The organism is Bacillus sp. FSL K6-3431 (genome assembly GCF_038002605.1).
GTDB lineage: Bacteria > Bacillota > Bacilli > Bacillales > Bacillaceae_C > Lederbergia.
Map to the genome: position 1 here is coordinate 807401 of NZ_JBBOCT010000001.1, position 115343 is coordinate 922743.

Annotated in this window: 112 protein-coding genes, 12 pseudogenes and 5 riboswitches (1 of these 129 cut by a window edge); of the genes and pseudogenes, 25 read left to right on the forward strand and 99 right to left on the reverse strand. The window is 35.5% G+C overall.

The genetic code is table 11. From position 1 onward, the window contains the following. The 7 genes from MHB53_RS04055 to MHB53_RS04085 form a co-directional block, all read right to left on the reverse strand. Nucleotides 1-881: the 5' portion of a DUF3307 domain-containing protein gene (locus tag MHB53_RS04055; RefSeq protein WP_340915874.1), read on the reverse strand. The gene continues 4 nt to the left of window position 1, outside the view; 881 of the gene's 885 nt are visible here — the first part of the coding sequence; its start codon is at nucleotides 879-881; its stop codon lies beyond the left edge, outside the window. Between the two features lie 19 nt (nucleotides 882-900). Then, complete coding sequence (locus MHB53_RS04060; protein WP_340915875.1) at nucleotides 901-1698, reverse strand: hypothetical protein; 798 nt, start codon at nucleotides 1696-1698, stop codon at nucleotides 901-903. A 504-nt stretch (nucleotides 1699-2202) separates the two neighbouring features. Then, nucleotides 2203-3132: a TRM11 family SAM-dependent methyltransferase gene (locus MHB53_RS04065; protein ID WP_340924463.1), complete on the reverse strand. Its 930-nt coding sequence runs from the start codon at nucleotides 3130-3132 to the stop codon at nucleotides 2203-2205. 127 nt (nucleotides 3133-3259) lie between these two features. Beyond that, complete coding sequence (locus MHB53_RS04070) at nucleotides 3260-3886, reverse strand: branched-chain amino acid aminotransferase (protein ID WP_340915876.1); 627 nt, start codon at nucleotides 3884-3886, stop codon at nucleotides 3260-3262. Between the two features lie 288 nt (nucleotides 3887-4174). Continuing rightward, nucleotides 4175-4984 carry an alpha/beta fold hydrolase gene (locus MHB53_RS04075; protein WP_340915877.1) on the reverse strand — a complete coding sequence of 270 codons (810 nt, stop codon included), beginning with the start codon at nucleotides 4982-4984 and terminating at the stop codon, nucleotides 4175-4177. A gap of 193 nt (nucleotides 4985-5177) precedes the next feature. Beyond that, nucleotides 5178-5732, reverse strand: coding sequence for a response regulator (locus MHB53_RS04080; protein ID WP_340915879.1), 555 nt, complete (start codon nucleotides 5730-5732; stop codon nucleotides 5178-5180). A 134-nt stretch (nucleotides 5733-5866) separates the two neighbouring features. Beyond that, nucleotides 5867-6889 (reverse strand): fatty acid desaturase, encoded by a 1023-nt coding sequence (locus MHB53_RS04085; protein WP_340915880.1) that lies wholly within the window; start codon nucleotides 6887-6889, stop codon nucleotides 5867-5869. Between the two features lie 240 nt (nucleotides 6890-7129). Between MHB53_RS04085 and serC the strand changes: the two genes are divergently transcribed. Continuing rightward, nucleotides 7130-8233 carry a 3-phosphoserine/phosphohydroxythreonine transaminase gene (serC, locus tag MHB53_RS04090; protein ID WP_340915881.1) on the forward strand — a complete coding sequence of 368 codons (1104 nt, stop codon included), beginning with the start codon at nucleotides 7130-7132 and terminating at the stop codon, nucleotides 8231-8233. A 120-nt stretch (nucleotides 8234-8353) separates the two neighbouring features. Here serC and MHB53_RS04095 read toward each other — a convergent pair whose 3' ends face one another. From MHB53_RS04095 to MHB53_RS04110, 4 genes are all read right to left on the reverse strand, one after another. Next, nucleotides 8354-9634, reverse strand: a complete 1281-nt coding sequence (locus MHB53_RS04095; protein ID WP_340915882.1) for a DUF4179 domain-containing protein — start codon at nucleotides 9632-9634, stop codon at nucleotides 8354-8356. Continuing rightward, the gene (locus MHB53_RS04100; protein WP_340915883.1) at nucleotides 9627-10160 is read right to left on the reverse strand and encodes a sigma-70 family RNA polymerase sigma factor; all 534 of its coding nucleotides are present in this window, start codon (nucleotides 10158-10160) and stop codon (nucleotides 9627-9629) included. Before MHB53_RS04100 ends, MHB53_RS04095 begins: the two co-directional genes overlap by 8 nt. 133 nt (nucleotides 10161-10293) lie before the next feature. Continuing rightward, a complete protein-coding gene (gene rlmN, locus MHB53_RS04105; RefSeq protein ID WP_340915884.1) occupies nucleotides 10294-11358 on the reverse strand; it encodes a 23S rRNA (adenine(2503)-C(2))-methyltransferase RlmN in 1065 nt (354 codons plus the stop codon). Nucleotides 11359-11681: 323 nt separating this feature from the next. Further along, nucleotides 11682-12812, reverse strand: coding sequence for an IscS subfamily cysteine desulfurase (locus tag MHB53_RS04110; RefSeq protein WP_340915885.1), 1131 nt, complete (start codon nucleotides 12810-12812; stop codon nucleotides 11682-11684). A gap of 106 nt (nucleotides 12813-12918) precedes the next feature. Between MHB53_RS04110 and nadB the strand changes: the two genes are divergently transcribed. The 3 genes from nadB to nadA are packed head-to-tail and all read left to right on the forward strand — an operon-like array spanning nucleotide 12919 to nucleotide 16453. Next, nucleotides 12919-14511, forward strand: a complete 1593-nt coding sequence (gene nadB / locus MHB53_RS04115; RefSeq protein ID WP_340915886.1) for an L-aspartate oxidase — start codon at nucleotides 12919-12921, stop codon at nucleotides 14509-14511. Further along, on the forward strand, nucleotides 14508-15359 hold the full coding sequence (gene nadC / locus MHB53_RS04120) for a carboxylating nicotinate-nucleotide diphosphorylase (protein ID WP_340915887.1): 852 nt from the start codon (nucleotides 14508-14510) through the stop codon (nucleotides 15357-15359). Before nadB ends, nadC begins: the two co-directional genes overlap by 4 nt. Next, nucleotides 15359-16453 carry a quinolinate synthase NadA gene (gene nadA / locus MHB53_RS04125; protein ID WP_340915888.1) on the forward strand — a complete coding sequence of 365 codons (1095 nt, stop codon included), beginning with the start codon at nucleotides 15359-15361 and terminating at the stop codon, nucleotides 16451-16453. Before nadC ends, nadA begins: the two co-directional genes overlap by 1 nt. 137 nt (nucleotides 16454-16590) lie before the next feature. Here the strand turns inward: nadA and MHB53_RS04130 are convergent, their stop codons facing one another. The 5 genes and pseudogenes from MHB53_RS04130 to MHB53_RS04150 form a co-directional block, all read right to left on the reverse strand. Next, nucleotides 16591-17115: a GNAT family N-acetyltransferase gene (locus tag MHB53_RS04130; protein WP_340915889.1), complete on the reverse strand. Its 525-nt coding sequence runs from the start codon at nucleotides 17113-17115 to the stop codon at nucleotides 16591-16593. Between the two features lie 213 nt (nucleotides 17116-17328). Next, entirely contained in the window at nucleotides 17329-17943 is a 615-nt protein-coding gene (locus MHB53_RS04135) for a histidine phosphatase family protein (protein ID WP_340915890.1), read from the reverse strand. Between the two features lie 33 nt (nucleotides 17944-17976). Continuing rightward, a pseudogene (locus MHB53_RS04140) lies at nucleotides 17977-19015 on the reverse strand (DUF2332 domain-containing protein). Nucleotides 19016-19106: 91 nt separating this feature from the next. Beyond that, nucleotides 19107-19301 (reverse strand): hypothetical protein, encoded by a 195-nt coding sequence (locus tag MHB53_RS04145; RefSeq protein WP_340915891.1) that lies wholly within the window; start codon nucleotides 19299-19301, stop codon nucleotides 19107-19109. Nucleotides 19302-19617: 316 nt separating this feature from the next. After that, nucleotides 19618-20178, reverse strand: coding sequence for an AAA family ATPase (locus MHB53_RS04150; protein WP_340915892.1), 561 nt, complete (start codon nucleotides 20176-20178; stop codon nucleotides 19618-19620). A gap of 411 nt (nucleotides 20179-20589) precedes the next feature. Here MHB53_RS04150 and MHB53_RS04155 point away from each other — a divergent pair, with 411 nt between their 5' ends. Beyond that, on the forward strand, nucleotides 20590-21192 hold the full coding sequence (locus tag MHB53_RS04155) for a YdhK family protein (protein ID WP_340924465.1): 603 nt from the start codon (nucleotides 20590-20592) through the stop codon (nucleotides 21190-21192). A 112-nt stretch (nucleotides 21193-21304) separates the two neighbouring features. On the opposite strand, the gene MHB53_RS04160 is transcribed toward MHB53_RS04155, so the two are convergent. The 7 genes and pseudogenes from MHB53_RS04160 to MHB53_RS26235 form a co-directional block, all read right to left on the reverse strand. Further along, nucleotides 21305-22087 carry a class I SAM-dependent methyltransferase gene (locus MHB53_RS04160; RefSeq protein WP_340915893.1) on the reverse strand — a complete coding sequence of 261 codons (783 nt, stop codon included), beginning with the start codon at nucleotides 22085-22087 and terminating at the stop codon, nucleotides 21305-21307. 90 nt (nucleotides 22088-22177) lie between these two features. Further along, nucleotides 22178-22720 carry a DUF402 domain-containing protein gene (locus MHB53_RS04165; protein WP_340915894.1) on the reverse strand — a complete coding sequence of 181 codons (543 nt, stop codon included), beginning with the start codon at nucleotides 22718-22720 and terminating at the stop codon, nucleotides 22178-22180. Nucleotides 22721-22951: 231 nt separating this feature from the next. Next, nucleotides 22952-23463 (reverse strand): annotated as a pseudogene (locus tag MHB53_RS04170) (class I SAM-dependent methyltransferase). Nucleotides 23464-23703: 240 nt separating this feature from the next. After that, on the reverse strand, nucleotides 23704-24033 hold the full coding sequence (locus MHB53_RS04175) for an HIT domain-containing protein (RefSeq protein WP_340915895.1): 330 nt from the start codon (nucleotides 24031-24033) through the stop codon (nucleotides 23704-23706). Nucleotides 24034-24407: 374 nt separating this feature from the next. Next, entirely contained in the window at nucleotides 24408-25154 is a 747-nt protein-coding gene (locus MHB53_RS04180; RefSeq protein WP_340915896.1) for a class I SAM-dependent methyltransferase, read from the reverse strand. Between the two features lie 47 nt (nucleotides 25155-25201). After that, nucleotides 25202-25333: pseudogene (locus tag MHB53_RS04185) on the reverse strand (GNAT family N-acetyltransferase); the annotation flags it as partial. Nucleotides 25334-25829: 496 nt separating this feature from the next. Next, nucleotides 25830-26664 (reverse strand): annotated as a pseudogene (locus MHB53_RS26235) (transposase). A 295-nt stretch (nucleotides 26665-26959) separates the two neighbouring features. On the opposite strand from MHB53_RS26235, the gene MHB53_RS04195 reads away from it, so the two are divergent. Beyond that, a complete protein-coding gene (locus tag MHB53_RS04195; protein WP_340915898.1) occupies nucleotides 26960-27403 on the forward strand; it encodes a carboxymuconolactone decarboxylase family protein in 444 nt (147 codons plus the stop codon). Between the two features lie 659 nt (nucleotides 27404-28062). Here MHB53_RS04195 and MHB53_RS04200 read toward each other — a convergent pair. Continuing rightward, entirely contained in the window at nucleotides 28063-29061 is a 999-nt protein-coding gene (locus MHB53_RS04200) for an HAAS signaling domain-containing protein (RefSeq protein ID WP_340915899.1), read from the reverse strand. Next, nucleotides 29048-29395 (reverse strand): PadR family transcriptional regulator, encoded by a 348-nt coding sequence (locus MHB53_RS04205; RefSeq protein WP_340915900.1) that lies wholly within the window; start codon nucleotides 29393-29395, stop codon nucleotides 29048-29050. The genes MHB53_RS04200 and MHB53_RS04205 overlap by 14 nt, the downstream gene beginning before the upstream one ends. Before the next feature lie 506 nt (nucleotides 29396-29901). Then, a riboswitch (guanidine-I (ykkC/yxkD leader) is annotated at nucleotides 29902-30000 on the forward strand. Between the two features lie 70 nt (nucleotides 30001-30070). Between MHB53_RS04205 and MHB53_RS04210 the strand changes: the two genes are divergently transcribed. Together MHB53_RS04210 and MHB53_RS04215 are read left to right on the forward strand one after the other, a co-directional pair. Then, on the forward strand, nucleotides 30071-30412 hold the full coding sequence (locus MHB53_RS04210; RefSeq protein WP_340915901.1) for a DMT family transporter: 342 nt from the start codon (nucleotides 30071-30073) through the stop codon (nucleotides 30410-30412). Continuing rightward, a complete protein-coding gene (locus MHB53_RS04215) occupies nucleotides 30412-30726 on the forward strand; it encodes a DMT family transporter (RefSeq protein WP_340915902.1) in 315 nt (104 codons plus the stop codon). Before MHB53_RS04210 ends, MHB53_RS04215 begins: the two co-directional genes overlap by 1 nt. Before the next feature lie 168 nt (nucleotides 30727-30894). On the opposite strand, the gene MHB53_RS04220 is transcribed toward MHB53_RS04215, so the two are convergent. Beyond that, a complete protein-coding gene (locus tag MHB53_RS04220) occupies nucleotides 30895-31437 on the reverse strand; it encodes an HAD-IIIA family hydrolase (RefSeq protein ID WP_340915903.1) in 543 nt (180 codons plus the stop codon). 9 nt (nucleotides 31438-31446) lie between these two features. Here MHB53_RS04220 and MHB53_RS04225 point away from each other — a divergent pair. Further along, nucleotides 31447-31814: pseudogene (locus MHB53_RS04225) on the forward strand (transposase); the annotation flags it as partial. Nucleotides 31815-32059: 245 nt separating this feature from the next. On the opposite strand, the gene MHB53_RS04230 reads toward MHB53_RS04225, so the two are convergent. From MHB53_RS04230 to MHB53_RS04255, 6 genes and pseudogenes are all read right to left on the reverse strand, one after another. Continuing rightward, entirely contained in the window at nucleotides 32060-32374 is a 315-nt protein-coding gene (locus tag MHB53_RS04230; protein WP_340915904.1) for an NUDIX hydrolase, read from the reverse strand. Between the two features lie 382 nt (nucleotides 32375-32756). Then, on the reverse strand, nucleotides 32757-33326 hold the full coding sequence (locus tag MHB53_RS04235) for a histidine phosphatase family protein (RefSeq protein ID WP_340915905.1): 570 nt from the start codon (nucleotides 33324-33326) through the stop codon (nucleotides 32757-32759). Between the two features lie 75 nt (nucleotides 33327-33401). Next, nucleotides 33402-34022, reverse strand: coding sequence for an NUDIX hydrolase (locus tag MHB53_RS04240; RefSeq protein WP_340915906.1), 621 nt, complete (start codon nucleotides 34020-34022; stop codon nucleotides 33402-33404). Nucleotides 34023-34118: 96 nt separating this feature from the next. Next, nucleotides 34119-34322 (reverse strand): hypothetical protein, encoded by a 204-nt coding sequence (locus MHB53_RS04245; RefSeq protein WP_340915907.1) that lies wholly within the window; start codon nucleotides 34320-34322, stop codon nucleotides 34119-34121. A gap of 82 nt (nucleotides 34323-34404) precedes the next feature. Next, nucleotides 34405-34638: pseudogene (locus MHB53_RS04250) on the reverse strand (integrase core domain-containing protein); the annotation flags it as partial. Between the two features lie 311 nt (nucleotides 34639-34949). Then, nucleotides 34950-35567 carry a methyltransferase domain-containing protein gene (locus tag MHB53_RS04255; RefSeq protein WP_340915908.1) on the reverse strand — a complete coding sequence of 206 codons (618 nt, stop codon included), beginning with the start codon at nucleotides 35565-35567 and terminating at the stop codon, nucleotides 34950-34952. A 336-nt stretch (nucleotides 35568-35903) separates the two neighbouring features. Between MHB53_RS04255 and MHB53_RS04260 the strand changes: the two genes are divergently transcribed. Beyond that, nucleotides 35904-37142, forward strand: a complete 1239-nt coding sequence (locus tag MHB53_RS04260; protein ID WP_340924467.1) for an IS110 family transposase — start codon at nucleotides 35904-35906, stop codon at nucleotides 37140-37142. Nucleotides 37143-37293: 151 nt separating this feature from the next. Here the strand turns inward: MHB53_RS04260 and MHB53_RS04265 are convergent, their stop codons facing one another. The 8 genes from MHB53_RS04265 to MHB53_RS04305 form a co-directional block, all read right to left on the reverse strand. Next, nucleotides 37294-37485 carry a hypothetical protein gene (locus MHB53_RS04265; protein ID WP_340915909.1) on the reverse strand — a complete coding sequence of 64 codons (192 nt, stop codon included), beginning with the start codon at nucleotides 37483-37485 and terminating at the stop codon, nucleotides 37294-37296. 146 nt (nucleotides 37486-37631) lie between these two features. Beyond that, nucleotides 37632-37934, reverse strand: coding sequence for a hypothetical protein (locus MHB53_RS04270; RefSeq protein ID WP_340915910.1), 303 nt, complete (start codon nucleotides 37932-37934; stop codon nucleotides 37632-37634). A 21-nt stretch (nucleotides 37935-37955) separates the two neighbouring features. Continuing rightward, the gene (locus tag MHB53_RS04275; RefSeq protein WP_340915911.1) at nucleotides 37956-38327 is read right to left on the reverse strand and encodes a peptidylprolyl isomerase; all 372 of its coding nucleotides are present in this window, start codon (nucleotides 38325-38327) and stop codon (nucleotides 37956-37958) included. Between the two features lie 591 nt (nucleotides 38328-38918). Then, nucleotides 38919-39689 (reverse strand): class I SAM-dependent methyltransferase, encoded by a 771-nt coding sequence (locus tag MHB53_RS04285; protein WP_340915912.1) that lies wholly within the window; start codon nucleotides 39687-39689, stop codon nucleotides 38919-38921. A gap of 429 nt (nucleotides 39690-40118) precedes the next feature. Beyond that, nucleotides 40119-41120, reverse strand: coding sequence for a phosphotransferase enzyme family protein (locus MHB53_RS04290; protein ID WP_340915913.1), 1002 nt, complete (start codon nucleotides 41118-41120; stop codon nucleotides 40119-40121). A 111-nt stretch (nucleotides 41121-41231) separates the two neighbouring features. Beyond that, a complete protein-coding gene (locus tag MHB53_RS04295) occupies nucleotides 41232-41708 on the reverse strand; it encodes a GNAT family N-acetyltransferase (protein WP_340915914.1) in 477 nt (158 codons plus the stop codon). A gap of 189 nt (nucleotides 41709-41897) precedes the next feature. Further along, nucleotides 41898-42380, reverse strand: a complete 483-nt coding sequence (locus MHB53_RS04300; protein WP_340915915.1) for a GNAT family N-acetyltransferase — start codon at nucleotides 42378-42380, stop codon at nucleotides 41898-41900. A gap of 287 nt (nucleotides 42381-42667) precedes the next feature. Next, a complete protein-coding gene (locus MHB53_RS04305) occupies nucleotides 42668-43837 on the reverse strand; it encodes a hypothetical protein (RefSeq protein WP_340915916.1) in 1170 nt (389 codons plus the stop codon). A gap of 353 nt (nucleotides 43838-44190) precedes the next feature. Here MHB53_RS04305 and MHB53_RS04310 point away from each other — a divergent pair. After that, nucleotides 44191-44427, forward strand: a pseudogene (locus tag MHB53_RS04310) (glyoxalase); the annotation flags it as partial. 510 nt (nucleotides 44428-44937) lie between these two features. On the opposite strand, the pseudogene MHB53_RS04315 reads toward MHB53_RS04310, so the two are convergent. The 12 genes and pseudogenes from MHB53_RS04315 to MHB53_RS04370 all read right to left on the reverse strand — a co-directional run bounded on the left by MHB53_RS04315 (nucleotide 44938) and on the right by MHB53_RS04370 (nucleotide 55067). Then, a pseudogene (locus tag MHB53_RS04315) lies at nucleotides 44938-45381 on the reverse strand (SRPBCC family protein). Nucleotides 45382-45581: 200 nt separating this feature from the next. Next, complete coding sequence (locus MHB53_RS04320) at nucleotides 45582-46298, reverse strand: dihydropteridine reductase (protein ID WP_340915918.1); 717 nt, start codon at nucleotides 46296-46298, stop codon at nucleotides 45582-45584. 277 nt (nucleotides 46299-46575) lie between these two features. Continuing rightward, nucleotides 46576-46959: a VOC family protein gene (locus MHB53_RS04325; RefSeq protein WP_340915919.1), complete on the reverse strand. Its 384-nt coding sequence runs from the start codon at nucleotides 46957-46959 to the stop codon at nucleotides 46576-46578. 150 nt (nucleotides 46960-47109) lie between these two features. Beyond that, nucleotides 47110-47615 (reverse strand): annotated as a pseudogene (locus MHB53_RS04330) (DNA topology modulation protein). 96 nt (nucleotides 47616-47711) lie between these two features. Then, complete coding sequence (locus MHB53_RS04335) at nucleotides 47712-48728, reverse strand: ribose-phosphate diphosphokinase (RefSeq protein WP_340915920.1); 1017 nt, start codon at nucleotides 48726-48728, stop codon at nucleotides 47712-47714. A gap of 549 nt (nucleotides 48729-49277) precedes the next feature. Then, entirely contained in the window at nucleotides 49278-49901 is a 624-nt protein-coding gene (gene plsY, locus MHB53_RS04340; RefSeq protein ID WP_340915921.1) for a glycerol-3-phosphate 1-O-acyltransferase PlsY, read from the reverse strand. 147 nt (nucleotides 49902-50048) lie between these two features. Next, on the reverse strand, nucleotides 50049-50255 hold the full coding sequence (locus tag MHB53_RS04345; RefSeq protein WP_340915922.1) for a hypothetical protein: 207 nt from the start codon (nucleotides 50253-50255) through the stop codon (nucleotides 50049-50051). A gap of 209 nt (nucleotides 50256-50464) precedes the next feature. Next, complete coding sequence (locus tag MHB53_RS04350) at nucleotides 50465-50890, reverse strand: MaoC family dehydratase (protein ID WP_340915923.1); 426 nt, start codon at nucleotides 50888-50890, stop codon at nucleotides 50465-50467. Between the two features lie 591 nt (nucleotides 50891-51481). Then, the gene (locus MHB53_RS04355; RefSeq protein ID WP_340915924.1) at nucleotides 51482-52414 is read right to left on the reverse strand and encodes an aminoglycoside phosphotransferase family protein; all 933 of its coding nucleotides are present in this window, start codon (nucleotides 52412-52414) and stop codon (nucleotides 51482-51484) included. A 140-nt stretch (nucleotides 52415-52554) separates the two neighbouring features. Further along, nucleotides 52555-52989: an NUDIX hydrolase gene (locus tag MHB53_RS04360; protein WP_340915925.1), complete on the reverse strand. Its 435-nt coding sequence runs from the start codon at nucleotides 52987-52989 to the stop codon at nucleotides 52555-52557. A gap of 612 nt (nucleotides 52990-53601) precedes the next feature. Continuing rightward, the gene (locus tag MHB53_RS04365; RefSeq protein ID WP_340915926.1) at nucleotides 53602-54105 is read right to left on the reverse strand and encodes a hypothetical protein; all 504 of its coding nucleotides are present in this window, start codon (nucleotides 54103-54105) and stop codon (nucleotides 53602-53604) included. Between the two features lie 551 nt (nucleotides 54106-54656). Next, nucleotides 54657-55067: an Lrp/AsnC family transcriptional regulator gene (locus tag MHB53_RS04370; RefSeq protein ID WP_340915927.1), complete on the reverse strand. Its 411-nt coding sequence runs from the start codon at nucleotides 55065-55067 to the stop codon at nucleotides 54657-54659. 118 nt (nucleotides 55068-55185) lie between these two features. On the opposite strand from MHB53_RS04370, the gene MHB53_RS04375 reads away from it, so the two are divergent. Continuing rightward, nucleotides 55186-55947, forward strand: a complete 762-nt coding sequence (locus tag MHB53_RS04375) for an MBL fold metallo-hydrolase (protein ID WP_340915928.1) — start codon at nucleotides 55186-55188, stop codon at nucleotides 55945-55947. 951 nt (nucleotides 55948-56898) lie between these two features. On the opposite strand, the gene MHB53_RS04380 is transcribed toward MHB53_RS04375, so the two are convergent. The 6 genes and pseudogenes from MHB53_RS04380 to MHB53_RS04405 all read right to left on the reverse strand — a co-directional run bounded on the left by MHB53_RS04380 (nucleotide 56899) and on the right by MHB53_RS04405 (nucleotide 61290). After that, nucleotides 56899-57708, reverse strand: coding sequence for a class I SAM-dependent methyltransferase (locus MHB53_RS04380; protein ID WP_340915929.1), 810 nt, complete (start codon nucleotides 57706-57708; stop codon nucleotides 56899-56901). A gap of 733 nt (nucleotides 57709-58441) precedes the next feature. Next, entirely contained in the window at nucleotides 58442-58987 is a 546-nt protein-coding gene (locus MHB53_RS04385; protein WP_340915930.1) for a GNAT family N-acetyltransferase, read from the reverse strand. Nucleotides 58988-59020: 33 nt separating this feature from the next. After that, on the reverse strand, nucleotides 59021-59155 hold the full coding sequence (locus MHB53_RS04390; protein WP_340915931.1) for a hypothetical protein: 135 nt from the start codon (nucleotides 59153-59155) through the stop codon (nucleotides 59021-59023). 161 nt (nucleotides 59156-59316) lie between these two features. Further along, nucleotides 59317-59421 (reverse strand): annotated as a pseudogene (locus MHB53_RS04395) (GNAT family N-acetyltransferase); the annotation flags it as partial. Nucleotides 59422-59622: 201 nt separating this feature from the next. Then, nucleotides 59623-59973 (reverse strand): VOC family protein, encoded by a 351-nt coding sequence (locus MHB53_RS04400; RefSeq protein ID WP_340915932.1) that lies wholly within the window; start codon nucleotides 59971-59973, stop codon nucleotides 59623-59625. Between the two features lie 399 nt (nucleotides 59974-60372). Further along, nucleotides 60373-61290, reverse strand: coding sequence for an AraC family transcriptional regulator (locus MHB53_RS04405; protein WP_340915933.1), 918 nt, complete (start codon nucleotides 61288-61290; stop codon nucleotides 60373-60375). 683 nt (nucleotides 61291-61973) lie between these two features. On the opposite strand from MHB53_RS04405, the gene MHB53_RS04410 reads away from it, so the two are divergent. The 3 genes from MHB53_RS04410 to MHB53_RS04420 all read left to right on the forward strand — a co-directional run bounded on the left by MHB53_RS04410 (nucleotide 61974) and on the right by MHB53_RS04420 (nucleotide 65881). Then, the gene (locus tag MHB53_RS04410) at nucleotides 61974-63155 is read left to right on the forward strand and encodes an MFS transporter (RefSeq protein WP_340915934.1); all 1182 of its coding nucleotides are present in this window, start codon (nucleotides 61974-61976) and stop codon (nucleotides 63153-63155) included. Nucleotides 63156-63514: 359 nt separating this feature from the next. Next, nucleotides 63515-64495, forward strand: a complete 981-nt coding sequence (locus tag MHB53_RS04415; RefSeq protein ID WP_340915935.1) for an aldo/keto reductase — start codon at nucleotides 63515-63517, stop codon at nucleotides 64493-64495. 165 nt (nucleotides 64496-64660) lie between these two features. Then, complete coding sequence (locus tag MHB53_RS04420; RefSeq protein WP_340915936.1) at nucleotides 64661-65881, forward strand: sugar efflux transporter; 1221 nt, start codon at nucleotides 64661-64663, stop codon at nucleotides 65879-65881. 347 nt (nucleotides 65882-66228) lie between these two features. On the opposite strand, the pseudogene MHB53_RS04425 reads toward MHB53_RS04420, so the two are convergent. Next, nucleotides 66229-66693, reverse strand: a pseudogene (locus tag MHB53_RS04425) (GNAT family N-acetyltransferase). 323 nt (nucleotides 66694-67016) lie between these two features. Between MHB53_RS04425 and MHB53_RS04430 the strand changes: the two are divergent. Both MHB53_RS04430 and MHB53_RS04435 read left to right on the forward strand, forming a co-directional pair. Then, the gene (locus MHB53_RS04430; protein WP_340915937.1) at nucleotides 67017-67406 is read left to right on the forward strand and encodes a hypothetical protein; all 390 of its coding nucleotides are present in this window, start codon (nucleotides 67017-67019) and stop codon (nucleotides 67404-67406) included. Continuing rightward, nucleotides 67393-68031, forward strand: coding sequence for an O-methyltransferase (locus MHB53_RS04435; RefSeq protein WP_340915938.1), 639 nt, complete (start codon nucleotides 67393-67395; stop codon nucleotides 68029-68031). Before MHB53_RS04430 ends, MHB53_RS04435 begins: the two co-directional genes overlap by 14 nt. 143 nt (nucleotides 68032-68174) lie before the next feature. Here MHB53_RS04435 and MHB53_RS04440 read toward each other — a convergent pair whose 3' ends face one another. Continuing rightward, a complete protein-coding gene (locus MHB53_RS04440; RefSeq protein WP_340915939.1) occupies nucleotides 68175-68528 on the reverse strand; it encodes a GIY-YIG nuclease family protein in 354 nt (117 codons plus the stop codon). 17 nt (nucleotides 68529-68545) lie between these two features. After that, complete coding sequence (locus MHB53_RS04445) at nucleotides 68546-69301, reverse strand: DUF2087 domain-containing protein (RefSeq protein ID WP_340915940.1); 756 nt, start codon at nucleotides 69299-69301, stop codon at nucleotides 68546-68548. Nucleotides 69302-69940: 639 nt separating this feature from the next. Here MHB53_RS04445 and MHB53_RS04450 point away from each other — a divergent pair. From MHB53_RS04450 to MHB53_RS04460, 3 genes are all read left to right on the forward strand, one after another. Further along, a complete protein-coding gene (locus tag MHB53_RS04450) occupies nucleotides 69941-70174 on the forward strand; it encodes a hypothetical protein (RefSeq protein ID WP_340915941.1) in 234 nt (77 codons plus the stop codon). Between the two features lie 277 nt (nucleotides 70175-70451). Beyond that, a complete protein-coding gene (locus MHB53_RS04455) occupies nucleotides 70452-71369 on the forward strand; it encodes a class I SAM-dependent methyltransferase (protein ID WP_340915942.1) in 918 nt (305 codons plus the stop codon). Nucleotides 71370-71603: 234 nt separating this feature from the next. Further along, complete coding sequence (locus tag MHB53_RS04460; RefSeq protein ID WP_340915943.1) at nucleotides 71604-72305, forward strand: HAD family hydrolase; 702 nt, start codon at nucleotides 71604-71606, stop codon at nucleotides 72303-72305. A gap of 623 nt (nucleotides 72306-72928) precedes the next feature. On the opposite strand, the gene MHB53_RS04465 is transcribed toward MHB53_RS04460, so the two are convergent. Next, a complete protein-coding gene (locus MHB53_RS04465) occupies nucleotides 72929-73243 on the reverse strand; it encodes a LysR family transcriptional regulator (RefSeq protein ID WP_340915944.1) in 315 nt (104 codons plus the stop codon). Between the two features lie 157 nt (nucleotides 73244-73400). Between MHB53_RS04465 and MHB53_RS04470 the strand changes: the two genes are divergently transcribed. Continuing rightward, nucleotides 73401-74174, forward strand: a complete 774-nt coding sequence (locus MHB53_RS04470) for a class I SAM-dependent methyltransferase (protein WP_445661496.1) — start codon at nucleotides 73401-73403, stop codon at nucleotides 74172-74174. A gap of 440 nt (nucleotides 74175-74614) precedes the next feature. Here MHB53_RS04470 and MHB53_RS04475 read toward each other — a convergent pair whose 3' ends face one another. The 9 genes from MHB53_RS04475 to MHB53_RS04515 all read right to left on the reverse strand — a co-directional run bounded on the left by MHB53_RS04475 (nucleotide 74615) and on the right by MHB53_RS04515 (nucleotide 82190). Next, nucleotides 74615-76159: a 2-isopropylmalate synthase gene (locus tag MHB53_RS04475; protein WP_340915946.1), complete on the reverse strand. Its 1545-nt coding sequence runs from the start codon at nucleotides 76157-76159 to the stop codon at nucleotides 74615-74617. 422 nt (nucleotides 76160-76581) lie between these two features. Beyond that, on the reverse strand, nucleotides 76582-76830 hold the full coding sequence (locus tag MHB53_RS04480) for a hypothetical protein (protein WP_340915947.1): 249 nt from the start codon (nucleotides 76828-76830) through the stop codon (nucleotides 76582-76584). A gap of 13 nt (nucleotides 76831-76843) precedes the next feature. Continuing rightward, the gene (locus tag MHB53_RS04485; RefSeq protein ID WP_340915948.1) at nucleotides 76844-77701 is read right to left on the reverse strand and encodes a dimethylarginine dimethylaminohydrolase family protein; all 858 of its coding nucleotides are present in this window, start codon (nucleotides 77699-77701) and stop codon (nucleotides 76844-76846) included. Nucleotides 77702-77854: 153 nt separating this feature from the next. After that, nucleotides 77855-78469: a thiamine phosphate synthase gene (thiE, locus tag MHB53_RS04490; RefSeq protein ID WP_340915949.1), complete on the reverse strand. Its 615-nt coding sequence runs from the start codon at nucleotides 78467-78469 to the stop codon at nucleotides 77855-77857. After that, nucleotides 78466-79269: a hydroxyethylthiazole kinase gene (gene thiM, locus MHB53_RS04495; RefSeq protein WP_340915950.1), complete on the reverse strand. Its 804-nt coding sequence runs from the start codon at nucleotides 79267-79269 to the stop codon at nucleotides 78466-78468. The genes thiE and thiM overlap by 4 nt, the downstream gene beginning before the upstream one ends. Before the next feature lie 65 nt (nucleotides 79270-79334). Continuing rightward, the gene (thiD, locus tag MHB53_RS04500; protein ID WP_340915951.1) at nucleotides 79335-80144 is read right to left on the reverse strand and encodes a bifunctional hydroxymethylpyrimidine kinase/phosphomethylpyrimidine kinase; all 810 of its coding nucleotides are present in this window, start codon (nucleotides 80142-80144) and stop codon (nucleotides 79335-79337) included. Next, a complete protein-coding gene (thiW, locus tag MHB53_RS04505) occupies nucleotides 80113-80634 on the reverse strand; it encodes an energy coupling factor transporter S component ThiW (protein ID WP_340915952.1) in 522 nt (173 codons plus the stop codon). The genes thiD and thiW overlap by 32 nt, the downstream gene beginning before the upstream one ends. Nucleotides 80635-80681: 47 nt before the next feature. Beyond that, nucleotides 80682-81371 (reverse strand): thiaminase II, encoded by a 690-nt coding sequence (gene tenA, locus MHB53_RS04510; protein ID WP_340915953.1) that lies wholly within the window; start codon nucleotides 81369-81371, stop codon nucleotides 80682-80684. 111 nt (nucleotides 81372-81482) lie between these two features. Continuing rightward, a riboswitch (TPP riboswitch) is annotated at nucleotides 81483-81573 on the reverse strand. 97 nt (nucleotides 81574-81670) lie between these two features. Next, a riboswitch (TPP riboswitch) is annotated at nucleotides 81671-81776 on the reverse strand. A gap of 138 nt (nucleotides 81777-81914) precedes the next feature. Beyond that, the gene (locus MHB53_RS04515; RefSeq protein ID WP_340915954.1) at nucleotides 81915-82190 is read right to left on the reverse strand and encodes a DUF1292 domain-containing protein; all 276 of its coding nucleotides are present in this window, start codon (nucleotides 82188-82190) and stop codon (nucleotides 81915-81917) included. A 307-nt stretch (nucleotides 82191-82497) separates the two neighbouring features. On the opposite strand from MHB53_RS04515, the gene MHB53_RS04520 reads away from it, so the two are divergent. Next, a complete protein-coding gene (locus MHB53_RS04520; protein WP_340915955.1) occupies nucleotides 82498-82803 on the forward strand; it encodes a hypothetical protein in 306 nt (101 codons plus the stop codon). Between the two features lie 152 nt (nucleotides 82804-82955). Here the strand turns inward: MHB53_RS04520 and MHB53_RS04525 are convergent, their stop codons facing one another. The 18 genes and pseudogenes from MHB53_RS04525 to MHB53_RS04605 all read right to left on the reverse strand — a co-directional run bounded on the left by MHB53_RS04525 (nucleotide 82956) and on the right by MHB53_RS04605 (nucleotide 103434). Beyond that, nucleotides 82956-84077 (reverse strand): methionine biosynthesis PLP-dependent protein, encoded by a 1122-nt coding sequence (locus MHB53_RS04525; protein ID WP_340915956.1) that lies wholly within the window; start codon nucleotides 84075-84077, stop codon nucleotides 82956-82958. Between the two features lie 481 nt (nucleotides 84078-84558). After that, nucleotides 84559-84666: riboswitch (SAM riboswitch) on the reverse strand. Nucleotides 84667-84921: 255 nt separating this feature from the next. Beyond that, nucleotides 84922-86646, reverse strand: a complete 1725-nt coding sequence (gene cysI / locus MHB53_RS04530; protein ID WP_340915957.1) for an assimilatory sulfite reductase (NADPH) hemoprotein subunit — start codon at nucleotides 86644-86646, stop codon at nucleotides 84922-84924. A gap of 33 nt (nucleotides 86647-86679) precedes the next feature. Next, complete coding sequence (locus MHB53_RS04535) at nucleotides 86680-88527, reverse strand: assimilatory sulfite reductase (NADPH) flavoprotein subunit (RefSeq protein ID WP_340915958.1); 1848 nt, start codon at nucleotides 88525-88527, stop codon at nucleotides 86680-86682. Between the two features lie 125 nt (nucleotides 88528-88652). After that, complete coding sequence (locus MHB53_RS04540) at nucleotides 88653-88799, reverse strand: YezD family protein (RefSeq protein WP_340915959.1); 147 nt, start codon at nucleotides 88797-88799, stop codon at nucleotides 88653-88655. Next, nucleotides 88780-89409: a precorrin-2 dehydrogenase/sirohydrochlorin ferrochelatase family protein gene (locus tag MHB53_RS04545; protein ID WP_340915960.1), complete on the reverse strand. Its 630-nt coding sequence runs from the start codon at nucleotides 89407-89409 to the stop codon at nucleotides 88780-88782. The genes MHB53_RS04540 and MHB53_RS04545 overlap by 20 nt, the downstream gene beginning before the upstream one ends. Before the next feature lie 2 nt (nucleotides 89410-89411). Beyond that, nucleotides 89412-90167 carry a sirohydrochlorin chelatase gene (locus tag MHB53_RS04550; RefSeq protein WP_340915961.1) on the reverse strand — a complete coding sequence of 252 codons (756 nt, stop codon included), beginning with the start codon at nucleotides 90165-90167 and terminating at the stop codon, nucleotides 89412-89414. 76 nt (nucleotides 90168-90243) lie between these two features. Then, on the reverse strand, nucleotides 90244-91014 hold the full coding sequence (gene cobA, locus MHB53_RS04555) for a uroporphyrinogen-III C-methyltransferase (RefSeq protein WP_340915962.1): 771 nt from the start codon (nucleotides 91012-91014) through the stop codon (nucleotides 90244-90246). 37 nt (nucleotides 91015-91051) lie between these two features. Then, nucleotides 91052-92200 carry a sulfate adenylyltransferase gene (sat, locus tag MHB53_RS04560; protein WP_340915963.1) on the reverse strand — a complete coding sequence of 383 codons (1149 nt, stop codon included), beginning with the start codon at nucleotides 92198-92200 and terminating at the stop codon, nucleotides 91052-91054. Nucleotides 92201-92238: 38 nt separating this feature from the next. Further along, on the reverse strand, nucleotides 92239-92949 hold the full coding sequence (locus MHB53_RS04565) for a phosphoadenylyl-sulfate reductase (protein ID WP_340915964.1): 711 nt from the start codon (nucleotides 92947-92949) through the stop codon (nucleotides 92239-92241). 211 nt (nucleotides 92950-93160) lie between these two features. Next, nucleotides 93161-93760 (reverse strand): adenylyl-sulfate kinase, encoded by a 600-nt coding sequence (cysC, locus tag MHB53_RS04570; protein ID WP_340915965.1) that lies wholly within the window; start codon nucleotides 93758-93760, stop codon nucleotides 93161-93163. Between the two features lie 45 nt (nucleotides 93761-93805). Further along, entirely contained in the window at nucleotides 93806-94567 is a 762-nt protein-coding gene (locus MHB53_RS04575; RefSeq protein WP_340915966.1) for a sulfite exporter TauE/SafE family protein, read from the reverse strand. Between the two features lie 409 nt (nucleotides 94568-94976). Then, nucleotides 94977-95077: riboswitch (SAM riboswitch) on the reverse strand. A gap of 226 nt (nucleotides 95078-95303) precedes the next feature. Then, nucleotides 95304-95903, reverse strand: a complete 600-nt coding sequence (locus tag MHB53_RS04580; protein WP_340915967.1) for a response regulator transcription factor — start codon at nucleotides 95901-95903, stop codon at nucleotides 95304-95306. Beyond that, nucleotides 95900-97024 carry a sensor histidine kinase gene (locus MHB53_RS04585; protein WP_340915968.1) on the reverse strand — a complete coding sequence of 375 codons (1125 nt, stop codon included), beginning with the start codon at nucleotides 97022-97024 and terminating at the stop codon, nucleotides 95900-95902. Before MHB53_RS04585 ends, MHB53_RS04580 begins: the two co-directional genes overlap by 4 nt. Before the next feature lie 117 nt (nucleotides 97025-97141). Continuing rightward, nucleotides 97142-97651, reverse strand: coding sequence for a G/U mismatch-specific DNA glycosylase (mug, locus tag MHB53_RS04590; RefSeq protein WP_340915969.1), 510 nt, complete (start codon nucleotides 97649-97651; stop codon nucleotides 97142-97144). A gap of 189 nt (nucleotides 97652-97840) precedes the next feature. Next, complete coding sequence (locus tag MHB53_RS26240; protein ID WP_445661497.1) at nucleotides 97841-98020, reverse strand: GrpB family protein; 180 nt, start codon at nucleotides 98018-98020, stop codon at nucleotides 97841-97843. Between the two features lie 950 nt (nucleotides 98021-98970). Then, nucleotides 98971-100263, reverse strand: coding sequence for an ABC transporter substrate-binding protein (locus tag MHB53_RS04595; protein ID WP_340915970.1), 1293 nt, complete (start codon nucleotides 100261-100263; stop codon nucleotides 98971-98973). Nucleotides 100264-100468: 205 nt separating this feature from the next. Continuing rightward, nucleotides 100469-102240, reverse strand: a pseudogene (locus MHB53_RS04600) (glycoside hydrolase family 2 protein). Nucleotides 102241-102507: 267 nt separating this feature from the next. Beyond that, nucleotides 102508-103434 carry an ArsR/SmtB family transcription factor gene (locus MHB53_RS04605; protein ID WP_340915971.1) on the reverse strand — a complete coding sequence of 309 codons (927 nt, stop codon included), beginning with the start codon at nucleotides 103432-103434 and terminating at the stop codon, nucleotides 102508-102510. Nucleotides 103435-103990: 556 nt separating this feature from the next. Between MHB53_RS04605 and MHB53_RS04615 the strand changes: the two genes are divergently transcribed. Continuing rightward, on the forward strand, nucleotides 103991-104605 hold the full coding sequence (locus MHB53_RS04615; RefSeq protein WP_340915972.1) for a sugar O-acetyltransferase: 615 nt from the start codon (nucleotides 103991-103993) through the stop codon (nucleotides 104603-104605). A gap of 349 nt (nucleotides 104606-104954) precedes the next feature. Here the strand turns inward: MHB53_RS04615 and MHB53_RS04620 are convergent, their stop codons facing one another. Next, nucleotides 104955-105071, reverse strand: a complete 117-nt coding sequence (locus tag MHB53_RS04620; RefSeq protein WP_340915973.1) for a winged helix-turn-helix transcriptional regulator — start codon at nucleotides 105069-105071, stop codon at nucleotides 104955-104957. 709 nt (nucleotides 105072-105780) lie between these two features. On the opposite strand from MHB53_RS04620, the gene MHB53_RS04625 reads away from it, so the two are divergent. Both MHB53_RS04625 and MHB53_RS04630 read left to right on the forward strand, forming a co-directional pair. Then, nucleotides 105781-106242, forward strand: coding sequence for a transposase (locus MHB53_RS04625; RefSeq protein WP_340924469.1), 462 nt, complete (start codon nucleotides 105781-105783; stop codon nucleotides 106240-106242). A 123-nt stretch (nucleotides 106243-106365) separates the two neighbouring features. Further along, nucleotides 106366-107187 carry an aminoglycoside adenylyltransferase domain-containing protein gene (locus tag MHB53_RS04630; protein WP_340915974.1) on the forward strand — a complete coding sequence of 274 codons (822 nt, stop codon included), beginning with the start codon at nucleotides 106366-106368 and terminating at the stop codon, nucleotides 107185-107187. A gap of 233 nt (nucleotides 107188-107420) precedes the next feature. Here the strand turns inward: MHB53_RS04630 and MHB53_RS04635 are convergent, their stop codons facing one another. The 9 genes from MHB53_RS04635 to MHB53_RS26245 form a co-directional block, all read right to left on the reverse strand. Continuing rightward, the gene (locus tag MHB53_RS04635) at nucleotides 107421-108494 is read right to left on the reverse strand and encodes a branched-chain amino acid aminotransferase (RefSeq protein WP_340915975.1); all 1074 of its coding nucleotides are present in this window, start codon (nucleotides 108492-108494) and stop codon (nucleotides 107421-107423) included. Between the two features lie 27 nt (nucleotides 108495-108521). After that, the gene (locus MHB53_RS04640; protein WP_340915976.1) at nucleotides 108522-109769 is read right to left on the reverse strand and encodes a glutamate-5-semialdehyde dehydrogenase; all 1248 of its coding nucleotides are present in this window, start codon (nucleotides 109767-109769) and stop codon (nucleotides 108522-108524) included. A 21-nt stretch (nucleotides 109770-109790) separates the two neighbouring features. Beyond that, on the reverse strand, nucleotides 109791-110891 hold the full coding sequence (gene proB / locus MHB53_RS04645; RefSeq protein WP_340915977.1) for a glutamate 5-kinase: 1101 nt from the start codon (nucleotides 110889-110891) through the stop codon (nucleotides 109791-109793). Between the two features lie 505 nt (nucleotides 110892-111396). After that, a complete protein-coding gene (locus MHB53_RS04650) occupies nucleotides 111397-111678 on the reverse strand; it encodes a DUF6509 family protein (protein WP_340915978.1) in 282 nt (93 codons plus the stop codon). Nucleotides 111679-111730: 52 nt separating this feature from the next. Then, nucleotides 111731-112333: a DedA family protein gene (locus MHB53_RS04655; RefSeq protein ID WP_340915979.1), complete on the reverse strand. Its 603-nt coding sequence runs from the start codon at nucleotides 112331-112333 to the stop codon at nucleotides 111731-111733. A gap of 126 nt (nucleotides 112334-112459) precedes the next feature. Then, nucleotides 112460-113410, reverse strand: a complete 951-nt coding sequence (locus MHB53_RS04660) for a cation diffusion facilitator family transporter (RefSeq protein WP_340915980.1) — start codon at nucleotides 113408-113410, stop codon at nucleotides 112460-112462. A gap of 79 nt (nucleotides 113411-113489) precedes the next feature. After that, on the reverse strand, nucleotides 113490-114677 hold the full coding sequence (locus MHB53_RS04665) for a M20 family metallopeptidase (protein WP_340915981.1): 1188 nt from the start codon (nucleotides 114675-114677) through the stop codon (nucleotides 113490-113492). Further along, nucleotides 114604-114828 carry a hypothetical protein gene (locus MHB53_RS04670; protein WP_340915982.1) on the reverse strand — a complete coding sequence of 75 codons (225 nt, stop codon included), beginning with the start codon at nucleotides 114826-114828 and terminating at the stop codon, nucleotides 114604-114606. Before MHB53_RS04670 ends, MHB53_RS04665 begins: the two co-directional genes overlap by 74 nt. A gap of 353 nt (nucleotides 114829-115181) precedes the next feature. Beyond that, entirely contained in the window at nucleotides 115182-115265 is an 84-nt protein-coding gene (locus tag MHB53_RS26245) for a putative holin-like toxin (RefSeq protein WP_445661498.1), read from the reverse strand. Between the last annotated feature and the right edge of the window lie 78 nt (nucleotides 115266-115343).

Below are 115343 nucleotides of genomic sequence, written 5' to 3' on the forward strand. Positions count from 1 at the left end.
CCATTGATCATTAATTTTAATAAAAAACCAAGTAATGTTCCTAAAAATATGGAGGATAATGTACCTAATAAGAAATACTCTGCCCAATTTCGATCATCTAACTGTTTAAAACGCGCAATGGATTTGGCGGTTACAATAAAAGCAATAGCTGGGTATGCACCAACAATGGTTAATAAGATAACTAATAATCTTTCTATATAGCCAATTAGCCTTCCTCGTGAAAGGAGAGGATTTGCATAGGTAATATAATGATATTCTCCGCTAAAATCATGCTCGGCCGTTGCTTTTCTGTCCTTTGCTTCTGCTAATTTATTTTTAAACGCGAATTTCCCTTCGAAATTTGCAAGTTGAGATGGCAGCGATCCTAATATTAGTTTAATCATATGACCACTTACACTCGTAGCTAAAATAAAGATGATGAGAATAAGAAGAAGTGCATTTACAGTATTTAATTTATTTATACCGTCATTTTCTCCTAGTAACTGTAGTAGTCTAGTCACTAATGTAATAGCTCTTATATGAAAGAAAATCGTACAGGTGATGATAAGCATTATTACGTGTAGCAACTGATCTAATAAAAAAAAGCCTAACTTTTTCAAATTATCTTCGTTTGTGGCTTTTATCGTGTCAAGCAGTTTTATCTTCAATACATCGATAATGAAATGTGTCACGATAACAAAGCATAAAGGTAAAATAAGATAGCCAACTATGTTAGAAAAGTGATAATAATACCCCCAGAAGATTGTTAATACTAGCGCTGTTGTGATGAAGTGGTGAAGCAAATGTTTTTTTATTTGATTCATCTTGTTTTTCACCATGTCATCTGTTTGTAGCCAAAAGTCTGCTACTAGATGTGCAAGAATGAGGCATAATAAAAGCATCCTTTTCCCCCTATCTCCATCATTTGATTACAAAATAGTCATGGATATTTTTGTTTACTATCGATTTAATATTGTCCTGTAAATGATCATTAATTGTTTGCGGTTTGAGTTCTAAATAGCTATTCATATTACCTTGTAAGGAATTCAATACATCAACTATGTTATTAAAGGCACCAATAATTTCGTCACACTTTCCTTTTTTCATGTGACTTGAAATAGTCGAGGCAGATCTGCCAATAAAACTGCCCAATTTATTCTGCTGTTGAATAAAAAGAAACAAAGAACAGACCAAGGACTGGATGTCTGTTTGTTCATTTATGTGATGTTGCTGTAATGTTAGAATGGCATTTAGTAATGTTTCAAACTCTGCCCTATATACATCATAGTTCTCGAGGGATTTATTTGCATAATATTGATCTAGCTCAAAGTTAAATTGCGGTCTATTTTGTCCCTTTTGTTTAAGTAAATCATTAGAATGTCTTGCTTGCTTCATCAATGGATGAATCCAAGTTTCTATATTAATGGTGTTTACCTCTCTTTGAATGTCTCCGAAGGACAGACCAAAATATGGTTTGTGATTTTTGAATTTCCAAATCCGACTAATGTAAAATGCAATAGTATAAGCTGTTGCGTAGCCACTACTAACGACTACTAATTCATCTCCAGAACGGTGAATTACTTTAGTAGTTGTGATGTCTTTCGCCCAGAAAGATATCCTGTCTTCCAAATTTTGAAGATAATTGCTTAATTCATCACCTATGTACTCCTCGGAAGAATTACTAACATCCATGATAAAAACGGAAATTGGATAAGTCATATAGTGCTCCCTTCATCAGTGTATTATTTTTTATATTTACATTTTGTATGGTTGAATGATTTATCACACCTAAATAAATTCGACTATATAACCGATTATACCAATAATTCGATTATATAGTCGAACTTAATTAGAATTCGTTTGTTTAGCAGAAGACTTAAAAATGCTCTTCTATTCATGAAATGAATAAGGATAGAGGTATTTGAATATGGAGATTTCCACTACTACTTAATACCTAGATAGTCTAATAAAATCACTTTTATTCAAAAGGATTATAATGGTATTACAAATAAATAGAATTTTTTCACCAAAATTACTTTTAGCATAACACCATCGCCTTTTGTGGATGATGTTATGCTAAAAGTTGATTAATATTCAATTTAAACTCCATAACGCATAAATAAAATCGTTTAAAAGTTATATTAAAACTATAGAGATAACGAATTCATATCTTCAAAAATGCTAAAAAAGCACCCTCTATCTCATTTTCCCCATCTCGGTTCATTAAGTACAAACAAGAACTTGCCGAGAAAACGATCCTTTTTTTGCTAAGCAGCGATCGATGATTTCGAATCCAGCTTCTTCTAGCATATGGTCCATTGTTTCAATGGTAATGATCACTGCCTTTTTGGCAAAACGTCGTGCATGTTTTACAATCGAGAGCTGCTCCTCAGGTGTGATGTGAGTAAATAAATTATAAGGCATATCAATGATCACGACATCATAATTTGTTGTTACATCAGAAATAGGACCTAGTGTTACATCACCTTCGAGCCCAAAATAAGCGATATTCTCCCTTGAACCAATGGCGACTAGTGGATTTATATCGCGACCGACGATATCGATCCCCATAGATAATGCTTCAACCAATACAGTGCCGATGCCGCAACAAGGATCAATTGCACGTACCCCATTAGGTTCAGGAACGGCGATATTTGCAACAGCACGAGCGACACGTGTACTTAATGCAGTTGAGTAGCTACGCGGTTTTTTTACGTGTTGTAGCCAGACTGCTTCACTTTTTTCATATTTCCCAAAATACCAATGTTCCTTAAAGATTAATATGCCGAAATGATTATCTGGTTGTTTAAAATCAGGCTCCCCTTCAATTTGTAAACCAATATCTCGTTCAATTTGCCGTCTTTGTTCATGACCAAGTCTTTTCGTTGCATCAAGATCATTATTGTTCATACAGGTGACTTTAAAGGTAGATCCATCCAAGCTAATCTCTTTTACTTGATCTAAAATAGTCTGCAAGCTCTCCCCTTCAAACATGACTTCAATCCGTTGTTTCATGAACGGACTTCTGCCAGGATCAATCGCCTTTATACTTTTTAATATATTCGTATCGGAATCAATGCCGAAAAAAGCGCGCATTTCCAGCTGACATAAGTCTCGCTCATCTTCATGACAGCTATAGGTATAAATAAACATTTGTGTTTCCAAAACTATTCCCTCCAAATTAGAAAAGCGCAAGACGCCACTTTCTTTCCGTAAAAAAAGCGCTCCAACCATTGGTTGCAAAGCTGCTTCATGTCTAACACATAGGCAGTATTTCCTCTTATTTTACTTCCTCGATTGTATCAACTAGAGTAAATAAAAATTGATATAGTAAACCATAGGCTTCCCCTATGGAGAAATCTTCCTTGAACCCATCGATGTAGTCCAATGCAAAATTCACATTCCATAAACCATCATCATGATTAAATAAAATATTGAATTTTACTTCCTGCCCTTGTAAATTGTTTTCAAAATAGGATTTTATTAAATCATGATATTTTTTCTGCACTTTCAATCCTAGCATGACTGAATATATTTCGAAAACATCATCTGCTTCTATTGAAATCGCATCAGCATCTATTATATGAAACCATTTAGATTCCATATAAACAAATTCGTCTTTCTTCTTATTTAATATTGTTATTGGGTGATGTAAAAAGTCGGGTCCTTCTTTGGCAATTAATTCCTCTGTCTCTTTATTACATCGTTCAATTATGGCATCTGTAAAACGAGAAAGAGCATCTTCTTCAACCAACGTAATATTTTTCATTATATCAGCAGGTATCAACTTATGTTTTTCCGCATAATCTTTTTCTTCTTTAAATAATTTCAATTTATGTAGACCCTGTTGGCTTTCTATTGATTCTAATACGTCAGTTATATATTTTTTCATCTGTTTTTGTAACATATTTTAGGTCCTCCTGAATGAATCCGGTTGTTGTTTCTTTACACAAGTATATCCTATATTGTCTATTTAGTCTTGATTTCACAATGAGCTTGTGTCCGTACAAAATGTTATTTCCCTGCTGGATTGTTGAGGATAAACGTGCCTTTTCTTATTTTTATGCATAAATGCTTTTATAAACCTCGCATTTTCGGTATGAAAACCCATTTAGATGTATTTACATTCACCAAAGAAAAAAATCCCCATACTATTGACTTGGGGATTTTCCAGTTTCAATCAGCTATTAGTAGGTTATCCAATAAAACGAAGAAGTTCTTCATTAAATTTTTCTAATTCATCGTAAAATAGCCCATGTCCACTGAATGTAAATGGAATGAGCTTGGAGCCGCTAATTCCATCATGCATCAACTCAGCAAGCACAAATGGACAGATTTTGTCTTGTTTCCCATGGAAAATGGTTGTCGGTGTATGAATACTTGATAAATTTTGCCGCAGATCTTCATCGCGAAGGGAAATCAAGCCCATAGCCGTTGCATGGCCTGATGCTTCGATTCCAAGACCCCGGAACCAGTCTTTAAATTCCTCGGTTAAATAGCGTTCAAAAAAAATGTTACCAAAATCAGCTAGCATTTTCGGACGATCCGAATAAGTATCTTTGATTAGTTTATTTACTTCATCCATTTCTAGACCATACGGAAAGTCTGGCCGTTTAGTGAAAACAGGTGCTGCTGCACTTATAAGCCCTAATTTAGCTACTTTATGTGCCTGATGTCGAGCCATATACCGAATGGAAATTGCTCCGCCCATAGAAAAGCCAGCAAGAATGATATCTTCTAATTCAAGCGTATCAATAACCATGCGTATATCATCTGCTAAACGATCATATGAATAATCATTCCATGGGCGATCCGATTTTCCGTACCCTCGCAAATCTAGCGCAATACAGCGGTACCCCATATTGGGGAGTTGGTTTAGCTGGTATTCAAACATGGTATGGTTTACTGGCCATCCGTGAATGAATAAAATTGTCTTTTTCTGATTAGGATTAATATCTTCAACAAAAATATTCACATTTCTTTCTACAGTAATATAGTAGCCCATATGCCCCTCCCATTTTTTGATATAACGTTGTAGTCAAACGCCTAACGTTATCGTATGAAAATAATCAACTTGGGAAATTTGTCCATGAGATATTCGTTATGTATAAAGAAGATACTGGAGTGGTAGATAAAAACACCAAAAGAAAAACAGAAAAAGCTACATATTATGCAGCTTCTCTGTATTGCTATTTTAGTTACGGTTTGATATTCCTTTTATTGAATATATGCGAAAAGTAGTTTCGCATATACCTGGATTTACCATGAATCTGTTGTGTATTTTCTTTTGCATCTTCACAATCTGCAACAAGCTCGAGCTTTGTCTTTTCAGAAATAGCAATAGGATCTTCTTCACTTGTTACATTATCGTTTAGTTCGGAAGCATAGATCCGCGCCCCTGTAACGATACTGCGGATCGAGGTCATTAATTCATGACTTGGGCTATCTTTCAATAAATAACCACTCACATCACCCTTTAAAGCTAGTTCAACAAAACCCGATCGTGCAAAAGTAGTTAAAATGATTATTTTACATCCTTCATCTTTTAACACTTCAGCAGCTTCAATCGCACTTTTTCCAGGCATATCATTATCCATGATACAAACATCCGGTTTATTTTGCTGAACAAGAGAAATCGCCTCTTCTCCATTACTAGCAGTACCAATGACTTCCATATCTGCTTCCAAATTTATTAGAGAACCTAAGGTGCCTAACATCATTGGCTCGTCTTCTGCGATAACAATTCGAATCAAATAATTAGCTCCTTTTTTTGTTTTTTTCCACCGTTTATAAAAGAAAAACTCCTTGTCATCGAGATCTTTGACGACAAAGGAGTTTAACTATTCCGTCTCGCCTTTAAACTTTCATTAGATGAAACCTACGAATCTTAGCTTGAGCGTAGTGCCCTACGGCGTTCCGTTATCGCCTTAAGATCTTTAAAACCGATGAAATGTTTGTTCTCTTCGTCCCATAAACGAAAATGTAAAGACCGCAAGCTTGTTTTTATTGTAATAGTTTGTACGTCTTGCAAAGGTGGATTACTATTATGAACTTTTTCCAAATAGTAATTTGGAACTCTTGGACTTAAATGATGAATATGATGGAAACCAATATTTCCAGTCAACCACTGTAACACTTTTGGAAGTTTATAATACGAACTACCATCCATTGCGGCTTTTACGTAATCCCATTCTTCCTGGTTCTCAAAATACGAATCTTCAAACTGATGTTGCACATAAAAAAGCCATATACCTAATGAGCCAGAAATAAAGAAGATAGGAAACTGTATTAACACAAATGACTGCCAGCCAATTGTCCAACAAAGCAAAGCGGAAATACCTACAATTAATATATTTGTTAAATACGTGTTATTTCGTTCTTTTTTTCGTGCATCTTTTACATTGAAACGGTTAGAAATGAGGAAAGCATATATTGGTCCTACACCAAACATAATAATTGGATTACGGTATATTCGGTATGCCAATTTGCGCATAGGTGTCGCTTCTAAAAATTCGTCGATTGTCATTACCCAAACATCGCCAGTTCCTCGCTTGTCCAGATTACTACTCGTTGCGTGATGAATCGAGTGACTTCGTTTCCATTGTTCATAAGGAAATAAAGTTAAAACACCACTTACCGTACCGAGTATTTGGTTGACACGACGATTTTTAAAAAATGATCCATGGGTACAATCGTGAAAAATAATGAAGATCCGTACTAAAAAGCCTGCATTGATAATACATATAGCTAGTGCTAGGAAATAAGATATGGAGAGACTTTGATAAGCCAGTATCCATAATATAAAAAACGGAACAAATGTATTAATTACTTGGCGTACACTATTTTTTGTATTAGCTTTTTCATAAGGCGCGATTTCTTTACGTAAAGCTTTTGCCTCTTGTTTTTTCATATTGTATACTTCCTTTCTTTCTTACCTTTGTAATCATTATGATAAACGAATAAAACTTGCTTTTGTAGACATAGCTGTCATGGACAAACCATGATATATGTCATGTATGCTGTGAATGTTTTCCAACTACTAAAGAATTACCGTCACAACAGGGATTTAATAAAAAGATAGGGATTATTAACACAAAACGTTACATACGGTGTATAATTCAAAGGAAAAGTACATACAGGAGTGAGAAATTTGAAACATACTATTCAACGTGCATACAATTTTAACGCTGGTCCATCAGCACTTCCGTTAGACGTTCTTGAAAAAGCACAACAAGAACTAATCGATTTTAAAGGTACTGGTATGTCGGTGATGGAATTAAGTCATCGGAGCCCAGTATATGAAGCTGTACATAATGAAGCGATCGACCGTTTAAAGGGTTTGTTTGAGATTCCAGAAAATTATGAAGTGCTTTTCCTCCAAGGTGGTGGAAGCCTTCAGTTCTCCATGATTCCCATGAACTTTTTACAATCAGAGCAAAAAGTTGGTTATGTAATGACGGGTTCTTGGTCAGAAAAAGCTTTTTCTGAGGCGAAACTATTTGGAGAACCTTATGAGGTAGCTAGCACAAAAGATACAAAGTATCATCGTATTCCCGAGTTGAATGAACTGAAATATAACAATAGCGATGCTTACGTCCATTTAACGTCAAATAACACTATTTATGGCACACAGTGGCAAGCATTTCCTGATACTGGTGATGTTCCATTAATAGCAGATATGTCTAGTGATATTATGTCCAAATCAATAGATATTAATAAATTTGCGATGATTTATGCAGGAGCTCAAAAGAACCTTGGCCCATCAGGTTTAACAGTTGTTATTATTCGAAAAGATTTACTTGAGAAAGCGAATCAGAATCTACCAACGATATTAAAGTATGACACGCATGTAAAAAGTAACTCTTTGTACAATACACCTCCTACTTTTGGTATATATATGCTTGGAGAAGTACTTCGTTGGATCGAAAAATCTGGTGGATTAGATGCAATTGCTAAGCAAAATGAAGAAAAAGCGAAATTGATTTATGATGCGATCGACAATAGTAACGGTTTCTATGTAGGGCATGCAGAACGCGCTAGCCGTTCACTTATGAATATTACCTTCAATCTTCCAAGCGAAGAGCTAGAAAAGAAATTTTTATCTGAGGCAAAGGATGAAGGATTTGTTGGTCTTAATGGTCATCGTTCCGTTGGCGGGTGCCGTGCATCTACATATAATGCCGTGCCATTTGAAGCATGTAAAGCTCTTAGCGAATTCATGATTGAATTTCAAAAAGAAAACGACGTGAACTAAATACATTTTGCAGAATGTACCTATATAGAAGAAGCACTCAAATGATGAGTGCTTCTTTTTTTTCTTAGAGAAAAGTAAAAGTCTTTTCAGGAAAACTTTTGTGATCTAGCTTCAACATCACTAATCAACCGGTATCTTAATTACATAATTGTATGCTTTCATGTAGTGCATACCTTCTATTAACAGGTACTCTGGCTCATTCTTTGTATTAAATATCAAGGTGCGTTCCTTCAATTCCCTTCCATCTTCTTGCTTTATATAGTTTTCATTTACGGTTGTTTTTAAAGGGATTGACTCGCCTTTCGTTTCTATGGACACGCCATCAAGCATGACATCATCCTCTGTTGCAATTGTTATTTCAACACCTTGTGACGTCGTTGACACATCTTTCACCCATAATTCTTTCCCATCTAGGGTCATCGGCTTATCGCCAATGGAATTGAGAGATATCTTTTCTTCTAGCATTTGATATCCGGTAAATTCTTTCATTACTAATTCTAGTGAAGTTAGCTTTTCTGGCAATGCATCATAGCGAAGATCAAACTTTCTACCTCTAAGTGAAGATTGACTGCCACTGCCGATTATTTCAATTGGCTCCCCATTAGCAATTAATTCTATACCGTGTAATGCATAATTAACTCGATCAAAGTTCTCCACATTCAACGATCCATCAATCACTGTCAATGTTGGAGTCGCTGTGATTGAACGGAGTGTAATCGTGCCTTTGTCGACTTTCATCGTTTTCTTTATCGACTGTTTAATTTCTGTTTGCATTGCTTTGTTTGGATTATAAGGAAAAGTAATACTGTCTTCTATTATTTGATCGTTCTGTACATGTTGCAAAAGGTGTAGTGTTAATTTTTTTGAGAATGGACTTACGGACTCAAATGACATCGTTCCTTTTACTTCAGTTTGATCCTCATTTATTACTGTCGAGCCACTTGCTGCATGTGAGTTCGTTAAAAAACCGGTTATTCTTGAAGGTGTAAAAAAACCTTCTTCTATCCCTTTTTGATTAGTTAATGTGTAATACATAACCAATTGATTTGCATCTGTCATCACTCCATTAATGATCAAATCTGTTCCGTCTACTAGCTCGATCTTTTTCTCTACAATTTGTCCCATACCTTTATCATTTAATTCTTTTAGCGTACCATCAATCACTTCATCAAATCCAAGTAGCTTCTTGCCATAAAAGGCAAAAGCATTGTATTGGTATCCAACAACGACCATAAAGAATAGGGTGACTGCTGCTATCTTCCAAAAAGGTGCGATTCGTTTCGTTCTTTTTGGAGTAGTAGTATTTAAAGCACTCCTTAATCTCATTTCTAATTCTTTTGGTGCTGCGATGGAGTCCATCCGTTTCTTCTCTTCAGCTAATCGTTTTTCGATGTTATTCATCCACATCACCCCTCATATAATGTTCTCTTAGCTTTTTCAAACCTTGGAAAATTCGTGATTTAACCGTTCCAATCGAAACATTTGTGATATCAGCGATTGTTTTGTAATTAAGATCATGAAAATATTTTAATTGGATAGCTTCTTTTTGATGTTCATTTACATGTAATAACAGTCCTTGGATATCCATTTGCTGATCACTTTTAATATAAGGATCGTCTGCTTTTTCTTCACTAGCTGTATCCCAATCATCTAATAACACCAGTTCTTTTTGTTTGCGAAGCGAGGTTTTACAACCGTTTACCAAAATCGTTTTACTCCAGCTGTAAAAAGCTTCTTCTTTTTTGAGCTGATCCATCTTTTCATATAATTTTACAATCATTTCCTCCATCGCATCCATTGCATCATGCGTATTCCCCATATAAGTGAGAGCAAGCTTATAATAAACATCTTTTTCAGCCATAATTAATTGAAGCAATGCTTCTTTATTTCCCTTTTTCGCTTTTTTCACCAATCGAACTACATTCATGCTTTCACCTCTCTTCCCTATAAGAGTCTTGATCGTGAAAAAAAGTTCATTTTATAAAAAAAATTATCATATTCTTTTCGGGAACATACGAAAAAACCGTACCTACATGAATAGATACGGTTCTTTATGCATATTAAACTGCTTTCGTTTTTTTAATTTGCTTACTTCTAAGCTGTCCACATGCGGCATCAATGTCCGTTCCTTGTTCATGACGAACGCCACACTGAATCCCTTTTTTCATTAATGTATCATAAAACGCGAGAATCGCATTTTTTTCGCTTCTTTGATATTGGCCATGTTCATCAACTGGATTGTAAGGGATTAAATTCACGTATGCCAGATGGCGTCTTGATTGAAGCAACTTCGCAAGTTGCTGCGCTTCTTCTACATGATCATTGACATCTCTTAATAATATATACTCGATCGTAATTCTTCGATTCGTTTTTTGTGTATAATAATCAACGGCTTCCATTAATTTAGCTATCGGATATGCTCTGTTGATTTTCATCACTCTTGTACGCAATTCATCGTTTGGAGCATGTAAAGACAAGGCTAAATTGATTCGTAGGTCCTCATCAGCAAATTTGTACATTTTCGGGACGATTCCACTTGTGGACACAGTAATATGTCTAGCACCAATTGCTAGTCCATTAGGATCGTTGACAACACGGAGAAAGTCCATCAAGTTATCATAATTGTCGAACGGTTCGCCAATCCCCATCACGACAATATTACTCACTCGCTCGTCTTTCCCTTTTTCATCAAGATGCTGCTGTACCTTCATTATTTGCTCAACGATTTCTCCGCCATTTAAGTCGCGGTTCTTCTTCAATAATCCACTTGCGCAGAAGCTACATCCGATATTACAACCTACTTGTGTCGTAACACAAACCGAAAGACCATAATTAAAGCTCATTAATACCGTTTCAATCAAATTACCATCTTGCATTTTAAATAAAAATTTGATTGTTCCATCCTCAGACTCTTGCTTTACAGATTGTTCTAATGTTTGAACATCAAAATGATCTTCTAATATTTGCAAACATTCTTTATTGACATTCTTCATATCTGAAAAACTTGTTACACGTTTTTTATATAACCAATCCCAAATTTGCTCAGCACGATATTTTTTCTGACCTTGTTCCAATAACCACTCTGTCAGCTGATCCTTCGTTAAACCATAAATCGATTTCTTCATTTTAGTAATCCTCATTTCAAAAAAGTACAATTCAATTATTATACTACTAAAATTAGGATAATGAAACAACTGATAGTATGATTTATTTACCATTTTCCTAAATCATCCGTCATATAAGCACTACTTTAAAGGTTTTTACATGTTACAAGTTTTGGTTGTTTAGTCTTAGCAGCGGGTTCAAGTGACTTGTTCATAAGTGCGTGTTCAAAAAGGCGCCAAATTAGAAACAAGAAGTTCGAGACGCGAAGGTTTTGAGGATCGGAGCGTATGCTTTTAATACGTGAGAACCGGAAAAACCGAGCAACGAAGAAATTCGCCGTTTATCATTTGGTGACTTTTTGAACTTCCTCTACAAGAGAAATAAATGCATCTATATCTGCTAATGTTGTTTGTTTATGGATGGAGATTCTAATAAACCGCCTTGTGTCATCTGCTTCGTAACCGATTGCTGCCATCGCAGAAGCCGCCTCCCCAAATCCTATTTTACATGCTGTCCCTGTTGAAATCGCGATTTGATTGCGATTACACTCGAGCATAATCCATTGGCCCTCGATATTAGGTAACATTAATCCATATATAAACGGCGATCTCTTCCCCTTTTTCCCCGTTAAACAAACCGGGTAAACTAATGATTTCAGTTGTCCCTCTATATATTTTTCTACATTTTTTGCATGTGAATAGGAGATGTCCTGTTCCTCCACAGCAAGTTTACAAGCAATGGTCGCTGCGGCAATGCTCGGTACATCTACAGTACCCGCTCGAAAACCTGCTTGATGCGTCGTACCTTCATAGACAGCCTGCCAATGTACAGATGGATCAACATATGCAATTCCCACTCCTTTAGGCCCGAAACATTTATGCGCGGAAAAAACGGCTGATGTTACGTTCATTTCTTTTAGATTAACTGGCAATTTACCGAGCGCTTGAACAGCATCACAGTGAAAAGGAACGCCGGCTGATTTTGCCCAAGTAGCAAGTGTTTGTATGGATTGAATAGCGCCCATTTCTGAATTGACATACTGAATGACAACAAGCGCTGTCCTGCTGCTAACTATTTTTTTATATTGATCGATCGAAATGATCCCATTTTCATCAACAGGAAGATAACGAATCGAGTAACCTTCCTTCTCAAGCTCGTTCATCGTGTTCAATACGGAGGCATGCTCCATTTTAATCGTCACAATTTCTTTTAGCTGTTTCGGTCTACCTCTTAATAAGGAACGAATGGCTAATTGATTCGCTTCTGAGGCACTTCCTGTAAAATATATTCCTTCATGGCGAGCTCCAGTCAGGCCTGCGATTATTTGACGACATGATTGTAACAACTCATTTGCTTCCGATCCTACATCATGCAAGCTTTGCGTATTTCCCCAACATCGTTGCGCCGCTTCTGTATATGCTAACAATGACTCTTGACGAGGTGGTGTTGTGGAAGCATAATCTAAAAAAATCATCTCGAATTCCCTCCTACTTAAAAATAAATCTTGTTTTCAGTGTAACTATATGGTATTAATAGTGTCAAGATGTATGTAAAGTCATGTGTAAAGTTAGGTGTATACAATGGACGATTATTCTGTGAAATTATTTGATGTTATTATTGTCGGTGGTGGTATTGCGGGGAAAATGTTGGCACACAGACTTCCAGCTTCCATGAAGATTGCTTGTATCACAAAAGCAGAGCCGAATGTAAGTAATTCTGTTATTGCTCAAGGCGGGATTGCAGCTGCATTAGCGAATGATGATCATCCCGAAGCACATTTCGAGGACACGATTGCAGTTGCCAATGACCATGCAGATATTGAGCGAGTCAATTTACTTGTGACAGAAGGGAAACAATCGGTGCAAACGTTGATCGAGGAAGGTTTATTATTTGACCGCAATCCATCCGGAAACTGGTCTTTTGGCCAAGAAGCTGCACATTCAAAACGTAGAATTCTACATTCAGGTGGGGATGCAACAGGTAAAGGGATCATGGATTTTTTACAAACAAAAACGAATAACAAACTGTCACTTCATGCTAATTTAGTCGTCATAGAATTGATTATTATTAAAGGCAGATGTGCAGGGGTAATCGTGCTAGACCATTTAGGGAAAAAATCACGAATGTATGGAAAACATATCGTTATAGCAACAGGTGGAATTGGGCAGTTATATGAACATACATCCAATTCCGAAATCTCATCAGGTGATGGGATTTCGCTTGCGTATCATGCGGGAGCCTTACTAACTGATTTAGAGTTCGTGCAATTTCATCCGACGATCCTGCAGCTAAATGGGAAATCAAAAGGTTTAATTTCAGAAGCAGTACGTGGTGAAGGTGCACAGTTGGTGGATGAAGATGGAAAACGAATCATGGAAGGCATTCATCCATCTCTGGAGCTAGCCCCCCGTGATATTGTGGCACGGGCCATTGAAGCAAGTTATCAAAGGCAGAAAAAGGTATTTTTAAATGCTCAGGATATCACAGGTTTCAATAAGAAGTTTCCGACGATTTATCAAAATTGTCTCGATCACTCGATTAATCCGCTCACGGAAAATATTCCGGTTCGACCTGGTGCTCATTTTCATATGGGCGGTATTCAAACGAATGAATGGGGTGAAACGAGTATTCCCTTCTTATACGCGATTGGTGAAACTGCTTGTACAGGTGTGCATGGGGCCAATCGATTAGCAAGTAATTCTTTATTAGAATCACTAGTATTCGCTGAACGAGCTGCACAGACGATTCAATCCAAAAAAGATGATGATTTCAGCATTTCGGGCATTAAGCCTTTCCAAAATCACATGGTGAACCTCCCATCGATTGTAGAGATAAAAAAGATGATGACAACTTATGCGGGAATTATCCGGGATCAAGCAGGTCTAGAAAGATTACTAGAAAGATTAACACCAGCAATTCAACAATTATCGGCACATGTTTTTTCGGACCTTGCTTTACCTACGTTGAAGCTTGCTCATCATTTAACAAGTTCTTTTTTAATTGCCAAATCAGCGTTATTGCGTACGGAGAGTAGAGGCGCTCACTATCGGTTGGATGCAGTGCACCATGATACCAATTGGACTGGAAAAGTGATAGCAATCAGTAAAAACGGCTGCTGTCAATTAAATCGTCATACAATAAATGATCAGAAAAAGGAGGCAATCCTAAAATGAATCCGATTAAAATAAAAAAAGCACTGGAAGATTTTCTACTTGAGGATATTGGGGATCGCGATCTATCAGCAACGATTTTTCCATCCTTACAACATAGTAAAGCAGTGATTCGTGTAAAGGAGTCTGGTGTGATTAGTGGACTTTCCCTTCTATCATATGGATATGAGCTCCTAGATCCGCAAGTAAAAGTTGTACTTGGAAAGCAAGATGGAGATTGGGTTGAGCCAGGAGATTTGATTGCGGAGATTACTGGGCCAACGAATGTGTTGCTGTCTGGTGAGCGTGTATTGTTAAATTTGCTGCAGCGCATGAGTGGGATTGCAACACTTACGAACCTATGTGTGTCAGCTTTAGCTGGTTCAGCGACAAGAATCACTGATACTCGTAAAACGACTCCTGGTCTACGTGTCTTTGAAAAATATGCGGTCCGTTGCGGTGGCGGCTATAATCATCGTAATGGATTGTATGATGCTGTAATGCTAAAGGATAACCATATTGCTGCTGCAGGTTCAATCTTAGAAGCCGTGAAATCTGTGCGAGAACAAGTGGGTCATATGACTGCAATAGAGGTAGAAGTGGAATCGAAAGAGCAGCTACTTGAAGCGATCGATGCGAGACCAAACGTAATTATGTTAGATAATCAAACGCCAGATACAGTGCGCGATTGGGTTCAATTTGTTCCTGATTTTATACAAACGGAAGCTTCTGGAGGTATTACAATCGACGGACTATATGCATATGGCCAAACGGGTGTCGACTATATTTCACTCGGAATGCTAACACATTCTGTGAAAAGTTTAGATATTAGCTTAAACCTATCTATTTCTAAGAAAGAGGTTGAAGTGTAATGACAACAATGTTAGAGCAATTAGTATCGGCCGATGCGATGCCTGAAAGTTATTTGCAGGCAACTGCGGATGAATTATATTCACGAGCATTAGCAGCAAAAACTAAGCTGGGTTCCCGATTGTTTATTTTAGGACATCATTATCAAAAAGATGAAGTAATTCAATTTGCTGATGCAACTGGTGATTCTTTACAGCTAGCACAAATTGCTGCACAACAATCAGCTGACTATCTAGTCTTTTGTGGTGTACATTTTATGGCCGAAACCGCTGATATTTTATCGACTGTAAAACAAGTAGTTGTGCTTCCGGATATGCGTGCCGGTTGTTCGATGGCTGATATGGCTGATATTGATCAAACGGAGCGGGCTTGGGGAGAGTTGGAACGCGTATTTGGAGAAACGATTATCCCGCTGACATATGTAAATTCAACTGCGGCAATTAAAGCTTTTGTTGGTAGATATGGTGGTGCAACAGTAACATCGTCTAATGCGGAAAATATGGTCCGCTGGGCCTTGTCGCAAAAAGAAAGATTGCTATTTTTACCTGATCAACATCTTGGTAGAAATACGGCAGTGAAACTTGGTATTAAACTAGAAGAAATGGCGATCTGGGATCCCATTCGTCACAAGCTAGAGTTGAATTGTCCAGTCGAAGATGTAAAAGTAATTTTATGGAAAGGGCACTGTTCTGTTCATATGAACTTTTTACCGAAACATATTGATCATTTACGTACGAAGGAGCCCGATCGCCGCATTCTTGTTCATCCTGAATGTACGTATGAAGTCGTGCATGCTTCTGATGATGCAGGGTCAACTAAATATATTATCGATACAATCGCTGCTTCAGCGCCGGGCTCAAAATGGGCTATTGGCACAGAAATGAATTTGGTCAACAGATTAATTAAAGAATTTTCTGATCGCGATATCGTCTCATTAAATCCATACATGTGCCCTTGCTTGACGATGAACAGGATTGACTTGCCGCATTTAACATGGGCACTAGAGTCACTCCTAGAAGGTCGAATTCCAAATCAGATTACAGTGGATACGAAAACCGCTAGTGAAGCGAAAATGGCATTGGAGAAAATGCTATAAACGTGGGATGTACGCAGTAACTAATGAAAGTATTTGCTTAGTGAATAGCTAGATTACCTCTTTTTGTAGTCTAGCTATCTTCACAAGCACTGCTGAATAAACAATTCAGATAAAACTTATTATAACCAAAAATCATTTCATAGAAGGCTTTTTTGCATAAAAGTTACCATTTCTGTTTCAATACCTTTATTTCCATTCCCATCAATATATTCCCAGCTAATCGAAAATTCGCCATATTCCCAATCTCTATAACCCAATTTTTCATAGAGTCGTTTGGCTTCAGGATTACCTATCCCCACTTCTAATCCTATGTATATGCGTCCCATTTCTTTTGAAAGTCTTTCAGCTTCTTGAATGATAGCTGTTGCTACGCCCATTCTACGATATTCATCTTTGGTGTGCCCTGCTTCTAGAAAGGCACTAAAAGTAATATTAACGTGCTTGATAACAGGGGCATCCCTCGGACCACTCCATCGTAGTAAGAAATGACCAACTGGTATTTTACCATGCCAAGCAATTAGATAAATTCCCTCCCCTTTTTTTTGTACATCATATCGGTTGTATTGAAACATTGGGTTATCGGGAGAAAACTGTGATACAAGGAATTCTAATTGCGAATCCTCTGCTTTTTTTATTTCTAGGGATAATTCTTGATTATTCATATCAAATCCTCCTCAATATAAAGCTAGCGTGTTCATCTCTTACAAAGGGTAATTTTTATTGAATTTTTCTGCCCAGTAAGACTACGTAAAAATTGTTGTACTAAGAAATAAATTCTCGCATAAAAAATACCCTTTTTGCAATTTTGAAAATGATTGTTAAAAAGACACAATTGCTCCAACAGCATTTCTAATCATAGTTATTATCATCTCCTGCTATGTTTCTTCCCAATGTGATAAATCTCCTTCTAAAACAATTCTATTGTCCTGCTCCCTTAATTCGACAACAGTTAAACTAGTATCGTAAATAAAAGGTGGCTCCCATAACTTTTCAAGAGGAGAATTTTTAAAGAAAGCCAATAACATTTTTATCACAACCGAATGAGTTACAATTAGAACATTTCCAGAGGTGTTTTTTTCTCTAATAGCATTTAATGATTTCAAGACCCTGCCTTGTAAATCAATAAAATTTTCGCCATTAAGTGAAGTGTATAGATGAGGAGTATTCCAAAATGAGTGATATTCATTTGGATAATTCTCTTCAATATACGATTGAGTTTTCCCCTCCCAATCTCCTATATCTATCTCTTTAAGATTTTCATCAAAAATAATTGGAATATTTCTGTCTTTACAAATCAATTCGGCCGTCAAACGGGTTCTTTTACTTGGGCTTAAATAAATTGCATCTAAATCTATTTCATTAAGCCGCTTTCCTAAACAGACAGCATTCCTAATACCATTCTCTGTTAATTGTGAGTCGCCCCAACCTTGCATTCTCTTTTGTATATTCCACTCTGTCTCTCCGTGTCTTGTTATGTATAAAGTAAGCATTATCTTCCCTCTCTTTATATTCGAACTTTGTAACTAAAGATTCCAACTAAACCATCTACCATGCCCATCCGTTTCACCAATTATTTCATTATGTTCGTTTTTATTTATATAGTAATCAAGATGGAGTTCTCTATCCCAAATATTGTTATAAATATGATAAACATCTCTTTTATTACCAATTCTCCTGATATTATCTATTAATTTGTATTTCACTTTTTCTGATAATTGATTAGCAACATGTGTATGGAAAACACATATAATTGCTTCTTGTGAAATTTGATTAACAATTTGAGGAAGTAATTCAACACCATCTCCCTCAATTAAATTGAGTTCATTTTTATTCTTTTTAATACAGCTTACAGCCTGTTCAAATAGTACTCTTCTTTCCCTATGCTCTGGCCAAATAAGTGAATTTAACCATAAAGAATCTTCCTCATGAGTGACGTCAATAATATGCAAATCTAAACCAATTCTATATGTAACAGCTGGACTTCTCGGAAGGGGTTTTGGCGTTTTATCTCCTCTAATTTCAGCCTGTATATGAATGTCAGAATGAATATCGCCAAAAGTGCCATCTGACATATAGGAATAGCGATATTTATCCCATAGAAGTTGAAAGCCTGCACTTGTTCCTATTTCAATAAGTGCCAATGGCTTATTCATTTTGCTATATATGTAAGAGAAGATCGGGTATAGATAAGCACAACGACGCACTTCATTCGTCTGTACTAATTTAACTTTGAGAATAGAAATAATCTCTTCTCTATGGGTTTCACAAAAGTTCTTAAAGTGAATAAAAGATTCTTTTATTTCTATTGGTTGATCTGCAATACTTGGGTAGTATTCATTTAGCACATGTTCATTTCCTTTAAGTAAGAGATAATGAACTGCACGGGATTGGTTGTCCTTCCTGCGCATAAGAACTTAACTCAAGCATTTCTTCGTCATCTGCGATTTTTAAAGATAAATACTCATACAACTTACTCGAACCCTTACATTCTCTTTTTGCAAAGGTCTTAAATTGTTCTGATACTTGAGTAATGTTCAAAGTGATTCCCTCCAAATGATTCATTTGCAGAAAATAGGAAATACTAACATTCTAATTTTATCATATTAATATTCTAGATGAACTAAATTTCCCTGTTGATTCAACAAACAGGCGATCAAGTTGTAAGGGGTTTCATCATTTTCCCAATAATCTCCTTCATTTGATGAACACCTTGATCCGTATTAGCCTTAATAATCGCTCTTTGCTCCAAATATGGATACACCACCATCATATATTGAAAACTCACATCCCAACCAAGTGAAGAAACTTCAACATTTTTTTCCGAACCATCTAGAAAAACCCTAGTCAAGGCTTCACCACCTTGTGAGGCGAGGTAACGCCCAACCAAATAATCTTGATTCATAAAATTCATTTCACGAATTGGGTTTATTGGATATTATTGGTTAATCAACACTTATGACTTAAAACGCTTCAAATAATTCATTTTGTGATTGAAGTTCTTTAATTGTTAAAGGTTCCATAACATAACCCTTTCTATTCTTCAGACTACTTTGTAAATTCACTTTAGCGTGTCTTTCATTGGGGGTCTTTTTGTGTAATCCAAGGTATCATGTTTTTACCACTTTCGATCCACTCATTATGATAGGGTTATTTGAATTCTCAATTTATAATTGGAATTTCTCCTTAATGATTTTAGCTACTTCTTCTGCACGCAAATTTGAATTATTTATTTTAATATAGTTTTCCTTCTTAATTTCTCCTTCTTGCGAGTTTAATCTGTATTTCTTCATTGATATTTTTAAATCATTTTCAGACCAATCTATATTTCTTTTGGAAGACTTGTGTTCAAGTCTATGGGGGCTCTTATTACGCTCTAGTCTTTCTTCCATATCCGCTTCAAGTTCAACAAAATAAACGGTCCCACCCTTTTCCTCAAAGATGCTACATACCTTTTCTACGTAATCCCAATCTTCTTGCTGATCAAACGCCCATACATATGTAAAAATTAATCCGTTTAAATTACTTTTAGCTACCTCCTCAAATATTTCCTGTCGAAATAGATTTACTAATCTACTTCCTGCCTCCGTTCCATAGCTAAAAAAAGGCGCAACTAATTCAATCGTCATATGATTATGAAAAAGTTTTAATTCAGATATTTTTTCTAATTCATGCCCAACTGTCATTTTTCCAACTGCTTGTGGTCCAAATATTAAAATAAAATGCATAGATCTTTCCTCTTTTCATATCTTTTTTTACATTCCACGAATATCAAGTTTTACTTGATCGAATGAAACTAAATTAATAGCAAAACTATTTTTTAATTTAACAGTTTAATTTAATCAATTTTAAATAATCTGTATACTTATAGCAAGCTTTTCTTCATCCATCTATTATATTGCAAAAGGATGATAAGGATTTAATCTATGTTTAGGATATCTCAGTACAGGATATATTGTAATGTAATTACAATTACATTTTTTATTTCAATTTGAAATAAGTGATGGTTGTATTCACATTACTAATATGCTTGGTCCATTAATCTGGATAATATAAAAATGTGTGAATCTATATTTTGGAGAAAAATAGCATTAATTTATTCAGACAAGTGATGTCTGGCTATATGGAGGAGGATAATGATGCAAAGCAAAAAATTAATAAAAGTTATTTTTTCTTTATTCGCGATATTTATGTTAGCTGCTTGTACAGCTGGTAATGAAGAAATGAGCCCTAATGAAGGTACTACTGACAAACAGACTGGTCAAGATGAAAATACAAATATGGACTCAGACTCCCATGCAAATATGGAGCATTCAAGCTCTGGGGAAGTTCCAAAGAATTTAAAGATTGCAGAACATCCAACATATGAATTTGGTAGCCAAGCGATTATCGAGACAGATCACATGGAAGGTATGCAAGGGGCAGAAGCAACAATTGTAGGTGCTTATGATACTACCGCTTATTCTGTTTCATATACTCCAACAAACGGTGGAGAACCGGTAAAAAATCATAAATGGGTGATTCATGAAGAAATTAAAGATGCTGGAGAAGCACCCTTGAAACCTGGAACAGAAGTAACCATCGAAGCCTCCCATATGAAAGGGATGAAAGGTGCAACGGCTGTAATTGATTCCGCCGAAAAAACAACAGTATATATGGTTGATTACACCTCGAATACCGACGGAAAAGAAGTGAAAAATCATAAATGGGTTATAGAAAGTGAATTATCGCCTATTGAATAAAATTTAAAAAGAATGATTGGTATTTTTTAAGCAGCTAATAGAGCCTGTCAGAAAATGGATAGGCTTTTTTTTACTTTATTGTCTGGAGCCATTGGTTTCCTATTGGCCCAATTTATTGTTTTAACGCTTTCCAAATAGTCCATCTATCTTTTTCAATAATTGGCTCATTGTTTTTTAAGTCAACCTGCTTTTTTATATAAACTACAAGATCCTCAAGTTGTTTGTTGGTTAATTCATAAAGAATGGAACGCCCAGTCCGGTTCAATATATCTGTTATTAAATCATCTATTATTTTATATGTTTTTCGTATTTCCCATAACTTATATTCTTTTGAATTTTTGAAGCCTACTTCTTGCAATATTTTTAATACCTTTTCACTTGAATACCTTCTTGAGGATTCTTTCTTAATTAAGTTAGGATATCTAGAGAAAAAAAATCCCCTTATATGTGTTGGGCTGCCTTCAAGCATGCAATCTTCTGGAGTTCTATCTTGAATGAGGCATACACCATTTGGTTTTAAAAGGCGGTACATCTCTTTAAAGCAGTCGGGTAAATCATTAATATGGTGTATAACCGCTCTTTCTAAAACAATGTCATATTGTTCATTTCCCAATCCTGTATCCAATGCATTGCCTAACTGAAAGTTTATATTAGTATATCCTTTACAATTTTTTTCGGCAGAGAATAATAATTGCTCCGAAAAATCTAAACCAGTAACTTCAGAAGCGCCCATCTCTACAAATGCTTTCGTATAGATCCCGCCCCCGCAGCCAATATCTAATACTCTTTTTCCTTTCACATCGCAAATATCTTTTATTTTACTTATCCAAGTTAAATCTGCTTTTCTTGTAGAATAAGTAGAACGGTTATCCTGACTGTGAAAATCAATTGTCATATTAAATCCACCTACTTTCGTTTATTTCCCATTTAATCGTATTTATTTAGGCAATAAAGAACAATTGATAGTTTTGTATAAGAGAGCTCTTTACATGATGTTTTTGGTAAGTTTGTCTTTATGCTCACTTGACAATTTAATCAAATGAAACTCTTCCCTATCTATTAACTTTTTTATTTTATTTGCTTCATGCCATGCCATTTCATAAAGGGATATGTCAATGTTCCCATCGTTTAGTGCAGCTTCAAGTTCGTCTGCATCTTGGAGAATAACTTCCCCAGTTGGCAGGATAATGATATCCAAAAACAAATCATCCATCCAAGGCACACCATTTTCAAGCCCATTTTTATAACAAATATCAATATACCACTGCACGATTTTACCGTCAGAATCAAACATCGTAGTTAGTGAATATCTTTCTTCAATAGGGAAATGCTGGAGCCAACTATAACCATCATTAACGATGCAAACCTTCTTTTCGTCATATTGAATAAACAGTGGATGAGTAACTTTTTTTACCTTTAGTAAAGAGATATATCCTTTAAAATATTTTGTATCTAAAAATGATTGAACATATTCCCTTTTTACAACACGCTTCCATTCAGATCGGTCCCCATATTTTCTTTTTAACATTTTTCAGCCTCCAGAACACAAAGATAGGAAATACATTCATTTTTAGTTTTAATTCTGACTTTATGCTGTGTGCTGATTTTAATAGAGGATAGAAGATGGCGATAATCTAAGATCGAAACTCTCCAATAATCCTTATTCATTTCTTCCTATTCTCCATACCCTCATTCTAATGAAAGCAATATCTCAAAAGTATATGAATCTTTTTAAATGATAGAAATGCACTTCATTAGCTTAACGTTTGATTGCATCGATTATTAAAGATGGAAATACAAGCTTATCTCCTTGATTTCTTATGTCATATTTTTTAGAACGAAAAATAACACAAATTTGCCATGCTCATCGCAATATTCAAGTAGGTTAATTTCAAATCCTGCCGCTTCAAACATTTTCGATAAAGTTTTATAATGATGAACTATTTTATGACTTGCAGCAGGATGGTCCATAGGTCCTGGTCCACCTACTCTAACTGTATTTTGATATGTTTCGTCTGGAAAAAATGCATCTGGCACTGCACAACGAATATAACCAGACGGTTTTAAAAATTTATAGCAAATTTTAGCAGCTTCGATTCCATCCTCATATGTAAGATGTTCCCATACGTGTTCCGCTAAAATAGCTGTAATTGAATTGTTATCAAATTTACTTTTCCAGGTGTCCTCATCTAATAAATCGAGATCTTTTTCCTGTGTATGTATCCAACTTGGATTGTTATTATATTCACCAGCTCCAATTACTAGCTTCATTTCTTCTTCAATGCTCAAACGTTTCACCTCTTAGTTATCATTCTTCCATCAAAGGCCTAGATTAGTAAAAACATTGCTATTTTTTATAAACACGTACAGGTTGTTGAACATTAAAAGCTATTATTTCTTATAAAATATGTAGTTGTAGGAATAGAAATAAAATGGTCGGTAGATGTTGAACAATTTATCAGTATACTGATTATCCTATCTCCTATTCAAACGTATTAATTCTCATAGATACTATTTTAAGGGTTTTCCGAATACTATATGCCAATGGAGATGTTTGGACTCTTGGTATTCACCTAAGTTTGTAATTACTCTACACGCTCCGTTTTCTGAAGTTACTTTTAAAGCTACTGTTTTTATTACTCCCATTAGTTCAAGCAATAAATCGGTTTCATTTTCTTCCAGTGATAATAAAGATGGAATATGTTTCTTTGGAATAGCAACAATATGGACTGGATAGAAAGGTTTGGTATGATAATAAGCTAAAATATTTTCCGTCTCTATTACTTTTTTTACAGGTGTTTTACCACTTAATACTTCATCACAATAAAAATCGGTTGTCATATTCATCCTCCTAAAAAGTTATTTCCATATCAATTTAATAATCTATCTGCAGACGGTAGAAATATAATGTTCAAAGAAAGAATTTCGATTTACTGCAGTTGCAATTTCACAATTACCAACATTGCTTTCTTGAAAACTCTTTCATAGTTAGTAGATGGGGCGCCATGACTTCCATTGTTTTTCTGCAACTTGTTAAAAATAGCAAGAATGCGAAGAAAGTCAATAGTCCGAAAATAAACCGCCTCTTTTGGAATGAGCATACTTCAAATATTGGGAATCTTCTTAGGTTATTATTGCAATTTTCTGTATATAATTCCGTTGTTAAATAGCATGGCAGTGTTTAACCATCTTCAACTAGTCAGTTATAAGCATTTTTATTTCAAAGCTAAAATCGTAAATTCCCAAGGAATATTTTCATTATTCCACCCACGATGTTCATCAAATTTGTGTAGCTTGAAACCAGATTTAATAACTGAATTTATTATTTCACTAAGTGTAAATGATCTAATTGATACATCTGGAAAGTCCTGTTGTTCTTGCTCGTCAAAATAATGTTTATAAGCTAAATCTCCATTATATAAATCTTTATCAAAGTATTTAGGGATAAATTTAAAATCAGAACCTATACATCTTCTTAATGGATGAAAATCACTTAAAATCATTTTTCCATCACTTTTTAAAATAGAAAAAAGAATAGCCGTAAATTTATCAATGTCATTAAAATAGTGTAATATCCCACCTTCGAGATAAAGGATGTCAAAGTGACCTGAATATATCGTTAAGTTAATGTCATAAATATCACCAACAATATATTCAATAGACGTATTTGCACAATTAGCTAATTCTAAAGCATATCTTTTATTTTCCTCTGATATATCAAATATTGTTACATCCGCACCTAATAAAGATAGTGGAACAGCTTTTCTCCCATTTGAACCGCAAAGATTAGCAATCTTCATTCCTTTAATTTGAGTAAAATATGGTTGGTGTTTTTTTAAACTTGCTTGAGGATTTTCTAATATTTTCTTAGCCTTTTCCATTGGAGATCCATCTCTTTTGTTCCAAAATTCGTATGCACGATATTCCCATGCATCCTTATTGGTTGTACTTTGTTCATTCATTTGCAACATCTCCTAAAAATTTACTCAAAAGGAAAGTGATATCCTATTTAGTTAAGTATATTTATGAATCCTATATTTTCTGCAACTGCAATAGACGGCTTATTCGATTCCATGCAATCCCAATACGGAACCGCATTACTCTCCAAACAATCTTTTACAAAATATGGGCTTATTTTTTTCCTTGATGCGCCTTTAAAGTACATCCAACTTGAAAAATCAATCTTGTAATAAGTAATTCTATATGTATTCTAAAAACTCCTGCTTCTTCAACTCCCTCAGTTTGATACGAATATCTCTCGAATGCTCACTTATTCGCAGGATTTCATATCCCTTTAAAAGGATTTACGGGTAATAGAAACGAGTTCGGATCATTTGGGCTTCGTGAAGGCATAGTTAAAAAGGAGTTAGCTAATACTCCATATTTCACCATTTAATGCACATCTCCACGCCGCCCCTGGAGGCTTTCCCTCCCAAGTCTCAACGGGTCAAATGCCCTCTCATTCCTTCGTCATGCCTATCCAAGGGGTGGAGGCCAGTTATGCTAACCTGATGGGTCATTGCCCTTTTGTTGAATAAACCTGGTACTCCGTACATATTTGAATTCCTACGAATAAGACAACATTCAAGATTAAGATATAGACTAATATTTTTAAGACACTTTAGTATTCGTTTTTCCTAAGCTGCTAAAGGGATTGTAGCTTGTACTTTATATGGATTATAAGACTCGTTTCGTCGTGCTATTCCTACAAAAATCCTTGCTAGTTTACCTATCAGTTTCATTATTGATTTCATTTTCTTTATCTTTTTTACCTTCACATTATGGGAATGGACAGCTTTAAATCAGGATTATTCATCACAAGGCTCATAGTTGCTAAATAGAGGAAGTGTCGAAGTCTTGACCTGCCTCGTTTAGAAATGACTATTGCCCTTCCATTTACCTGAGCTTGCTTCAGCTAGATGTAATCCTGCATGACGTAATAGAGAATTCCCATGAGAAAATCCACTTAGATCTCCTGCTTCACCTAATATACCTGCTATAGAGATTTCACTTATCCCCTTTATCATAAGCAGATTCTTTGCGAATGGTATTTGATTAAGAACTTCTTTTACTCGTTGTTCAACTCTTTCGAGTTGCTTTACAGCGAGGTCATATTCTTCTAATAATTGTTCTAGATGGAGTTTATAAGCATCAAGTGCTTATTCAGTTCCAATAGAAGATTTTGCTAAATTGATCAGTAATTGAGCTTTTTTAGGTCCCGGTTGTCTTTTCATTAATGTCTTCCACCCCGTCATAAGTTCTTTAGTCTTTTTAACTCTTGAATCCAGTTTAATAGATTTATAAACCCTTCTTCATTATTTTCAAAGGTAAGAGGATCTCCAACTACAATTCCACGGAAATTAACTGCTCTTGCAACGTGTAGTTGTTGAGCGATATCCACACCAACAATAAGATGTGTATCGGAAATTCTTTCTATGAGTTGATTTTGTTGTCTTGCATTTTAAAATTCATTTAGGGCTTCCTCCTTAAGGGTCTGAGTTAGAGTGGTGTCTATACTCTAATCTTACTGAGGGGCTCTATTTTTTTCAAACCTGATATTTAACGATCTACAGGAATGCTAATCTGCTGCGTTAGTTGAACAAGGAACGTCTCTTCTATTGCACATTGTGTTCGTACTGCGAAGCAATCCTAATTACCCTTTACAATTGGATTTCTTCTTGAATTAATGGCAAATGAGCAATGAATTAGTACAGATGTTCTTTTAAAGGTATAATAGCCTTATTATAAATTAAAGGAGTTTTGCTTTATGGGTCAAAGAGTCCCCTATTATGAAATTGCACCTGATGGTATGAAAATTATGATGGATATGGAGAAGTACACGAAAACGACAGCAATCGAACGAAAACTTCGTGAGCTTATTAAAATTCGTGCTTCTCAAATTAATGGATGTGCATTTTGTTTGAATATGCATACATCAGATGCTCGAAAAATGGGTGAAACCGAACAGCGACTTTACTGTGTTAGTGCATGGAAAGAGTGTGAATTCTACACAGAAGCAGAAAAAGTAGCTTTAGAGTTAACTGAGTACGTGACATTAATCCCGACAAAACGTGTTCCGGATGAGCTTTATCAACGAGTACGCGAATATTATGACGAGAGACAATATGTTGACCTTGTTCTAATCATCAATCAAATCAATAATTGGAATAGAATCTCTATTGCAATGGGAAATATAGCAACTGAAAAATAATTACTATCAAAGAGCATCTTATGATGCTCTTTTTTTCCTACACAATATGTGTCAAATGCGACATTAAAGAAGACATTTTTCATTCCTCTTCTTCAACTAAATTGCCCGTTAGCATAAGAAGCCCATCAGATGCAAAGAAAACAGTTTTTACGGGTTTTCCATTAGCGAGGGATGATCTATAGGTTAAAATAAATCAATTTCTCCATTATTAGATCCATGAACAAGGATATTTTTATTTTCGATTATATAATTCAAAAATAAAGATTTTGGAGATTTACTTGTATAGGTAATAAAATTTTCCTTTCCTCTTGAAATATAATGGTCAAATATTTCATCAAATTCTTCAATTACTTGTTTTGATAATTTAAATTCTCCTACATTAAAAAATGAAGTTTATTAAAAATAAGAGTTAATTGGAGTTTTCATAATTCCCCTAAAATAAGTGTAATGTTTTTATTCTAGATTGCTTTTTATACTCCTGCTTATTCAACTAATTTCTCGTTAGTTGAATAAGATACCATTGTATCAGATGAATAGTTATACAAACCTAGTTTACATAATTGCATGTTATAGGTACTAAAAAAAGGATCTTCAAATTGAGGATCCTTTTATACTTCTTATTTAACTTAATATTTGTTACTTTAATAAGCAAATATGAATTAACGAATTCTAGCATTGCGGAAGCCATCATATACACTGATTGCCGCCGATACCATAAATAAGAAAATTCCACCGCCGGTTATCCACGCTGTAAATTGATTCGCGGTAATAGTAAATAAATCCGTCATATACATAATAAAATCTTGACTGAGTAAGTTTGAATTTATTAATATTACAATAAATACAATTGTTCCAATTAGCTGAAGTACAGTATTGGAAATTGCCATTCTTTTCGTCCATTGTCCCTTTATCAATTTATAGATGGATAATGCGATTTCCAAACCAATCACAATTACAACGATCGGCCAATACTGAAGCAACACCTCTTGATTGAAAGCTGAGGCAATCAATTCAAGCCCGTCTCCACCGCCTTCATAAACACCAACAAGATGATACGCATGGAAATAAAGCGTTGCCCAGATTGCCAACCACATTAAATTTCCAAATACTTCGCATTTCGAAATGGCTTTTTTCTTTGGGATATAAGCAATATTTTTTAAATCATCAGGAGTCCATTTCATAAGGCTAGATGTTAACGGCTTTTCATCTTTTCCTTTATATATCCTTTCTATAACAGCAAACACAACAGTTAACCAAAAGAATGTTTGGATGCCAACTTCAACCATTCTCCATATGCCATACCCAAGAATATTCAAAACCACATTAATCACTGTATCTTGACCATTGTAACCGATAAAATATTCAGCAATAACCGAGATCAAAGAAATGACAGTGGCAATCGGCAAAATCATTTTTAATAACGTCACATATACATCAAAATAACGGGGTCCAATAAGGTGCATTGGCCGATCTCGATAGCCACTGGCCAATGTGACCGGACTCCCTAATTTTTCAAGAACCGCCTTTACTTCTTCTTCCCCATAATTATCCGGCAGCATATCCTCTATGGTTGACTGTAACTCAAGTGCAATATCCTCACGTTTTTTTTCAGGCAGTCTTCGAGTAACTTCCTGAATATAAATCTCAATTAAATTCATTATCTTCCTCCCCCTTTAATAAGCTATAAAGCTCTTTTGAATTCTTCATCCATTCCTTTTTTAACTCCAAAAAGATCTCTAACCCATAATCATTTAAAACATAGTACTTACGGGGTCTGCTCTCAGATGTATCCCAACTACTCGACACCAGCTCCTGTTTTTCTAAGCGGCGAAGCAATGGATATAAAGTACTTTGATCAATGGCAATACCTGATCCCTCCAATAACTGAACAAGTGAATATCCATACTGGGGGGTTCGTAATTGACTTAAAACCGCTAATGTCAACGTTCCTCTCCTAAGCTCTATCGTTAATGAATTCAATAAATTACTCATCCACCCGCCTCATTTCTATTACTATATGTCATACAGTATATGTTTATACTATGTATAATACACTATTGTTGTGACAGAATCAATTGAAATTAGTAAGTAGGTAAGTATACAAAAAGATAAGATAAAAAAAGAAATCATAAATTAGATGTGATTCCTTTTGTTTTCTTCCACAACATTGCCCACTTAGTTGAATATGACCCAAAAGATTGTATACATACTCTATACAAAACTAGTTGACATAAAGTCAATTTCAGGAAACGAACATAAATTAAACCCCTAGTCGATCAGGGGGTTTCACGTGTCCGTTTTTATTGGTTATGTTGATTTTATACATCGTTGATACATCCACGTTTTTGGCTTCTGAGGAAGCCGCGCAGCTGCAAAAAAAGGGGGGGTTTTATGCAAGCTCTTTTCAAGCACGCGTTAGTTGAAGAGCATTATGCTTTTTATTATTCTAATATTGACTTAGATATAAAAATGTGTATAATACAAAGTAATTTCATACCTTAAATGTTTTCTAGGGTTCCGCAACAGTTTATGTTGGTCTGGTCCGAGAGAAAACTCACAGCTTTGCTGTGTCACGGAAGGATAAAAGCCTGGGAAAAACTGTTTAACAGTTATCTCTTAGGCTTTTTTTGTTTTTTTTGTAAGAATAAAATTGGAGGTGTCTTTTAGATGAATAAAGACTGGATTAAAGTATTTGTTGCTGCTTTCTTTGAAATCTTTTGGGTAATTGGTTTAAAACATGCAAATGACTTTTGGACTTGGACTGGAACTGCTATTGCTATCTTTATTAGCTTCTATTTAATGATAATGGCTGGACGAAAACTCCCTGTGGGAACTGTATATGCAGTTTTTGTTGGTCTAGGTACAGCAGGAACTGTCTTTTCAGAAATCCTATTCTTTGAAGAACCATTTAAAGTGGAAAAAGCACTCTTGATTTTACTTTTATTAGCAGGAGTAATTGGCTTGAAATTAGTTACAACGGACAAAGTTCAGGAAGGTGATGAATCCTAATGGCGTGGATTTCTTTAATATTAGCAGGTGTGTGTGAAATGTTTGGTGTTGCTATGATAAATAAATTGCATAAAGACCGTAATTGGCAATCATTAGTACTATTGATTCTCGGGTTTGGAGCAAGTTTTATTTTTCTTGCATATTCAATGATAACACTTCCAATGGGGACAGCTTATGCAATTTGGACAGGGATTGGTGCGTCTGGCGGAGCAATTTTAGGTATGGTTTTATATGGTGAATCATCAGACTGGAAAAGACTTGTTTTTATAAGCATGGTTTTAGCGGCTGCAGTAGGTCTAAAACTCGTTTCATAAAAGCATTTTTAGATTATAATTTGAAGAAGATAATCTATTTAATTAAATAAATTATCTTCTTTATTTTTGTACTCTTCTTCAACTAAACTGCCCTGTTCAATAAGAAAAAAGAGCCGTCAAGCATCTCGACGATCTTCAAGTAAAGCACCCGTTTAGTTATAAATAGTATTAGATTGCCATTAACCATTTAATAGCATTATTTATGTTTTGAGCTATATAATCGGGTTTAACATTTCCCCAATGACCAAAAAACTCATTATTGATGTATTTATTATAAGCCTCTGTACCTGAACCTGTTTTTACTAAGATTTTAATACAGCCAGCTTCGTCAGCAGCTACCATATCTGTCCATCTATCGCCAATAACTACACACTGTTCTAATTTTAAATTATTTTCTTCGTCAGCCTTGATGAGCATACCCTTAGAAGGTTTTCTACATTCACACCCTTCATTATGTTGGTGTGGACATATGTAAACTTTATTAAAACCAAATTCAAAAAGTTCTTTTTCAAAGTCCTCTAAAGTAGCTTCTCCTTTTGATATACCTGGTTGATTAGTAAAAGAGAAAACTAACTTTCCGGATTTTTGTAAATGTTTTATTGACTCTGCAACATTAGGAAACAGTTCAAACTCCCCTGGATAAAAAACCCTGTCACAACCTCCAATAGTTCCATCCCTATCTAAGAATATTGCTTTTATGTTATCAAACACGATATACTGATTATTTCTGAAATTGGGGAAATTGATCGGTTTAATCACCCTAAAAAACTAGTTGCATTTGCCGGAATTGATCCAAGTGTCTTCGATCTGGTACATTCAAAGGTACTCTAAATCGAATTACAAAAAGAGGCTCTAGTAGACTACGACACGCCTTGTATATGGCTGTTAAATGTGCCATTCGTGATTGTCGCAAGAAGAAAACGACAGATGAAATCATTCCTCGTAACAAGAGATTACGAGAGTTTTATGATAAGAAACGTGAAGAGGGAAAACCCTTTAGAGTAGCTGTGATAGCTTGTGCCAATAAACTCTTACATTGGATATATGTACTTTTAAAAAGCAAATCAGCTTTCCAAGACCTAGCATAGTTTTAAAATATAACCAAACGGTATAATGGTATGCATAAATTTAGTATAGCATGAGATATTTTAAGTTTTTATTGAAAAATATTGACAAACTATTAGCTGGTTTAGTGTAAGTGTATTTGTTCACAAACTTAGCTCAGAATCGTATAAACCTTAAACCTATATTTTACCAAATACAAGATTGCTCTTGAATATTTTTTCGATTACTACCGATAACTCAATTGGGAAATTTACTTTATCATCACTAATTACAAACCAGATTCCTTTATTTTATCCACTTCATTCATAGAAAGTACACCAATAACGGACTCTTCAAAGTAGAAATAACCCTTCCATTGAGTATTTCCGAAATAAAAGTCTTCTTGATAAACCTCTGTAAGTTTATGAACACTTAGCCCTATTTCCTCTTGATTTCCCGTTTTGCACAATCCAAAGGGTGTTTCTCCTAATTCCTGTTTCCCTCCTGGGAAATTCCAAAGGTTCGTCCTATCTTGTACTACCAAAATATTATCGTCCTCGTCTATTATTAGGACACGAGTAAAATACTTTTTGCATAAAACCATCCTTTTCCCCAAATCAATACTACTATTATTCGACAGACAAAAAGGATCTCCTTCCTGAACTAAACTGCCCGTTTAACACAAGAAGCGACTGTTCCTGTTGAACAATCGCACCTGGTACCTTAATAAAGCTTAGGATGCTACTTGTTATTTTTTAATTTCCGAACTCTTCTTCAAGGTTATCAATTTTTTGTTGAAGTTCTCTCTTGGGTTCTGAAATCTTTTGACCTGATATAACGAAAAAAACGATAATAGCAACAATACCTCCAGCTAAAGTCATATAAAATAACAATGTAATATAAAACAACCCCTAATTTAATATTTCATTACAATAAAAGTTTCATTCTTCTTCAACTCTACTGCCGTTAGCACAATAAGTCTCCTGCTAAATAATAGCTTTATGGCAACCTGCATCACCCAGAAAATGTTCACGTGTGACATTTTCACCTAGATATTGTCGGTAAGATGTAATCGTACCATCGTGAGAAACAATATAAACTTTTTCAGTATTCGAACCCTTACACCAAGCAATGAACTGTTGAGCCAATTTACTAAAGTCTTCATTGGATATTGAATTAATCCCTTTTTTCCAGTTAATTTGTTTTACATCTTCAATTTCTAATTGAGGGAACTCTTCTTTTATAATTTCTTTTGGTAAAGGTATATCACAACCATAACTTTTATTTTCTGAAAGCAGTGGAAACATTCTAGGACCAACCGATGGATGAATTATTCTTCGGCAATTCACATCTCTAGTCAAAATTAAAGCGGTTTGTATTGCTCGACGAAGAGGACTCATTATTATCAAGCCATCAGATGAAATTGGATAAGTCTCAAACAATTTTTTTGCTTGCCATACACCAACTTCGGTGAGATGTGGGTCTGTCATCTGTAAGCCTTTTGGTGGTTTCATAACGTGTTGACCTTGTCCGTGACGAAAAAAGTATAACTCCATTCTATTACTCCCTCCCATTTAACTTTTTCTTATTCCTCTCATCTGCTTTTGTTAGTTGAAGAAGATTAAGTCAAATTAAATCGTCTCTTTAATTTTTTCGATTACCGTCTTATAAAATTTAATTTGGTGTGGTACAAATTTATTCCTTCCTACATTCTCATCAATTAAAATTTTATTTCCATCTTTCCTTATTTTAAATCCTCTTACCTTAATTGTTTCTCTTTCACTAAACCAAAGTTCAGCAAAATGGTTAAATTCAGTTTTCACAATTCCCGAAACTTCTTCTTCCTGAAGAGTAAAGTCATCAAAGGTTTTTTTACTATTATACAAAAATACGTTTGCTATTTCTTTATCTATAAAATCTTCTCTAATTACGCAGTAGTCTATTATTCCCAACGGTACTAATTCCTGAAAGGATATATCAATCCCAACCTCTTCCTTAATCTCTCTAACACCATCTTGAACAGTTTCATTCGCCAGTAAATGCCCAGCAGCAGTAATATCCAAAAGATTAGGATAGTCCTTTTTTGTAATACTACGGAGTTGTAAATAAAGATAATCAGTTCCTTTTTCTTTACTAATAAACCAACAGTGAAAAGCCTCGTGCCAATATCCAAGTCTATGTACAACTTCACGAGTAGCAACGCCTATTTGATTTCTATATTCATCAAAAGTTTTTAATTGTTCATTTTCCATACATTCTTCCCCCTAATGTGATTTCACCTTATATCTCTCAAACTGCACGTTAGCATAAGAGCAACTGTTCCTGTTGAACAATCGCATCCAGTTAGCTTAATAAACGCTTGCTGAAGCTATCATCGCTATGCTCCACATAATAAGTGTAAAAGATATTGAAAGCCAAACTGTATTGACTGTTGTTTTTTCTTCGTTCTTTATCTTTTTCATAATAGATACTAAATTCAAACAAAATATAACACCCAAGATAGGCATTAACAGCCATCCTATGTACAGAAAAATATTAATGAGATTCTCCACTTTTATCCCCCTTATATTTGTTAATTGTTATTGTACTAAACTTGGATTTGAGTCAATAACCCGGACACAAAAAAATTAAGTCTTAAGCTGTTTTTCTAATCTTATCCTCAATGGCCTGAGGTGTTTGATAGCCAATGCTACTATGAATTCTGTTTCGGTTATACCATCCTTCTATAAACTGAAACATGGCCAGCTTTGCAGCTAGATAGTCTGTGTATTGCGTGTGATAAACTTCTTCTTTCTTTAGTATGCCATGAAATGATTCTATACAGGCATTGTCATAAGGACAGCCTTTCTGGCTGAAAGACTGCTTGATTCCATGTTATTGGACATGCTGAGTAAACTCACTCTGGTATATTGTCGAAATCCCATAATATGTTCATTAATGTCACCTTCAAATTTGAAATTTTGATTATGTGTACAACGTTATGTCTCCAACTCGGTTTACTGTTAGTATAGTAAGCTGAATTGAATTTCCTTCTTCAACTCACCTGCCCGTTAGCTCAATAAGAAAAAGGAGCTATCTTTATAACTCCTTTGTTTAACTCTTGCAGCCGTTAGCTTAAGTACAATTTTTCACAAACTACGGCATATAGGTTGAAGAACAATTATTTACCCCAAAAATTATTAGGGTTTCCTAACAATCAAAACAGTTTTAAAATGCGTGTGTGGGGTCCTATCCAACGTAATGTCTTTCATTATATATTCCCTTTTCAATAATGGTTCCCAGTCGTCATAATAACTAAGAAGTTCCCCTTGTTTATAGAGAAACTCTTCTTCACCCCAATCTGGAGCATCTTCAATTTCAGGATGCTCTGTGAAGGCAAATAAAACGTGTAACCCTCCAGATTTTGTCATCTCTTTAAAATGCTTTATTTGCTTCAACCTATTCTCAGGTTTAAGGTATTGTAAAATTCCTAGAGCAATAAGGACATCCACTTTTTCTAAAATAATAAAGCTATTTATATTTCCCTCAACTAAATTAATATTCACTCCATTTTCATTTGCCAATTTTTCTGCCTTAAGAAGTCCAGTTTTTAAAATCTCTACCCCTATGACCTTACAACCCTTTTTAGCAAGAAAGACACTATCTCTTCCTTCTCCACATCCTAAGTCAAGGGCAACTTTATTATTAAGAGAATCTGAAGGCAGGAAATCAAAAATATTATTAACAAGCTTGTTTGGCTCTTTACCCCAGTGGTAATCCATATTTGAATATAATCGGTCATAATTTTTTATATCCATTTCTTATCCTCCTAAAGGTTTCATAAGCTTTTGGGAATAACAACGGCTGTCTCAGTGCCAATGATCCTCAAGTAATGCCCCCGTTCGTAATATAAGGTTAGCCAGATTTTTCTGGTTGACCTTTTTATATATGGTCATATGATTACGGTAGTCGGGGTAGAACGTCGCACCCGTGGGACTCGATCTCGTCAACTAAACTGTTCACCCCCCTACTTGTATAAACATGTTTCGGGCTGGTTGGGACAAGGATCCCGTTTAACAAGCGAACCTATGACATTACAAGAAGCCTTAGGGGATACCGACAATTGTAATTTTTAAAGAGGAGGAGATTTGATGATGAATCCAGTCATTGGTCTGGATGTTTCAAAAGGTGAAAGTCAGGTTCAAGCATTTTTAGATAAAGGCAAACCATATCGTAAGAGCTTTAGTATCAAACACAATACTGATGGTTTAGGTAGTTTATTAGAGTTCCTTCATGAAGTAGAGAGTTCAACTGGTGGTCATCAACCTTCGGTCGTTTTAGAATCAACAGGACACTACCATTTTCCTGTCATTCAATTTCTTGCGGAGCAAAATTACGTTTATATTGTTGTCAATCCTCTTATCTCACATCGAGCCAAAAGTTCAAGTTTACGGAAGGTAAAAACAGATGCAGTTGATGCTTATCACCTTTGCGAGCTATTTTATAAAGAAGAGTTAGAGCCTTATAAAAAAAGAGGCATTCAACTATTAAACCTTCGTAATCTAACAAGACAACAAGAAAGTATTGCCGAAGTATCAGCACAGACTAAAATCCAGCTGCATATTCTTTTGGATCAGGTATTTCCTGAATATAGAGGAGTTTTTGGAAGCTTATATTCAAAGGTCTCATTGCTTACATTATTAGCATTTCCTACTTCAGAAGCAGTGTTAAGTGTGAGTGAAAAAGAAATAACAGAGAAAATAGCTTCGCTATGTATGAGTCGTTCAGATGCATGGGCAAACGAAAAGGCTAAAAAATTAAGGGAAGCAGCCCTTCGTAACCCGTTTCAAAACAACCTGTACCAGAGTAATATTTTTAATCTTGACTTATTAGTCAAAATTGTTCTTCAATACCAAGAGCATCTATCTAAGATTGTGGATGAAATAGATGCTCTCGCTAAAGAAATAGAAGAATATCATATACTCCAGTCTATTCATGGAATCGGAGTGAAAATCGCCGCTACGATTATTTCCGAAATTGGTGAGATAGATCGATTCACTAATGCCAAAAAGCTCGTTGCATTCGCTGGGGTAGATCCAAGTGTTTACTCTTCTGGTAAGTTTACAGCATCAGTAAATCGAATTACCAAACGAGGTTCATGTAGGCTTCGTCATGCCTTGTATATGGCTGTTCAAAGTGGCATTCGTGATGCCCGTAAAAAGAAAACGACTGACGAGATCATAGCACGCAATAAAAGACTAAGAGAGTTTTACGATAAGAAACGTGAAGAAGGAAAACCCTTTAGAGTAGCCATTATTGCCTGTGTAAATAAGCTCTTACACTGGATTTACGCCTTACTAAAAAACAGAACAACTTTCCAAGATATAGCTTAGAAACTATATCTATCTAAATACAACAAAACCTTCCAAAAATGAGATAGTGGAAGGTTATTTGGCATGATCTTTTTTAGTATATCATGGTTGTTTGAAATATTTTATTGAAAAATGTTGACAAACTATTAGCTGGTTTAGTTTAAGAAGCGTTTTATTTGTAATTGTCCAAATCACTATTAAGAAATGATTTTTTATCCTCTTTAACCCCATACTTCGTTTCGATAAATTGACCAACCACAGACTTGTTAATACCATCCTTGACTGCTGTTGAAATTACTATATACAGAATAAATAGACCAACAATCCAAAGAATAATAGAGAAAATCAAGGAACCGAAAACCACTTATAACACCCCCCAAAAAAAGTATATATTTATCTCTCCTACCCTTATTCCACAAGTATCCTAAATCTTCCTTCTTTCGCTAAACTGCCCCGTTAGTTCAATAAGTTCAACATAAAAGGCGTTAATCCATCCAGATTCAACGCCTTTTAGTAGCCCTCAATCTTTTCCACTTTTGAAGTCCAAATTCTATAAACATATTTACCATCTTCCTTTATTTTATCTTTATTCACAATAACCTCTACATTTAGGTAACCTGCCCATTGTGGAAGTAGTTCGGTTAAATAATCAATTACTTTTTCATCAGGAGTTCCATAGCCAACATTTATTTCTCTAAATAAACAATTTGAGAAATCTGGATACAATGAGTGTGTCCATTCATAAACTTCCATCTGGGAATCAAAAGTCCTCTTATCTTCTGGATATTGTCCATTCATCCATTGGATTTCCATAAACAAATGCACCCCCGTTTCTTATAGACCTGTCACATTATCAAAAGGTATCATTTCATCATTAACTAAAACTTTTATTACATCGTGTTCTGGGTCTATTGTTAAATAATATACATTTTGTTGTACGACATCCTCTTGTGGATTTGTCTCATTTAACTTTACAGTTACTGTATCACCTTGTACTTCTAAATCAGTATCTACGGTTCCATTGGATTGAAAAATAATATAAGAACCCTTTTCACCGTCGTTAATTAATTGAAGCTCTAAATTTGAATCAATTTTTTCTTGCACATTATTGGCTACAGTTTCTATCTCATTAAAACTCAACATTGATGAATTACAAGCCGATAAAATTGAAATTCCTAACAATACTAATACAAAAACTTTTTTCAATGTTTTTAACTCCTTCTGCCCTTTAGTGAAAGAGCGTCCCCGCTTGATACAGAAACGCACCAGTTAGTACAATAGGAAATACTGACTGATTATTTCTTATTCACTTGATAATACACTTCAAGAAGCTCTTCTACTGAAATATTATCTATTTTCATACCAGTCAAGTAACAATTTTGTATTTCAGCATTTCTAAATCAGATTTCATTATTTTTACACTTGGTTGCATTGTATTTATCCCCTTAAATAATTCGTTATTCTTGTTAAACTTTCCTGCCAATTTGCTTTAGTACATTCCTTCACAATCTTCTATGTGTAATTCAAGAATATGGCTATAAGAAAAAGCACAATTCTTATTCCTGAATTGCGCTCGTTTGTTGGAATAAACAAGAAGCTCCTATTAGCTGGTATTACGGAAGATCATTTATGTATTCTTTTTGAATAAAACAAAAAAGGCCGGCAACCCAGCAAAAATTTTCATTGAAGCAAAACTACCCGTAGTTTAAGTAGTAAGTTAATTTCAACATTAATACCAATCAAACCCTTTACTGTCTTAACAGTTAGGGGTTGATTGGTTCATTTAGGATTCATATATTATTTTCTAACAGTTTCATAAATGATTTTCTGGTTACCATTACTCGGTTGTTTACCATATTCGAAATCCGCAGATATTACAACGTCAGAAAAACCCACACTCTCTAACACCAATTTGAATTCCTCTACTCCATACCAACGTAATGCAAACCGTTGTAATTCAGTTTGAATTAATTCGCCGTTACGCCATTTCTCGTATTTGAGAAAAGAAACTTTGCATTGATTAAAAATATCTGCCTCAACAAGTCTACCTTCCATCGTAATAGTATCCCCATTAGGCAGGGTGAATGGTGTTATTCCAGCCTGACCTGTAAGCTCGAAATTAATGTTGTCTGGTAAAAAAAGGTCTAGAATAAGACGCCCACCTGGAAGGAGGTGGTCAAAGAGTTTCTTTAATACTGCAATAGAATCTTTGCGCTTTTCAATCAACAAAAATGAGCCACCTGGAATAATAATTGTTTCATATTTGTTTGGCAAAGAAAGTTCCTTCAAATCCGCTTGATATAAGTTTGGTTTTAATCCGCGTTCTTCACAGCGTTGGTGGCAAGAAGCCAACATTTCAGGGGAAAAGTCAACTCCATCAACTATAAGTCCTGATTCAAGGAGCGGAATAATGACTCGTCCTGATCCAACCATTGCTTCAAGAATTCTTCCCTTGGAAGATTTTAGTCTATCTTTGTAGTATTCTATATCTCCGTTAAACGACTGGCCAATTTTTTTTGTTAGATCATAAACCTCAGTACAAAGTTCTCCATAATAACTAAATGACATCCACTTGTCCCTCCGTGTTTTCTATTTAAGCACGGAAAGGTTCCCAATTGAAGCGTGATTATCCCTTCCGCACCTCTAATTTAATTGAAGTTTTAAAGAATTTTACTGTTCTCACATTAATCACTCACTTTCTAGTATAATATGGATAACTTTACTACAATATAAAGATTAACGCTATACTAAAAATTCACTCTAATCAAAAATGACTAAACTCTTACTAAGTACAAATTTGCTAATACCTTATTAGTTTAATCCTTCGCAACAATCAATCAATAAACTGTTTGTAAATTTATTCAACTCCCTGGCCCGATACTTGAATAAGAAAATCGCATTACTCTTATTCAAGTAAGCACCCGTAAGTTTAAGTACATTTGTTCACATTCTCTTAGTTGAATACATTGATCTTAAACACAGTAAAATCAAAAAAATTCACCATATATTTACCACAGGTTCATTATTTTCAATTCTTTCTTTACTTTCTTTTAACCAATTAATACTCCATTGGTCTAAATTTGAAAAATCCCAACTTCGATGACAACCTACATAAACAATTATTTCTCTTAATTGAAGAAATAAAGGAATTTGTTTTAACCAATTTTTATCAAAATATTTTTCTTCTTTATATCCATTTAGAAAATGTTCTATAAATAGACGGGCTTGAGATTCTCTGCTAGATTTCCCATCTTCCCCTCCGTAAACATAAACAAAATAATATAATGGAATTGCAATATCCTCAGCAAACCAACTATATTGTGCTTCATCAAAATCAAAAAGGGTGATTATTCCTTCATCATTTACCAGAAAATTTCCGACACCTATATCACCGTGAATAAGTCCATATGAATCTTCATCTCTAGGAATGTTTTCTTGTATTTTATTTATTAAATTGCGACTGGATTCAAGTACCAAGGGTTGATTTAATGTTACAAATTTTTCAATGTTTTGTAAGTAATAATTGTGTTTCCAATTATGTCTACGTATAGATTTATCATCTGGATTATAGCTTTTTGATAATGAATGGATTTTTCCCATAATCTTACCAAGTTTGTAATAAAGATTAGTATCATTTAAACAATCTGGATAACCAATTTTTAAACCTCTTGCTTTTATAAAGGAAGTCACAATAAAATCGACATCAGTTATATTAATTACTTCTACGTAATTTCCTTGTTTAGACTGTATTGGATTAGAGACAGAAACGCCATTTTCGGCTAAATAAAGAAGCCAATCAATGTCCCCTTTCACCGAATTAACACTACAATGAGAACTAGGGGTAAACCTTAAAATGTAATGTTGATTATTTTTTTTGTATTCATATATAAAATTCTGCCAATTTCCAATATGTGATAAATCTTCAATTGTAATACCAAACCTACTTGCCCCTAAGAATTGAATTTTTTGATTGAATTGTTCTATAATTTCTTGTTCCACAGCTGTATACACCTCGATTTTTTATAAGTACAATATTCGAAGTAATGAAATTGATTTCCTTCTTCCACCTGCCCGTTTGTTTAATAAGGCTTACTGTTATTCAGGATGATTTTATTGAATAAATCGCTTGTTCAGCACCAAATCTCTGATAATGTTACGTTCTAATTCCATACCTACTCTTCCTAAGAGCCTACAAGAACTCTTATTTGCAGTTTGTGTTTCAGCTACTACTTTTGTAAGATCTAATTCGTTTAAAGCATAATGAATAATCAATTTAACTACTTCTGTTGCATAACCTTTCCCCCACCAATTTGGTAATAGTTGATATGATATTTCAAGATAACTGCCCTCGTGATGAGGGTCGAGAGAAACTAAACCAATAAAAATATCTGTATATTTTTCTCTAACAACCCAATAAAAAGAGTCATCACTTGAATTAAGCATTTCGCCTAATGCTACTTCAATCGAATCTTCCTGACGTATGCCACCAAGAAATTTTCTAACTTCTTGATTTACATATAATTTTTTCACATCAATATAATCCGATTTTTGAAAGGTATTAATAAAACATCTTTTTGTTTCGAACAAATAATTCATCCCCTAAAAACTAGATTAATACCTAAACCATTACATTACAGTCTCGCTTCTTCCATTAATTTTTATTGCTATTAAGTTGCCCTTTCTTGAACTAGACTGCTTCGATAGTTGAATAAGAAAAAAGCGATATTCGTTTATTGAAGTATCGCACCAGTTAGTTGAAGAAGAATTGCTGTTAAACTACCTGTAATTGGTCTTTTTAATCATCGTCATAAATTCTGCAAAATCGGTGCTAAATTCGTCTTTCTTAACAAAACCAAGCTTTTCATATAGATGGATAGCTCTTTGATTGAACTTTGCCACAGTTAATCGAATTGGACTACCTATATAGTTTTTTTCAATATAACGAAGAATAAAAGAACAAAATTCAAAACCGTTACCTTTGCCCACAAATATAGGGTTCATACCTAGTCCCATATCAATTGAGTCATCTGAATATACACCAATTTTTTTCCCAACAGGAACTTGAGCATTCTCTCCAGTACAAAAAAATCCAAATAATTCTTTCTTATGATTAACAAGTGCATAGTATGAACCATCGAGTCTTTCCTTCATATCTTCATCTGTTAATTCATTATTGTAGAAATTATATGGTTTTTCATATTCCCAGCTAAGTATATCTTTTGCTATTTCTTCATTCATATTTTCTATAAATAATTTCATATTCTACACCCCTTCTCCTATATCAATTCGATAATCTTGGAGGATAATCCTTCTTAACACTAACCGTTAGCTTAAGTGCATTCCTTCACAATCTTCTGTGTATTATATAAGAATATTTCCCTCTATATCAGAAAAAGCACCATTCTTATTGCTGAATATTGGTATTTTAGAATCCCTTAAATATTGAAACAATTATACGCATCATTCTACGGCATTTGGCTTCCTTGCTTATTATCCGCTTGTCCACCATACTCTTCTATTTGATGTTTTTCGTTCTTACCTATCTTTTAAAAAACATCGACTTGAATAACTGTATCTGAAATGGCAGTTCCAGCACTCGTCGTTACTTTTAATGAGAGACTATCACCTGCTTGAAAAGAAACAGAAACATTATTATTATTATTGGAAATTTGTGTACCAGTCAAAGAAACTGTGAGAGGTGTATCAATTCCGTTTTTTCGAATTGTCCAAGTATCTGTATTAGAAGTTCCTGGTCCAATAACAGCTCGTACATTCAGCGCTTTCAAAAGGCATTTTTGACTTAATCGAATAAAAATTTCCGTATTTGAAACAGAAGCTGATCCTGGTCGATAAAAACGAGATGTTCCTTTTGGCAAGCTACCTGGATCACCCCAAATAATAGTGGAAGGCTGTAAAACTGTAGAAAACCCCAAATTATTGGCATGCGAATTGGACAAATTTGTAGTGCCAATACTCAAAATTCCTGCTGTTTGGGAGATATCTGCCGTAACTCCTTGGACTGTTGATGCACGTATAACTAGCTGTGCTCCTACCTGATTTACTTCAGCACCTATATATGAACCAACTCCACCTGCGTTTGTTATTAAAAGATTACTATCACGACAATTAAATCTATTTGTATTTGTATTAACCATCAATGCCCGTTTTATACCAAGACCAGCTGAGTTTACTGTTATTACTGAAGATCTAATAGTATCAACGCTATCAGAAGGATTTCCTGTGCCAAATGAATGAATCCCATAAACATTGGAGGTACCTGTCGTCGAGGCAGTAGAATTATCCACTGTTATAGATGTTGTGCTTATTTTAGCTGTTTGTGAGGTTCTTCCAGGGAAAGCAGTTCCAATTAAATTAACATGATTTGATGAAGTTAACAGCAAATTGATATCTTCTACTCTTGTATTCTCACCCATGGTTAACAAAGTTGTATTTACTCCTACATTTTGTTGGCGAATTGTTACAGTTAAGGAACTAATACCTCTTAATGAATTTCCTGAAGGCATAATGATCCTTTCATCATAAATACCTGGAAATACAAAGATTGTTATTCCAGTAGCACCCGTTGTATTAATTGCTTTTATAGCCCCATTAATTGTTTTGAAAGGATTTCCACCAATAATAGCTTCTGAATCATTTCCTGTTTTCATTACCAAAGCTGTATTAGCTCTGAATATTATCATTTCTAATATTCCCATTTGCACCTACCCATTCTCTAATTTATGTCCTTTAAAATAGTCTCGTTCTATACTATGTATTGCAATAAATCTATGCTTGGGTGGTGATATGATCATGTGCTCCCAAACGTTTTTCGTAAGGTAGTTTTATACTAGTCTCAATTGAGTCTAAATCATAAAGATTAACTGTTTATAAAAAAGTTGCACCATTTTAGCCCTTTGGATACGATGTGTCCAAAGGGTATTTTTATTGAAAAAATAATGTTCCGCAATCGAGCGATTTAATTGAATTAGACCTTTCAAGGGAAATTAGATATTTAACAGGGATTATTTGTAGTGATTGTATAAATTAATAGCAACTGGGAGGTGCAAGAATGAAGGTTAAACGAATTGTTGCCAATGTGAAGACACAGGATATTGCCAAAGCAAGGTACTTCTACGAGGAAGTACTTGGACTTGATCAATTGATGAATTTGGAATTTATTGCAACCTACGGCTCGCATGAGAAAATGGACACTCAAATTAGTTTCCTTTCAGAAGGTAGATCCGGGACACCAGTACCTGATTTGTCAATTGAAGTTGATGATCTTGATAATGCACTAGCTTTCATGATCAAATCTTTTTACAAAAATTCTCGGAACGAAATATTTTGAGAGCCTGTTTTGATCAATCTTTTTTTCAAAAGCAGGCTCTATTCTTTTATTGAATTAGGCTTTATAAGCCTATTTTTATTAAACGTTATTTTAAACCAACATCAGATGAATACCTTATACAAAACTAGATAACATAATAGCAATTTTAGGAAGCTAACATAAAACAACCACCTCAGTGCAAGAGGTTTTCTTGAGTCCGTGTTTATTGGTTATGCGTGATTTTATACAACCTTGATACATCCACGTTTTTGGCTTCTGAGGAAGCCTCACAGCTCATAAAAAAAAGGGGGGTTTTATGCAAGCTCTTTTTTCACTAAAGCACCCGATCGTTGAATAAGAAAAAAGCGCTTCATTTTAGGAATCGCACTTCTGGTTTGTTTAATTAGATTGTAACTTTCTTAGTATTAATCCGTTTACAATAACTCCGATAAACCCAGTAATTGAAAAAACATAAGAAGTTATTTACCACTAATGAATTATTGCTGCTCTCAAATCACTAACACCATTCTCCAAATAGCCCTTTAAACACGTTAACATATATACCCAACCTTCTTTTTGTCCTAGCATTTTGTTTACTATTTGAGGGTCAGCTTCATTAAGACCTGATTCGTTTACCTCAATAATTGTACTGGCACGATCCAACTCTTTTAGTGTAATTGTAACAACTGTTTCTTCATCAGATTCTCCACCCCATGAAAACACGATTTTCATGTTTTCCACGATTTCTAATACATTTACAACGCCCTCTGCTTCGTATTCATCATATCTTAATGTAACAGACTTGCCTTGTTCTCATCTTTCGGAACTCAATGAGAACCAAAAATTCCCGATTTTTACAGGGTCTCCAAAGGCTTCAAACACCTCATTAGTTGGCTTATGTATTCTAAATTTCGTAGTTACTTGAGTATCCATAACAAATTCAACTCTCTTTCAGAATATTTATTACTTCTTCCGTTATACCCTATTTTACACATTTTTCGTCTTAATACTAAAAATACTCTTATTAAACTGCCCTATTTCTTCAATAAAAAAAGCGATCCTTCGTTATTGAAGAATCGCACCCTTTAATGGAACATCTATTTAGTATTTACCAAGAAAATATTTTGTCTCGCTTAAATTGACAAATCAAATGATAAAAACTTAGGCAGTTCTTTTTCACGCTTATCGAGCATAATCTGTTCTGGCTTGATGCCCTGCTCACTCAGTACTTCAATGTTCTGCACAAGGAACTCGTCGCTGCCAACAACATAGAAGAGTCCATCCTTGTCTGCAGCAAGATTTTTCACTTCTTCATAGTAGTCTTTACGGTTATCGACGAACTGTGCCGTGAACTTCTTGTCAGATGCGGATTTATAAATATTAGTGAATAAGAAATCTTTTGATGAATCGATGTTCAGGGAATGAATTTGATTGACGTTGTCAGCACGTTCGAAATATTCAAGTACAAGCGGTCTGAAAGTTGCCAGTCCGACACCTGATGACAGAAGGTAGACATTTTTGTCTTCTCTTTTAAGCGGTACATTCGAATGAGTTTTAAATATTGCAACTTCATTGCCGACTTCAAGATTTCTTAAAATCGATTTAAACTCAGAGCACTGCTCTCTGATGCGTGTTGTGATACCGATTGCATTTTCGTGCGGTAAAGTAGAGATTGACATATGGCGAATCAGGCTGCGGTTTGGTTTATCTCCGGCATTGAAACCTTCCAGTGCGAAGTGGGTGTGGGAACCTTCTTCCCACGTAAAGTCTTCCGGACATTCAAGCAAGTACGTTTTAACTTCAGGCGTTTCCTCAATAATCTTATTTATTTTAGTCCAGTATATTTGCATTTTACATTCTCCTCACTCAATTATATGTATCGTTACTATCTAATATACAATAAGTGATAACAATTCTCAATTAAAAGGATTGATTATTTCAGATAATTTATGTGATTTAAATTTACTGATAATTTATAAAGTATTTTTCTAGATAATAGCCCTATTGCTGAACAAAGATCAATCTGGATTCTTCCGCTAACCTGCCCCGTTAGCAAAAGAGGCGACTTTTAAACAATCGCACCAGTTAATTTTAGTATATTCTTTCACAAACTTAGCCTGTTACTCTTTAACCGATTTTAATTCCGAATCCAATCCATCTTCCATCTACATCTTCAATTACAAATTCTTTATTATTGTAATCAGTATTATCTAAAGAACGGACTATTTTTACATTGGAATTAATGAACTCTTTTTGAAGTTCTTCTTGATTTTTTGTAATAAAGTAAGCATCATACCCGTAGCCATATAAATCTCTATTTGGAATTACTTTTTGCCCGTTAGACTTAGTTAAGATAATTTCAGTGGTATCACGATATAAACAAATATGAGGTTCATTTGAATCTATATACTGGACAACTTTAAATCCCATCTTCTGTTCATAAAAGTTTGCGGTTTTTATAATATCTGGAGTCGGGAATACACAGTGTGACTCCAATAAAAGGTGCTTCATTTTGCTTTCTCCTTTAAAAATCAATTGTGGTCACTTTAAATTTCTATTTCGGAGTCAGGTAATCCTTCTTTCACTAAACTGCCCGTTAGCACATGAAGCGACTGTTCCTGTTGAACAATCGCACCCAGTTAGTTAAACAAGAAATAATGGTCATTTTACTTTTTCTATAAAATTTTCAACTTCTTTTTGGTGATTTTAAGATGATAACCTCTTTTTCTTTAGAAAGCTGTTCAAGTCTGTCTAATTTTTGGTCTTTTCGTCTTCGAATATTCCCAAATCCATTTAAAAAACTCAAAAGAAAACCTTTCTTCACAACCTTCTCCCATATCTGGTCTCGTTTTATTTTGGTATTTAAGCATTCTTTTAAATGCACGATACACGCAAATTGTTCTCGGAGTATCAAGAAATATTATTGTATCAGCTGAATTCAGCCTTATATCCATTGTCCCACCATAGTTCCCATCAATAATCCATCCTACTTTTTTCACTAAATCATTTTGAACTTTTATTTGTTCATCTTTAGTAACACCTACCCAATTAGGCTTCCAGAATAATGCATCAAGATGATAAACGTTTATTTTTAACTTTTCTCCTAATCGCCTTGCCAAAGTAGATTTTCCAGAACCTCCAGAACCAATAAGTACGATTTTTTTCATTACATACCTCCCTTCCCTTATAAAAACGAATTAATTCTATAAAAAAATATTAACTTCTACTTCAACTCCCTCAGTTAATTGAATAAGAAAAATACTTTACTCATCCAGCAAATTTATGCCTCGGTTTTTAAAAAAAGTTTGATCATTTTCAATTTTTATAGCATGAGGAACAGAATCAAATAATGAACTAATCGACTCCCTGTTATGAATTCTTACAATTGCCTCTGCAAATAATGGAGCTACTGAAATAATCTTCACTTTCTTAGATATTATGGACTTGTTTACAACAGAATCGGTGCTAATAACCAACTCGATAGGACTATTATTTATCTTTTCTGCCCCCAATTCACTTAGCATAAGATGGGATAATAAAGCATATATTCTTTTTGCTCCCCTTTCCTTTAATCCCTTTGCTAAATCTACTAATGTCTCACCCGAGATGCTAAAGTCATCAACTATAAGAGTATTTTTCCCTTCTACGTTACCAATAACCTCCAATACTTTTGCCTTTTCATCATGAGATTTCCTTGTTTTATCTCCAATTGCAACAGGCACCTGTAAAGTTGAAGCAAAATTTCTTGCTTGTTTTGCAAAGCCTACATCTGGAGAAACAACTACCAAATCTTCTATCTTCAAACTTTTTACATAATCACAAAGAATAGGAAGCGCAAATAAATGGTCTACTGGTTTTTTAAAGAACCCTTGAATTTGCGGGCTATGTAAATCCATTGTTAGTATTCTATCAGCCCCGGCCAGCTCAATGCATTCTGCACAAACCCTTGCTCTAATCGAAACTCTTGGCTCATCTTTTTTATCACCCTTTGCATATCCAAAGTATGGAATAATGGCCGTTACTGAATTTGCACTTGCTCGTTTAAAAGCATCCATCCAGAAAAGAATCTCGGTAAATTCATCATTAGGATTTAACCCTATTGGTTGGACAAGATAAACATCTTTATCTCTTACTGTTTCATTGATTTTCACAAAAATGTTCCCATCAGAAAATTTAATTACATCTGATCTCCCTAGTGCAATTCCGATGTATTCACACATTTTTTGTGCAAAGGATTTTCCTGTACTTCCACCAAATATTTTTATTTCTTCATTCGACAAAAGAAGACCTCCCTAATTTCATTTTTGCATTAAGTCCAAGAGTATCTTATCAATGGAACAATATTTCATTCGAATTATGAACATTTTGCTTTCAAAATAGATTACATAAGCTACTTCTCCAAACTAGCAAAAAAAACCTTTATTAAATGAAGGTTTCTTTCCTTTAACTCATGCTAGATAGGCCAATGTGTTAACCAACAAAACTGCTCCATTAATGTATTTAAGTTATGCCAATCGAGCAAAGCTTGCCAAGAAACATGCTATTAGTGACTATAATGGAACTGTGGCTTAGAACATTACACTGATAAATAAACTGATGGGTAAATGAAATAAGACCGCCAAAATTGGCGATCTCTTCTTATTGAACTAAAGCCCCTGATAGTTAAACAAATATCTTTTGGAAAATTCTTTTGGGTTAGAAGGCTGCGAAGTTCTTTGTCAGAGAGCATATGATGCTTTGTTTATTTTCATGACGCCGAATCCTGTTTTAAACGATTAACTAATTCCAAATTTTTATATTTTGACGACATGCTCTACGTCGCGAAAAAATCAAAAAATAAGTTTATTTTCTGTTCCTGAAAGCAGCCTTTGTATATTTTCCATATGCTTGAAAATAACCATAAACGCCATTAGGCACGCAAATATATTAAAATATAAGGTATGTCCAAAAGCAGGAATAAATGAAATAGCCGCAATAAGCATTGTTGCACATATTGTGCCTAAAGAAACATAACGTGTTAAAGCTACTATTGTCACAAAAAAGCCAAGGCATAAAAGAGCAATAACCCAGTCCACCATAAACAGCACAGCCACTGCTGTTAGTGCCCCCTTGCCCCCTTTAAACCTAAAATATACTGGCCAGTTATGCCCTATAACCGCTCCTGCGCCTGCCGCTAAAAGGCTTACGCAATCTTTAGCCTCTCCCGAATAAAAGTACACGTCAAGGAACAAGCCTATAAAACAGGCGACTATCCCTTTTAATATATCTCCCGCAAGAACAAACACCGCAGCAGATTTCCCAAGTACCCTCAGAGTGTTGGTAAGCCCAGCGCTTTTGCTTCCATGGCTTCTTATGTCCTTGCCGTATATTTTCCCTACAATCACCGCTGTATTAAGGCTACCTAAAAGGTAGCCAAAAGCTAAGGATGCAATAAGCTTTAAAATATCAATCATCACGCTTCCCCCTTGGGATTATTCTAATTTCCTTTCATTTCTCCATCAATATACGGTTCATCCGTCACCAAACTTGCCTACTTTACCCACCGGTATATCAATGAACGACTACGGCCAAATATCTTGCCAAGCATGTTAAATGAACCTTTACCCAGCAAAATAGAATAGTATTACCAATGCTCTTAGTGCTGCTATTTTTTCATCGCTTCTTTCATCGCCAACTATGAAGTTCATTCCACACTCTTTACATATATAACGCTGTTTTCCCCCGTACTTTGCCATTCTTTGTGATGTGTTCGCTTCCACAATTCTTACATTTGATAGTTTCCATATAATTTCATCTTCTGGCTTCATTATCTAGTTCATATACCATATTTATTTTATTAAATGGAACAATATCCTCTTCCACAAAACTGCTTCGTTAGTTCAATAAGAAAAAAGAGCTCCCTAAGAAGCCCCTGTTCTATAAGAACCAATATAAAAATAAAATTAAGAAAATACACTAACCCATAGTTCGTGATTGGAGTTATTTGTAGATTATTTCACTGATTTTCAATAACACTTTATCGCTTAATCAATACCGACAAGTCACCCTCAAATACTTTTTCTTCTTTATCATTGAAAGTAGTTAACAATACAGTAAGGATTCCCGTTTCATTTTTCTTCGCTTCTTTATCAATAACCTCAACAATGGTATGTAATTCATCATTAGGATACACAGGCTTTATAAATTTTATATTATTCATTTGTGTTCCAGCAATGACATCATCATCATAAATGCCTTGTTCAACCCAGAGCTTAAATGAAATGGCTAAGGTATGTATACCAGAAGCAATGATTCCATTAAACCTTCCCTGATTTGCTTTTTCCTCATCCAAATGCATATATTGAGGGTCAAATTCTCCTGCAAACCTCGTAATATCCTTTTTTGTTAATTTGAATGACTTAGTTTTGAACACCTGTCCAATTGTAAATCCATCTAACTTCATAAGTACACCTCTAATTTAGAAATCTTTCTTTGTACTTGTTTATATTAAAGTAGCATCAGATACTCATCAAGGAAAAAAATAGTCAAATCATAATTATAATTGTAAATACCTTCTTTCACATACTGCTCCGATAGTTGAACAAAGATATTTTCACACTTTATTATTGTATAGAAATAGCCCTGCGATGCCGGGCTCTATTCGTTAAAAGCAACCTAGCCATTAGGTGCTTTTAATTGGCGGTCTCATCTTTTTGAACTAAAGCACGCTTTATGGAGGTTGATTTTTGACCGTATTTATTGTAAATAACGAAACAAAAACAGCCTATTTCCTAACTTTGTTTACTTATTATATTCTGTAAGTAATTATAGTTTTCAACGTAAACAAAGATAGGACTTTACTTGGAGGGGGGAGGTAATAAAACAACGGCCTCAGCCTTTCAAGATCAATCATGCCCATAGAGGCTCTAAGTCAAGTCCTTAAGCGCTTTTCTTATATGTAAACAATGATAAAGGGTGCACCATATCAATGATTTGAAACGGATACTATACATAAACTTCCGTTAGTTGAAGAAACCAACTCAAATTTTTTTTCTTAAAGAGACTCCCAATAATGTTTGTTATTTAGGTTTTTAACACACCATTGATAATGCCCATCTTTGCAATTGTGAGAATAAAAATTGGCGGAAATAAAGCTATATATTAGAACATAGAAATATAATCTTTTTCTAACATCTTCGCCTAATGTAGAAATAATTATGTTTAAATATCTCTCATATATATTTGCATTTAACTCATTATACATATCAAAACATACCCATCCTATTGCAATATCATATAAGTTATCACCGTACATTGTCATCAATCCCAAATCAATTAAACCTGTAACCATACGACTCTTATTAACCATTAAATTCCCAGGATAAAAATCTCCGTGAATTAAAGAGTATTCACCTTCATAACCCATTGACAAATTTTCTACTAATTGATTAACTTTTGCATCGTAATTCACGACATCATTTTTGAAATATGGCTCCAGTTCCTTTTTTTTCCTAAAAATTATTTCTTTCAATAAATCAAACCAACTATTTATTTTTAGTAAAGAAACCTGATTATCATTGAATAGAGTAAAACCTTCAAGATTATATTTTATTTTTACAGATTTCAATTCGATATTTGCATTAAGATATGTTTCCATCATTTTATTTTGTTCGTTATAAGTCATCTCTGAGAATACACTTTGTAAATCACTACCCTCAATTCGTTTTTCAATAGTAACTAAAATATCGTTTTCCACAAATGTATCGTAAATATAAGGAAGCTCATAGCTCAAAGAATTTGAATTAAGATTAGAATAGAAAATCTTTAGGATATTTTGCTTATTTGTATCGGACATATCATTATACAATTTCAATACTTTATTATTGTCATAAGCATAAACCTCAGCTTCCATTCCAGAACCTAAAAAATCTGATTTAGTAACATTATATTTATCCAATATCATTGATTTAGCATTGATTTTTGTCATCTACTAACACCTCTTAATTTTCTTGTTTGCTTAATGTACTAACCTGCTTCGTTAGTTCAATAAGAAAAAGCAGCTATCGTTATAACTCCTTTGTTCAACTCTTGCACCCGTTTAGCACACTTTTTCAAGCATTTCCAAAACTACTCTATTACTAGGAGTGTATCGGACAAAAGTTTTTCTTTTATCATATTGACTTGTTCAATCATATGTCCAATATTCCCTTCCCCAGCAAATAGTGACATATCAAAGAAGTTTTGATTCAAACCAGACCAGTATAAAACATTTTCGTCTCCTGAAACAACTACATCTTGTTTTAATCTTCTAACATAAACTTCGACGTAGCAATTGTGAATATAATATTTATAATCCATCAAGTGGTGGAGCGTGACATCTTCTTTTTTAATGCTAGTTTCTTCTAAAAGCTCTCGGTAAGCAGATTCAATACCGGTCTCTCCAATCTCGATTTTTCCTCCTACTAGATTACTTAATCCTTTGTACGGTTTTTTTATTCGTTCGCACATTAACAATTGATTCATATCCTTACTGTAAATCATAAGAACGTTATATCCTTGCATTTAGATTATCCCCCTTCTTGAAAAAAGATTAGCTCTAGTTTCTATAAACTCCCTCAGTTTGATACGTTTATCTCTTAAATGCTAACCTCTTCTCACGATTTCATAACCGTTTAATTGGATTAGTTGATAAATAAAATGGCGTGAGGTGAGATCGTTTTGGCTTCGTATAGGCAAAGTTAAGTAAAGGAGTTAGCTTCTAATCCGCATTTTACCATATGATGCACATCTCCACACCGCACTTAGAGGCTTTCCTCCTATGTCTCATGCTGTTATGCTAACCTAAGATGGTTACAATGCTTTTTTTTAAGAAACCGGTACTCCTTCCATATTTAAAATCCTACGATTAAAACAACATTCAAATTTTATGTTGATTTTTTTAATAATGATACATTTAACTATGAGGAGAAACATTAATTATAAGCGCTTTCATATTATCTTTAAAACACATTTCGTTATTCAATTAAAGCCCCTATAAGTTAAGCAAAAGGGGCTGAAAATAACTCCATATATAAATGGATGTTATACCTTACAATGTCATGGCATTAAAAAGCCGATTGATTTTTATTAAAACCAATCGGCTACTAGAATTTTTATGTGTTTTCAATACACAATTTACGATGTTATACTCTCAGTTTTAATCGCCTGTCTTGCGTGTAATTTTTTCATTACAAATCTTGCTATTGGCTGTGCAATTAACAGCTCCATCCAAAATGCAACACCAAAGTTTCTAAACCATGCTTGAAAGAAGTTCTGAAAAGGTTCTAGGCTTATTTTTTGTGTACCAACCCAAGTTCCTATAATTGTTAGAAGAATGGATAAAACCGTAACATTCAATAGAGTATTCAATAAAACTCTGGCATTAAATCCATCTGTTTGTCCTACGAATTTTGGCAACACCTTGCCAACTAAAGGTCCTGCAACCAACCTTACTAACAAAACAACTATTATCCACATAAACGGGATAATCTTTAGCGTATCTAAATAAACTGCTTTGCTGAATCCACGTTCTAACCCCATAATAATCGGGGCGATAGTGTTTACTGAAATGATTGAAATAACAAATAAAAATAACATACCTTCTTTTGCATTTTGAGGCAGCCTATCTTCTTTATACATATTTTTCCCTCCGAAATTAAAATTTCAGATGGTAGACGTATCATGCGACATATATTTTTGGTCAGTAAAACTACCAATATCTCCACACACTGATTTAACAATTATAACAACTTTTTAAACAAATGAACGGATTTTTAAAACATTTTTTGATAATCCTTGATAAAATCAACTTTATTTATATCTAGTACCTTATCAATATGTCTATCATAGATTTTTTATCATTTCAGGAATAGGTGTGCTCCTAAAATGATAAAAATTTAATACATCACCACCAATAATATCTTTAGTTTTGACTCGTCGCTAAAGCCTTTGCCAATTTTTCATCAAAGAGTAAAGTTGACAATAATCTTATCCTAGAGATGGCATTGCAATTGGAATAAAACTACCCCAATCAAATGTCCATTGTTTATGCTGTTTATTTACAATTATCAACTTTGGTATTTTTCGCATGGAAAATAAGGCGTTATACAAATTATGCATAAAATCTTGTATATAACGCCTAATTAGAAGAATAATTTACCATTACCCATTTACCCACATCAATTGAAGCACTATTTTTTTATAATAATCGATAATTTATAGCTCACATAATTGCTCAAGCTTGTCAAATATTCATCTAATATTTCATTAGATGGAAATTTGCATTCGAGAAGATAACAACTTTCCCCACTGATTTTGTAGTTATTTATGACATATTGTTCATGTTTTTTTATGAACGATAAATAAGGTTGATGATTCGTGCTTTTCGTATAAACGTGTATAATTGCGTGAACAGAATATCCCATTTTTGCTTGATTAACTTTAATGCTATACCCCTCAATAATCCTATTATCTTCTAACTTCGCAACCCTGGCAGAAGCAGCCTGTCCAGTCAAATGGACTTTTTCACCTAATTCCTTCATCGTCATTCGGCTGTTCTTGGAAAGCTCTTCTATGATTCGGATATCCGTGCTATCTAACATTTAGTCAAATCCTTTCAATAATCAAGTGAAACTGCTAAAAGACTTGATTTTATCTATGTAAGTCAAAAGTGGTTTTAGTATAAACTATATGTACATTAAAGAAAAGGAGCTATTTCATATGAATATCCAACAAATTCGAAATGCAACTTTAGTTGTCCAATATGCAGGAAAGAAGTTTTTAATAGATCCATTTTTGGCTAAGAAGGGTACTTATCCGCCCTTTCCCAATTCATTAAGACAAGATCAAAATAATCCTTTAAGCAGCTTACCAACCTCCATTGACGATATTATTATTAATGTCGATGCTGTCATTATAACTCATCTACACTTTGATCACTATGATGATGCCGCCAAAGAGATACTGCCAAAAGATATGAAAATATTTGTACAAAATGAAGAAGATGCCATAGTAATTAAAAATGATGGTTTTAAAAATGTAGAGGTTTTACATGAAAAAACAGTCTTTGAAGACGTCCACTTAATTAAAACAGAAGGCGAGCACGGTAGAGGAGAAATATTAAAACTTGCAGGTCTAGTGTGTGGTGTTACCTTTAAGCACCAAAGTGAGAAAACTCTTTATGTGGCTGGAGATACTGTTTGGTATGAAGCTGTGCAAGAAGTAATTGATACCCACAAACCAGAAATCATAGTTGTAAATGCTGGAGATAATCAATTCCTAGAAGGCGGTTCCCTTGTAATGGGGAAAGATGACGTTTATGAAGTGTATAAAGCTGCCCCTGATGCAAAAATTATTGCAAGCCATATGGAAGGTGTAAATCATTGGACATTATCAAGGGAAGAATTGAAAAGATTTATTAATGAAAAAGGAATTACCACTAATGTTTTAGTACCAGATGACGGAGAATCATACTCATTTTAAGAACCAGAACAGACAAAAAATTTTTTTGTCTGTTTTTCATTACTTTTTATTAAAAACAGCCTGCATCTTTTGTTTAATAAAAAAGATTGGACATCATGTATAAGAATAAACGATTATACACCATATCATTTACTTAATAATGCATAGATCTTTATAAACATACTGGCATTAGATGCATGAATTGGCTGCCAAATACAACTTTGGTAATCACAGAAAGAGCCCGATGACAAGAGGAATTATTGTTGTGAATAATACAACCGGCATCAGATCGAAATACTCACCAGCTTCTTCTAATAGAACTTATCTTTCATTACATATATGAGTCAATTTCATAAATAACTATTTAAGTAAAATACACGAACGTTAAGATATAGGGGAAACAAATTGTTAGCCAATAGAAATTTCCTATTTAGTTGATTGGAGCGAAAGGCGGCGACTCCTGCCGAATTAGCGGGACAGGTGAGACCCCGCAGGGCGCGGAGCGATCGAGGAGGCTCACGGCCCGCCCCGCGGAAAGCGTCCGCCTGGAGCGCAAATCAACGTTGTTCGGGTTCTAATACTGAAATCTCTATTGGCAAATTACTTCATATAATAAATAAAAGCACTCTGATGTTTCAATACTCAATAAACTAACCTTATTAATTTATCCTGCTTTGTTAGCTTAGGATCACCAATGAATGAGAGATTAAATATCTTCGCGAAACCTGTTATACATCTACTAAATCTATTTCATTTTAAATTATATTTTTCTCAGGAATTTTATATAAGTAACGAATTTGATGATTGCATTTGAATGGCTCTTCAGTTTCCCCGTGTTCATTATTAATGATAATAATGTATATCAACATTTCTACTTTAATCTTCTACCCTTCATCAATGAGTTTAATATCACTGACAAAAACCTTCATAAAGAATAGTTCCCCGTAACTTAAAGATCAAGTGAAGTTTTATCTACTTTTTCCGTCCAATATAAAGTAAGTGAGACGACATCCCAAGAATATAAGGGTCTGTCGCTTTTTCTTTTATTAAATCAATCATTTTTTCTACCTCTTGTTCGCCTTTTTCTCTCCAGTAATTCCAGCTATCATGGTTTAATATAGCTCCTACATTTGAACCTATCAATTGTAGACCCTCAAATCCATGTGCTTCCATAAACGGATTAATATCTTCAATATTAAAATAATACGCATCTGTAAAACGACCTTCATCTGCATGGTTAAAACAACCTGAATTGGAAAATTGAATAATGGTATCCATATCATCATTTGGCTTCCAATTTTCAGGAGATAAAAGTGATGTAAAGATATGTCGTACTCTTGGCATAAAGGCGACAAAAACAAGTCCATTCTTTTTTGTAACTCTATTTAATTCTTTAACTGCTTTAATGCGATCTTGCTCTTCCTGTAAATGATACATTGGCCCTAGCATCAACGAACCGTCAAACTGTTCATCTTTGATCATTTTAAGCTCTCTAGCATCTGCTGCATATAAACCTTCAAATTGTTCCTCTAAACCAAATTCTTTTACTTTGATTTTCGCAATTTCAACTAATTTTTGCGTTAAATCGGTTAATGTTACTTTATGGCCTTCTTTAGCAAGCTGGATTGAGTATTTTCCAGGTCCCGCTCCATTATCTAGCACACAACCTATTTTGGGCATATATTTTTTTATGTAATGCCAATTTACTTGGAATTCAATCGATTCCCTATCAAGCCTTCCCCATTCATCAAATTGATTGTAATAGTTAATTATTTTACTCATCAAATTACACCTGGTTTCGTTGTTTTATTTAAAATATTCTATATACAAACATACTTGGGTCTTTAGGTTTTCATCCTTTGTTAAATACCAAGGTGAATCGCTTCTCAAGTACTACCAGTATCTCTCTTTTCTAATAGCCCTTCACTGACACCATCAACTGGAACTTTCTTTATTTTCGAAATCGTTTTTGTATGTATACCAACGCTTCAAGCAAGATCAAAACAATTTTCAACTAGTGCTTTAATAAATTGTTAATACTCATAAACAGGCATATCTTATTTTCCATTTATATGAAACTTCTAACACCTACATTATAATTCGTTAAGGCTAACATTATGTAGTCCTTACGATCTATTCCTCCTAGTACTTAATCTTTCTCAGGTCGACGCACCATTAGACAACCAAAAAAGATGCTATGGAGAAAATGTAGAACAGCAGATTAAAGATCATTAGTAAATACAACAGAAATAGCAATTGACCTGTTTTTTTAAGACTTAAGATTAACTCTTTCTCTGAGTAAATATGGAACTGAAGATGTACTCTTTATCAATCCCTTTGAATCTCTTGTTATATGTATGTATCCTCTGCGTTTTGAGAATCCATCCAAGTGATTTCTTCATTTTCTTCTGGTATTGAAATTAGCCTATCTGCTTAGTACCATTTATAGTAATTCCATTACACAGATCTGTGTTTTCAATATCACTAAGCATTTGAAAAATAATGATATTCTAATTTAAATTCTATTATATTCATGTTCTAAAATACTATATAAAAGAGAGTCACGCCAGCCATCTTTTAATAATAAGTCTTCACGCATTTTACCTTCATTCGTCATACCGACTTTTTCTAAAACCCTTGATGAACCTATATTTCTTGAATCACAGGTAGCATAAATCCGGTGAAAATGAAATTCTTTGAAACCGATTTCAATTAAAAGTTTAGCTACTTCTGTAGCAATTCCCTTTCCCCAATAGTCTGGGTTTACAATATATGCGATTACTCCTGATCTATTTATTGTATCCTTAATAATAAGCTCACCTGTACCAATCATTCTTTCATTTTCTTTTTCAATGATCGCAAAAACAAAACGAGTTCTTATGTCCTTATTAGCATCAGCAATAATTTGTTTTACAAATGCTTTTGATTCTTCCTCCGTATTCGGTCCCCATGGTTGATATTGGCAAACTACTGATTGTGATGCATATTTATGAACATCGATCCAATCATTTTCTTTTATTTCTCGAAGATATAATCTCTCAGTGTTTATTTTTAATGTCATGAAAATATCTTCCTTTCTATGAAATAATGTATTTTATTTCGTTCCACCAATAATTGAATCTGCAATTTTATTAGGTCGATGTTGTTTAACATACATGTCCTCTGAAATCATCCAATAATTCCCCCAAATTTCAAGTGCATTTTCTCCATCTCGTGCAAGACCTCTCAATAGACGTGGTTCTCTTGGACAATCCATCCATCTTTTAAAATCATATAGATTAGCTCCCATATTACGAATGGAGTAAGCCTCAATTGATTAAAAGGAATTAACTGTCCATTTAAAGACCAAGAATAATTGCTTCTTTAGCAAAACGAAGATTTTGTTGTAATAATCTCAAACCAATTCCAACAGATCTCACGTGGTATACCTCCACGAACAGTACCGTTTTCATCTTTAAGAAGCAAATTAACTTCTTCATATCTTTCTCTTAAATCAATCTATCTTTTAGGTTTATTCCTGAGCATCAACAAAAAAGGTTTTTCGAATGCTTAAAAAGTTCCGGAGTATCAGGTTCAATTGTTACTTAACTCACCAGAATGTTTGTATTCAAATAGCAAACACGCTAAAACGGATAGATTTATTAATCCAATTTCGGAGATCTGAAATTAGCCCGAATAGGCAAGTAACATTATTTATCAGTACTTACACACCATTAACAGGTTTCCATCAGCGTCTTTAAAATTAAACCATTGATTATGCTCGATTCCTGTTGTTAATTCTACCTTTTTATCTTTCATATACGCATATGCATTTTCTATATTATCTGTAGATAATTGAAATGTAGGAGCTGTATATATATTATCTTCGGAAAAAATCTTGCTATCTAATACAAGCCCCGTTCCATGCATTGGAACTATAAACAAATGACCGAATAGTATTTCTCCGTCCGCAGGAAGACCAAGTATGTCACAATACCAATCACGTGCCTTTTCAATATTACTTACGGGAATAAAAACTGTACCAATTTGGTTAAATATAGGATTCATTCACTACCTCCAATAAGTGATGCAAGTTTACTTACTAATCATTTTTAAAAGTGTTTTTCCTTTTCTCGAATTTAATTAAAATCATGTAGTCAGACACATATTTATTCAATTGCACGTGTTTATTGTCTATAAACCTTTTATCGACTATCTCGATTTAACAAAATTCTATCAAAACTAAAATCACTATCCTAAAATTATCCTACTAATTTCTCGATCATTGACTGAGTGTTACCAATCTAGCATAAAAATCAATAACAAAAAGCCGCAAAAGATATCATCACAACTCCTGCAGCTTTTTTTAAGTCAATAACTTGGTGGCATCAACAGGTTTGTCGCAATATCCGCTAATTGGATAACCGTTATATGTATGCTGATTGTCCCCCCTGATGAGAAAAAGTTTCAAGCGTTTATACTTTGATCATATTTCTCCCTCAAACGCTTTATATCTTCTCTAGGTGGTAAACCAAACATACGGGAATATTCACGGCTGAATTGAGACGGACTTTCATAACCTACCCGAAATGCGACATCAGTGGCATCTGTTGACTCGGATAATAATAGACGCCTTGCTTCCCGGAGTCGCAGGTGTTTTTGAAACTGAATAGGGCTCATAGCGGTTACCTCTTTAAAGTGCCTATGAAGTGAAGAAACACTCATATTGGCTATTTCTGCAAGTTCCTCAATACGAAAAGACCTATCATAGTTACCTTTGATTTGTTCTATAACGTCTCTGATTCGATAGGTATAGCTTCCTTCTATTGCAATTTGTTCCAGTGTAGCCCCATGTTGCCCTTGCAGAACCCGATAAAGTATTTCCTTCGTGAATAGGGGCGCAAGTATCGGGATATCTTTAGGATTATCTAGCAAACGAACTAACCTGATTACCGCATCTAAAATAGATAACTCTATCGGACTGACAAACATAGCACGTTTAGCTTTTTCTTTAGGGACAATATCAATTTCAGAATCACTTAAAACCTCTAAGATTTGATTTGGTGTAAATTCAAGCTTGAAAGACAAATACGGAACGTTAGTAGATGCCTCGATGACTTGGCCAGTAACAGGTAAGTCAACGGATGCAATAAGGTAATCGCCGGGACCGTATAAAAAGCGTTCCTGTGCTAACAATACCTCCTTCGCACCTTGAACGACAATACATAAGGAAGGCTTTTGAACCCCGTAATTTGGTGCAGTAACATTAGGTTTATGAATTAAAAATAAAGATGGAATAGCAGTTTCATGAACACCATCCTGCTCGGAATAACGCTCTATTAGCTTGGCGAGCTCATCCTGCTGTTTATATATTTGCTTAGACATACAATCCTCCTCGTTTTTTCTTTATTGGTTCCATTATAATGCATATTTGTATGTTGAGTAAGTGTTGTGAGAGAATTAGGCAATCATTTGGGACAAAAGAGATAGCGCTTGCTTTTTCATTCCTGTCATAATAATGATATATCTTTCATGTATGCATGGCATTTTTTGAAGGCATTATATTTTGCTTAGAAGGTGGTTGGACCCGATTTGTATCAATGCAGGCTCATAGCAATCTATTATATTGTGAAAGAGAGATGCTGCAGATTTATAAAGAAGAAAAAGTCGGTGTGATTCCGTGGAGCCTGCTTGCAAAAGGAAGATTAATGTGTGATTAGAGGAAGTGATGCATCGTTCCGTATTCGCTAAAATTGTAAAAAGGTTTTACTTCATAACGTCCGAGTCAGTCCGAAAAGGTCGTTGAACGAATACCGGAAGTGTTGGGAAAGCGAGGTGTAACGGGACTTCAATTTGTACTTGGGCTAAAAACAGAATCAGTTACTTCTCTTGGGCTACAAAAAGTCACATCTCAAAATACGGTAGCAGCACTTTCAATTTAGTTAAAACCTACAAAACTTGTTCCTTGAAGAACCGTATTTTCCAGGTCAAGTGGTTGATTTGAAATATTTGTTGTTCCAATGAAAATAGGAATAGAACAGTTTTTTCACCTGAGGAGGAAATGAAACATGGAACGCCTATGGACGAGGTCCTTTATTCTCATGACCGTCGGAATGTTTTTCCTATTCACCGGATTTTATATGCTGTATCCGACATTGCCGCAGTATATTAAGCAGATGGGAGGTAATGAATCGCAGGTCGGTCTGGCTATGGGTGCGTTTATGCTGTCTGCAGTTGTTCTTCGGCCGATTATCGGCGGCCTACTGGATCGCTTCGGCAGGCGTCCGTTTATCGTCTGGGGCCTCTTATTCTTTGCCGTGGCGATGTATATGTATGAATGGATTGGCGGAATCGTGATTTTGATGGCGCTTAGAATATTGCACGGAATGACTTGGGGCGTTACCACAACATCCATCCTTACGGCAGTTACGGATATGATCCCTTTGAAACGCCGCGGAGAAGGGTTAGGATGGTCCGGAATGGCGATGACTCTGGCTATGGCAATCGGCCCGATGTTCGGTATTTGGGTTTCAGGGAACTTATCGTACCATGCCCTGTTTCTTTTCGCCGCAGGCCTCTCTGCCACAGCGCTTCTATTGACGCTTGGAGCAAAAATGCCTTTTCAGCCACAGTCTGGAGTAAGGAGAATTGAATTTTTCGAAAAGTCGGTCTTGCCTGTCACGACATCGGTTTTTTTCCTATTTATCGCTTATGGTGGCATCACTACCTTTATACCACTATTCGCTGAATCGATACAAGTCAATTCCGGCACATTCTTTCTGGTCTATGCCGCGACACTTGTCTTGGTCCGTCCCATTGCTGGAAAGCTTTCAGACCGGTATGATGAAACATCTGTCATTGTACCGGGCCTGGTAATTACGATATCGGCTTTGGTAGCCTTAAGCTTTTCAACCGGATTGTTCGGTGTGCTCGTATCGGCAGTGCTTTACGGTATTGGTTTCGGCTCCGCGCAGCCGGCCCTTCAAGCTGCAACGATACGTCTTGTTCGTCCAGAACGCACAGGGGTAGCTAATGCCTCTTTTACGACTGCTACCGACCTCGGCATCGGTCTAGGTGCAATGATACTAGGTTGGATCTCACTGAACACGAGTTATCAGGTGCTTTTCACGGTCAGTGCCGTGTCGGTCGCGTTTTCCTTGATGCTTTATTCTTTCTTTGTAATACGCTTGTTGAAAAACAAAGGGTTTTCTCATCTGAAAAATGAATCCCTTCCCTCGGAAACAAGTTGAAGTAGGTTCACTATAAGGTTGTCTCTTTTAAAATGTACAACATAAAAGAAGTGAAATATTCGTAATCTCGATATAGTCCGATTAGTATGTGTTCACCGGAAACGGAACATCATTTTTATCCCAAGCTTTTGAACGTGTATTCTTTGTTTTAAATCATCGTTTATGATCGAGTGATTCGGCGTTTTCTGTTGAGACTGACAGGAGGAAAATAATCTTAATGAATTACAGGAATTTGTTTTCCTTTTCTTCATTATAGATTTGTTCACTATTAAATAATTCTGGTTTAATTACGATTAAAAGTGTTTTCTTTCTATCTATAATTATAGAGAATCACAATATGGAAAGTGAGGTCCAAAGAGATGGAATATATGAAACTTGGAAATACAGGCTTGGATGTATCACGGATTTGTCTTGGAACTATGGGATTTGGTGATGTGAGAAGCGGATTTCATCCATGGGTGCTTGATGAGGAGAACAGTCGTCCTGTAATAAAAAAAGCCCTTGAGTTAGGGATCAATTTTTTTGATACAGCGAATGTGTATTCAAACGGAACAAGCGAGGAATTTGTTGGGCGGGCTCTGAAAGATTATGCCGATCGAGATGAAATTGTCCTCGCTACAAAGGTTCATTTTCGTATGCATGAAGGTCCAAATGGAGCTGGGCTTTCCAGAAAAGCCATTATGAGTGAAATGGATAAAAGTCTTATGAGACTAGGAACAGATTATGTGGATCTATACCAAATTCACCGCTGGGATTACAATACTCCCATTGAAGAAACGATGGAAGCATTGCATGATGTGGTGAAGGCTGGGAAGGCAAGATACATTGGTGCTTCTGCAATGTACGCATGGCAGTTTTCAAAGGCGTTACATGTAGCGGAGAAACATGGATGGACTCGCTTTGTATCCATGCAGAATCATTATAACCTCATGTATCGTGAAGAGGAGAGGGAAATGCTGCCACTTTGTAAGGAAGAAAAAATCGGTGTGATTCCATATAGTCCACTTGCATCAGGAAGATTGACGCGTGATTGGGAGGAATCAACACATCGTTCCGAAACCGATCAAGCTCAGAGAGCTAAATACGATGCTACTGCTGATGTCGATCGATTGGTTGTAGAGCGGGTTGCAGCAATCGCAGAAAAACACAGTGTTCCACGTGTTCAAATTGCACTTGCCTGGTTGCTACAGAAAGAACCAGTAACAGCTCCTATTGTCGGTGCTACAAAATTGAATCATCTTGAAGATGCAGTAGCTGCTCTTTCGATTACATTAACACATGAAGAAGTTGCATTTCTTGAAGAGCCGTATGCACCGCACCCTATAAGTGGTTTTAATTAATCAAGATGTTGCTGTAAGAAAGAAGAAGAACGCAGAGATACCGTTTTTATCCATTCGGTATTTCTGTGTTTACTAGTCACAACCAAATGAAAGATCAAATCTGATAATATGATTTATCATCTTTTTTAATAAACTATTTGTGGATTCTTATAAGGAGGACAGAACTTGTATACACGATTAAAAAATCTGTTTTCCATCAAAGGATATAGCGTATTAGTTATTAATATGCTGCTGATTGGTATTGGTATTTCTATTACATCGCCGTATATACCTCTGTTTTTAACAAAGGATTTTGGAATGAGCGCGGGAGCCTTTGGTATTTTCATGGCGATCAGTTCATTAAGCGGCGTGTTCGTGAACTCGCTCATTGCTAAACATTCGGATAGCGGAATGGATCGAAAATGGATTATTATTTTTGCCACGCTTTCCGCTGCTTTAGGATACGCTTCGTATCTTGTGTTTAATAACTTCTTTATTCTACTGGTTGTTGTCACCCTTTTTATGGGATTAGCTTCACCGGCCATGCCGCAAATCTACGCATACGCACATGAATCGGCAAATGCAAGTAAATCCGATGACAAGACTTTTGCGATGTCTACATTACGTTCGCTTATTTCTCTCGGATTCCTAATAGGACCATTATGTGGAACGTTTATTTTAGCACTTGCTGGATACAAGGGAATCTTTCTTGGAACATCCGCCATTTATCTTACAGTTGCATCTCTTGTACTCTTGTTTTTACATAAACGAAAAGCGGTTCAAAGCAATACCAAAAAGAAAAAGAAATCAGGTACTTCTTGGTTCAAAAATAGGCAGATTAGACAGCCACTTATCGCCTTTTCCTTTCTGTTTGTCATCAATACCATTCACTTGATCATTACGCCGTTGTTTATTGTGAATGAACTGCATGGGACGCCTAGAGATGTCGGATTGGTAGTTAGTGTTTGTGCTGGTTTGGAAATTCCTATTATGCTTGCAATCGGTGCACTAGGAAAAAAGATATCGAATCATACCCTGCTGATTTATGGCTGCATCATCGCAGTGATCTATTACATCATTTTAAGTATATCAACGCACCCTTGGCAGTTGATCCCAGCGCAGCTTCTGCAGGCAACATTTGTAGCTATTGTCATGGGCAATGGACTAAGCTATTTCACGGAACGGCTGCCCGATTCACCGGGACTGGCCACAACCATCTTTTACAACGGGTCCACGATTGGAAGGTTATTAGGTAGCTTGGTCGGAGGATTCATTGCCCAGTTTTTAGGGTTTCGTTATGTTTATTGGGTGTGTCTGGCACTTGCAATTCTCTCGTTCTTTATCCTATGGAGAACAAGAACCCATGGAGAAATAGAAGTATCCACAGAACACACTCGATCTGTGTAGTCTACAATCATATATTTACGCATATTTTAAAAGGGCAAGAATACATCAAGATAAGGAAGACACTATAAAAAAGGGTACCACCGTATTAGCACACTTTTTCATTTAATTTCTTTGTAGAATCATTAAAATTGTGAGCTATTCTTCAAATTTTATAACTAACTAAAATAACAATCAAAAGAAAAAAACGCACCGAAACTACCCATTTATCCATTTTTCTCGACAGTAATATTAATATAAAATTCGGTCCAATCTAAAAAGGAAGAATAAGTAAAAGTAAAATGCTACCTCAAAAGCTCTTTACTTTTACTTAACTCCTGCAAGATTTCATTGCATTATTCTATCCAAAATCATTTCACGACATTTCCATCTTCTTCGATAAAATCCGAATTTGGAATACCACCATTTTTAATCATATTTTTTAATGAATAGATATTATTCTTTTCGCAAACAGCAAATACTTTTCTTATATAATTCTTTAGTATTATCGATTGATAATGCTAAAGAATTATAGCGTATCCGTTTTGATTATCAGAGGGACGAATACCATAACCAATATGCCTCCACCACGCTTTATAATAAATCAGTTAATTGATGTCGTATTTTTACAACTCCAAATATTTTTCTATCTTCAGTTATTAACCAATAAGTTGAATCAGGTACCCTACCTTCTGAAAGATTCATACCATTTTTATTATCGGTCAAATACTTTATCAAACCTTCAAAGTTTGATTGGTATTTTTGTATAACTCAAGGTATCATGTTCTGTTCTCCCCACTGTCTATCCACTCATTATAATAAGAGAGATATTCCATTTTTAGATCAACGTTATTAATTTCAGCTGATTACTCATAAATGCCTCCCCTCTTTTTAATGTTTCTTCTAAATCCCTATAATTAAAGCTTCTCCTTAATGATTTAGTTTCTTCTTTTGCACGCAAACTTGAATTATTTATTCTAATGAACAGAATCCCTTTTTGATCTCAACAGTTTAATTTAATCAATTTCGAATAATCTATATAATTAAAGCAAACTATTCTTTTATCCTATCTATTTGAATTGACATATTGTATACACCTGTATACAATTGACATTATTAACGCTCGTATACAATTGTATACGAAGAAAGGGGGATTATAATGAGAAATGAAAAATTTAAGGATTTTAAGAAAGAAGGACATCATCGTGGTGAGCGTCACAAAGGGAAAGATGGTTCACAACAACGCGGCGCAAAAACATTTCGCCGAGGGAGGGCAATTGCTTTTTTGGAGATGATGAATCTAAAGCGTGCAACCATTAAGCAACAGTTAGACGAACCAGAGTTTCGATCTATTAATCAAATTTTAGTCGGTGAATTAAAAGCCATTGATATGGTAATCAACGAATTTAATCATTTATTTGAAATACACGAAAGTGAAGCAATGGAAATACCCAATAATAAAAATGAAGAAACGGAAACATCTGTAATGAATAGTAAAGTTTCTTTAGAGAATAGTGAGAAAGGAATTGATTTGAATGAAACAAATTAACAGTTATATTGATTCAGTATTTCATAGCCAAGATGAGCTTTTGGAGGAAGTCGTTTTGTCCATAAAAGAAAATGGAATGCCTTCTATATCGGTATCTCCCTCCTCTGGAAAACTTTTGACCATGCTTATATCAATTTCAGGGGCTAAAAATATTCTAGAAATAGGAGCTTTAGGGGGCTATAGTGGAATTTGTCTTTGTAGAGGATTCGGTAAAGAAGGAAAATTAACCTCTCTTGAATTGGAGGATAGATATGCAAAGTTAGCACACAACAATCTGTCTAAAGCTGGATTTGGCGAACGAGTATCGTATATTACTGGGCCAGCATTACAAAGTCTAGAAAAACTAGTTGGCAATAATAAGATTTTTGACTTTTTCTTTATTGATGCTGATAAAGAAAATTATGAAAATTACCTAGAGTATTGCATAACACTGGCGAAACCGGGTGCTTTATTAGTGACTGATAACGTACTTGCGGGCGGTAGTGTAGTAGACCAAAATGCTCAACCTAAACGTTATACTGAATTAATGAAGAAATTCAATGAAACTGTGGCTAATCATCCTAAATTAGAATCCTTGCTTATTCCAATCGGTGATGGAATGACCATTTCAAAAGTAAAAAATTAAAAAAACTGCGGGAACGCTGTCCTTCTTTTCTTTGAATCTTAATTATAGGTAAAAGAATTGTCATTTGATGGCATAATCCCTTGTATAACATTAAATAAATTTACAAATCCTGTATTACTAAGGGATTTGTAAATTTATTTATTCTATTCCTTTTCTTTGTTATATCCTTGTTCGCCATACGGTTGAAGTTGATTTAACCATTTATTCTCTAGTTCAAGCAATGCTTCTTTTTCATTAAAATACGGATCGTCTTTCTTTTTGAGTGTGTCTAATATGTCAAAACTGAAAGCGTCCTTTCCGAATTGGAGCCAATCAGCTTGAAGTGTTTTGTTCATGTATGCGTCATTTTCAAGACTGAATTTTATACCGTTTAATGTCTTTAAATTTTTTGTACTTCCGACAAAGATTTTTCCGTTTTCATTATTTTTAATTTGATATACCCCAGCCTCAACTGTTATTTCTTTATAAAGCTGCTTTAGTTGCTTTTTACGATCCATTCTATTCACTACCTTCATTATTTTTTCAGCCAGTATTGGCTCCCGTCTGCTTTTCGATCAATCAATCCGTATTCGATTAAATATCTCCTGATTAAAACATAATCCTCATAGACATCTTTCAAAATTTGATTTAATTCCTTTTCATCATAAGTACATTCACTTTCTAACCTCTTTGTGATTTCCCGAAGTATAACAAGTCTCTGCTTTTCCTTTGGAGGGAATTTTTTTAATCCTCCATTTAGTTCTTCAGGAAAGAATTTTTGAATGATTCCCTTTTGTTCTTCTTCTGTAATATTATATCGATCGTCCACCATTCTGGCTGTTTTATGAGGGGCTATAAAAGCTGGCGCATACTGGTCTTTTTCTTTTAATAATTCCATAATTGTTAAAAAGGTCTTTGCTTGACGTTCTTTCTCTTTTAATGCAAAACGGTGATGCCTAATTGTAGAAGTACTTCCTATGCCTGTCTCCTCTTGGATCTCCTTATCACTTTTCCCCTGATAAAAAAGACGTAGGAGATGATTCTGATGGTCAGTAAGACCTGTCAGTTTCTTATCAAGTCCTATTAAGTACTCGAATACCGATTCGTGGGTAACTTCAATATGAAGCCGCATATACCTTTCTGCTTCATAAAGAATATTCTCATGAGTATAAATAATTCCTTTTTCCATTTTCTCGCCACATAATAGGCATATATAAGAACCCGACTTTTGAATATATCCTTTTTTAAGTTCTACTATTGACGCGTTCCAAAAAAAGTCTGAAACATTCATTATATAAACACATCCACTCTTTGTTATGTAATCTCGAAACGTAATCGTTAATCGTTTGCCCTATAACCAACATAATAACTAAAAGTTTATAAAAAATCAATAGTCCATTAAATTTCATATTTTATATTCCATAGGAAAATTAGTTCAATTTTCAGGGGACTTAGCTAAAAAGTGACATTAGTTGAATAAAAAAATCGATTCCCGAACATATAGAAGGAAATCGATTTTTTTGATTTAAGTTTGTTTAGCATATAAAAATTCCAACAAGTTTGTCCTACCCATTTTATTTATGATGCATGGTATTTCCGCTAAATCTTCGCAGTAAAATCGCCATCAACTCTATCCAAATGAAAATTCTTTTTCCAAATACTTTTCATTCCGACAATTGTAAATGCATTAACATCATTTACCGGATGATCTCCAACAATACGAATTGGGCAAAACCATCTTTTTATTAAATATATATTTAGTTTAAACAGTTAAAACCTGATTTTAACTATTTAAATTAGGAGCGATGTTATATAAAAAATAGCGTTATTTTTTATATGGTCAACCTGTAGGTTAAGTAAACTTTATCTGAACTGCTTATTTGCAGCATTAACAAAAGAATCGATGAATTTCGTAGAGAATGTAACACTTTTGAACTTGGTTGCAGTAATAATTGGCATTCTCATATTGAAGGAAAAGTTTACCGTTACGGTGGTGAAGGGCTATCAAGCAGAAGGAAAACCGGCTCAACGTTTGAAAGCTCGAGATGTAGTTGAAATCCCTGAAGGAGTTAAGCACTGGCAAGGTGCCACAAATAGCTGGTTTGTTCATTTAGCTCTTATTGGTGACCCAACAAAACCTACATACTTGAATGGAACCAGTTAATGATGAACAATATAAAGAAGCAAATAAATAGTGTGTTAGTATACAAAAAACCTTGTCTTATGTCTAATGAATGCCAATTTAGGAGTATCTTGCACCTATTCTACCATAAATATATAGAAAAATACCTTAGTTGGCTACAAGAGAATTTAAAAACAAAGTGTTTTATATTGACAAAAATTTTTATTTATGCTATAATTTACAGTTAAAATATTCTTGTATATAATAAGATTCTCCTGGCCAGGGGAATCTTATTTTTAGTATATGGGAGGATTAAGGTATGAAGAATAAAGAATCAAGTTTAACTTCCTTAATATCAGCTTTTGGTCGAGCATACCACAGTAATTATGATACACCAAAAATTTTTGATGATTTTATTGCAAGAGACTTAATTACCCAAAAAGAATTTTCACATATTCGCGAGAACATGATTAAAGGAATTCAATTTTTTAATAAAGAAATTGCAAAGAAACTTGAACATCATCCAGATGAAATTTTAAAATGGATTACCCAAGTCCAACTTTCTCCAACTCCTTTAGCACGTGCTGCCTACTGCGAAAATGTATTACTTCATGAAATATCGCTAGGCTTGACACAGTATGTCATTCTAGGAGCTGGATTAGATACCTTTTGTTTCCGACATCCAGAATTAAACGACAGCTTAGAAGTATTTGAAGTTGATTATCCAGCCACACAAGACTCTAAAAAGATAAGGTTAGCAAATGCTAATTATCAAAATTCGGAAAATCTTCATTTTGTTTCAATGGATTTCACCAAAGATTTTACTATTCAAAGTCTTGTTGAAGAATGTTTTATGCCTAATAGAAAAACTTTCTTTAGTTTTTTAGGTGTTTCTTATTATTTAACTAAAGAGGAAAATGCCAACTTGATTAATAAATTATTTACCAAAGTTCCATCAGGAAGTTCTATCGTTTTTGATTATGCAGACGACAAACTTTTCGAGGAAAAAGGAATGTCTAACCGAGTGCAAAATATGGTTAAAATGGCTTCAGCTAGTGGTGAGCCTATGAAATCATGTTTTACTTATGATGAAATGGAGGAAATGCTAGAAAACTCAGATTTGCTTATTTATGAACATTTATCACCTATTTCTATTAATAATCAATTCTTTCGTAATCGTACAGACTATTTGTCTGCATTCGAAACGATTCATTACATCCATGCTGTAAAACAGTAATATTTCGGTTACTAACCGACTTACCTCTCAATCTTCCCTATGATTGAGAGGTTGTACTTATTTTTATCTATGTTTATTTATTTTAAATTTCCTAACTATAAGTTATTCCACAAAATGATACCCATTTTTTTGTTTCTTACGCCACTTTCATGATAGCGAGATCGAATAGGAGGAAAGATACCCACATTAGTAGAATTATATAAACAACCAGTTAAAAATAAGAGGAAGTGACCCATGAACTACAAGGCAATTATTTTCGATTTGGATAATACTTTATTAAATTATTCTGTTAGCGAATTAAAATCGATGCAATACACAGTGCAAGAACATGGATTAATTCAAAATGAGGCGTTTATCTGGGATACTTTTTGGAAGGTCTATAGTAAAATCAATATGTCTTATTGGAATGCGAGAAAAAAAGCCGGCTATAGTATCTATCAAATGCTGGAATATTCCTTTCAAGACACGCTAAATGAGCTTAAACTAGACACTTCCGCATCAATGATATTAGCTAATTTATATTGGGATACATTTTGTCAAGCATGTGATTTTGAAGACTATGCAAAGGATTTGTTATCTCAGCTACACGGCAAATATAGTTTAGCGATTATCTCTAATGGCATAGGTGAAGCACAAAGAGGTAGACTCGCAGCAGGAGGAATCGATCACTACTTTGATACATTGGTTATTTCAGATGAAGTTGGGCATTGGAAACCAGATAAAAAAATATTTGACGAAGCCTTAAAACGATTAAACATAAACCATACTGAAGCCTTGTTTATAGGAGACTCATTGATTGATGATTATCATGGCGCAGTAAACGCCGGATTAGATTTTTGTTATTATAATCGATCGGCAACACCTATTGTAAAGAATATTAGTCCCAAATATGTAATCGACAATTTAAAAGCAATCAGCAACTTTATTAAAGTTTAATCTTTTCTGGAAAATTATTATGAAGTGGCGCTTGGCTTAAGCCTTCCATGTAGGTTAGATATGTTCTTCATTATTAACTAAAGAATCTTAATCGCATCTTTAAAAAATTCAATAAATATACTGGCTTCCTTTGTTTCAACTTTTGTTAAAATATAAGTTAAGGATGTTGGTGAGATAATACGATATGATCTTATTTCCAATAGTTAATTCTTTCTGATTTCATCTCTAACTATTGTGGATGGTGTATAAGATATTCCAAGTCAAGCTTCTATAAATCTTTTTGTAATTTCCATTTGGTTGACTACCATTGTTCGATATCCGGATAATGTTTTTTAATATCGCCGAGCAGAGTACCCCAATAGTCAGGATGATTATGTGTAATTAATCTATATTTCACTAAGACGATGGGCTCATTGGACCTATCCCCTTTCAAATGCAGATTTGGTCCTACTAAAATGACAGGCTTGCACAATATGGAAATTTATATTTGATTGTATCGGTTTTATTCAGCCAAGGTCAGCCCTTTCTGTATTGATTTCCTCCCCTATTTGATAGGATTTAAATACTTTTATAATGACTTCAATATTAGGGTTTGCCTTGATAAAAAGTCGGAAAAAAGATAGCTAGATAGATGATGCAATTTGTGGTGCCGATGCAATAACTAATTTACGATTATAGCCTTGTTTCCATGACTCAAAGTCCTCTAGTCCTTGCTCATATTTTGCCATTATATCTTTAGCATATGGAAGAAAATGAGGACCAGCAGATGTCAGAGCAATTGTTTTCGCGACTCTTTCTATAAGTGGATATGGAAGATCTTCTTCTAGTCCCTTTTTATTTTTCGTGATGGTGAACTCCGCTAGAAAAAGTTCTTCTGCAGTTTTACGGAAATTTTCATACATCGCAGTAATAAATGTTTTCAACCATTTTATATCCATATCATCTCTCTCATTGTAATAACAGTTAGTTATCAATAATCTCAACTTTTGTTAATATTCATTATTATCTCTATCAAGTATAATGGAGTTAACAGGAATATACAGTAGATTTCGAAATTACTAAATACAAGGGATAGGGGAGATTCAGTTGAATAAAATACAAAAGCAATCGACGAGAGATACCTGGAATGCTAATTTATACGATATAAAACATTCATTTGTTTCCAAGTATGGAGATACATTGGTGGATTTATTAGATCCCAAAAAAGGAGAGAAGATCCTTGATCTTGGCTGTGGAACAGGAGATTTAGCTAAAAAGCTATATGACTTTGAAGTGAATATTATCGGTGTGGACAAATCTGAAAATATGGTAACGCAAGCGATGCAAAAATATCCACATATAAAGTTTGCCGTTTGTGATGCAACAGAACTAGAATATGATAGTGAATTTGAGGCGGTATTCTCTAATGCCACACTTCATTGGATTAAAAAGCCAAAACAAGCCCTTCATTGTATTTTTAACAGCTTAAAGCCAGGTGGAAGATTTATCGCGGAATTTGGTGGTAAAGGGAATGTGCAATCAATAACAGATGAGATTAGCAAGCAATTTAAATGCCTTGATCTTGAATACAAAGAGGAACAATTCCCTTGGTATTTCCCAAGCATTGGGGAATATTCAAGCTTAATGGAAGAAGTAGGATTTAAAGTTACCTTTGCACAACATTTTGACAGACCAACTCCGTTAGACGGTGATCATGGATTAAGTAATTGGATAGAGATGTTTTGCATGGATATATTTAATGATGTGGACGAATATAGTAAAAACAGAATTATAATGAATGTCGAGAAGAAATTAAAAGATATATTATATCAGGAAGGTAATTGGATAGCTGATTATAAAAGGATTCGCGTAATCGGGATTAAAGTATAATGAAAAGAACTTAGCAATTCTCTAAACCACCAATTTGGTGGTTTTTTCTACTAAATTGGAATATGGTTCATACATTATATCTATAAATCTCTTATTTAGTATTTAAGTAAAAGGTTTCTTCATTTATGATAACCCATTTTAATAATAACTTTAATCGGCGTATCTTCCCTTATATTAACGCATGCCCACGACCCCATACATAAACAAAAAGAGCAAGATAAAACTTAATACAGCACCCATTATTGTATTATTATGTGTACTCTTCTCCGCTTTTAGGTTTTTTAACAGTGAAGTAAGGTTTAGAAACCATAACATGCCTATGAAAGGTACTCCTATGAATAGTATGAGAAAGAACAATACATGCCCTCCTTTCTAGTTGAAAATGAATAATCCTCTATAACTACGTCCGTTTTAGATCGTTGTTATAGAGGAGTTACACATTAATTTATAAATGAGAAACTATTCTTATTTTCTTTTTGCTTATCTTTTTGTAAAATTTGATTAATGGCTGTTAAATAGGCTTTTGCGCTTGCTTTAATAATATCAGTATCCATACCTCTTCCAGAGTAGGAATGACCATCTTTTTCTACTTTTACTGTTACTTCTCCGACTGCATCTTTTCCAATGTTTTTTGAGCGTATTGAGTAATCTTGTAGTTGAAATTGATCCCCTATTAACTTTTCAATTCCATTATAAAGTGCATCAATTACACCATTGCCTTGCGTAGTGTTTCGGGTGCGGTTTTGCTTTTCATCCATAAGTTCAATCGTTACTTCAGCCAGTTCATTTGGATAAGATATCGCTAGGTCAGTCAATTCAAAACGGTGTTGCATATTTATAAAATGTTTATTTATTAATAGATGAATATCGTCATCAATCACATATTTCTTTTTATCAATTACCTTTTTAAAGTTCTCAAAAGCATTCGCTAGTTCTACTTCTGTTAAGTTATAACCTAAGTTTTCCATCTTCTTTTTTAGTGCATGGCGCCCAGAGTGTTTTCCAAGAACAATGGTACTTGACGAAACGCCAACCGTTTCCGGCTTAATAATTTCATATGTGGAGGATTCTTTCAGCATGCCATCCTGATGAATGCCTGATTCATGAGCAAATGCATGATCACCAACAATTGCTTTATTCGCTTGGACTGTCATGCCTGTATACTGGCTTACAAGTTTACTTGTATTATATATTTCATTTAAAACGATATTCGATTTTGCTTGATAAATATCCTGCCTTGTTTCAAGTGTTAGGGCAATTTCTTCAATCGCTGTATTTCCCGCTCTTTCTCCGATACCATTGATTGTTCCTTCAATTTGATCTACTCCAGCATAAATAGCTGCCATCGTATTCGCTGTAGCCATGCCAAGATCATTATGACAATGTGTACTTAATAGTATATTATCAACTCGTGGCACATTTTCTCTCACTTTTCTAAACATATCCCCAAACGTTTCGGGAGAGGCGTATCCAACTGTATCGGGTAGGTTAATCACAGTTGCACCCGCTTGAATCGCGCGATCAACGACTTGGTACATAAAGTCGAGCTCTGTTCTGCTTGCATCTTCTAATGAAAATTCAATTTCTGAAAAAAAGTTTTCGCCAAATTTAATTGCCATTTCCGCTGTTTCGATTACTTGATCTTTTGTCATATTTAGTTTATATTTTCGGTGTATGGGTGAAGTCGCAAGGACAATATGCAGACAAGGTGTTGCAGCACCTTTTAATGCCGTTCTTGCGGCTTCTATATCATTTTTATGTGCTCTAGCCAAAACGGCAATGCTCGTGTTGCGTACTGCTTTAGATATTGCTTGCACATTATGGATTTCCCCTGGAGAGGATGCTGGAAATCCTGCTTCAATTCGATCAATTCCCAGTTTTTCTAGCTGTAAAGCGATTTCGATCTTTTCTTCCGTTGTAAGATGGACCCCTGGAGATTGTTCGCCATCCCGCAGTGTTGTATCAAACATATGAATTTTTCTCATAGTTATTCCTCCTTCAAATTTTTTGAAATAAAAAAACTCCATGTCATGCCCCTTGTATGTTTATACAAGGGGCGACAGGAGTTTTATTTCCAACGCGGTACCACCCTAATTCACTTTTTTAAGATTTCATAAAAAAGCCTCAGTTTCGTGCCCTTAACGCGGGTCAAACGGAGTTTCTTACTGTTTAGGAGACTAAACATTCGCTGTTGATAATAGTTATCTAGTATCAGCGGTTTTGTTCCTATACGTTCGGAAAATCAGCTTAAAGGTGAGTCGATAGAAGATTATCCTAATACTCTCAGCTCCGTATTAGTCTCTGTCCGATAATTTATTCTACCTTGATCCTTCTCATCGCTGTTGGTTATATTTTCTAATACATTAAATGCTTTTGGATAAAATGTCAATACCAATAAATTTATTTATTAGGACTCACTCATAAAATAAAAAGATATTATTTCCGGATGAGATTGTTTGGCAAAGTGTTTTTCCATTGATTTCTTTCTTGGATTAGTCGGTAAGGATAGAGTATCAAATTTGCCTAAAAACATTGTATGTAGCATCTTAAGCAAGTGACTTTTACTCTTAATCCCAGGTGTACATCTGATATTCGTAGTACCGACTAAATCTCTTTGATTTTTCGTACCCACAATTGCATTTGTATATTTTTTCATTGAAAATACTGCTTTAAGAAATTCTAGCTTTTTTCCGTAAAACAGGTAGTGTGCAGCAACGAAAAGAACCACCTGATTTTATAATTTCTGACAAGTCCACTTCAATAACAGTGTATCCACATCCCTTTAATTGCTTATTTATTTCTCTATTTACTGGTAGACTAATAATTTTTTTATTTCCAATGGATAGTACATTCGTTCCAAGTGTGAATTGTTCTTCCTTTGTCACTTCGATTAAATGAAAGCGAGCCGCCAGCATCTTTATTTCCTTATCTGCTAATGCCCCTGGAAAAACTAACGCTTCATCCGGCGATATAATATTAAAGACGCAATCTAAATGCAAATACTTTTCGTGAAATGGAATTGGAACGATGTCGTATTCGGGCAATGCCATTTGTAACTGACTAAATGCTTGTTCATTTGTTCTACTACTGATGCCTACATAGATAGTGCTACGATCAATAATCACATCTCCACCCTCAATTGAGCCTTTAGTAATATCTAAAAAAGGTATCTCATGGGCCTCCAACCGCTTTTTAAGCTCATCCTCTTCTCCCTGCCTTACCTCGCTAGCCATTTCAGCCACAAACAAGGTCTTGCCAATTGTAAAGCCAATATCACGTGTGAAAACCTGTTCAGGATATTTACGAAATGAAGGAAGCAAAATAATCTCTACTTCATTTTCCCGTAATACTTGCGTAAGTTCGCGGTGTTCGATCATCGCACGTTCAATATCTATTTTTTTATAATGTTTTTGTGTTTCATTGATAACCTCACGAATCGCCATATGTTGTGGTTCGCATAAAATTACTTTATGTAATAAATCATATTCGCTCCCACAGAATATTTCCTGATCTTGTATTGACACCATTGTATATTACTCCTTCCGACTTTTACACTATTTATATCCTCTCCTTGATTATGTTTAAATATGTTTTGTTTAAACGCCTTGAGGATAAGATAGTTATATATAGTTATCCCCATTTACAGCTTTCGAAAAACCTTTAACATTCCGTATCTAAAATTAAATCCAAACCTTCCGAAATGCAGCCGCTACTTTATATGGATTTCCTGCTTTCATAATCGCAGAAACGACCGCTATCCCTGCAATTTTTTCATTTGGGAGTAGCTGCATGTTATTAAGTCCAATGCCACCTATTGCGACGACTGGGATCGATACAGCTTGTGCAATTTCTGCAAGCATCCCATTTGGAAGAAGATTTGCATCTGCTTTTGATTGTGTTGTAAAAACAGAACCAACACCGATATATGATGCCCCATTTCTTTCCGCTTCCTGTGCCTCTTTTATTGTCGATGTTGATACTCCAACAATCATGGCCGATGGTACCATTTTTCTTATCGATGAAAGTGGAAGGTCATCTTGTCCTACATGAACGCCTGCTGCGCCAACCGTCAAGGCAATGTCTACGCGATCATTAATAATGAGCGGAATAGCGTATTGATCAAGCAAAGTTTTGACGCTTTTTGCCTTTTCATAAAAGCGTTTTCCTGTACTTCTTTTTTCGCGTAGCTGGACGATCGTTACTCCACCTTTTACAGCCTCTTCTATTATTGGCAACAGTTTTTCTAGTGGGACTGATTCTTCTGTAACTAAATGCAATTCATATTTATTAGTCATTTCAAGCGAACTCCTTTTTCCCAAATACCTGCGGTCATTAAAAAGATCTCATCCATTAGCTTCATTCGATAAGTACCTATTCCATCGTTTGTATCTAACTTATTCTTTGCATTTTCTCCCGCCACGCTCATAACTGACATCCCGGCAACAGCTGCAGCAAAACAATCATTTGTGACACTTGCAAAACAGGCGATTAAAGACGCGGTCATACAGCCAGTCCCAGTTATTTTCGTTAACCATATATCTCCATTTTCTATTTGTACACTCCTTTTTCCATTTGATATGACATCATATTCACCACTGATTACAATTATTGCTTGTAACTTGTCTGCTGCTTTTAGCGCTAGCTCATCTCTTGAAACTGTTAGCTCACCAGCATCCACGCCGCGAGTGATTGCTTTTCCACCAACCAATGCGAATACTTCCGTCGCATTTCCACGGACGATATTAACTTTTACTTTTCGAAGGAAATCTTTTGCTCTTTCTGTCCGAAAACGAGTGGCACCTACACCTACAGGGTCAAAAACGACCGGAATTCCTTTGCTATTCGCTGTCTGTCCAGCAAGGATCATTGCTTCATACATCCTCTGATCAATTGTACCAAAATTAATTACTAGGGCATTTGCTAGCTGTACCATATCAGATACTTCTTCGATACTTGTTGCCATTACAGGCGAACCACCTATCGCCAATGTCACGTTTGCACAATCATTGATCGTCACATTGTTCGTTAAATGGTGAATAAGTGGTTGCCGCTCCTTTATTTCCGAAAATAAACCTATGATAACGTCTTTGCTCATTTTCTTACCCCTTCCGATTTCAGTCTGAGGAACGACTCCTCCCCAGACCTTTTTCTCATTTACTATCATTTAATTGATGCAAATTTTGCATGCTTATATAGATCATAAAAATGATGTACAGGTCCATGACCGTGACCAAGATCAAAGCTATGTGTAATTGCAGTCGTTATATAATCTTTGGCGATCTGAATCGCTTCAATCGGCGTAGCACCTTTGGCTAGATTTGCCGCAATAACAGATGATAGTGTACAGCCAGTTCCATGTGTGTTTTTTGTATGAATTCTTTGTCCTTTTATCCAATGGAAGTCTGTTCCATCATAATATAAATCATTTGGATCCCCATTTAGGTGACCACCTTTTAATAGCACCGTCTTCGCTCCACTTTCTCTCATCACTGCACATGCATGTTTCATATCTGCTTCTGTTATTATTTTGCTGTTTGTTAATACCTCCGCCTCAGGAATGTTTGGTGTGATTAGTGTAGCTAGCGGAATCAATTTCTCTTTTAATGCTAAAATTGCTTCTTTTTGTAGCAGATGATGGCCAGCCTTTGACACCATGACAGGGTCTAAGACGATAAATCTAGGTTTATATGTTATTAAAGTGTGTGCAACAATATCAACTGTGTCTGCAGAAGAAAGCATACCAATTTTTACAGCATCCACACGAATATCATCAAATACGGCTTCGATTTGATCTTTGATGATGGAAAACTCTATGTTTTGCACAGAGCGAACCTCGGTTGTGTTTTGTGCGGTAACTGCAGTGATAACCGACATTCCGAATACCCCTTGCGCTGAAAATGCTTTTAAATCGGCTTGAATACCTGCACCACCTCCAGAATCAGATCCTGCGATTGTTAGTGCTGTTTTCATGCATCATTCCTCCTACTGTTCTATTTTTAATGATTACTTTTAGTAGTCCATAACCCATAATCGCCCCGGTAAAAGAGCTTAGCGTAAATACCGGAACAAGACCAAATAAAGTTGCTTCTGTCCCTAATAATAAAATGGCGATTGGATAAGTCGCAATGGCACCAAGTATGCCAGTACCGATTACCTCACCAAGTGCTGCATATGTCATTTTCTTTGTTTTTGCATACATAAAAGCCGCTAAAAAAGCGCCAATCATGCTGCCTGGATAAGCAAAAAGACTGCCCGTTCCAAGCATATTTCTTAGGGTGGATGAGATAAACGCTTGAGCAAGTGCATACCAAGGCCCAAGTAATACTGCTGATAAGATATTGGCAAAATGCTGTATCGGAAATATCTTCGCAAAACCTACTGGGATGTAAATAAATCCGCTTGCAACTGTCGTAATTGCTGCGATAAATGCTGTAATTGTAAGCTTTTTCGTTTTCTGCACCTTTTTCAATCCCCCTCTTGATGGAGCTCGATTATTTTATCTAATATTTAAATCGGCCAGTCTTGTTTATAATAATTCATATCCCAAAATAAATATTCGTATCTAGATGTCATTTGAAAATGCCCCTCTAAGATAGCAAGTTCTCGTTCTGGTTTTCCTTCTGCAAGCTGATTCATCAGCTCAATTAACCATTTTGCACCTTCACCGAATGTTTCCGAATCATATGTTTCAATCCATTTTGCATAAGGATTTGTTGCTATTTGATTGCTGTATTGTTTTCTTAATAATTTACCAATCTCCCAATAATCCCATGCACAAGGAAGTAAGCATGCTACAACTTCCGCTAAGCTACCATTTTGCGCAACATTTAACATGTATCGTGTATAAGCCATGTTGACAGGTGTTGGTTTTGTAGCAGCAAGTTCTTCTCGAGAAATCCCAAATTCCTCTGCAAACTTCCGATGTAATTCCATTTCAAAGTGCAAAGTATCATGAAGGATGTGTGAAAATTTTTCCATTGTCTCTAAATCCTGTGCCTTTAATACACCTACAGCAAACAGCTTTGAATAATCAATCAAATATGCATAATCTTGTTTCATATAGTAAATGAACTTTTCTTTATGTAAAATTCCTTTACCAATCTCTTGGACAAACGGATGATTGTGGTTTTTTTCCCAAATAGATTGTACATTTTCATATAATCTATCAGTGAATGTGCTTGTTTTAATTTGTGCCATGAAAATTCCTCCTGTTTATGAATTTGGGTTATATTCTTTTTTATTTTCATACGAAAAGAAAACCACTCTCCTCAGAAAGTGGTTTAGTAATTACGTATACAATAATCACGTAATTCATCTAAACTACTTCCCTACGCTAGTTCAAACTAGATCAGGTTCAAAGGGTTACTTCTCAGCCATAAAGGCGCCCCCAGTAGATTAATAGATTTGTATATGTGTTATTTCTAGACGTTTTTATTCAAACAAAACCCCCCACCTAAATAAATGTTAAGTGGTGGGTTGATAGGTAAAATTAGTTAGTCAACCTTATACCACTTCCCTACGCCAGTATTAACTAGATCAGGTTCAAAGGGTTTAGAACAGCCGTTCCTTCTCAGTCTTATTAAGACACCCCTAGTGCGAATATTCATACATATCATAGCATGTATATTTATTTATGCAAATCAAATGAGTTATTTTTTATTAGGTGCATTTTATCTTGCTGAAAGTCGTGAGAAATCAAAGTTTCTCACGAATATATCAACAATCATTAGTTCATAACATTTAATTTTTATCTTCTTCGACTAACATTTCTTCAAAAGCTGCCGTTACTTTTTCGAATTCTTCGTCGTTCTCAATAGCAGCTAAATCCCCATCTTTATCGATTTTTAAAAAGTAGACATCAATATCCTCGTTATCTTCTTGTTGTAGATCTTCAACAAAGCTGACAGCTGCATACTCTGTGCCTTCGAATTCAGTTGTTGCTAATACCTCAACCTCGTGCTCTTGTTCATCTTCTTCACTAATTGTGAAAATTTCCCCTACTTCTATTTTCTCCATAACTTCCAACTCCTTTCATATAGATTAATTCCCATTATGAATCATTTTCATGCGCGAATATACAAGTTTCACCATTTAGATATAAAAATCTTTATTTTTTATATTGTATTATAAGAGGGCGTTCAAAAAATCACCAAATGATAAACAGCGAACTTCTTCCTTGGCAATAGTACTTCTACCTCATTATGTTATACTCGTGTGACAACCATTGGGGAATGGATAGTCAATCCGTTATGATGGCTATGTTGCCTTGTCTATAAACGAATGGGACTTTCTAGTTTATGTAAAAATATAAAGGGGAATAAATATGGACAAAAAAAATTTAGCAGATAAAATAATTGAAAACTATCAAAGCCAAGAGAATATGATGATTCTTGTGTTTGCTCAATGGTGTATAAATGCAGATTTAGATCCGGAGGCATTATATTTGCAGGCATATCCGAACCAAGGGAAAAATCCAGCGTTACGGGATGCGCTAGAACTTACAGTATCAAAAAGTGAGTCGGGATATATTAGTAACGATACATTATTTGAGGTATTATCTTTATTCGGGAATGATGATCTTGCGATTGTTGTTAATGAAGTAATCCAAAATCGTCAAAACCCTATCTAAAAAGTACGATGTCATCTGTATGTAATTTGTAATCCAATATAAACCTATTGTTATTTCTTAGCTATGCTAATATGAAATTGAATGAAGATAGCACAGAATTAATTGCTATCTTCATTCATTTTGTGAAAGTGCTCATACACTGAGCCTACGTATTATTTTATGACTAATTGCTCTACCTGGCACTGCTGAAAGGCATGCTCGAGATCATTGATTAGGTCATCTACATGTTCAATTCCAACGGACACCCTTAACAAACGATTACAAAGTCCGTACTTATTGCGGATTTCTTCTGGAATATCTGCATGTGTTTGTGTCGTCGGATAAGTGATTAAGCTTTCGACACCGCCTAAACTTTCCGCGAACGTAAATAATTGTATGGCTTTTAAAAATGGTGATACCCATTCCTCTTTGATTATCTTAAAGCTGAGCATTCCACCTCTGCCTGGATATAGAACCTCACTAACAAACGGACTTGCTGATAGATAGTCTTTTATTTTTATTGCATTTTCTTCATGCTGTCTCATCCGTAAAGCGAGTGTTTTCATTCCTCTAATTAACAGCCAACAATCAAACGGTGCTAAAACAGCGCCCGCACCATTATGATAGGCAAATAATTGATCGCTTATTTCTTTATCTCTTGCAACTACTAGACCAGCCAGTAAATCATTATGGCCACCCAAATATTTTGTTCCACTATGTATGACGACGTGTGCCCCAAGTTCTATCGGCCTTTGAATATATGGAGTATAAAAAGTATTGTCGACAATAAGCAAGAGTCGATGAAGTTCTGCAATTTTTGCGATTTTTGCTAAGTCAGTTTCTCTCATTAATGGATTTGTTGGTGTTTCGATAAAAATCGCTCTCGTATTTTTTTTGATGAATGGATCAATATCACCATCTGTTTCCTCATGCCAATAGGAAAAGCTTATTTTATACTTTTTTTCCAGCCATTCAAATAATCGGTAGGAACCACCATATATATCACGGGAAGCAATAATATGATCGCCGGATTCAAATAACGAAAATACTAATTGAATGGCACTCATGCCAGAACTACAAGCAAATCCACGATCCCCATTTTCCAACCTAGCAATGGCTACTTCAAGAACATCTCGGGTCGGATTCCCTGTTCTAATATAATCATAACCGTTATTCATGCCAACATCTGGATGGCGAAAAGCTGATGATAAATAGATTGGCGTGTTAATTGCACCTACAGCTTCACTTTGTTGATTGCCAATTTGAGCAAGTGTTGTTTCTTTTTGATATGTCATCTACACCCTTCTCCCTTACATATTTTTTTAAGAGGACCTTTTATAGGTGTTCAATAGTCCAGAAAAAGTTGCTGTTGAATGTTAGTTTCAGCTTACTTCTTCGCACCTTACGTATAGGAAATAAAATCTTCTGCAAACGAGAAGGAAGCTCTTTTAAGGTCGCTCACGCCCCATAAGCACTCAAAGTTCGGCACATCGTTTGCAAGTACGTCCTGTTAGCAACATTGAAGTCAAAACATCCTGTGCTAGTGCAGCAATGTTTTAAAGCTCGCTTCCTAGAACTTCGACAGATTGAAAGTCCTAGTACGGACGTTGCCACGCTACTTGGCGGTCTTAGTCGGTCTCTGCAACTTTTATCCTTTCTTTGAAACGCTCTTTAACGGAGAAGACTGCGTCTTCCGTGAACAATTTCTGCCTCCAAAAGCTATACAAAAAAAGCCCTCTTCGACAAGAAGAAGGCCCTTTTACATAAAAGGGTTTCTTCTTATCTTTCAAGTTGTTTCCAACTTGTTGGATGTAGCACCTTTCCGTCAAACGGTGGTTGCTGAGGTGTCGCAGGGCCATTTCCCTCAACCTCTCTTGATAAGAATATAATGTTATCTAATTACTAGTATCTATTCATTTCATATGACATTTATAAATGAACACGAAAAAACCGAAAATACACCTTTTATGCAAAAGGTAGTATCTCCGGTTGTCCGGTCGCTACTATTTATTTATTGTTCATTTAGTTTGTCATTCAATAGGATAGATTAAATGAATTATAGACAAATATTTGTAAATCGTCAAGCATTTTTTGAATTTTTTTCATTACTTAACAAGTGGACTTGATTGATTTGCCAATTTATTTGTGAAAGTCTAGTCCTGAATGGACTGCTTTTACATACCCTGCACGAATGACAAAATCTCCAAAATGCTCATCTTCAAACCGTTCTTTCGCATAATGATCAATGATCGGCTTCAACTCATCTAAAATTTCTTTTTCACCGATATTTTCCCTATATAATTTATTTAATCGATCTCCGGAAAAACCTGCGCCGAGATATAAATTATATTTTCCTGGCGCCTTTCCAATAAACCCGATTTCGCCTAAAGCAGGTCTAGAGCATCCGTTAGGGCATCCTGACATCCGTATAACAATCTCTTCATCGCGTAGGCCTGCATCATCCAATAATAATTCTATTTTTTCAAGAAGGGAAGGTAGATATCGTTCCGCTTCAGCCATCGCAAGACCACATGTTGGTAAAGATACACAAGCCATGGAATTTCTCCGTAATGCCGAGTGGCTTTTTCCGTCTGTTAGCCCATATTCTTTAATTAGTTCCTCGATTTGATGCTTTTTTTGATCAGGAATATTACCAATAATTAGGTTTTGATTTGCAGTAAGTCTGAAATCACCCAGATGAATCTTTGCAATTTCTCTGAGACCAGTCATTAAAAGATATTCATCTAAATCTTGAATACGTCCATTTTGAACAAAGAGTGTGAAATGCCATTTATCATTATTACCCTTAACCCAGCCATAACGATCCCCGTTATGATCAAATTGGTACGATCGTGCTTCCTCAAGCTTCCATCCAATTCGGTCCGTTAATTCATCCAATAGCCAGTCAAGACCTCGCGCATCAATCGTATATTTAAAACGAGCATTTTTCCTGACGGATCTGTTTCCATAATCCCTTTGGATGGTCATTATTTTTTCAGCGACATCAATAATCTTGTCGACTGGGCTAAATCCAATGACTCGTGCCAACTGAGGATATGTTTCCGTATCCCCGTGAGTCATTCCCATACCACCACCGACAGCGATGTTAAACCCTTGTAGATTACCATTTTCGTAAATAGCAATTAAACCTAGGTCTTGGGAGAAAACATCGACATCATTGGAAGGTGGAACTGCAATTCCGATTTTAAATTTACGCGGTAAATATACCGGTCCGTAGATAGGCTCTGTTTCTTCATCATTATCCAAACTGTCCACTACTTTTTCTCCATCAAGCCAAATTTCATGATAAGCTTTTGTTTGTGGAGATAGATGCTCGCTTAATTTTTGTGACCATTCATATACTTCCGTATGAACTTCAGACTGATATGGATTGGGATTACACATGACATTACGGTTTACATCACCGCAAGCTGCTAACGTATCCATAAGTGCTTTGTTAATTTCTTGTATATTCGCTTTCATGTTCCATTTTAATATTCCATGTAATTGAAATGACTGTCTTGTGGTCAAACGTATAGAACCATTTGCATATTTACACGCTACTCTATCCATTGCGAGCCATTGCTCTGATGAAGCAATCCCACCGGGTGCCCGTACACGTACCATGAACTGATAAGCAGGTTCAAGTTTCTGTCTTTGCCGTTCATTGCGTAGATCTCTATTATCTTGTAAATAGCTTCCATGGAATTTCATTAAACGATTATCATCATCGGGTATACCTGCGCTCATTGGATCTGCTAATGTCTCCGCTAATGTCCCCCGTAAATAGTTACTTTCCGTCTTTATACGCTCCACATCACTTGGTGGCCCATCTTGCGTTGAATTAATTTTATTTTTTAACATGATACGATCTCTCCTCGCATTCGTTAACTCTGTTTAATATACATCACGTTGATAACGTTTCTGTTGCTGCATCTCGGCAAGATATGTAGTTGCTTCTTCTGGACTCATGCTTCCTTCTTGTTCAAAAATTGTGGTAAGTGCAGCATGAACGTCATTAGCCATATTTTTCTCGTCCCCACACACATAAACAACAGCACCTTCTATCAACCATTGATAAAGGTCTTTACTTTTCTCGAGCATCCTGTGTTGTACATAAACTTTTTTGTCTGTATCGCGAGAAAAGGCGACATCCATCCGTGATAAGACACCGTTTTTCAGCCATCTTTGCCATTCAATTTGGTAAATAAAATCTGTTACATAGTGTTGATCTCCAAAAAATAGCCAAGATTTCCCTTGTGCCCCGATCTCTTCTCTTTCCTCAAGGAATGATCTAAATGGGGCAACACCTGTGCCTGGACCAATCATAATGATTGGAACTTCTGGATCAGCGGGTAGTTTAAAATTCGCGTTTCGCTGAATATAAACAGACAAGGAATCACCCGGCTGTACTCGTTCGGCACATTGTATGGAGCAGACGCCGCTGCGATCACGTCCATGCGATTCATAGCGTACCGCTCCAATCGTTAGATGTACCTCTTCTGGATTTGCCTTATAGCTGCTAGCAATGGAATAGAGTCGAGCAGGTAACTTTCGAAGGATATTAACAAAGTCCTCTGCTGTTATATCCCAAGGGGAAAAGTCCTGTACAAGATCCAATAAATCCCGCCCATGAAGATAATTTCTAAGTTCCTGCGCTTTTTCCGGCTGAATAAGTTCTTCCAGTCTTTTATGTGAATGAAACTGTGCTATTTTCTCTAATAAAGGTTTAGTCAATACAGTGATCTCAAAGTTATTTCGAAATGCATCTCTAAGTGAGCGCTTATCGCCCTGCTTACTCACTGTGACTAGTTCTTCTGGGTCCCAACCTAATTCGGCGATCAACTTTTCTACTAGCTCCAAATCGTTCTCGGGATAAATACCCAAGCTGTCGCCAGGTTCAAATTGAAGATTCGCCCCTTCAAGTGATACCTCAAGATGTCTTGTTTCTTTGTTCGATCCCCGGCCATTAAGATTTAAATTTTCAAAAACCTCGGCCTTAAAGGGATTTGTCCGTGAATATGCGGATTGCTCTGAGATTACACCAGCTGCAGAAGGGATTGTGGATATCACTTGTTTTTCGGATATGCCCCCCAACGATTCTATCAAACTACTCGACACATTTTCTAGCCACTCTGCTGCAGCTTCATCATAATCCAAATCACAATCCGCGCGGAGGAATAGTCGCTTCGCACCCAATGCTTCCAGACGCTCATCAAATTGTTTACCAGTATGGCAGAAAAATTCATAGGAACTATCTCCCAATGATAGAACAGAAAATTGTAAGTCATTCAATTTTGGCGCCCTTCTGCCAAATAGGAATTCATAAAATGGTAAAGCATTATCAGGTGGATCACCTTCTCCATGTGTACTTACCACAATTAACAGATGCGTTAGTTTTTTTACATCATTTGGTTTAATATCGCTCATAGATGAAACATGTACCTGAAATCCTTGCTCTATTAATTTTTGTGACATTTCTTCAGCTAACGCTTCGCAATTACCTGTCTGAGACCCGTAAAGGATCGTTAGCTCTTTGGATGTTTTACTTGAATCTACTTCTAATACAGAGACTGGACTATCTTGTAAAGCAAGACCATCAGTAACTGTAGCTGTATTTCCACTATTAGCGGTTAGATACCCGCTTAGCCAGATTTGTTGCCCTGCCGTTAACGTTGGCATTACACGATTGAGGAGCTCAATTTGCTCCTGGTTAAAAGGACTGTTCAATACTTGAAGTTGCAACTATATCCACCTCACATGACAAAATCATTTTCTATTTTAAATCCAATGTTATTTTGATCTTTTTTAGGATTAAGTCCCTGACCTTTTAGATTGGGTTCCCGATGTTTCAGCTTGCTAATACGAGTTCACTTCAATCTAATTTTTTCATTTTTCTCTATTTGGATGACCACATTATCTTGGACGACTAATGTAATAGTTCCATATTTCATCGTATTAAGATGTGTCTTTACATTTTCGATCGCAAGTTCAAAATTATTTTTCCGCCCTCCCATTGTAAGCATCCATCCTTTCAAGGAAATCATTTTGTTTTACATTAGATTTTTTATAGTTTATATGAGTAATATCTTTTAATAATTGTCTTCTTTCTGTCTCATCCCTTACCTTACGTAGTATTTCCTTTCGGGATTTCATAAGGAAGAGAAGATAATCCTCATATGAAACATCATACCTCTCGGCTAGTTCATTACGAATATTTTGTGCAAGAATCGGACTTGCACCGCCCGTTCCTACAGCAATTGTTAGTTTCCCTCGTGTCAGCGTAGCCGGAACTTGGAAACTGCTATGCTCTTGATTATCGATAACATTTACAAGCTGGGTACCAGAACAATTTTTGGCAATTTCCTCATTTAGCTTTCTATTATTTGTAGCTGCAATCACAATTAACGCTGTATCAATGTCACATTGTTCAAACTCTTTAATCATCCAATGAATTTGTTGATTGAAATATAGCTCCTCGACTTGTGGATGGACCGTTGGGCTAATGACAATAACATTGGCACCGGCTTTTAGTAGTCCAATTATTTTCCGGTAGGCAACTATGCCACCACCAACTACAACAGCATTTTTATTCTTCATGTTTAACATGATTGGATAAGATTGCATTTTTATATCGCCCGTATGAGGTCTGTTTTTTCAAGTAGTTCATTCACACGGTCCAAAAGCACTTCCTGGATATTCGGATGATAGCCCAGACTTTCACAAAGAATCAACTGTTGCTCATTACCATTTAGTTGTCGTATTTTTTTTTCGATTCCATTCATTAAAAGACCTGTGAATAATAAATATGGGATGATAAAAATTTGTTTGTGATTCGTTTGTTTAAGTAAGGGCAGTGAATCATTAAAACTTGGTTCTGCTCCATACAAAAAGCAAATATCAACTTGTCGGAAATGGTATTTATCCTGTAAGAGATCTCCGATTTCGGTTAGGTCTCGCTTTACCGCAGGGTCACTGCTTCCTCTCCCAACAAGTAAGATTACCGCGTCATCAGCATTTTCCATTCCTTTTTCAGTAATTCGATCGTACAAACTTTCTATCATTTTCGGATGAATACCAAACGTTTTTCCATACGTAAACTGGATGCTAGGATATTTTCGCTTCGCTTTCTCCAATTCAAGTGGAATATCTTCATTTGCATGTACAGCTGTTAATAGCAGGATCGGCATAACAGCAATTTTAGTAGCACCGCGCTCTACGCACTTCGCAATTCCTTCAAGAATACTAGGTTTGGCTAACTCTAAAAAACAAATTTCTTGAATAGATACATTGATTGCTTTTTTACTCTTTTCAATAAATTGGATGGCTTCATCTACACCTTCTTTCATACGGCTTCCATGACCAATATAGAGCACTGCTTGCACTTGTTTCACTCCTTTTTACATACATTGTTTAGCGGTTTGGTTGGCCTTCCACTTTGACCGATGCTTGGGCTTTTTATTACACATTCACTATTTGTTGTCGTAATGCGGTTGGTTCAAACCACTGAATTTCCTCACGTAACTTAACGACTTCACCAACAATTATCATACTGGGATTCTTTATTTCTGACTTTCTGGCAATTTCAACAATAGTAGAAAGTGTGCCCGTGATTGTATATTGTTCCTCTGTTGTTCCCCAGTGAACCAATGCAACGGGTGTCTGATCCGACCGTCCGTATGTTAATAATTGTCGGCAAATATAAGGTAAATTCCCAACCCCCATATATATAGCCAACGTGTCGACGCCCATTGCTAAGCTTTCCCACCTTACAGAATCGTCTTTACCTTCTTGCATATGTCCAGTCACAATCGCAAAACTCGAACTAAAATCTCGATGAGTAACTGGAATTCCCGCATATGCAGGGGCTGCGATACCTGATGTAATGCCAGGTACTATTTCAAATGCAATCCCATGTGCTGCTAAAAACTGTGCTTCTTCTCCACCCCTCCCAAAGACAAAGGGATCTCCACCTTTTAGTCTTGTTACGATTTTTCCTTTTTGGGCGTATGTCACTAGTAACTGATTGATCTTCTCTTGTGTCTTTCCATGCAAGCCAGGAAGCTTTCCAGAATAAATAAGTTCAGCCCCTGTTTTCGCATATGTTAAGAGTTCTTTATTTATTAAACGATCATACAGGATGACATCTGCTGCCTCTATGCATTTGGCGCCTTTTACTGTGATCAAATCTACATCACCAGGTCCAGCACCTACGATATAAACCTTTCCCATCATCTCGCCCCCAAACCTTTGTGTTTTTTCTACCTACTTACCCTTGAACTGTTTCCTCATGCAGACCGGCAATCAATACCTCTACAACCTCAGGTCTGCTAAATGTCGATGGTAATGGGTCGCCATTCCGAAGCTTTTCTCGCACTTTTGTTCCTGATAATATTTGATGATGACTAGAATCATGAGGGCATGTTTTCGGAGTAGCCATATTGCCGCATTTATTGCAATAAAAACTATGTTCGAAAAATAATAATGTAATTCCAAGTTCATCTGCAGTGAAATGACCAAATATTTTCTGCGCATCATATGTGCCATAATAATTGCCTACACCAGCGTGGTCTCGACCGACGATGAAGTGCGTGCAGCCAAAATTCTTTCTTACCATCGCATGGAATACAGCTTCCCTAGGACCGGCATAGCGCATTGCCGCTGAAAATACACCCAAAAACACATGATCCGCTGCATAATAGTTTTCCAGTAATATCTTATAGCTTTTCAACCGGACATCAGCTGGAATATCATCTTTCTTCGTTTCTCCTACAAGTGGATTTAAAAACAAACCATCGACAATTTCCAAGGCAGACTTTTGAATATATTCATGTGCACGATGAACTGGGTTTCTCGTTTGGAAACCAACTACCGTATTCCAACCAAGTGCTTTAAACCTTCTGCGTGTTTCGATTGGATCAAAATGATAATCGGAAAATTGATTAGCAGGCAAGCGTTTGACAAGCGTAATTGGACCACCAACATATACAACAGAACGTTCAAATAGCTTTTTCACACCAGGATGTTCACGATCTGTAGTTCTATATACAAGTTCAGCCTCATTTTCTTTGTCTGGTGTAAATATATTCGTTACTTCTAATACTCCGTAAACGGTTTGGTTCTTCACTAATTTTACAAGGCCACCAATAGTGAAAGTTTTAGCGTTCTCCGTTGTTGTTGGTAATGTAATTGGTATCGTCCATGGTTCCCCGGTGGAAAGCCTCATATTTGTTAAAACCGAATAATAATCTTCTTCACCTAGAAATCCATCTAATGGACTATATGCACCTGTTCCAATTAACTCCAAATCGCTAATTGCAATTTCATCCAACTCAATAGATTCTTTAATAAAATTATATGGATAGTCGGGATTCCAACGGTTAATTAATGTTCCACCATGTGGTTGACTTAAACTCATATCATATTCCTCCTTAGGTTTGTATACATTCATTATGGTTAATTTTGATGTAGTCCACATTCTGTTTTAGTATTGTTTGCCCAACGTCCAGACCGGGAGCCTGCCGCCATATCGCCTTTAAGAGTACAAGGTTGACATCCTATACTCGGATATCCTTGATCATGGAGTGGATTATATTCCAATTGATGTTGCTTAACATAATCCCATATGTCTTGCCAAGACCAATGAATAAGCGGACATACTTTTATTGATTGAAAGTTTGTATCTTTATTTATAAAATTTGTATTTTTCCTTGTTGGTGATTGCTCCCGCCTTAGTCCTGATATCCATGCAGGAGCCTGACTTAATGCTTCGCGAAGTGGAATGACTTTTCTCATATGGCAGCAACGGTCTGGCTGCCTTTCCCATAGATTTGCACCATACTTTTCCGCTTGCTCATCAACTGTTAAAGCTGGCTTTTTCATTTCAATATTGAGCAAAGGATATCGTTGCTTTACTTTTTTGATTAAGTCATATGTTTCTTGAAAATGAAGTCCAGTATCAAGAAATACAACTTTGGCATCTTGTTTGATTTTTGAAATTAAATCAATTAGCACGATTCCTTCAATCCCAAAACTACAAGCATATACAAGTTCGTCATTGTATTCAGCATAAGCCCACGTCAAAACGTTCAACGCACCTTTATACTCATCATCAATAACAAAATCAGTTTTATCTTCGGCCCATGATTCGTACGTTATTTTTGTCAACTTAGCTTCTCCTTCCTCCTAACGAATCCTTATATAGAAAGACGACCTTAATCAAACAATAGATTAAAGTCGCCTCTATTTTTTATAGTCAGCGAATGTCACTCTCATTTATTTATTCTATATTATCGAATATTAATATAATTATTCCTATGCGTCAACTATGTTTTGGGGAATAATTTTCCTATTTTTCAAATTGGATAGGATTTTGCTATTATAAATATCTTTTTTGCTTCAAAAACGCGATGATTATTTCAATCGATTCATCAATTGTGAGAACATTTGTATCAAGTGTAATTTCAGGATCAAATGGCTCTTCATACGGTGCATCAATACCAGTAAAACCTTTTATTTCACCAGATCTAGCTTTTTTATATAATCCTTTAGGATCACGGGTTTCACATGTTTCTAAACTTGCTTTTACATATATTTCGATAAATTCATCTGCATTTACAAGCTCGCGCACTAAAGTTCGATCTTCACGATATGGCGATATGAATGCAGTTAATGTAAATAATCCGGCATCAACCATTAGTTTTGAAACTTCACCAATTCTCCGGATATTCTCTGTCCTGTCTTCTGGACTAAATCCTAAATTCCTATTTAAACCATGTCGGACATTATCACCGTCAAGTCGATATGTGTGAATTCCTTGTATATATAATTCTTTCTCTAATGCTGTGGAAATGGTCGATTTACCTGATCCTGAAAGTCCGGTGAACCAAAGAACGGCACTTTTATGCTGCTTTAATTCCTGTCTATCTGACTTCGAAACCTCCGATTCATGCCACACAATATTTGTTGAAATTGTCATCGTTCCTTCCTCCTAAAAACTCCTATAGTATATAAGAAAAAATAACTAAATTAGTTTAAAGCCACTAATTAATATCATTATAGCCATAATGGTTCGCAATGGCTTCGCTGGAAATTTGGACGATAAGGTACTTCCAATTAGTACACCCGGTATAGACCCCATCAACAGGTTTATCATTAGTAAGTAATCGACATTACCAAAGCCAGCGTGCATGAATCCAGCAGCTGTAACTAATAAAAAAGCATGAGCAATATCGGTTCCGACTAATTCCGAGGGCCTCATCCGATAAAGGTAAAGCATAGCCAAGGCGAACATAGAACCTGACCCAATCGAGGTCAAACCGACAATAAAACCTAAAACTACTCCAACTACTATCGTTAACGTCCGTTTTTCATCCAAGGATTTCATTTGAAGTTTTGATTCAAATTTATTTTTTCGAAAAGTTTTAATAAGTGTTGTTACTGCAACTAAAATCAATGTATAACCTAGCGCATGTTTTATTATTAATTCTTGATTATGAAAAAAGGAATCAAATAGATGGAGGATTCCGACTGCACATATAGCACTTGGAATACTTCCGATGGCGAGATACTTAACTAACTTAAAATTAATGGTCTTTTGTCTCCAATGCTGAAAAGAACCGAATAATTTCGTAATAGAATTGTATGCAAGATCTGTTCCTACAGCTATTGAGGGACTTATACCAAATAAGATTAATATAGGTGTTAACAAAGCAGCTCCTCCAACACCTGTTAATCCAACCATAAATCCAATAAAAAGTCCCATCGCGATAATACCAATACTCATTAAACGCACTCCCCAGAAAAACCATTATAGATAGATCAGTTGGTGAAAAAGCGATGATTCCGATTGGTTTCCTATAGCTTGCCTAGTCACTGGTCAAGGTAAGAATCATCCTAAACGATATCATTGAACCCTATCATTTATAGGTAAATTATTAGCAGAAAAATAGAATGTACACCTCATAATGATCAAAACCCCTCTCCTTTTACATTTATACAAAAAAGGCATCTTTTTAATCGACACTTTGGTCGATTAGAAAGATGCCTTTAGTTGACTAATTGGCATGTATTACTACTTTCTTAAATTATATGACATTCTTTTAACAGCTCACATCTACAGTCAAGATTATGTTTATGACCCAATAAAACCCACTTCTACATGATTAAGAAGAGGGTTTTAAACATTTTTTCTCTTCTTATCTATTAAGCTTTCGCTTATTGGAATTGGCACAGTACTATGCAGTCTGTTGCCGAGGATTCATTGGGCCACTCCCTCAACCTCTCTGGATAAGATCTGATTTATTAAGTTGAGATTCATATTACATGATTAAAATTCCAAAGTCAATGATTTTTCTGAATTTATTTTTAATCCCATCTGTTTTATCGGTTTTATACTTCTGCTAGCTATCATTTTTCAGTAAAACCTTAAAAATGAATAGTCTTTGTCTGTATAGAATCAATTTTTATAAAGCGTTTTTCAAGAAAAACAAGCTCGAAAGTCAGTATATCGACTTTCAAGCTTATTTAAACCAGCCTTTTTTCCTTGATTGGGTGATCGCTTCAATTCTGTTCGTCACCTCTAGCTTATCTAATATTTGTGAAATATAATTTCGTACTGTTCCAGATTTAATACTTAACTCTTTCGCAATCTCATTTGTGTTTCTTCCTTCTGCCACGAGTTCTAAAACAGCCTTCTCACGTTCAGTAAGTGGATTTTCTTCACTATAGAGGTCATCCATTAATTCTGGTGCATATTCACGCTTTCCCGCCATAACGTTGCGGATTGTATTAGCTAATTCATCACTAGGACTGTCCTTGAGTAAATAGCCCCTTACACCAGCTTTGATCGCTCGCTGAAAATAACCCGATCGTGCAAATGTAGTTAGCACGATAACCTTACAGCCCGTATTTTTTAACTCTTCTGCTGCTTCCAGCCCACTCTTTTTTGGCATTTCAATATCCATAATACAAATATCCGGATTATGTTTTTTCACGAGTGCAATTGCTTCTACTCCATTGCATGCCTTTCCGACAACTTCTATGTCATCTTCCAAGTTGAGCAATGATCCAAGAGCACCTAACATCATTTGCTGGTCTTCCGCAATAACGATTCGAATCAATGCGCATCCTCCTTAACTACACTAGGAACTTTCATAATAATTGTTGTACCATCTTCTGATATAATATCTAAGTTTCCATTAATAAATTCCAATCGTTCTCTTATTCCTTTTAAGCCATGCTTATCGGAAAGGTCCGTATTAGCGATCATTCCGCCCCCATTATCATGAACGGTAATGCATATATCATTGGTTGATTGTTTAATCGTAATATGGCAGGAAGTTGCTTTACTATGTTTTACAACATTTGTGACTGCTTCTTTCATACACATACTTAAAATATTTTCAAGAAATAAAGAAACATTGGATAGGTTTACATGGTGATCCCCACTGAAATTAATTCCAGCTGCTTTAAGTATTTGTTTTACACGAATGATTTCTTCCTTTAATCGTATCCCACGCATTTGTGAAACCATTGTTCTTACTTCATTTAGTGCTGTTCTGGCCGTTTGCTGGACATCTTTTATTTCTGACCGCGCTTGTTCTGGATCCTTATAGATTAATTTCCTAGCCAAGTCGCTTTTTAAACCGATAAGCGAGAGTTTTTGACCGAGTGTATCATGTAAGTCGCGAGCAATTCGTTGTCGCTCTTCCTGTTTTACAAGTTCAGATATTTTTGTATTAGCATCTTCTAGTTGTTCTTCTAGTTTATCTTGTTTTTTTCGATTATAAAGGTTAAATGGTAGTAAAATTACACTAATCCAAATAATAATAATAAAAGGTAATTGGCTTAAAAATAATGGATTTTGGATGACAATATTATAATTAATAGAAACAGTCGTGAACACAAGATGGATGATATAAAGTGTTAAAAATGCAATTCGATTTTTAATATTTCCATTGTAATAAGCAATATAAAAAGCGAAATAGACATATTGAAAAATGATCGTCATCGTAATTGAAATAGCAATTAAAATACTCGTCCACAAATAGACGGGCCATTTCGTTGAGATGAACGCAAAACGATAGGCGATAAAAAATAAAATGGTCAGTATTAATCCAATGATGATCTCAATTGTTTTTGAAGATTGAAAGATAAAATAAAATGGCAAAATACTGAAAACCGTCCATATATAAGGAGATATACCTGAACCTTTTAAAGATTTAATCATTCTTTTTTTCATAAACTACCTCTTCTTTGAAAAACTTAGCTTTTTTTTCCATTATAACATAATGCTATCACTTCTATCAGGCAGGGATAGTTTGTTCGTAACTGAATAAAGTTTAAATATAACAAAGCTCTAATTATTATGATTTAGTCTTGGAAGCTCGCTATAAATGGCTGCAATTTCCTCTATTGGTATCCTTACTAATCCACTAGATGATGGAGCGACAAAATCGAGTGTTCCGGGAATGACCGATTTTGTTTGCCCCCCCCACGGAAGCTTCTTCAGACCGCTGTATTGCTGGTATACTCCTTTTCCAACAAAGCAGACAATCTTTGGTTTATATTCATTAATTTTGGTTTTTAAACATTCTCTTCCTATCTGATATTCTTCGGGGGTAATTTCTTCTGCACTTTTCGTTGGTCTATCCACTATATTTGTAAGGCCATATCCAATATCTAGTAGCTTGAAATCTTCTGTCGGTTGATATTTTCTATCCGTGATTCCGGCTTTATGTAAAATGGTCCAAAATCGATTTGTTGGATTAGCAAAGTGATGACCTGTTTCACTGGACCGGATACTCGGATTAAACCCAACAAATAGCACATCTAAATTTACTCTTATATGGTCAGAGATTGGCTTCATGAAGTAACGCATCCTTTTTCATTTTGCGCTCTGTTCTATAAAGATTTACTTAATTGAACAGAACTTTACTGTGTCTCAATTAAAGCATATATTCCTTGAAGCAGCAAAAGCATATTGAATATATAGTAGCTGTTGGCTTTAATTATTGAATTAAACTTTCAGCTGCTGTAGCTATTTTAGAGCCCCCATTCAAAAGAAAGTTCTTTTTGAAGCCCAGTGCTTAACTTTTTCGACTAAGTTATTCACGAATGGCCCTTTAGCTATTTGATACTCATGAGTATTATCAGGAAACTGTTTTGCCAGTCTTACTTTTAGTTCCCCGTACCTTTTACCTTTCCGGTTTTTGGCATGCGCCCTTAGTAATTGCAGGTGTTTTAAAATGATAACCAGATGTGACCGATTGGATATATTTCTTCCACATAGATAAAAAGCCCCCTTTCTTTAGTAAGAATATTATCTACGTCTTTTGTCAGATAAGGAAACCTTAATACTATTCGGTTATATCGACTGAAATGTTTCATTAATAACAGACATCTTTCTTATTGCACTTACTGAGCCTGTGTCACTTTGGCCAAAAATGGAAACAACTTAAGAAATGGGGGATACTTTATCTTCAAATCTGTCTTTCAATTAAAGATTTTAACGGATAAAAGCCTAATCACACCGTATTTTTATCGATGGCTTTATAATTTGAAATAATATAAAAAACATCAGATAGGTAAAGAATGAATTGGTTTTGAATTGTTCAATCATTAAAATTCATTAGGTTTTGATACATAGTAACGAACTGCTTTGTCTGATCCAAATCCATTTTAACCTCAACGTTTTCCCAGTCAAATTCATCTGGACTTTTTTTTTATTTTCTTCTTTTTCATGCTCTAGAAAAGGGGTCTGTCCCCCATCACGTAATAAGTGGTCTAAAAATATGAAGTTGTGAACTAAACGATGAAATAAAAAACAAAATAAGGAAACGAAAACGAGGTTAACAATATGTGGAATTTTCAAAGGAGAAACAAACAAGACAGGTAGAACGTAAGTTCTATCTGTCTTTATACACAACTATTATATCCGTGCAAGCCTTTTCCCTTTTGCATAATATATGCGCCAACATATTATTCTGTGAAACAAGAAAAGTCGGGGAGTGACAGGCACTATGTTCCCAAGAAGAATGCTTAAAGAGATTAAGAGCCTATAACAATGAAAAGATGCGTTCTCTACATAATACTTATCAGATTTTAGTCAATGATTACCTTCCCCGCCTTCAAAAATATGAACATCAAGTAGTGCTTTATATCGAGCTGCTTAATCTAAGAGCTGAATCAGTTCTCTATCCAACTCTTTTGATCATCGATAACTGCCTTAACCCGATCTTCATATTCTCTTAAAATTTCTGGGACACTGTGACTTCCATTCGCTAGCTCTTCTATTAGATCACCTCTAAATTCATCGAGTACATTATCATAGATTGACCTTCGCTCTGGTCCACCATTATACATATGGTAAAAAAATGCTCCTGTATTTTTATCGGCCATACGTGGATCGTCTGCATAAATTTGACTTTGAATCTCTTTATCGGCTAATGGTGTACTTAGCCCTTTTCTTACTTGCTTTATCTGATATTCATCTGATAAAAGATAGGTGAATGCTTCAAAAGCCTGTTCTTTATATTGACTAGTTGCAGAAACACCAATTGCCGCTCCACCTTGAACAGGGGTTATTCCAGGTAGATCCTCAAAAGTAGGCCACGAGACCATATCCCAGTTCAACCCTGTATCCTCTTCCGCTTGAAGTAATGGCCCGACATCTTTGAAACGAGCAGACATCGCTGTTTGTCCATTCACCACCCATGAGGCTTCATTATTACCCGGTATTTGCCTCATTTCTTTAAATAAATCGAATCCCGCTCTTAAACCTGTTGAGTTGGTAAACACTGGTTCATCCGTATCTGGATCAACATAGGTAACATCATACGCCTCACCCGGAAAGAATGGATTCCAAATTTCCAAACCATAGTATTGGGTACCATCATATTCCTTAGTTAGTTGTCTAGCCAGATTTAGTATTTCGTCCCATGTCATACCATCGGAAGGATATTCAACACCAAATAGATCAAATATGTCTTTGTTATAAAAAAGAGCTAAGAGATCTGGCTCATAAGGAAGTAAATACAATTCTTGATTAAGAGCATACGACCGAATTCGCGACAATAAGCCCGGCTCAATTCGCTCTAGGTCAAACCCCTGTGCCTCCACTAACTCATCCATATCATACGCTAACTGCGATTCCATATAAACCGGAATTCGATAGGCATTTAACGTATTATAAATATCAGGTTGAACTTGTGCTGCTAGCATTTCCTGTAAGCTTTCTCTGTTCGAATGTGCGGTATAAAACTCAATTGTAATATGCGGAAACTTTTCTTCAATTGCTTCTTTAGCTACCTCGTAGCGTTCCGGGTGATCGGATGCCCATATTAGAGTAATTTCTTCCTCATCAGTCGTTCCATCATTTTCAGCCTCACTATCAATATTGGCCCCTTCTTGTGTAGAGCATGCACTAAGGCTAAACAATACTATTATCAATAAGCTTATATTTAAGGTGAGCCGTTTCATCTCCTAACCTCCATTTTCAAAAAATATATACTAAAATTGCTGAAACAATTCCACTACACAATCAACTTAACAGAAGAATCATTTAACACTTCTTCTTTTGTAGATGCCGATACTACACCCGGATAGGCTTTACAAGCCTACCTTGTCAAATTCCCCCATTACAAACTTCATATTCACATCGTCAATAATATTTGAATTTGACATCCTATTTCGTTATACTAGCATCATTAATTTCCTTTATATTTTCCAACGCAATTTTCGGCGTCCGATCTTCTCTTAATAAGCCGTTAATTTCTTGTTGCACATCAGTTATTTGTGTATAGAAATATCCACTTATAAAGGGTATAGCTTTAATAGCATTGGTTATTTACCTATAGCGTTTTAAAAACGCTCCCTCTGTTTCTACTTGATTTCCATACCCCCAGCCACTACCATCATTAAAAGCAATACCTCCATATTCAGTTAGCATGACAGGATGTCCCTATATTCATAACCTTCAGCAAATGCATATTTATGATTGTTGTGGGGAATTTCATTGTTTAGAATTCGCTCCTTATCCTTATACCGCTCGTAGAACACTTCACCTAACTCTTCATAATCATGCAATGCAATAATATCCGAAATCGTATGCTCCCAGTTGTCATTCACAATAACTGGACGGTCAGGATCGATTGATTTTGTTAGATAATAAATGGCCTCTGAAAATTTTTGCTGTTTTTCATCCGTAAGAATATTGGGTACTCCCCAAGATTCATTAAAAGGAACACAGGTAATGATAGAAGGATGATTATAATGTTGTTGTATAATCTACAGCCACTCTCGTATAAAGCCTTCAATCGCCTCATCTGAAAATTCATAAGTGGCAGCCATTTCAGACCATACAAGTAATCCTTTTTTATCACACAAATATAAAAATTGCTCATCTTCAATCTTTTGATGCTTTCGAACACCGTTAAAACCCATTTGAAGTGTTTTTTCAATATCCTCTATCATCGCTTCATCCGATGGAGGAGTCAGCATTGTATCTGTTCAATAACCTTGATCTAACAAAAGCTTTTGGTAAAATGGTGAATTATTTAAAAGCACTTGCCCGTTTTTTATAGATATTTTCCTCATGCCAAAATAGGAATCTACTTCATCTACAAGTTCACCCCCTACATATAAACGAAAGTTAACATCATACAGATTTGGGTGTTGCGGTGTCCAATGCATAACTTTCCACTCATGTATTTCTGAAGCAATCTCTACGTCAAGACTCATATGGGAACGATCTGGATTCATTGAAAATTGCTTTACCCTCTTACCAGCAAATGTAATAGTCGTTTCTAGTTTAGAATCTTCAGTAATATCACCATGCAATTATAATCAAAAACAACAGATTTTCTATCTATATTGGGGGTAATCTTTACATGTTCAATGCTTTCTTGGTTTAAAAATTCTAGCCAAACGGTTTGCCATATACCTGTGTTCTGGACATACCAGCAGCCAAAGTTCTTATCTATCCAACGCTGTTTCCCCTTGGCTGATAGCAACTTTGGCTATCCTCTACTTTTACGACCAACTCATTTTCTTTTGTGCTATCAACAGCATGGCTAATATCAAAAGAAAACCCAGCATCCCCCCTATGTGATTGCCTATATAAATTCCATTCACCCATACTTTCGTTACATAATCAGATGCTTGGAATCGCAAGATAACTCTTTTACCTATATCCTCCTTTGGTATATCAAATGTCCTCTGATACCAAATATACGGATGAAACTGTTTCTCTCCTATACCCCTAGCTTTTGTTTCATAAGTAAAAGGTACTTGAATCTCTGAAGATAAAGATGGATTTTCATACCATAATACTTTTTCACCGATATTATGGTCATCAAATGCAAATTTCCAAACCCCGTTTAAGTTGACCCATGATTGTCGATGAAATTGTGGTCTCGGGTATTCCGTTCTTTGATATGTTGTTACAGTCGTCGTCATCTACCATACCCTCCCTTTATAATGTTTTCTCATTAAAGGGGATGCCAAAATAGCAACACCAAGTTCTGGTAACCTTGAAATAAACTATATTACAATAAAATTAGTTTATTACTGTTTTTCTGTAATTAACATAAAGAATACGTTTTCAATAATTAATTGTCAATATTTTTTTGTTATTTTGTAATTATTTCGTCATTTTGATTCTAATCAAAAAAATGCCCTTCTAATCTAATAGACTAGAAGGACATTCATTTAAGATTTCAACCTTTATGAATATTCTATTAGCAATTTTATATCCTGTGGATGGTCTCCAAATTCACGGCCAAATAAGTTTAAACCACCTTTGTGGATTGCATCTTCCTTTATGCCAATCTTACAAGACATAAACATACGATTAAATATACCTAATTCATCAATGATCACATCAGAAAGATGAAAATCATCAATGGTTGAATGCCTATTTGTTACCTTCCACGTTTTCAATGCCCCATATTGCGTACAGGTTGATTCACTCCAATATTTAGGATTCAACTTTCCGGGGCGGCCCCCAAAATCTCCAGGACTAGTCCATGTTCCAATTTCAACTTCGTTTATCCATACAGTTATATCCGAAGGCCAATTATGATCATAATTAGGTGCCTCTGAACATATCTCCAAAGAAATTTGGACGTTTTCAATTGTTGCGTCAATTGGAATCACTAGCGGAAACTTATACTCAAAATACCCTTTTCTTGTCCATATAATCTGTGCTTCGGAACGATTTGGATCATAAAAATGAACCGGGTCATCTTCCGGGATAATCATTCCTTCATGATTTGCCATCCCACAAGTAGGAGCAACATCAAAATCAATGTACTGTCCGATTGGCATTTCCAACTCTAAAGTTTTATGACTACTTTTCATAAAATTCTCTACGCGATTTAATTGTATATGAATATCATCAAAATTTCGTTTACATACTTTCATGGCACCCCTACTAGCCGGACGAAGTTCTGTATTTATTAATCCTGATTTTTCGAGAATCTTAATATGCGAGGCAGTTGTTGAGACAGGTATATTCAAGCTTTCAGACAGCTGGTTTACATTCATATTACCTTTATTCAATAGGTTAATTATTTGTAACCGCACTTCTGACGACAGAGCATGTGCAATTTTCTGCAAGCTTTCAGGATCTTTCATAGATAGTTCTAACAAAATGATTCCTCCAAATCCCATGTAATCTATACACCCATTATATTATATGTATTTGTTTATTCTAATATAAACAAATAACATGAAACCGTCTACAATGTTTGTAATAAAACGCATTCATTAAGATTGCTATTCGTTTTAATTGAAATAGTAAAGAACCATTTCGATTACAGAGTGTTCAAGAATATTGGATTGTTAATCCAATGTTGAGTTCAGTATCAGTATACGCCTTAAATGAAGAAGAGTTGTATATTCAGCACGATATAAAAACTGAATTAGGTAATTTTTGAATGGTTTTCATGTTGATTTAAGAGAGATTTTTCAAAAAAAGCATGACGGAGAAAACGTCAGGCACCAATAAGTAAGTAATTCATTGAAAACGTCTTATCGACTCTTTGTTTTTCTATATCGAAGAAATTGTCAGAGGATTATAGCAAAGCGCCGAGGAAGATCACGGCCCCACGAAAAGGCGTCCGTCTGGAGCGAAATAATCGACAAGGAAAGTAGGGCTTCTAAAAAGTCAGTGTTAATATAAATATAATAAAAAGAGGGGATAAATATGGATCTTAAAGAAATTACAAAAAGAATGCATAGTCAAAAACTCTATTATTGCAACGATGAGTCTTTAATCACAGAGCAATTGAAATATCTAGAATTACTATATGATTTTAATGGCACACGCCCAAGCGAACAGATCAAAAGAGATCATTTACTAAAGAAAATGTTCGCTAAAATAGGAGAAAATTGTTATATTGAGCCACCTTTTCACGCCAATTGGGGAGGAAAAAATGTGCATTTTGGCAATGATGTATATGCTAATTTCAATTTGACGTTAGTTGACGATTGTGACATTTTTGTTGGTAACAATGTTTTGTTCGGACCAAATGTTACTGTTTCTGCTGGAACGCATCCTATACATCCAAAATTAAGGAGCAAGCAAGCACAGTACAATGTTCCGATTCATATAGGAAATAATGTCTGGATAGGTGCAAACTCTGTCATACTCCCAGGTGTACATATCGGAGAAAATACAGTTATCGGTGCTGGAAGTGTAGTCACGAAGAATATACCTGCTAATGTCGTGGCTGTTGGCAACCCGTGCAGAGTTATTAGAGAAATTAATGACAAGGATATGAAATATTATTATAAAGACAAGGAAATAGATATACAATAAGGAAATATTTGCAGGCGAGAAGCCTCCATTTTTAATTAAAAATTTATTATCCGACAAAGAAGAGGTAGTTCCCAAAAGTCATGATTTATGAGTTTTTGTACATTTTAATGGGAATAGGATAAAATTTGCTTATAATTAGAACGATAAAAAACTATCCCATGAAATTTTCGTTTTAGGGATAGTTTTCATATTTAATTAACTTATACAGTCAGATATTTTTATTAGGTTTTGCTCAACAAGTCCAAAAAAATTCACTTATTCTGCATATGTTTACCCCATTTTGCTAGATGATTCCAAGAATGGTACCAATTTCTTCCCTTCCTCAGTTAATGAATATTCAACACTTGGCCTATTCCATATACTGCTTGCGAAGGACTAGTCCATAACCATCCATTTCCTTTAATGTTTGAGACAACACCATATTTGTGATGCCATCGATATCCTGTTTCAATTCGTTGTAACCCATCGTTTTGTTTTTCCATAAAGCCCAAATATAGGGAGTCTCCACTTCCCCAAATTAAATTCAACGCATATGTCAATGGACAGTGTTATAATTTTTTTGTTCAGTTTCTTAATAAAAAATCTAAACAATCATGTTTTTACTGACTTAGTCATAAAATACTGCATACTGTAAGAGTCAAGTAGAAATGGCTCTCACACTCTTTTGGTGAGTGCATCTTTTCAACATTTTTCGGGTAAACGGAAAGGTTGATGAAAGAGATGACGACATTTATCGGTAATTCGATCTCCGCTTTAGATGATAGCGTTCAAATCATTCATGAGGAGCAAATGAGCGAAGAAGTCGATTCGTCGTCTGCCAGAAGTCCTTCTTGCCACAAAGATTTCATGTCGTGCGCATAGACGTTACTGCCGTTATATTGATGAATTACCTATTTCAGATCGTCATGTCCATTTTCAGATCCTTCTCCACAAATGGTTTTGTGATGACACTGACTGCCAGGTGACTGTCTTTACTGAACGATTGTCTTGGCTACAGCCATACAAAAGGAAGACCGATCGATTGGAGGAAGCCATCGAAAAAGTGGCATTTTCCACTAACTATCTAATTGCGCAAAAAGTATGCCGGGCGCTCCATACTCCAGTTAGTCATGATACACTCCTGAGAAGGGTTAAGGCAGTTACCTTCGGCAAGAAGGTCTCTCCCTTTCGTTGGTATCGATGACTTTGCATTAAAAAAACGGATGGCTTACGGAACAAACCTCATTGATTTACAGACGAAAATACCCCTACTAAAGACTGGCAAGCAGAATGATGTGACTGAGTGGCCCAAAAATCATCCCGAAATTGAATTGATTACACGCGATGGGTCCAAAACCTATGCCAAAGCTCTCACGGAAGCTTCTTCGACTATTCTTCAGGTGGGTGACCGTTGGCATATCCTTCATCAGCTTTTCGAAGAGATTAAGAAAAGCATTTGCAGTTTTGTACCGGCAAAATGGACACCGATTCATTTGGGTAAAATCATTGTTAAAGAAAAAACAAACGAAAGACCTTTTCGTAAAGAAGAATACCAGCGATTACACAATGAAGATAAAAGATGGGTACGGATTCAACATGTCCAACTTTTGTATGATCAAGGGTATACCGTATCAGCCACCCCGTTAACTACAAATTAAGTAATTTATTATGCTTGGAATTTTTCTTTTGGTGAAGTAAATGAGTGAACAAGGAATTCTATCAGTGGATGTAGAATAAGTTATTAATTACGAACCTCATCTTATTATTAACTAGATAACATAATGACAAGTAAAGGAGAGATTGATATAAATACAAGCCCTACAAGGTTTTCAGATCTTAACAAACTTCTTATTAATCTAGTTACATCTACTAGAAATATACTTGGAGATAATTTTATTGGAGCATATTTACAAGGTTCTTTTGCAGTAGGTGATGCAGATATGGAAAGTGATTGTGACTTTCTAATATTCATTAATAAACAACTAAATGATTATCAAGAAAAGGAATTAAGAAAGTTACATGATGAAATTCCTACTCGGCAAGGACATTGGACACATCATTTGGAAGGATCCTATCCAATTGCCTCAGAATTCAAGACCCTAGAAAGGTTGGACGCGAAATGGTTGTATATAGACCATGGATGGAGAGAAATGCAATGGGATACTCATTGCAATAATTGTTGGGCAAGATGGTCATTAAGAGAAAAGGGTATCACATTAATTGGACCTGATCCCAAAAACTTAGTAGATCCAATACCTAAAGAAATAATGAGAGATACAGCAAAAAAATTACTAGTTAATATGATTGAAGATACTCACAGTTGGATGCCACCCACAATCGCATGGGGACAAAGATATATTGTTACAACAGCATGTAGGATGTTATACACAATAAAAACTGGTGAAGTAACATCCAAAGCACATGGTTTGGATTGGGCTGCAAAGAATTTAGATTCTCGTTGGTTGAAACTGTTAAGCCAGGTAAAGGAAGATAGAAAACTTGGATTTGACGAAAATACTTCGCCAAGAGCAGGAAGTTTGCAGGAAGCTTATTCCTTTGTAAAATATGTTCAATGTATTGGTATAGAAGAATGTCCATCATAGCGAAACCATTCAACAAAAATATATGCTAAGACAATTTTTGGAACATAAAAGCCTAATCTCCCTACCTTAAGGGAATTTAGGCTTTAGTTATATTCAATGAATGGAAAGGATGTGAACTATTTTTACTATTAGAATTGAACTGTATTCATCAAAGATATTAACATGTTCTCTCTGCCTACTTTATGGCAAAACTAGGCTATCAATGAGACAGCCTAGCCTGTTAAACTAGTTAATTATTCCACCTTCACACTCCAACCAAACGGATCTTCTTTTATCCCAGTTTGTATGCCTGTTAATTCATCATATACTTTTTTCGATAATGACCCTGTTTCCCCATTATTAATAATGAGTTTTTCACCTTGCCAAAACAATTCTCCGATTGGTGAAATGACTGCTGCAGTCCCTGTTCCGAAAGCTTCCTCCAAAATCCCCTCTTGATGGGCGCGGAAAATTTCGTCAATTGAAATTTGTTTTTCAACAACAGGAATATCCCAATGCTCTAATAGTTCGATGACAGACTTCCTAGTAATACCTTCTAAAATGCTACCATTTAAAGAAGGGGTCACCACTTCTCCATTGATTTTGAAGAAGACGTTCATGCTACCTACTTCTTCAATGTATTTCTTTTCTTTTCCATCAAGCCAAAGTACTTGAGAATATCCCTCTGCATCTGCAGCTACTTGAGCTTTTAAAGCTCCAGCATAGTTTCCGGCAGTTTTTGCATTTCCTGTACCACCCGGAACTGCACGAACATATTCACTTTCCACGGAAATTTTTACAGGATTGATGCCTTCTTTATAATACGCTCCAACGGGAGATAGTATAATCATGAATTGATACGTTTCCGAAGATGAAACACCTAAATACGGCTCCGTTGCGATAATAAATGGACGGATATACAACGATGTCCCCGCTACATTTGGAATCCATTCTTTGTCGACTGTTATTAGTTTTTTTAGGGCAGTAATCGCTAATTCCTCATCAATTTCAGGAATACATAAGCGTGTGCTTGAACGATTTAGCCTTTTCATATTTTGATCTGGTCTAAATAACAAGATTTCTTTATCTTTCGTTACGTATGCTTTCAGTCCTTCAAAAACAGTTTGACCATAGTGAAAAATGATTGACGCTGGATCGAGCGTGATTGGTTGATAAGGGACAATTCTTGGATCATGCCATCCCGTACCTTCCGTATAATCTAGAATAAACATATGATCTGTAAAGACAGTACCGAACGATAGATTGTTAAAATCAGGCTTTTCTTTCCTAGTTGAGCATAATTGAACGTTGATTTGATCATTTGTCATATCTCTTATCCCCTTGTCTTTTCTGAATTAGTGACGAATTTGTCCATTTCCACAAATAATAAACTTGCTAGATGTTAACGCATGTAATCCCATCGGACCTCTTGCATGTAGCTTTTGCGTACTAATGCCAATTTCAGCGCCGTAACCAAATTCAAATCCATCCGTGAATCGTGTAGATGCATTGTGGTAAACTGCAGCTGCATCGACGTTTTGTAAAAACATGGCAGCATGCTTTTCGTTATTTGTAATGATTGCTTCTGAATGTTTTGTTCCATATTCGTTAATATGCTCAATAGCCTCGGTTACATCACCCACAACTTTTACACTAACGGATAATCCTTGATATTCTGTTCTCCAGTCTTCTTCGGTAGCTAATGTGGCAGCTTGAAAGGATGTTACGACTGTTTCATCCCCGAAAATGTCCACATCTTGAGTATGCAAATCTTCTAATAATTCTTTACCGAATTCCCCATACCATTTCTCATGAATTAAAATCGTTTCAATTGCATTGCATACGGATGGACGCTGCAGTTTTGCATTTAAAACAATCTCCATAGCCATCTGCTTTTCAGCACTTTCATCCACATAAATATGACAATTACCAGCTCCGGTTTCAATTACTGGAACCGTAGATTCCCGAATAACCGTTTCAATTAATTTTTTCCCGCCTCTTGGAATGAGGACATCTAAATACTCGTTTAAATGAAATAGTTCTTTTGCTGTTTCCCTACTCGTATCCTCGATTAATTGTACTGCATCTACAGGAAGTTCGCTTTTTTCAAGTGCACGATGAATCGATTTTACTAATGCCATATTAGAAAATCTTGCCGAAGAACTACCGCGTAATATCACCGCGTTCCCTGTTTTTAACGATAGGGTTGCGGCATCTATTGTCACATTTGGTCTTGCTTCATATATCATACCAACAACACCAATTGGAACCCGTTTTTTCTGAATATGTAATCCATTATCTTTTTCAATTGTTTCCAATGTTTCACCAATTGGATCATTTAACTTAACTAATAACTGAATCGCATCTGACATGTCTTGAATTCGATTTTCATTAAGCATAATTCGATCAAGTACAGAGTCTGTTAGCCCGATTTCTTTACCTAATTCTAGATCTTTTTGATTTTCTGCTAAAATAAATGACTGATCCAGTAGTAATTGTTCTGCGATGAATGCTAAGGCAGCATTTTTTTCCTCTGTAGTCACTGCAGATAATGAATAACTGGCTGCTTTTGCTTTTTTACCTTTATTATTTATTTCGCTCATTTTATTTCCCCTCCAAAAATACTATATTTGCACCCAACGATCGCGATGAATGATTTCTACTGAAGGTGTCGGTGGTAATGATGAATGTTCCTCCCTACGCTTTTCCATCTCTTTTTTTAAATGATCGGATGAACAACTCACTTCCCCTTTACCTAGCAAGCCATTTAGTCCATATACTTCTACGACATCACCCTTTTTGAAGGTACCACTCACTTTGAATACCCCAGCTGGCAATAAGCTTCTACCATTATATAAAATGGCTTCTTCTGCTCCTTGGTCGACATAGATTTTCCCAGCTGACTCAGAATGATAGGCAATCCATTGTCTGTTTGTATTGATTGAGTCGAGAGAATCATTAGAAATATACGTTCCATCACCACTGCCATGTAATATATTTAGTAGTTTCTCACTACCGACTCCATTACCAATAAAAACGGGAACCCCGAGTGATAGGGAGGTTTTTGCAGCTAATAATTTTGACTTCATGCCTCCGGTTCCTACCTTTGATCCCGGACCATCCGCAGATAACAACATTTCATCTGTAATATCTTCCAAATGGTGTAGCTTATTAGCTATTCGATTTGTATGTGGATTTGCATCATAAATGCCATTAATATCCGTTAATATGATAAGTTGGTCAGCGTGAATGAAGCCACTAACTAGTGCTGAGAGCATATCATTATCACCAAAAGTCAATTCTTCGACGGATACAGTATCGTTTTCATTAATAATTGGTAAAATCCCACGCTCAAGCAACTCTATAATTGTTGAAAATGCATTCCGATATTGCTCCCTGTTTGAAAAGTCATTTCTCGTTAATAAAATTTGAGCCGGAATAATGTTAAATGTACTAAACTTCTCAATATAGGATTCAATTAATAAACTTTGTCCTACAGCTGCAGCAGCTTGCCGTCCTTTAATAGTGACGGGTCTGGACGGATAGCCTAACATGGCAAAACCGGCCGCAACAGCACCTGAAGAAACTAGGATTACCTCATGTTTCGCTTTTCGGAGTGCGGCAACCGCGTTCACATGATCTTGGAATTTTTCCTGATCAATTTCTCCCCTGTCATTTGTTAAAGAACTACTGCCAATTTTAACAACAATTCGCTTTTTCTTCATTTACATTACTCCTACTCATTTATCCTAACATCTGTTATATAATGGTAAATAAAAAAAGCCCCACTCATCCCTATTATGAAAGGACGAAAGAGCTTGCTTCCGCGGTACCACCAATTTTGGATGCATTCATATACATCCCGCTTAGCTTCATAACGCTGAAGATGCGCCTGAGTTTTTGCCCGGGACTTAGGAGGCAGGTTTTGTAGTTTGATTACTGCGAAATCTTCCAGCTAATAAATTTCGCTCTCTGTCGCATCAATATCTACATAATAATCCTCCGTCAACGATCTTTATAGACGATGTTCAAAAAGTCCGAAAAAAATGACACGGCGAAATTCTTCGTTGGCTTGCTTTTCCGTTACTCACGTATTAAAAGCATACGCAAAGTTACTCAAAGCTTTGTCGCCTCGAACTTCTTGGTCCTATTTATCCTCCTTTTGAACACTCACTTATATTATAGAATATTATGACGAGAAAAAAAGGTAAAGTCAAGGCTTATAGCCCTTTATTCAATGTTTTCTTTACAATATTCAGTAATCATTTCTTCTTCTTCTTCAGATAAGGAAAAATCAAGAATATTGTTTGTTGACGGCTCAATAAAATGATACTGACTAACACGCGATTGATTTTCATTGACCGCAAAAATGACTCGCAACAATAATCCACCTTCTGTGAATGCCTCATCATCTTCCGGTAACTCTATGTTAATAAAGAATTCATAACGTTCTCCCGTTAAAATCCCTGTTGGATCATGTAATTTCTCTCTAGAATGTGAAGTTATTTTCATATATAGAATCCTCTCATCTGCTTAATAATAATAATTATACACTATTCGGATGTTAAAATCTGTTTTTATAAAACAGCCATAGAAAAAGAATGCCAATAATAGCTATCCCACTATAAATAACAGTAGAATATACATCCATTACGTTAACAATTGTTTGCCAAGAAGCCCCTACCGCTGCACCGATATTTATGAGGACAGCATTCCAAATAAATGTGCCAAAAGCAGTTAAAACAATAAAAACTCCAAAGTTCATACGTGACATGCCTGCAGGTATTGAAATTAAACTTCTGATTAATGGAATAAACCGACACAAAAACACTGTCCAGACCCCATATTTCTCAAACCATGTTTCTGCTTTATGTATGTCTGTTTTTTTTAGTCGGACAATATGCCCCCACTTGTCGGTAATCTGTTCTAATTTGTTAATATCAAGCAATGTGCCAATTCCATAAAGTAAAATCGCACCTAGTGTGGAGCCAATCGTTGAAAACAATATAACACCGGAAATTCTTAAACTTGTTCGCGTCGTCATAAATCCACCAAGCGTTAATATAACTTCAGAAGGAATCGGGGGAAATACATTCTCGAGTGCAATTAAGAAAAGAATCCCGAAATACCCATATTGTTCCATTATCTGCGTGATCCACTGTTCCATATGAGCCACCCCTAAATAGTAGACAATCTTACTTATCATATCATATAGAATTTTTCAATGTTTTATAACATATTGGCACAATAAAATAACCGCTCCGTTTAAAAGCGAAGCGGTTTAATAAGATCATTATGTTTTCCACCTTAGGATGTCGTCGTCTTCTATGATTCCAATCGTTACATCCGCAATATCTGAATCTCTCAGTAAATGATCTTTTACTTTGAATTTAATATCATCTGCATCCGCTAGGGACATGCCTTTTACCAACTCAATGGTACTGTCGATATGAAACATTCTTCCTTCCTGGATAATTCTTAATTCATAAATATCAACTACTTCTGGTTGTCCCAGAATCATATTAGCAACTTTCTTTTCTACATCAGCAGGAGCTGCTACACCAATTAGTCCGACCATATTATCATAGCCGACACGAAAGGCTACAAAAAACATCAAAATCCCAATCAAAATAGAAACGACACCGTCAGCTTCTAACAGACCAAAGAACTGAGATAGGATAATTCCAACAATGGCTAGTACTGCACCTGATGTAGCAACTAAATCTTCATAAAACACTAATCTTGTGGCAGGTGAAGCTTTAGGAGCTTGTTTAAAAGCGGTAAACAATATCATTCCTTTTGTTTCAGCACGTGTTTCTTTCAAAATTTCTTTCATTGCTTTTAACAAAATAAACCCATCAACGAAAAATGCAATGATTAGAACGGCGAGATTTAATAAAAGTTTACTCGACTCCGTTGGATGAAACAGTAGATGCCAACCTTCCTTTACTGTTTCATATGCCATGATAGTCACTACAATGACCGCGACCATACAGAAAATATTAACTACTCTCCCGAAACCGAGCGGGAACCGTTTGCTTGGCTTCATTTCTGAAATTGCACTTCCTATGAAAACAAACCCTTGATTGACCGCATCTGCCAACGAATGCATAGCGGAGGCGAACATCGTCCCACTTCCACTGAATGCTGCCGCAAATCCTTTAATAATAGCAAGTGCTGCATTACCGAGGGCGGCAACTCCGGATGAAGTATTCCCTTTTTTCAATAATTGAAAAAAACTCATTTTAGATCTCCCAACTGTATGCTATATTTTTATCGCCATAATGAAGAAAGTCCCAAAAAACTCGGACTTCTATTGAGCATTATACAATATTGTAATAACTGCAAACTACTTGTCCTACTGATTTTGCAGCGACAAGCAATGCATCTTCATCAATGTCAAATTTCGGATGATGATTGAAGTATGCTGTGTCGACGCCTTTTGGTTTACAGCCAATAAAGAAAAAACAACCGGGAATTTTTGCCGCATAGTAGGAAAAATCTTCTGATCCAGAAAACTTTGGAAATTCAATGACATTCTTTATATCCGGGTCATTCATCGACTTTAGGCTCGCTACAACATCTGCTGTGATAGCAGGATCATTATATAAAGGAGGATAATCTGAAGTGTACGTTAGCTCGCACTTCACTCCAAATTCAGTCTCGATTCCTCTAGCGATGCGATGAACTTCTTTATCTATCTTTTCCTGGGTGTCACTATTCATGTAGCGCACATCGCCTTCAAGAGTGACACTGTCTTTTATTACGTTGAAAGAACCTTTTCCATCAAAAGAACCGATCGTAACAACCCCAACCTCAAAAGGATCTAGACGTCTACTAATAATTGTTTGGACAGCGGTGATAAAATGAGAGCCAGCGACAATTGCATCATTCGCCAAATGTGGGGACGATCCGTGACCACCAACCCCTTGTATGACTAACTTAAAATACGTCCTCCCTGCCATAGCAAAGCCGCTTCGGTATCCAACAACCCCCGTTGGATCAGTTGGGAATAAATGAGTCCCATACACAGCGTCTAAATCATCAAGCGCACCAGATTCAACAATACTTTTCGCTCCGCCTGGTGGTGTCTCCTCTGCATGTTGATGTATAATTTTAATTGTACCCGGAATTTGGTCCTTTAATTCGATCAGACAATCCGCAAGTATTAACAAATACGCTGTATGTCCATCGTGACCGCATGCATGCATGACACCTTCATTTTTAGATTTAAATGGCACATCTGTTTCTTCTACAATCGGCAACGCATCGAAATCCGCACGCAGACCAATCGTTTTCCCAACCTTACCTCCATTAATCGTGACGATAATACCGAAGCCATTCCCAACATTGGTTTGAACTTCTACCTCTTTACCTTTATAAAAATCAACGATATATTGGGCTGTTTTTTCCTCATGAAAGCTAAGCTCTGGGTGTTCATGCAAGTATCTGCGAATGTCGACCATTTCTTCTTTTCTTTCTTCCAACATTTTTAATAGTTGATTCCTCATTTTTACACTCTCCCTTTGTCTGGTATATACCTTTATTAGGTGCATCATCATTTGTTCTATATCTATGATTATGAAGCATCATAATCATGATAGAAAGTAATGTAGGTGTAGCGAAAATGACGTTAGTACTGCTACCCTTAGATGTTGCCACTTTAACACTTCCAATAAAACTCAGAAATACCAATTATGTATTATCTACAAGTATTTGTGTAAAGATCCACGGCAATACTGGAAAATAGTGCCACTTATTGATTGAATAGCAGTTCAATTGCATCAACTATTATTCACGTCTTTAGTCTTGAAGTAATAAATAAGATGATCGTATTTTCCATACAAATATATTAATTTTTATAATGTTAAGGTATAATATATGTAGAAACTCCATACATTTAAAAGACCGTTTCGATGCTATAACATCGAAACGGTAACGCAATAGCTGGTTCCCTTTAGGGGATCGACACTCGTGAAGAATTAATCCACCTGAGCGCCTAACTCAAGGGTGGGTTATTTTTTTTGGTTAAATGACAGAATAGCAATAATTAAGCTTGCAAATGCAATCGCAAACATTAATGCTTGAAAAACTGTCATCAGCAACACCCCCTTTCATTTGGGGATGGCCGACCACCCTTGAGAAATCTCATGCCATTGCTCTATAATAATAACATA

Bases quoted from the DNA above. Each gene is read 5' to 3' on its own strand.
- MHB53_RS04060 (WP_340915875.1), bottom strand. From the start codon at position 1,698: ATGACTTATCCAATTTCCGTTTTTATCATGGATGTTAGTAATTCTTCC.
- MHB53_RS04065 (WP_340924463.1), bottom strand. From the start codon at position 3,132: ATGTTTATTTATACCTATAGCTGTCATGAAGATGAGCGAGACTTATGT.
- MHB53_RS04070 (WP_340915876.1), bottom strand. From the start codon at position 3,886: ATGTTACAAAAACAGATGAAAAAATATATAACTGACGTATTAGAATCA.
- MHB53_RS04075 (WP_340915877.1), bottom strand. From the start codon at position 4,984: ATGGGCTACTATATTACTGTAGAAAGAAATGTGAATATTTTTGTTGAA.
- MHB53_RS04085 (WP_340915880.1), bottom strand. From the start codon at position 6,889: ATGAAAAAACAAGAGGCAAAAGCTTTACGTAAAGAAATCGCGCCTTAT.
- MHB53_RS04095 (WP_340915882.1), bottom strand. From the start codon at position 9,634: ATGAATAACATCGAAAAACGATTAGCTGAAGAGAAGAAACGGATGGAC.
- MHB53_RS04100 (WP_340915883.1), bottom strand. From the start codon at position 10,160: ATGAATGTAGTTCGATTGGTGAAAAAAGCGAAAAAGGGAAATAAAGAA.
- rlmN (WP_340915884.1), bottom strand. From the start codon at position 11,358: ATGAAGAAATCGATTTATGGTTTAACGAAGGATCAGCTGACAGAGTGG.
- MHB53_RS04110 (WP_340915885.1), bottom strand. From the start codon at position 12,812: ATGATTTTTTTAGATTATGCTTCCACAACACCACCTCGTCAAGAGTCA.
- nadB (WP_340915886.1), top strand. From the start codon at position 12,919: ATGGACGATTATTCTGTGAAATTATTTGATGTTATTATTGTCGGTGGT.
- nadC (WP_340915887.1), top strand. From the start codon at position 14,508: ATGAATCCGATTAAAATAAAAAAAGCACTGGAAGATTTTCTACTTGAG.
- nadA (WP_340915888.1), top strand. From the start codon at position 15,359: ATGACAACAATGTTAGAGCAATTAGTATCGGCCGATGCGATGCCTGAA.
- MHB53_RS04130 (WP_340915889.1), bottom strand. From the start codon at position 17,115: ATGAATAATCAAGAATTATCCCTAGAAATAAAAAAAGCAGAGGATTCG.
- MHB53_RS04135 (WP_340915890.1), bottom strand. From the start codon at position 17,943: ATGCTTACTTTATACATAACAAGACACGGAGAGACAGAGTGGAATATA.
- MHB53_RS04150 (WP_340915892.1), bottom strand. From the start codon at position 20,178: ATGCATTTTATTTTAATATTTGGACCACAAGCAGTTGGAAAAATGACA.
- MHB53_RS04155 (WP_340924465.1), top strand. From the start codon at position 20,590: ATGCAAAGCAAAAAATTAATAAAAGTTATTTTTTCTTTATTCGCGATA.
- MHB53_RS04160 (WP_340915893.1), bottom strand. From the start codon at position 22,087: ATGACAATTGATTTTCACAGTCAGGATAACCGTTCTACTTATTCTACA.
- MHB53_RS04165 (WP_340915894.1), bottom strand. From the start codon at position 22,720: ATGTTAAAAAGAAAATATGGGGACCGATCTGAATGGAAGCGTGTTGTA.
- MHB53_RS04175 (WP_340915895.1), bottom strand. From the start codon at position 24,033: ATGACAACCGATTTTTATTGTGATGAAGTATTAAGTGGTAAAACACCT.
- MHB53_RS04180 (WP_340915896.1), bottom strand. From the start codon at position 25,154: ATGAATGAACAAAGTACAACCAATAAGGATGCATGGGAATATCGTGCA.
- MHB53_RS04195 (WP_340915898.1), top strand. From the start codon at position 26,960: ATGGGTCAAAGAGTCCCCTATTATGAAATTGCACCTGATGGTATGAAA.
- MHB53_RS04200 (WP_340915899.1), bottom strand. From the start codon at position 29,061: ATGAATTTAATTGAGATTTATATTCAGGAAGTTACTCGAAGACTGCCT.
- MHB53_RS04205 (WP_340915900.1), bottom strand. From the start codon at position 29,395: ATGAGTAATTTATTGAATTCATTAACGATAGAGCTTAGGAGAGGAACG.
- MHB53_RS04210 (WP_340915901.1), top strand. From the start codon at position 30,071: ATGAATAAAGACTGGATTAAAGTATTTGTTGCTGCTTTCTTTGAAATC.
- MHB53_RS04215 (WP_340915902.1), top strand. From the start codon at position 30,412: ATGGCGTGGATTTCTTTAATATTAGCAGGTGTGTGTGAAATGTTTGGT.
- MHB53_RS04230 (WP_340915904.1), bottom strand. From the start codon at position 32,374: ATGGTTTTATGCAAAAAGTATTTTACTCGTGTCCTAATAATAGACGAG.
- MHB53_RS04235 (WP_340915905.1), bottom strand. From the start codon at position 33,326: ATGGAGTTATACTTTTTTCGTCACGGACAAGGTCAACACGTTATGAAA.
- MHB53_RS04240 (WP_340915906.1), bottom strand. From the start codon at position 34,022: ATGGAAAATGAACAATTAAAAACTTTTGATGAATATAGAAATCAAATA.
- MHB53_RS04255 (WP_340915908.1), bottom strand. From the start codon at position 35,567: ATGGATATAAAAAATTATGACCGATTATATTCAAATATGGATTACCAC.
- MHB53_RS04260 (WP_340924467.1), top strand. From the start codon at position 35,904: ATGAATCCAGTCATTGGTCTGGATGTTTCAAAAGGTGAAAGTCAGGTT.
- MHB53_RS04270 (WP_340915910.1), bottom strand. From the start codon at position 37,934: ATGGAAATCCAATGGATGAATGGACAATATCCAGAAGATAAGAGGACT.
- MHB53_RS04285 (WP_340915912.1), bottom strand. From the start codon at position 39,689: ATGTCATTTAGTTATTATGGAGAACTTTGTACTGAGGTTTATGATCTA.
- MHB53_RS04300 (WP_340915915.1), bottom strand. From the start codon at position 42,380: ATGAAATTATTTATAGAAAATATGAATGAAGAAATAGCAAAAGATATA.
- MHB53_RS04305 (WP_340915916.1), bottom strand. From the start codon at position 43,837: ATGGGAATATTAGAAATGATAATATTCAGAGCTAATACAGCTTTGGTA.
- MHB53_RS04320 (WP_340915918.1), bottom strand. From the start codon at position 46,298: ATGCAAATATACTGGACTAAAATAAATAAGATTATTGAGGAAACGCCT.
- MHB53_RS04325 (WP_340915919.1), bottom strand. From the start codon at position 46,959: ATGAAGCACCTTTTATTGGAGTCACACTGTGTATTCCCGACTCCAGAT.
- plsY (WP_340915921.1), bottom strand. From the start codon at position 49,901: ATGATTGATATTTTAAAGCTTATTGCATCCTTAGCTTTTGGCTACCTT.
- MHB53_RS04345 (WP_340915922.1), bottom strand. From the start codon at position 50,255: ATGAAGCCAGAAGATGAAATTATATGGAAACTATCAAATGTAAGAATT.
- MHB53_RS04350 (WP_340915923.1), bottom strand. From the start codon at position 50,890: ATGAAGTTAGATGGATTTACAATTGGACAGGTGTTCAAAACTAAGTCA.
- MHB53_RS04355 (WP_340915924.1), bottom strand. From the start codon at position 52,414: ATGACAAAAATCAATGCTAAATCAATGATATTGGATAAATATAATGTT.
- MHB53_RS04360 (WP_340915925.1), bottom strand. From the start codon at position 52,989: ATGCAAGGATATAACGTTCTTATGATTTACAGTAAGGATATGAATCAA.
- MHB53_RS04365 (WP_340915926.1), bottom strand. From the start codon at position 54,105: ATGTATAAAGAAGATAGGCTGCCTCAAAATGCAAAAGAAGGTATGTTA.
- MHB53_RS04370 (WP_340915927.1), bottom strand. From the start codon at position 55,067: ATGTTAGATAGCACGGATATCCGAATCATAGAAGAGCTTTCCAAGAAC.
- MHB53_RS04375 (WP_340915928.1), top strand. From the start codon at position 55,186: ATGAATATCCAACAAATTCGAAATGCAACTTTAGTTGTCCAATATGCA.
- MHB53_RS04380 (WP_340915929.1), bottom strand. From the start codon at position 57,708: ATGAGTAAAATAATTAACTATTACAATCAATTTGATGAATGGGGAAGG.
- MHB53_RS04385 (WP_340915930.1), bottom strand. From the start codon at position 58,987: ATGACATTAAAAATAAACACTGAGAGATTATATCTTCGAGAAATAAAA.
- MHB53_RS04400 (WP_340915932.1), bottom strand. From the start codon at position 59,973: ATGAATCCTATATTTAACCAAATTGGTACAGTTTTTATTCCCGTAAGT.
- MHB53_RS04405 (WP_340915933.1), bottom strand. From the start codon at position 61,290: ATGTCTAAGCAAATATATAAACAGCAGGATGAGCTCGCCAAGCTAATA.
- MHB53_RS04410 (WP_340915934.1), top strand. From the start codon at position 61,974: ATGGAACGCCTATGGACGAGGTCCTTTATTCTCATGACCGTCGGAATG.
- MHB53_RS04415 (WP_340915935.1), top strand. From the start codon at position 63,515: ATGGAATATATGAAACTTGGAAATACAGGCTTGGATGTATCACGGATT.
- MHB53_RS04430 (WP_340915937.1), top strand. From the start codon at position 67,017: ATGAGAAATGAAAAATTTAAGGATTTTAAGAAAGAAGGACATCATCGT.
- MHB53_RS04435 (WP_340915938.1), top strand. From the start codon at position 67,393: ATGAAACAAATTAACAGTTATATTGATTCAGTATTTCATAGCCAAGAT.
- MHB53_RS04440 (WP_340915939.1), bottom strand. From the start codon at position 68,528: ATGGATCGTAAAAAGCAACTAAAGCAGCTTTATAAAGAAATAACAGTT.
- MHB53_RS04445 (WP_340915940.1), bottom strand. From the start codon at position 69,301: ATGAATGTTTCAGACTTTTTTTGGAACGCGTCAATAGTAGAACTTAAA.
- MHB53_RS04455 (WP_340915942.1), top strand. From the start codon at position 70,452: ATGAAGAATAAAGAATCAAGTTTAACTTCCTTAATATCAGCTTTTGGT.
- MHB53_RS04460 (WP_340915943.1), top strand. From the start codon at position 71,604: ATGAACTACAAGGCAATTATTTTCGATTTGGATAATACTTTATTAAAT.
- MHB53_RS04465 (WP_340915944.1), bottom strand. From the start codon at position 73,243: ATGGATATAAAATGGTTGAAAACATTTATTACTGCGATGTATGAAAAT.
- MHB53_RS04475 (WP_340915946.1), bottom strand. From the start codon at position 76,159: ATGAGAAAAATTCATATGTTTGATACAACACTGCGGGATGGCGAACAA.
- MHB53_RS04480 (WP_340915947.1), bottom strand. From the start codon at position 76,830: ATGAAAAAATATACAAATGCAATTGTGGGTACGAAAAATCAAAGAGAT.
- MHB53_RS04485 (WP_340915948.1), bottom strand. From the start codon at position 77,701: ATGGTGTCAATACAAGATCAGGAAATATTCTGTGGGAGCGAATATGAT.
- thiE (WP_340915949.1), bottom strand. From the start codon at position 78,469: ATGACTAATAAATATGAATTGCATTTAGTTACAGAAGAATCAGTCCCA.
- thiM (WP_340915950.1), bottom strand. From the start codon at position 79,269: ATGAGCAAAGACGTTATCATAGGTTTATTTTCGGAAATAAAGGAGCGG.
- thiD (WP_340915951.1), bottom strand. From the start codon at position 80,144: ATGAAAACAGCACTAACAATCGCAGGATCTGATTCTGGAGGTGGTGCA.
- tenA (WP_340915953.1), bottom strand. From the start codon at position 81,371: ATGGCACAAATTAAAACAAGCACATTCACTGATAGATTATATGAAAAT.
- MHB53_RS04515 (WP_340915954.1), bottom strand. From the start codon at position 82,190: ATGGAGAAAATAGAAGTAGGGGAAATTTTCACAATTAGTGAAGAAGAT.
- MHB53_RS04520 (WP_340915955.1), top strand. From the start codon at position 82,498: ATGGACAAAAAAAATTTAGCAGATAAAATAATTGAAAACTATCAAAGC.
- MHB53_RS04525 (WP_340915956.1), bottom strand. From the start codon at position 84,077: ATGACATATCAAAAAGAAACAACACTTGCTCAAATTGGCAATCAACAA.
- cysI (WP_340915957.1), bottom strand. From the start codon at position 86,646: ATGTTAAAAAATAAAATTAATTCAACGCAAGATGGGCCACCAAGTGAT.
- MHB53_RS04540 (WP_340915959.1), bottom strand. From the start codon at position 88,799: ATGGGAGGGCGGAAAAATAATTTTGAACTTGCGATCGAAAATGTAAAG.
- MHB53_RS04545 (WP_340915960.1), bottom strand. From the start codon at position 89,409: ATGCAATCTTATCCAATCATGTTAAACATGAAGAATAAAAATGCTGTT.
- cobA (WP_340915962.1), bottom strand. From the start codon at position 91,014: ATGGGAAAGGTTTATATCGTAGGTGCTGGACCTGGTGATGTAGATTTG.
- sat (WP_340915963.1), bottom strand. From the start codon at position 92,200: ATGAGTTTAAGTCAACCACATGGTGGAACATTAATTAACCGTTGGAAT.
- cysC (WP_340915965.1), bottom strand. From the start codon at position 93,760: ATGACAATTTCAACAAATATTGTGTGGCATGAATCGGAGGTTTCGAAG.
- MHB53_RS04575 (WP_340915966.1), bottom strand. From the start codon at position 94,567: ATGAGTATTGGTATTATCGCGATGGGACTTTTTATTGGATTTATGGTT.
- MHB53_RS04585 (WP_340915968.1), bottom strand. From the start codon at position 97,024: ATGAAAAAAAGAATGATTAAATCTTTAAAAGGTTCAGGTATATCTCCT.
- mug (WP_340915969.1), bottom strand. From the start codon at position 97,651: ATGAAGCCAATCTCTGACCATATAAGAGTAAATTTAGATGTGCTATTT.
- MHB53_RS04595 (WP_340915970.1), bottom strand. From the start codon at position 100,263: ATGAAACGGCTCACCTTAAATATAAGCTTATTGATAATAGTATTGTTT.
- MHB53_RS04615 (WP_340915972.1), top strand. From the start codon at position 103,991: ATGGATCTTAAAGAAATTACAAAAAGAATGCATAGTCAAAAACTCTAT.
- MHB53_RS04620 (WP_340915973.1), bottom strand. From the start codon at position 105,071: ATGGGTTACAACGAATTGAAACAGGATATCGATGGCATCACAAATATG.
- MHB53_RS04630 (WP_340915974.1), top strand. From the start codon at position 106,366: ATGACAAGTAAAGGAGAGATTGATATAAATACAAGCCCTACAAGGTTT.
- MHB53_RS04635 (WP_340915975.1), bottom strand. From the start codon at position 108,494: ATGACAAATGATCAAATCAACGTTCAATTATGCTCAACTAGGAAAGAA.
- MHB53_RS04640 (WP_340915976.1), bottom strand. From the start codon at position 109,769: ATGAGCGAAATAAATAATAAAGGTAAAAAAGCAAAAGCAGCCAGTTAT.
- proB (WP_340915977.1), bottom strand. From the start codon at position 110,891: ATGAAGAAAAAGCGAATTGTTGTTAAAATTGGCAGTAGTTCTTTAACA.
- MHB53_RS04650 (WP_340915978.1), bottom strand. From the start codon at position 111,678: ATGAAAATAACTTCACATTCTAGAGAGAAATTACATGATCCAACAGGG.
- MHB53_RS04655 (WP_340915979.1), bottom strand. From the start codon at position 112,333: ATGGAACAGTGGATCACGCAGATAATGGAACAATATGGGTATTTCGGG.
- MHB53_RS04660 (WP_340915980.1), bottom strand. From the start codon at position 113,410: ATGAGTTTTTTTCAATTATTGAAAAAAGGGAATACTTCATCCGGAGTT.
- MHB53_RS04665 (WP_340915981.1), bottom strand. From the start codon at position 114,677: ATGAGGAATCAACTATTAAAAATGTTGGAAGAAAGAAAAGAAGAAATG.
- MHB53_RS26245 (WP_445661498.1), bottom strand. From the start codon at position 115,265: ATGACAGTTTTTCAAGCATTAATGTTTGCGATTGCATTTGCAAGCTTA.